This is a genomic window from Chitinophaga pendula, assembly GCF_020386615.1.
GTDB classification, from domain to species: domain Bacteria; phylum Bacteroidota; class Bacteroidia; order Chitinophagales; family Chitinophagaceae; genus Chitinophaga; species Chitinophaga pendula.
The window spans coordinates 1730146-1845488 of sequence record NZ_CP077769.1 but is presented as its reverse complement, the minus strand read 5'-3'; the positions used below and the strand labels follow the sequence as shown (position 1 = coordinate 1845488).

Sequence of the window (115343 nt, the reverse complement as noted above, 5' to 3'; positions counted from 1 at the left end):
TACTGACGCCTGCTTATGTTCAGCTGATCGGGAAACCTATTGTTTTGCAGCTCTTCAGTTCCCGGACGTTCTGGGGTATCTGTGCTGCTATTTTCGTGTTCAATTGTTTGCTGTCGGGTTTGTATCCGGCGATCTCGTTGTCGGGGACGAAGGCGATCACGGTGATGCAGCGTACGAGTACCGGTACTTCGCAGGGTAACCTGTTGCGGCGTATGCTGGTGGTGGGGCAGTTTGCTGCTGCTTTGCTGGTGCTGTCAGCATCGCTGATCGTGTATCGTCAATTATCTTTTATGCGTGGGCAGGACCTGGGCCTGAATCCGTCGCAGGTGTTGGTCGTTAAAAATGCAATTACGGGGATGCCAGATTCGACGGTGAATCTGCAGAACAAAACGTTGCGGGAGTCGTTGTCGCGGTTGCCGCATGTAACGCAGGTGGCGATGTCCGGTTCGTTACCCGGAGTGAGCCTGCATGAGCTGGCGACCATGTCCGGGATATCGAGGTATGGCAGTAAAAGTAATGAAGGGCTAACGTTTTACCTGTATGGGATTGATGCGCATTTCATTCCGAATATGCAAATGAAGATGGCGGCGGGGGATAATTTCCGGGAGGGATACCCTTATGAGAACCAGGTAATCATCAGCCGGCAGGCGGCCAAGATACTCGGTTTTGCGTCGCCGGAGGCGGCTGTAGGTCAGAAATTAAGTTTACAGATCAGCAAGCTGGATCATACGGTGATTACCGGGGTGGTGGATGACTACCATCAGCGGTCGTTGAAAGAGTCGATCTTACCGATGATACACTGGTATTATAATGGAGGGGCTTATTATACGATTCGGGTAGATACGAAGGATGTGCAGCAGACGATTACAGCGGTGAAGCAGGTCTGGGATGCGCAGTATCCCGGGTATCCTTTTGAGTATCATTTTATGGATGAGTTGTTTGATCAGCAGTATAAGTCGGACCAGCAGTTTGGCCAGATCGTGAAGGTATTTTCTCTTTTCACGCTGTTCATTACCTGCCTGGGTATATTGGGGCTGACGGCATATAATGTGACGCGGCGTACGAAGGAGATCGGCATCCGGAAGGTATTGGGAGCTTCTTCAGCCAGTATTGTGCGATTGTTGTCCCAAGATATGGTGAGGCTGGTATTGATTGCTATCGTGGTGGGTACTCCCCTATCCTGGTATATGATGAGCCAGTGGCTGGAGGACTTTGCTTATCATATAGAGATACAATGGTGGATGTTTGTGCTGGCCGGTCTGATGACGGTGTTGATTGCGTTGTTGACGGTGAGTTTTCAATCGGTGCGGGCAGCGTTGACGAACCCGGTTCGTTCTTTACGAAGTGAGTAGTGCTGGTCATCCGTAATGATAAAGCCGGTAGTCCTTTCGGGACTACCGGCTTTATTTATTACCAGGTTAATTGTCTTTATTTGGTTTTTGCCTGTCGCAGGAGATCGAGGGTATGTTGTACGGATTGGTTACCGCTCTTGCATTTTTTGCAACCTGTCTGGGCAAAGAGGGAAGTGCTGCCTGCTGCTAGCAGGTACCAGGTGAGGAGTAGATGACGCTGACGCGGAGTGCTTTAAGGCCGCTGAGTCCTTGTAGTTCTTCGAGTTCGAGTTCTTCCAGTTCATTTGACAATGCGTTTGTTTCCTGCAGGTAGGCGATGAACGGGCGGTATTCTGCGACATCGCGTTCGCCGGAGTAGATGAGTGCGATCTTACCCGGTTGGGTAAGGCGTTCGGTGGTGCCTTTGATATGTACTTTATCGATCCTTTTTTTGATCATCTGGTAGCGGATATTGTAGGCGCCTTCTACGTCGAACTTGCGTTCATCGCGGCGGAAGCTGATATCAATGGTATGGTTGTGTATGAATATGAGCTGTGTGGTTTCGAGCGGGCGGGCCATCTCGGAGATGAGTGCATGGGTGAGCCGGGTGACGGCCACCATGGATGACAGTTGCCAGAGGCGGATATTTTTCAGGTGGAGGGGGTTGAAAGGTTTATCCGGTGAGATAGACTGTCCGATGTAGGCATCGTATTCGACGCCATCGGTGCGGAACTTTTCGAAGTAGCACGGATAAGCTCTTTGCAGTTGTTCTTTTTCGTTTTCGAAGTAGTTATTGACGGTGGTGTTGATGAGCTGCATGGATACTTCGAGGGCATGGCGGTGATGGTGGATGGGTCCATCGGGCGCCTGGAGCATGCCCAGGAACTTATCGACTATGGGTGTTGCTTTGGGGTCTTGTTCGCGGACGTAGTGAAGATATTGGCAGCTTTCTTCCGCCAGGAAGTTGTTGAGGGTATTTTCGGCCAGGCTGCCCAGTTCTGCTTTCTGGAGTGTCTGTTGCCATTTGCTGCAGTTGAACCTCATTTCCTGCATGAGGGAGGACGGGTCGTAGGGTTGTAGCTCGGCCAGGGTATCGCTGAGTATCTGGAGGTGGTTTTCCAGGTCGGCTTTGATGGCCATGTTACGTTCTACGGTGGAGTTGCGGATGTCGACGGCGCCATAGATGGGGTATACTTCTTTGAAGTCGATACGTTCGGATACCAGGGGGCGGTGTTTTTTCCGTGCGTGGAGGTAGTGCCAGGCTACTTCATTGAATTTCCACTGTACGGAAGGTTGTATGGAGGTAAAATGTTCTTTGATGATATTTTCCAGTTCGAGATTGAATTCGTCGATATAGATCTGCAGCAGTTGTCCGATGGGTGAGATGGCTGGTTCGAGTAGGGCAATGATCTTCTCGTCGAAGGTCTGGTCTTTCCAGGTATGCATACAGAGTACGCCTACGGGGTTATGGTTATAGAATAGCGGTAATAGTGCCAGTGAGCGTACGCCAGCGTTGCGGAATCCGTCGAGATACTTCATTTTGATTTCCACACGGCCATTGATATCCGGGGAGAAGAAGGATTTCGGGTTGGCGCAATATGCTTCTGCTACTTCGCTGAATTGTTCGGGGGTGAGTGTTTGTTCGCCCCAAACGGAGAAGAGGATGCCGTTGCCGCCTTTTACGTAGCCGTATACCGGTTTACCATTGACCCTTACGAAGGGAAAGAGGTCGAATTCTATGCGATCGTTTTTTACAAGTGTTTTAAGGGAGCGGATGACGCTGTTATAGCTTTCTTCTTCATTGCCGGGGGTACGTGTAAGCCGGACATTTTTGATATTGTCGACGGATTGTTCGGCGGTGACATCGCAGACATTAAGGACGGCGAAGCCCCGGAAGCGGAAAAGGTGCAGGGGAAGTATTTCTTCCAGCAGGTCGTAGCCGGAGGCTTCGACGACGCGGCCCTGCAGTTCGCTGAAGTTCAGCTCAGGCAGGGATCCTTTGGCGGTGACTTCGAGGTAGTCGGTATCCATGGAGACGCTATAATAGCGGAGCAGCCCGGTTTCTGCATGTGTCCAGGCATGGTGCAGTTGAGCTTGTGCGGGTATCTGGAAGTTATAAAGTCTTTTTAGTATGAGCGAATAGATAAAATGGAGGCGCTCGCGGTGGTGGTCTTCCGGTGTTTTTTCGACGACGTAGGTCTGGGATTTGTCTTCCAAGCGGAGGGTGAGCATGTTGTACATGGCTTCTGTACCGTAGAATACGATGGGCTGTAAAGGCACTGCGAGGCCCCAAGCGATCTCTTCTTCTCCGGTGAGGGCAGGAGAGACACAGGCGTAGATGTATTCCATGAGCAGTCCGTAGTCGCCGAGTTTATCCATGGGGATATCTGTGTCGGGTGTGATCCCACACATTTCGAACTGTTCGATGATGGTACGGTAGAAACTTGCTTTGACGGTCTTTTCTACTGCGATGCGATTTTGAAGATGGCGCAGAAAGGGACCGAAGGAGACGGCGGCGTCTACGTCGAGTGACATGGCCTTAGTGGCCGAAACATCCAGAATGGTATTAATCATATCGTCTTATGCTGCAAAGCTGCAAAATATGTACCTAAAAGTTACACAAATATGTTGATACGGCCATATTTTCCAATGAGTTAGCAGCACGGAGAAGACCGCTACCGGTATTAGGCGGGGCAGCGATCTTCTTCAGGGATGTGACACAGTAAGTATGTTATTCGCGGATGGTGTTTTTATCTTCCAGTGCCATGCGGGCGATTTCGTCTTTGCGGCGGAAGCTGACGCCGGGGTGTTGCTGTATATATTTGAGCAGGTCGGCGGTAGCTTTTACCATTTGGGGGGTGCCTCCGATGCGGTCGTGGAAGCTGATGGACATCATTCTGCGGCGGTTGGCGGCTTCATCATACAACTGATCAAATTCCATTTTCACCTGTTCGAGGAACTGGTTGGCGGAGAAGTTTTGTCCGGAGATGAGTACGATGTCGTTACAGCGGAGGGTATATGGAACGACAGCGAAGTCGTGGTTGTTGACTTTGATGATAAAGGGTTCGTCTCTGCTGATGTCGTCGATATGGTAGGTGAATCCCAGTTCCTGAAGGATGCGGAGGGTATTTTCGCCCCGGCGGAGCCAGTTGGCGTTGTATCCGACGGTGGTGGCGCCGGTGACTTTTTTGACGGCCTCTACCCCATCGCGGATGAATTTTTTCTCTTCTTCATATGGCAGGGCGTATTGGCTGGACCAGTCGCGGCCATGTGCGGCTGCTTCATGGCCACGTTGTACGATCTCTTTGGCGAGGGAGGGATTTTTGAGGACGGCGCTACCAACCATGTGGGAGGTAACTTTAATGCCAGCTTTGTCCCAGTTGTCGAGCATGCGGGGGATGCCTTCTTTGTAGCCGTAGGCGTACCAGGTTTCTGCCGGCAGGTCGGGGAAGCCTTTGGCCATGTTTTGCGGGAAGGGGCTTTCGGCGTGCGGTGGTTGTCCGCCGGCTTCGAACTGCATGGAGACGCTAACGATGAGGCGGGAGCCATCGGCCCATTTGGAGGGGGCCTGTGAGCGGGATTGCGATTGTGTCGTATTGGCTATCATCTGTCCTGGTTGTATCATACCGGCTACTCCTAGCAGGCCGGCGGTTTTCAGAAAGTCTTTTCTAGTGGTCTTCATTGCTATTATTTTGACAGGCTTATTTAGCGATCAGTTTATCTATCGCGAACGTGTTGTAAGTAGACACGTAGTTGAGCAGGACGGTGAAAAAGGCTGTATGTATGAGTTGTGGCGTGATGATATCCCAATTTTCTATCATACAGGAGCCGAATATGAGGGAGACCATGAGGGCGGCGCCTATGATGAGGGCGGCTTTGGTCCAGAGGCCCAGGATAAGCATTCCGCCGATGGCAAATTCGACTATTGGCACCACATAGCTGAAGGGGGTAACCAATGCTTTGGGTATTATGGAATGTTCAAAGGTACCGACCATCCATTCGCTGAACTTATTCAGTTTAGGCAGACGTACGAGGCCGTGTCCGAACATGCTGGCACCTATAGCGAGGCGGGCCAGCAGGAAAGCGATTGTATTGTTAACCATCTTAATAGGCGTTTTGTTATTGCAAAGATCGGTTGTATGGGGCGGGAGGACTTGTATACAAATGGGAATCTTCTGTACTATTACAAGATACGGAAAAGACGGGCAACGGGTATAGGAAAGCTATAGGAATGCTACAGGAGAGGTGGACCTGAGATATAGTTGCTGTCCCTCCGGGGTTTGTTTCCGGAGGGACAGTTATTTATTTTTTCCGGGACAGTTGTGCTTTAAGTTCCTGGTTTTCTTTTTTCAGGGATTCGAACATGCTGCGGTATTCTTTCTGTTGGTCGATGAGGTAGAGGGTCAGTTCTTCTATCTTTTGCAACAGTTTTTTGTTCATATCGCCGACGTCGATGCCTTGTTCCTGTACTTCTTTTTCGGAAGGTATTTCGGGGAGGTGCTGGTGGGTGGCGATGAACTTAGCGACGGAGTCGAGGCTTGGCAGCTGATAGCCTGGTTTGAAGACGAAGTCGGCCCAGGGGGTTTGCTGTACTTTGATGCGGCGGGCACCGAGGGTACCTTCTACAGCCAGTTTGAAGGAGCCGGGGGTACTGGTACCGATGCCGACGTTCCCATTTTCGCAGATGCGCATGGCTTCGAGCAGATTGGCGGTGGCACCGGGAGTGGTTCCTACGGGGGCAGTATAGAAAGCAAAGTCGCTTTTGGTATTATGCTCACCGACCTTGAAGAGGTTGGCCGGGCCGGCGGCCAGGTATTTCCAACCGTTATCCCAGTAGAGGTTATTTGAGATATCGGCGTAATAACCAGGAAAGCCATGTAGCACCAGTCCATTATTCTGAAATAGGTTAAATGTCTTGACAATGCCTCCGAAATCTGCGCCGAATTTGTAGACAGCACCACCCTGCGCAGGCACATAAGGGTCCAGTGCTGTTTTGTAGGTGTGGTCTTTAAAGCCGGTATCGCCTATTTGTTCTTTGAAGGGCAAGGCATTTTGTACGCCGTCATATACGACGGGTGTTGCTCCATATTGTGATTTGCAGGAATATGGGAGATTGCCGCCCCTTAACCAGATGATGACGTTATGGCTGCCATTGTAACCTGTTGCGTCGTACCAACCGGCGACCAGTGGTCTGAACTGTGAAAAGTACTGTTTGATATCGGCATCAATGAACTCAGATCCGTTTCCCCAGCGGGTGGTGTGTATTCTGAACTTAGCTATCAAAGAGCCTTGCCAAGACATAGCAGGTACATCTACGTGTACGTTGGACCGACCGATCTCTAATTCTGTGGCTACATTCTCCGGCCATCCTTTGTCCTGAAATATTACCGGATAAAATTTGTCCGGGTCACCTTTTACGATGATGGTCTCGCTGACCTGTGCATAGGTAACCCTAGTGGACACCAGCAGTAGTGCTACTGCTATGAATAGACTTTTTTTCATTGGTATAACAGATTATTGGAACAATAAACGAGTAAACTGTTGAAGGTTTTCTGCTACAGTCACATCAAACAATGATTCTTTTAACTTATCCAGGCAAAGAAAGGGTATTACACTGACATTGTATCTGCGTACAAACTATTATTCGGTTAAATTGTAAGTTTGTGACATGTTAACAGAGCATCTTTATCAGCCCTTTGAGGCAGGGTATCAGGAGTTAGAGGAGGGGGTGATTGCTCCGCACAAGCATCATTTTATTGAAATGGTGTTTGTATTGACGGGGACGGGTGTGCAATGTCTTAACCAGCATAAGTTACCTTATGCGCCGGATAAGTTGTTCCTATTGATGCCGCAGGATTGTCATTCTTTTGAGATACATAGTCATACGCGGCTGGCCTTCATTCGTTTCAACAATATCTACCTGGAGCGGTTGCGTCCGGAGTGGCATCAGCAAATGGAATATATTTTCCAGCATAATAATCATCTGCCGGGATGTGTGCTGAAGAATGTGACGGACAAGCCGGTAGTGCGTGCATTACTGGAGGCGTTGATACGGGAGCTGGCCTGTTCGCAGCGTAGTGAGGCGGTGGTGGAGCAGTTGATCAATACGGTACTGACATTGGTGGCCCGTAATATACAAGCGAAGATGTTGCTGGCGAATAATGTGGTGAATGGCCAGGAAACGGCCGTTGATATTTTGCATTATATCCATACGCATATTTATGATCCGGAGTTGTTAAAGGCGGAGCAGATAGCCCGTCATTGTAATATTTCGCCTAATTACCTGAGTGAATACTTCAAGCGAAAGCACGGGGATAGTTTACAGCAGTACATTATGGGGTATAAGTTAAAGCTGGTGGAGACGCGGTTGCAATACAGCAATATGCGTATCGGGGAGATTGCGGCGGAGTTGGGATTTACGGATGAGAGTCACCTGAACCGGGCTTTCAAGAAGTACAAGGGTAGTAGCCCCAGTGCTTTCCGAAAGGCCAATGTGACAATATAAAATTATCCCTTATTAAAAACTTATTGAAAACGGGCACGTCTTCCTTATGGAGGGCGTGCCCGTTTTTATTTATCGTACAACGGGGAAAGCGACGATCCTTACTTTGGTACAGCCGATGGGAACGAGGGTAATGTTTGTTACCGTTGGTTCAGTGGGTCCTCTGTATAGTCCTTCTCTGGAGCTGACGGGTACGGGGGCCAGTTCCTGTGATCCTGCAGTCAGTTGCCAGCGGGTGATCTGTTTTGCCGGTACTTTTATTTCGAGGGGTGCGTGGGCGAGGTTCCAGATGAAGTCGTCTTTAACCGGTTGTGTTTGTGCGACGGTCATTTGTGTCTGGGGATCTGTTACTGCTTTTTGTAACAGGCCATAGTTCCAGGTGTCGTTGGTAGATACGCTGAAGTATTCGCCTTCCACTTCGTCTTGTTGTTTTTTCCAGTTCTCTTTCAGTTTCAGTGCATAAACGAGGGGGCCTCTTTCGACGGCGCGGGTATTGCGTCCCCATTCGGATACGGTGATGGTCATGGGGAGTTTGAGTTCGAGGCGATCGCCGTTGTGCCATTTGCGATTGATGGTGACCATGCGGCCGCCTTGTTCGCGTTGCAATTCTTTGCCATTGACAGATATGACGGCTTCTTTACACCAGGCGGGTATGCGTAGCTGCCAGGGGAATTCTACGGCATCGCGGGTCTGGAGGAGGAAGCGGATGTTATCATCGAAGGGGTAGTTGGTTTCTTCGCGGATGGTCACTGCTGTATTGCCGGCTCCTACCCTGCTTTTTACTTCGTTGGGGCTATAATGGAGGGCAGCCAGTCCGTGGTTAGGGGTAGCGTACCAGAGGTGGGATGTGAATTTGGTCCAGCCCTGGTGCATGTTGGCGAGGCAGCAGGTATAGCCGCTGCGCATGCCTAGTACGTTTGTCATTTCGCGTTCGAAGGGCAGGGAGAAGTCGAATACTCCTTTGGCGATGCGAAGCTGGTTGGCCATCTGGAAGTATTGTTTATTGTTATAGTCGTCGGTGGTCTGGCCGGGGAGTGCGTTGAAGGCCATGCGTTCGAGGGCATCCATGAAGCGGGTGTCGCCGGTGATGCCGATGATATTTTCCAATGAGAACATGGCTTCGACGGTGGCGCACAATTCGGTGCCTTGTTCGGGGGCGTTGCCATGGAGGTCTTCGTCGGCGGAGAACATGCCAAAGGGCAAGCCATGGAGGGACATCAGGTCACGGAAGCCGGTATATAGCGCTTTGAGATATAGCGAGTCGCTGGTGCGTTGGTATTGAACGGCGGGGTCTTTGAGGCCCATGCCGACGTTAACGCCATGGCGTGTCATCCAATTATCGTTGTCTTGGTAGGCGGCGGCGGTGATGACCCAATCGCGGCCGAGGAGTAGCTGGCTCCAGGGGATGGCTTGTTGCTGGAGGATGGCGGCCAGTTCGAGCAGTTCTTTCTGGCCAGTCTGGGTATAGAGCCACTGTGCGATGAGGGCGTTGTCCGCGCCGCGGGAGGAGGCCCAGTCTGTCCAACGGGATAGGGGGCATTGCCGGATGGTTTTGAGTTGGTATTGGAAGTAGCGGGTCATGAAGGGGATGACCCTTTTGTCGTTGGTGGCGGTATAATATTGCTGCAATACTTTGAGCATGATCATGCGCGGCCACCAGTCGTCTCCTGCTCCGCAGCTGTCGGCGGAGACCTGTTTACCGGTTTTGCGTTCCCAGGCGGTGAGGGGGCCGAAGTATCCGGAGGGGCGTTGATGGTCTAAGGTCCAGTCGATGTAGTGTTGTACTTTTTGTTTGAGGCGGGCATCGTCCAGCAGGTATGCGAGGGGGAGGGCGCCATCGAGCCAGTAGGGGGTTTCTTCCCAGCCATCGCCTTTACCACCTAACCAGCCGTTGTCGTTTTTGACTTTAGCGTATACTTCATCGAGGTGGCCGCTGGCACCTTCGTTCATGATCTGCAACTGATGCAGCAGCCACGCTTTAGGGCGTATGGCGCCCAGCGGTAGTGCGGTGTAGGCAGCTGGCGAGAGGGATGTCTGTGGGTCATTAGTTTTGAATGATTGTGCTTTAACGGAGGGCGGGAAGCCCACCGTTAAGGCACCGATAACGAGGATGAAAGGCCTAATATAAGCGAGTATCATATTTGCGGTAGTAGTCATTACGGTGATCGAATAAAGTTTTAAAAAAGGAGCCCGCTGTGAATACAGCAGGCGGTTTTAAACTTACATAAAGTGAAATCTACGCTACTTTTTAAACGCTGCTTCCAGCAGTTTAATGAAGTATCCTCCCACTACGCTTCTAGCCTGGAAGCCTACCATGTTACCGTTGGTAGTTTCGTGCCAGTCGCTGAGGGGTACCCGTGTGGTGGTCTCCGTAGCATATTTATATAGGGGATCGGTGAGTGCCAGGAAGTCCTGTTGATTGTTGGCCAGCACGGCGGTCCACATGATCCAGTCGGATTTGGTGTATGTGCGGCGGCTGTCGAGTGGCAGGCCGTAGGCCTGTTGTTTGCCCAGGTAGTACCTGATCTCTTTTTCGTAGACGGAGGCTGGGAATAGCTGGAGGCCTAGGAGTTTATCCCATACCATGTTGTATTTCTGGCTCCAGGAGCCTTTGTTTTCGAAGGTGAGGGAATAGTGGTCGCCATCATCTGCGAGCTGGATCCATTTGCGTACCATTTCTTTGGCCAATGTTTCGTATTTGGCAGCGGTGGTGTTGTCGCCCAGTTGTTTGGCGAGGCGGGCATATCCACCCAATGCTACGATGGCTTTTACGGAGAGGTTGGCATTGCGGGCGAGGTGGCCGGCGAAGTCGTCGGTGCAGAGTTGGTTAGCCGGGTCGAAGCCCTCTTTGGCCAGGTATTCTGCCCATACGGTGAGTGTTTTCCAGTGTTGTTTTGCGTAGGAAGCGTTGCCCTCTACTTTTGCGATGGCGGCGGTGAGGATGAGCATGTTACCACTTTCTTCTACCGGCATGTCTTCTCCGTATGTTTGTCCGTTGGCCAAGGGGTATGTACCCAGGTCGTGTGCAGCGAAAGGTTTGGTCCATTTTCCACTTTCGCTGTAGTAGAATATCCCGTTCATCATTCCTTTGAGCAAGGCGGGATTATACAGGAGGTATAGCGGAGCGGACGGATAGGTGATATCTACGGTGTTGATAGAGCCATTGCTGAAGTTCTCTTTGGAGAGGAAGAGTAGCTCGCCCTGCGGGCTTTTCACGAGTTTGTGCGCGGCGATGCTCTGACGGTAGGCTATTTCGCAGAGGCGGGCATATTTTTCTCCCCCCACTTTACGGGCGTTGTTAAACAGTTCTTCGTCGAAGGCATTACACTTTTTCAGGATAGCCTCCTGTTGTGTTGCTGCCAGTGCGAGTTGTTGTTCGATGGTACTCTTGCCATCGGCATTCCACCATGGGCGGAGGTTTTCGCCGAAGTACTGGATAGCGTATTCATCGTCGTATGCCAGCAGGAAGGTGGTACGTTTAGGCGTGTTAATGACAGCGCCGAGGGGTACCAGTGTATTTAGTGTGAGCTGGTTGCCGGTAAGGTTCTTGTTGGTACCACCCTCGAATACGGTGTGCTCATCGAGGTAGGGCGATACCCATTGTTTTGCGTTTTTATCTGCTTTGATACCTACGAACATGTGGCCCCAGTCTATGCGGAGGTCATCGCCTTTCTTTTTGAGGACTGGTTGTTCAACGGTACCAGCTTTGAGGATGGCGAGGCCTTTTGCGTTGTATTGGGAGGCGGTGACGGCTTGGTCGGGGGTATTTACGGCGATATCGGTGGAAGTGCCCAGGTAGAGTTCTGCCTGGTGGGATTTTCCATCTGCTGCTTTTACGTCGACGTTCACGTAGGTTACGGGTCTGGCGATGAGGTCGAGGTCTTTGAGCAGCAATGGTGAGGTGAACGTGAGTTCTACGCCCAGGCCGCCGCAGCGCAGTGCGTAGCGGGTTTGTGTGGCACGGAGGGAGGTGTTGATCTGTTCGGCGACGGCTACCTGTTGTGAGGCACCTTTATGTTCGAAGGTGGCGAGGCCGGCATCGAGCCAGGCGCCGCCGGCGGTATTCGCCACATGGATGGCCAATACCTGCGGGCCTGGTTTGGCGTGGGCCGCTATTACTTCGCTGATCGGGATGTACGCAAATTTATGGGTCCAACCTTTGAAGTTATAGATGCTTTGGCCATTAAGGTACACTTCTACGTTATCGTCGTGCCTGATCTTGAGGAAGAGGTCTTTAAGATCGTTCTGTTGTAAGGTGAAGCTACGTCTGATCCAGAGGTCTTTGCTATGCCAGGGTGTTTTTACCTGTGCGTCATCATCGCCGAAGGGTGCCTGTCCGCGTTTCCATTGCTGATCGTTGAATGCGGGTTGCATCCAGTCGCCGGCGGGTTGTGATTCCGTATAGGCGACATCGTAAGCGGCTTCGTTGGCGGTGGGCAGTATTGCTTTGTATTTAGGTACGTTGTTACCCAGGAAGCGATAGACTTTACCATCTACTTTGAGCAATCCGGTGAGGGATTGCGGGGATCCGCTCCAATGTTTGGTTGGTTCGGCGGTCAGCTTATCGGTGGTGGACCAGATGCTGAAGTACGGGTCGTGAGTGACCAGTGGGTAGGCAGGTGCGATCTGTTGTGCATCTGCGGTGAGTGCTGCTGCTGCGAGGGAGAGTAAAAGCACACTTTTTCTCATATCGATATTCTTTTAGGCGGTTATTGTGGTGTGATCTCTACCAGGCTTGCATTGTACAGCGGAGAGTGTATTGTTTTCAGGCTTTGTGCCGGCATTTTTATTTCTTTACGATCGTAGGTCATGATACCATTGATTTCGACTTCTACGTCGGTTGTCTGTGTGTAAACGGCTGCGGACAGGCCTTTCCGGATGAGGTGAGGCATGCGATCTATCAGCTCTTTGTATCTGTGGAGCAGTTCTTCTTTTGTTTTGAAGCGTTGGTATCCCCAGTTATCTTTTTCCTGCCAGGTGTGGCCTTGTACGGGGAGGCCGAGGCCGCCGAATTCGCCTAAAACGAGTATGCGGTTGGCGCCGAAGAGGGCGGGATCTGGCATGGAGGGATCGGGATAGTGGTGGAGGTCCACGATGTGACCGACAGGTTCGAAGTTACCACCGCTGGCGCTGTTGACCAGTCTGGAGGGATCTTGCTGCATGGTCCATTCGGTGATCTCGCGGGTTTTGAATTGGCCCCATGCTTCGTTGAAGGGTACCCATACGACGATGCAAGGGAAGTTGTAGAGGTCTTGCATGATCTCTTTCCACTCGGAGCGATAGGCTTGTTCGGAGGCAGCGGAGCGCTGCTGATCGGAAGCGAGGCCATATACGCCCGGGTTGGGTTCCCAGCGGTTACCGAGGTCACCGCTGGGCATGTCCTGCCATACGAGCATCCCCAGTTTATCACAATGGTAGTACCAGCGGGCTGGTTCTGTTTTAACATGTTTTCTGATCATGTTAAAGCCCATTGCTTTTGTCTGTTCTATATCAAACAGGAGTGCTGCGTCTGAAGGCGCAGTGTAGAGGCCATCGGGCCACCAACCCTGGTCCAGCGGACCATACTGAAATACGAATTTATCGTTGAGGAGCATACGTTGTATGCCCTGTTGATCTTTGCCCATGGATATTTTGCGCATGGCGAAGTATCCGGCTATCTGGTCTATTTTTTTGCCTTTACGCAGTAAGGTTGTTTTCAGGTCGTAGAGGAACGGATGTTCGGGAGACCACAGTTCGGGCTGTGGTATGTTGAGTACGGCGGTGGCGTTGGGTGCTACGCGTTGTTCTGCGATCTGCTGGCCATTTTTCGAAGCGGTGATCAGGAGTTCATCGCCTGGTTGTGCTGCGTTGACGGTGGTTTGTACGGTGAGTGTTCCTTTGTTGATATCCGGTGTCTGGCGGGTATCGCTGATATAGGCTTCGGGTACAGGTTCTAACCATACGGTTTGCCAGATACCGGTGACGGGGGTGTACCAGATGCCGTTAGGGCTTTTGACCTGTTTGCCGCGTGGTTGCGGGCCATCATCGCTGGGATCCCATACGCGTACGACGATGTCGGCTTTATTTTTCCCTTTGAGGGCTGCCGTGACATCGAAGCTGAAAGGATCATATCCTCCTTCGTGGGAGCCGGCAGGTTGTCCATTTACCCATACTTCGCAGCGCCAGTCTACTGCGCCGAAGTGCAGTAATACTTTTCCTTTACGCCAGGCGGCAGGTACAGATACGGTACGGTGGTACCATAATACGCTATCTTTTCCGACGGTGGTGCTTACTCCTGACAAAGCCGATTCTACCGCGAAGGGCACCACGATGTTACCGGAGTATGTATCCGGAGCGGTAGTGGATTCTTTGGGTGTGATCTTATACTGCCAGGTACCGTTGAGGTTGACCCAGTCGTTGCGGACCAGTTGCGGACGAGGGTAGTCCGGCAATGGGTGTTCTTTGTCCAGCTGGGCGCCCCAGGTGGTGCCGATGCGTGTGTTTGTGCCTGTCTGCGCGATGGCGGCTGTTGTGAGCAATGCCAGCGCTGTCGTGATGATCAATGGCTTCCTGTTCATTATCCGAGATTATTAGATTTACCTGTAATAAAAGAGTGATGAAACTGTCGCTATTGAAGCGACAGTTTCATCACCGGGGAGAAGATCCTGTCCTCCACTCCCACTATTTTAAGCCCGATGCGGGCGAATATATAGTTCTGTGCCGGTACGAGTGCCGGTATGTTTACGGATAGTTTGACGTTGTTCCTATTGGCGATATCTTTTCCATCGACTTCTGATTTGGCGATGTTGTCGACGCCGGACACGAATACGGTCTTATTGATATAGAGGCTTACCTGTTCTACTTCTCTGGCGGCGGCGCCGGTGATGATCTGTTCTATTTTAAACGTTGTATTGACTTGTGCATTACCAGTGGTGAATTGTGGCGATCTGATCATGAAGTAGGGTGTTACATCTATATCGATGGTTTTATTGCCCTGTACCTGTATGGTGACGGAGTCTGGTGCGCCGCTGGGTGTTTGTTTCCATTGGAAGGGTCCTTGTCCGTTGGGTATGATAAATTTGTAGGTTCCATCAAACAGTGATGCGGAGAAGGAGCCATCGGGGGCGAAAGTACTTTCCATAGCGCCTGTTTTACCAAAGCCGTATTGATACAATTGAAACGGTACCTGTCCATATTCTACGTCTATAGCGGTGCCCTGGTACACGATCCTGCCGGTCAGTTTGGAAGAGGGCGGTGAATAATTGTCTTTTTTACACGCCGTAATGGAAGTTAACACTATCAGGAGGAATGACCAGATATATTGTTGTTTCATCATCGGTTACTTTTTTATTGGTTAGGTTGGCGTACGATCTTAGGGTTATTAGCCCTGATGTTGTCATCGATGAAGGAGTAGTAGTTGCCCAGCTGGAATCGGTTGGCGCCTGTTACTGCCTGTGGCAGAACGATCTTATAGAGCCATTTGCCATTGTTGGGGCTGGCCGGGTTATACAGTTTGTATGCCCAGAGGCCATATGGTTGTGTGCTGCGTTTGGCGGCTTTTCCCAAGTTGGTCAACAGGTCGGAGGTGCTTAGTTTATTACCATCCCAGACGATGTGAGCGAGGCGCCAGCGTTTCATATCGTAGAAGATATGTCCTTCGAAGGCCAGTTCTACGCGGCGTTCGTGAACGATGCGATCGAAAGTGATATCGGCGGCGTTGAGTGGGTTGATGAGACCGGCTCTGGCGCGTACCTGGTTCATATAGCTGGCGGCTACGTCTTTTTGTCCCAGTTCGAATGCTGCTTCTGCGGCATTGAGCAGTACTTCAGCATAGCGATAGCGGATGAACGGCAGTTCGCTGTTAGTACCTCTTGATCCGGCGCCCGGGGCGGGATCAAGGTATTTACGCAGGTAGAAGCCGGTTTGGGCGGTGAATTCTTTTCCTGGCACAGGGCCATCGAAGCCAACGACTTGTACGTTGGTATTGGTACCCGGGAGTTTTTTCTGTGCGCCTCTGTCGTCGCCGGTGAGTATGCTACCATCTGCCAGTTGGTATCCGGCCCAGATGTCTACTGCTCTTTCGCGGAATATGCTACCTGGCAGCATGATGGTACCTGCAAGGCGGGCATCGCGGCCGGCGAAGATATCGATCTGTTGATTGTAGAAGACTGGTTGTCCGCCGCCATCGGTGATGGACAGGGGAGCGAAGGTATTATCCAGTTTTTCAAAAGCCAGCAGGAGGTTGAGTGAAGGGTTGATGCGACCTCCCTCCTCTTCTTCTGCGCCGTAACGGGGCTGGTTGACAACGGTGAAGTTGTGTACTTTACCACTTTTCAATTTGAAGTCTTCGACGAAGATGGATTCCGGGTTATTGGCTTTGTCAATGAATATGTTGGCGAAGTTTTCTGACAACTCATTTTTCTTCATGTAGAGGGCGTAGCTGCCTGCGTTGCCGTTGATGATTTCCCTGGCGGCGGTGAGTGCCTGGGTGTAATATCCATTGGCTTTGGCGGCGGGTATGCCTACTTCTTCGCCCGGAAGGCTTACTTGCGGGGTATTGACGCCATATCTGGCAATGGAGCCGGCATATAGTGCTGCTCTGGCTTCCATGGCCAGGGCGGCTGCTTTTGTCGCCCTGCTTTTCTGGTTGACATCGGCGGGCAGGTCGTTTTTGATCGCTTCTGCTTCTTTGATCACGAAGTCATATATCTCGGCTTCTTTGGAGCGCGGGTATTGCAGTTTACCCGGATCGCTGCCCAGTTCGTATACGAGTGACTGTAAGATGAGGGGGACGCCGCCCATGCGTTTGGCCATTTCGAAGTAATAAGCTGCCCGGAGGAAGCGGGCTTCTGCCAGGAAGCGCGTTTTCTGGACATCGGTGAGTGCTTTGGCGGCGGTGGCTCTTTCTATGAACAGATTGAGGTCGCGTACATAGCCATAGTCCCAGGTGCCCCAGGCGCCGAAGCCCCAGCTATTGCGTTGTACGATCTCTACACGGCCATTTTCGGAAGGGAAACTTTCGCTGAAGTCGGCGAAAGTGACCCAATCTTTCAAGGTAGAGATATCCAGTTGTCTGTTGTACAGATCGGCCAGTATGGAAAGTACCTGGTTAGGTTCTGAGAATGCCTGGTCGTTGTCGAGTATAGATCGGGGCTGCACATCCAGGAAAGCCCTGTCGTTGCAGGCGGTGGCGGTGATCAGCCCTATGCATATGAGTGATAATAACTTTTTCATCGTCATGATTTATAATGAGAGATGAATACCTACGTTGAACACTTTGTTCTGCGGGAACTGCAAACCATTTTCGTCATTTACTTCCGGGTCGATGCTGTATGGTTTGAGGTTGTCGAAGGAGAACAAGTTATACGCGTTGATATAGAAACGGGCGGCTTGCATACGGAGGCGTTTCCTTAGTTTTTCGGGCAAGGTGTATCCCAGCTCCAGGGTACGGGCACGCAGGTATGTTACGTTGTGTGCCCAGAAGGTGGAGTTGCGGGTATAGTTGCTATGCTTGCTCTGGTTGAACCTGTTGGCCGGATATTTACCAGGGACCCAGGGGCTGTTGAGATCGTACAGATCCTGGCGGTGCCAGCGGTCTTCGAAGATAGTGTTGAGGTTACCATCATTCTGGAATGCCCAACGCGTTTCGTAGTTCTGGAACCAAGTGTATCCGGATGCGCCGGAGAAGTCAGCGGTGAAGTCGAAGTTGCTATAGGACAGGCCGAAGGAAAAGCCGAAGTTGATATTAGGCTGTTTACCTACACCGTAGCCGATGGGCCGTTCGTCGTAGCCATCAATCTTACCATCGCCGTTCATGTCTTTATAGATCAGGTCTCCCGGCAGGAGTGTTTTATTGCCTTCTCCATCAATATTTACAGGATAGTTATTGATCTGATCTTGGGAGGTGAACTGGCCAATCACTTCGTATCCCCAGGTGATATTATCCAATCTGTTTTCGCGGGAGTTGCGGTACTGGTCCCAGGAGTTGAAGAAGCGGGGGCTGTAGGAGGAGAGGAATTTGGAACGGGAATAGCTGAAGTTCCCCCCCAGGTGGTAGCGTAGTTTTCCTGCTTCGCCATTGTATTGCAAAGCGATTTCCTGTCCATACTGGGCATCGCTGTTGATGTTTTCATCGGGCAGGTTATACCCTATTTCGATGGGTACGAGTACATCCAACTTGCGCCCTCTGAGGCCGGTACGTTTGCGATAGAAGTAGTCTACGGTACCGCTTAATCTTCCATTGAACATACTAAAGTCGATCCCTACATCGAACATTTTGCTGCGGAGCCAGGATATGTTGGTGATGGGTACGCCTCTATCTCTTGAGCCTACGATGGCTTTACCATCGAGAATGGCGACGCCCTGGTTGTAGCTGTATCCTTCGCGGTAGGCGTAGGCTGGCAGGTCAAGTTGTCTGCCATCATCGCCCAGTACGCCGTAGGAAGCTCTCAGTTTGAGATCGGACAATATGCTTTTATGACCGATGATATTGCGTAGCCATTTTTCTTCGGTGAGGCGCCATCCGGCGGATGCTGCGGGGAAGTAACCGACTCTTTTGTCGGGTGCGAAGAGATAGGATGCATCGCGGCGTGCGGATACTTCGAAGAAATATTTATCTGCGAAGCTGTAGGTAAAGCGGCCTATATATCCGATCCTGGCTTCTATGTCGTCGCTGTCGTCGTAGCTATCTGCGGTATTGAAGTATATCAAAGAGAGTACGTTGGCGCTGGGTACGGAGTGTATCCAGTTGCGCTGGCGTTGGTTTTTTATACGTTCGGCCACGAAGGTAGCGCCGATAGTATGGCTGCCGAAGGTACGGTTGTAGTTCAGCTGCCATTGTGTGGTGATGTTGATCTGTTTAACCTGTTCTCTTTCGCGCCAGGGGTTTGTACTACCCCCTGTCACTTTGTAGGAGTCATCATCCGGGTTGTAAGTGTAAGTGTTGTAAGTGTATTCGTGATTGTTAAACATCAGGTCGGCGAGGTAATAGGAATATACGCCGCTGATGGTGAGGCCGGTGATACCCGGCACCTGGTATTCTGCGGTAAAGTTGGACTGTAGTACGCGCCAGTCGCTTTTGAAACGGCCTGCATTTTTGTAGTTCAGGTATGCCCAGTTGGTCTCGTTATGTTTGATATCGTTGAGATAGTTTGGGTTGTCGTTTGCGTAGGGTCGTTCGAGTGGTGTGTTACGCATAACGGCGAACCTGGCGAGCCAGTAGTCGTCGGTGCCTGGTACACCCGGATTTTCTTTTGTTTCGATACGGCCATTGATGTTTACGCCTACTTTGATACGTTCGCCGATGCGGGCGGTAACGTTAGACTGAATGTTGGTACGGCCAAATTTGAATTCTCTGCCCAGCACGGAGTTTTGATCGAGTCTTGTACCGGAGAGGTAGTAGTTGATCTTCTCGGAGCCACCGGTAACGTTTACGTTGACGGAGGTGAGTGGGGCATTGGGCTGGATGATAAAGTCGCGCCAGTTGAAGCTTTGGTAGCCACGTTCGGTGCCTGCTTTATATTTTTCCAGTTCTGCCGGGGTGATGGTAGTACTACGACCCGGTCCGTTCATTTCTGCCTCTGCGCGGTAGCGCATATAGTCGTAGGAGTTATTGATGACATTTGGAAATCGGGACCAGTTCTGTATGCCGGTGTAGGCGTCGATATTGACGCGGTTGGCGCTGCCCAGTTTTCCTTTTTTGGTGGTGACTACGACTACGCCGTTGGCGGCACGGACGCCATAGATGGCGGCGGAGGCATCTTTGAGGACGGCGATGCTTTCGATGTCGTTGGGGGCGAGGTTATTGAACTGGCCTGCGTCCTGTTGGATACCATCGATGACGAAGAGGGGGTCTCCGAGGTTACGGATCTGGATGTTAGCACCGGCACCGGGGCGGCCGTCGGGCATACGGAATGTGACGCCCGGCATTTTTCCTGCGAGGGTAGCGCTGACGGTGGCGCCGCCGTGTACGCGCCCCAGGTCTTTTGCGGAGACGGACGAGATGGCACCGGTGAGTGATTCTTTACGACGGGCGCCATAGCCTACTACTACGACTTCGCCGATGTCTTTTTTGTCTTCCATGAGGAGTATCCGGATGACGGATCTTTGTCCGACGGTTACTTCCTGGGGCACGTAGCCGATGGAGGAGAACAGTAATGTGGACTGAGCACTGGTGACTTTGAGGGTGTAGGTGCCTTCGGCGTCGGTGCGGGTGGCATTTTTAGTGCCTTTTTCGAGAACGGTGACTTCTGCGACACCTTTGCCAGCGCTATCGCGTACGCTGCCTGTGACAGTGATCTTACTATTATCCTGAGAAAACGCGGAAAGGCTGGCGATGATCAGTAGGGAGAAGCATAAGGAAGCGGGTTTGCTGTTTCGCCAGCTATGCCATAGGACAGCAGACAGCGTACCCAAAAATGAGTGCCAAAACGTGGATTTCATACATTATGCGATTGTTGGTTGGAAAATGGACGTTACGTTATCGATTACATAGTATCTTCAAGTTTTAATTCCTACATTTAGATGATGATGCGAAGTAAGGGTTTGTTGAGGGAAAGGATTATTCCACGTGTTTCATAATTTTTCCAAAATGTTACAGGGGCCGGGAAGATGAGCCGGTCTGATATTAACCAGTGTGTTATTGAGCGTCAAGGTATTGCATACGAATCTACGCCGACCCGGTGTCACTACAAGGAGCATCTTCTTATTACTCCTGTTATTGTTATGTACTTATTTATTGCAGGCTCAGCCTTACTATTTCCGTCATTACCAAGTAGAGAACGGGCTTTCTAATAATACGATCAACTGCAGTGCGCAGGACAAGAAGGGATTCCTATGGCTGGGGACGAAGGAAGGCTTGAATCGTTTTGACGGTTACCGTTTTAAGCTCTTTACGCTGGAGGATACGGCGACGCATGCATTGACGCGGGATTTGATCTATTGTCTTTTTGTAGATCCGAAAGGGACTTTATGGGTGGGTTCCCAGAAAGGGTTGTACCGATATGATGAGGGGAAGGAACGGCTGGTAAAGTTTATCGAAGGGTTGCCGGAGATCAAAACTATTACGATGGACCGTAGTGGGCAGTTGTGGTTTATTTCGGATGTGACGGTATGCCGGTACAATTTCGAGGGGAACCGGGTGACGGTTTTCCCGGCCCGTCGTTTTTTTGCGGCGACGACGTTGTGTATGTCTGCCGATGGGGATATGTGGTTTGCTTCACTGGATGGGCGGATACACCGGTATGACAGCAGCCGTGGCCGATTTGACCCTTATTCTATATTTGACCATTCTCCACCTATTACTTCCTGTTGGGTGAACCGGATGTTGCCATCGGGGCCGCATTCGTTGTTCATCGGTACTTTTTGCCAGGGGGTAAAAGAGTTTGATACGCAGACGGGGCGTTATACGGATGTGTTGACTTACAACCCGGAAAAGACGACCATTTTTGTACACGATATCATCCGATATTCGGAGCGGGAGTTCTGGTTTGCCACTGAGTCGGGGATTTTCATACTGGATAATGAGCGGCGGGAGTTCCAGCATTTGCGTAAGCAGGCAATGGACCCCTACTCTATTTCGGACAATGCGGTGTATACGCTTTGTAAGGACCTGGAAGGTGGGGTATGGGCCGGCACTTTCTTCGGCGGGGTGAACTATTATGCGCGGCCATATACTCCTTTCCGGAAATACTATCCTAATTATCAAAGTAATGCGATCAGTGGTAATGCGGTGCGGGAGATCTGCGAGGACCGGTACGGACAATTGTGGATCGGTACGGAGGATGCAGGTTTGAACCGGCTGGACCCTGCGACAGGTCATATTACGCAGTTCAAGCCGACCGGTAGTGCTTCGAGCGTGGCTTATTATAACATACACGGCCTGTTGGCTGACGGGGACGATCTCTGGATAGGGACGCATGAGCATGGTCTGGATGTGATGGATATCCGGACGGGTAAGGTAAAACGGCATTATGTAGCCGGCGATCGTCCGGGGCAGCTGCATAATAACTTTGTGCTGTGCCTGTTGAAATCTTCTGACGGGCAGTTATTTGTAGGCGGGGGTACTACGCTTTATCAATATTTTGCTGCCGGAGACCGGTTTGAGCAATGTCCGGAGATACCTGGTGGTATGATCGTTTCAGCGTTGCTGGAGGACCGGCAACATACGATCTGGGTGACGACCTTTGATCACGGTGTATTTTACTTTAACCGGCGGACGGGCGCCAGGGGACAGTTCCTGAACGATCCTGCTGATCCATATAGTCTGCCTATCAATACATTGAACGCTATCTGTGAGGACCAGCGCGGGGATATTTGGTTTGCGACGGAAGGCGGTGGGCTTTGCCGGTTGACACCCGGCAGTAACCGTTTTATCCGTTATACTACTAAAGAAGGGCTGCCCAGTAATTACATTTTCAAGGTACTGGAGGATGATAATCATACGCTTTGGCTGGGTACGTCCAAAGGGTTGGTGCACTTTAACCCGGACGGCAACCAGGTGACGGTATATACCAAAGCCAACGGATTGCTGAACGATCAATTCAACTACAGCTCGGGGTATAAGGACCGGCGAGGGCAGTTGTATTTCGGCAGTACCAAGGGGATGGTCTCTTTTCATCCCGATCAGTTTATCCCTAATAATTTCCATCCGCCAGTATATATCACGGGTTTCCAGGTCGATAATAAGGAGTTGACGGTGCGGAAGGACAGCCAGCTGTTGTCGAAGTCTATTATCTGTACCAAAGAGATCGTGCTGCCTTATGACCAGTCGTCGTTCAGCCTGGATTTTGCAGCGCTTAGTTATACTTCTCCGGAGGTGACCGCCTACCGTTATATGATGGAGGGATTGGATAAAGAGTGGACAACCATTGCATCTAACCGAAAGGTGTATTTTACCAAGTTGTCTCCCGGGGACTATACTTTCCGGGTGCAGGCGGCGGTAAACGGCTTCTGGCCAGCAGAAGACCGGTCGCTTCGAATCAAGATACTACCTCCTTTCTGGCGTACAACATGGGCTTATTTATTATATACCCTGTTGGTTTTGGCGATCTGTTACCTGCTGGTACGTAATTATCACCGGCGGACGCAGATCAAGAAGGAGAAAGAGATCTACGAAGCGAAGATCGACTTCTTCACCAATGTGGCACATGAGATCCGGACACCGTTGACACTTATCAAGGGTCCGTTGGAGAATCTGCTGGAGCATGTACCTACGACACCTGATATAGAGGAGGATGTGCTGATGATGGAACGTAATACCAACCGGCTGATGGCGCTTATTACGCAGATACTGGATTTCCGGCAGACAGAGATCAAGGGATTCCGGCTGGACCTGGCGCAGGTCAATATAAATGAGATATTACAAGGTACATTTATCAATTTTACACCTTTAGCGAAAAAGCGTTCTTTACAATATGAGATCGAACTGCCGGCTGAGCCTCTCTATGCCGCCGCTGATGAAGATGCATTACAGAAGATCATCAGTAACCTGCTCAGCAATGCTGTAAAGTATTCTACCGGTGCGGTAAAGGTGGTATTATACCCTGCATTATCCGGTACTCCTCATTTTGTGATCGAGTGTTGGAGCGATGGCAACCAGATACCTGCGGAGATGGCGGAGAAGATATTTGAGCCATTTTTCCGGCTGAAGGAAACGATACGACAGAAAGGCACCGGTATTGGGCTGGCATTGGCCCGCTCGCTGGCGCTCTTACATAAAGGAGAATTATATCTGCGTACCGATGCGCCGGAAGGCTGGAATGTATTTGTATTGACCATTCCCATGGAGGCTACCGGCGTGCGGTTATCATCACCAGATGTGACATCCCTGTATGATCATCCATAAAACCTATTATCTATGTTACCAACTATACTACTTGTCGATGACGAAGAGGAAATACTGGAGTTCCTGGAGCGTATACTCCGGTCCAAATATACTTTGCTGAAAGCTGCTGACGGGAAACAGGCTTTACAGGTACTGGCTACTGCGGCAGTACAGCTGGTGATCTGTGATGTGATGATGCCGGAGATGGATGGATTTGAGTTGTGCCGGTTGATCAAATCGGACTTTGAGCATTCTCATGTGCCGGTGATCCTGCTGACGGCTAAGAATACGCTGCAAGCGAAGATTGCCGGGCTGGAGCTGGGTGCGGATGCTTACATAGAGAAGCCATTTTCTAAGGAGCATCTGCAGGCGCAGATTGCCAGTTTGCTGACCAACCGTAATATGATACGGGAATACTTTTCCAGTTCTCCGCTGGTGCATATCAAAAGTATGGCACATACGAAGGCGGATGAGCGATTCCTGGAGACGCTGCATGAGACGATCTCCCAGCATATGGAGGATGTGGATCTGAATGTAGAGCAGCTGGCGAGGCTTATGAATATGAGCAGGGTGACGTTGTACCGGAAGATAAAGGCGGTCTCTGATCTCAGTCCGCTGGAACTGATCAACCTGATCCGGTTAAAGCGGGCGGCGGTATTGCTGGCGGAAGGTGAGCATCGTATTTACGAGATATCGAACATTATCGGCTTCAGCTCTCAAAGTAATTTCTCCCGTAATTTCCAGCGGCAGTTCCATATGACACCCCGTGATTATGTGCAGTTAAAGCAGGATGAGCGAAAATTTCATTCCTCCTGAGCGAGAGCCACTTTAGTCCTTTGAGGAAAGTAGGTAGCTGGGTATCCATATGCTCCAGATTACTATAGATCTCTCGTTTATATAGCACGCATCCTACCTGTTTGACGGGCAGGTAGTCAGTCAACTGTTTCATGAGCAAGGCTTGTCTCCGGACGGTGGTGCCATAGGTGATAAAAGCTCTCATCTTATCCGGCCGTACTGTTGCCGGTGTTTCGGTCATAGTTAAGGTGGTTTTTACATATGGACGATATACTATGTTGTTAATAAAAATAGGTGGCTGCGGGAGACTGACATAATGCGGCGCTGAAGACTAACTAAACATTATCATATTTTGCTACTTTGGGTATAGGAATGATATACCCTAACTACAGGAAAGGTGGACGTAAGATATACCAGGCTTGGGGCTATATCAACTGGCAATGCACACCTACTTCCTGTGAGTGTTTAGATTAATGCATTAAGATGCAACGATGATCCGGATGGCCATGCCGTTAACTGGGCCCCTATAGCCCCCGTACCCTTTCTCTCCTTTTTTCTCCCCCCTTATTCTTTTTTGTTTTCACCTGATATTGACATCTGTCATGCCTTAATAGTGTGTTGGTATTACTGGATCTTTACGGAAGATACCTGGTCATTGGCGTTGGGACTCAGGCTTGTAAAATTGGGTGTATCAGCCGTTAATGTCCAGGAGGTGCCTGTGAAATTGTCGTGTTGATACATAATTACTTTACGACCGGCGGGTATCTTGACGGAGGAGGCCCAATCGTTTGCTACCCCTTTGGCCTGTAGCTGGGATAAGGTATAATTACCTGGCGCGAGTGCCTGCGAGGCGGTGCCACCATAGTTGATATCCTGATAGAAGGTTACACCGGAGGCAGCAGGTTTGCCGGTGATCACCTTGGTGATGGGAAATCCTTGAGTATAGTCTCCTCCGAGATCGAAGACCATGATACCACCTTTTGTACCCTGGGTGGGATTCCAGTTCACGCATTTCTGTACGTTGGCCGCGGTACTGGTACTTCGGAAGTTCTTTTCTGCGGATATGCCGAACAGTACCTGCCCGGCTGGTACGCCTGTATTGATAATTGAGGTGAAGGTTAATTGATTGCTACCGCTGGAGACTGACCAATAGTCCATAGTAGAGACGAAATCGTAAACACCGGGGGTATTTTTCAACACATCGTAACCCGAGGTTTCGTATACTACTGCGGAGAGAAGGGCATTGGTGCCTGAGCTCGGACCGAAATATTTAGCCAGGCTGTTAACGGCCTTGTAGGTGTTTGCGTCGACCGGACTACCTTCTATGTCGAGGTCGATGCCATCCAGTTTCCATTCATCCAATACTCTTTTCTTTACGGCTCTGGCGAAAGCGTCGTAGTCGAGGTTAGCCGGTGCTTTGGTCCAATCGTTGACGAATAATGACAGTATTACTTTGGTACCTTTGGCCTGCAGCAGGTGTGCGGTGTCGATGATCTTATCCCAGTCTTTGCGGGGGCCGCTTATGGCGAGGCCTATATCGAGGGCGGCGGTACCGGTATCGGGGTGGATGCCACCTGCGAAGAGGGCTAATACATTGACGGAGGAGGGGATGTCGCGTAGTGCCATCTCGTCGTCGTTACCGGCGTATGGGAGCCAGTAGGCCATAAATTTGGGGACATAAGGTGTACGTGGAGCGGCAGCTATTGCTTCTGTCCGGGCATTGTTGGATGTGGAAGGGATGGTATCTTGTACCAGGTCCTTCCGGCAGGCGTTGAAAGCGATTAATGCCAACAGCAGCAAAAGTGCATTTGATTTGATTTTCATTGTCTTTTTACGAGTTTGGTTAAAGATAATAACGGACACTATTAAGGATGACAGATGTAAAAGTAAAGTGGGGCTGTCAGCCGTGCGGAAATGGCTGGCCAGCGATCCGTTAACGGGCGTTTATTTTTTAACGTGGTTTATTACGTCCGTTATTATAAAGACGATCATCTTTTTAAAATGGATACCTGGGGATATAAAAAACAGGATATGACTCACAAAAGACTCTCTGACGGTCTTCCTACTCTTATTGGCGCTTTGCTTATTGGTGCTGGTGCACAGATTGCCAAAATATAGTTTAAAAGAAAGCAGCCGTCATCCCAAGGGTGACGGCTGCCTGTTTACATAAGCATAGGGTACTTCCTATTATTTGAATCGGATCTCTTTAAGGGTGAACCCGCCGGTTCCGATCAATATTCTAATTGTTTGTTTGCCTTTCTTCAGCTGCATATTTTCCAGTGTTACTGTTTGCCAGTCTTCAGGGCCTTTGGCGGCTGGTATTGCTATTTCTTTGGCCAGTTCGGTGTTGCCTGTTGACAAGGTTACTTTACCCGGTTTTTGTCCGCCGGTGAGCAGTTCTATGGTATAAGCGGCATTTGCCGGTACGTCTACTGTGTACTGTAGCCACTCTCCTGCTTCTGTATCTGTGATATAATAGCTTTCGTAACGGCTTTCTTCTTTCCGGATGTCTACGCCGTCGTTGCGGTAGGTACGCCCCCGGTTGCCACCACTTCTTTGTCCGTTGGAGATATGATAATCGGCGGTATCTGTATCAAAATAGGCGACGCCGTTAGGTCCCAGGTCATAGTCCACGGCTTTAAGGGTGTATCCTTTTGTGAGGCGGTGGTTTTTGAAGGGGACAGCGGTGGGGTTGAACGGTTGGCGGATCATGGCATCGATCACATCCCGATGTACGATGTTACTGCGGATATTAGTGTATGCTGCCAGTTCGAGCAGGCCGCTGTAGGCATTGCTTTCTTTGGGTTTATGTTTGGACTGTCCGCTCCAGTAGGCTACGAGGTCGTCATAATTGGGATTGGAACGGATCTGCAGGGGATTATTGGCGCCCAGTTTTTTGAGCGGCCACCATGCCCAGCCTATCTGGTGGGATTCGAGGAGGCGGATCGCTTCTGTGAACCAAACGTTGGAGTTTTCTCCTGTTTCGCCCAGCCAAACGGGTACATTGTATTTTGAACGGGTTTCGAGTATGTGACGGATGGAGCTTTCGTCGTTGTTATTCCAGTATTTGTGATAGCTCAGCACCATGTTATCATCCCAGGTGGGGAGCATACCGTTATAGTTATTTCCCCATGCGTTGCCTTCGATAATAATGATATGTTTTTTATCGACAGAGCGGATGGCGGCGGTGATTTCCATCAGCAGTTTACGCAAGGGCGCATTCTTTTGTTCTTTTTGTCCGTTGCGATCGTTTTTATCTTCGAAGCCCCAGTTAGGTTCGTTGATCAGGTCATAACCAGCGATACCGGGTTCATTGGCGTAGCGGGACGCCAGTCGTTTCCAGAGGGCGATGGTCTTTTGCTGATTGGCTTCGCTGTCCCAGAGGGAGGGTTTGGAAGTATCGCGATCGGAGATGTTGAGGTCGTTGCCCTGGCCGCCGGGGGTGGCATGCAGGTCGAGGATGAGATACATATTGTTGGCTTTACACCAGGATAGGAGGCTATCGGTGAGGGCGAATCCTTTTTCCAACCATGTTTGTTGCCCCCGTACCGGTTCTTTTTCGATCGGGAGGGTATATAGGTTATAGTGCATGGGGAGGCGTACGCTGTTGAAGCCCCATGCTTTAAGGGAGTCGATATCTCTTTTGGTGGTATGGTTTGCCAGCCAGGTGTCATAGAATTCCTGTGTTTGTTTTTCTCCGATGAGGTCCTTGATTCTTTCGCGGATCTTGTGTTGCTGGCCATTGCTATTGATACGTAACATGTATCCTTCCTGCAGCATCCAGCCACCGAGGCCGATACCGCGGAGGATGACCGGTTTGCCGGTCTCATTCACTATCTGTTGATCTTTTGCTTTGAGGAATCCCTGGCTATGGCTTTTAGCCGGCAAGAGGGCTAGTAGCGCCAGAGAAGCGACGAAGCAGCTTATTTTGAGTAGATTCATGTGATTAATATTAACGGTTTCCGTATTTCATTACCAGGCATAGGTGGCTACTGCGCCAGCATCCAGTGTGGTGTTCAGCGTCTGTGTGCCCCATTTGATGGTGAAGGGTTTGGCTTCATTTGCTGTGTTAGCGATAATGAGGACTTTTTTACCATCGGGAGTTTTGAAGGCTACGTTTGACAGATGATCTGTTACATTGGATGCGATACGGACAGACCCAGGTCTTACGAGTTTGGAAGCATGTGCGATGACATAATAGGCCAGGTTGCGGGAGACATCGTTGCCGATGATGGTGATGGCACCCTGACACATGGGGCATCCTCCTCTGTCGGTGAATGGTTTATTGTCCTGGTCGGCGGCCAGGTTCCACAGGAGGACGTTACGGCTCCAATTGCGGATGGCACCGATGAGTACACGTTTGACCTGATGGGCAATGCGGATGGTACGGCCGGTGGTATCGGGATTATCCCAGTAGTCACGTTCTATGACCATTTGTTCGGTGAAATAGAGGTGGCGATCGGGATGGGCGTCATGTACATCTGACAATGCGGATATATCGCCACCATAGAGGTGGAATCCGGAGCCATCGATGTATTTTTTTGCCTGAGGGTCATCTAGGATGGAGATGGGATAATCCGGGCGGTCGGCGTTATGATCGTATATGATGATCTTGGTGGAGAGTCCGGCTTTTTTGAAAGCGGGGCCCAGGTGTTCTTTTATAAAGGTGGCCTGGTCAGGAGCTACCATGAGCAAGCTGGGATTATTACCCGGGTGGAGGGGTTCATTCTGTATGGTGATCGCATCGATGGGGATGCCGGTGGCGGCCATTTCTTTGATATATTTCACCAGATATTTGGCGTAGGCGGGGTAATATTCCGGTTTGAGTTGTCCGCCGCGGGTATCGTTATTGGTTTTCATCCATGCCGGCGGGGACCAGGGTGACCCCAGTACTTTGATGGCGGGGTTGATGGCCAATATTTCTTTCATGACGGGGATGACATCTTTTCGATCGGGTCCGAGGTCGAACTTGGCCAGGGCGGTATCGGTTTCACCTGCTGGCAGGTCGTCGTAGGAGAATACCGTTTCGTTGAGGTCGGAGGCTCCTATGCTCAGGCGGATGTAGCTGATACCGATGTTATTAGCGTCGGTGCGGAAAAGTTCATCGAGGATGTTCTTCCTTTTGGCTTTATCCATGCGGATGAGGTGCATGGCGCTTCCCTGGGTGAGTGCATAACCAAAGCCGACGATATCCTGATAGGAGGTTTTATCATCGACGGTGATCACATTTTGCAGGGCGGGTTGTTTACCGAATGTCAGCGGCGCCTGTTGTTGGAATAAGGCACTGCGATCGGCGCGGGTCAGCCATTCGTTCACGGGCGTACGTTGCTGAGCAGACATGTGTAAACATGCCCCCAACAACAGCACCAAACTTGTTGCTTTTTTGTTATTCATCTGCATCTTAGTATAATATTTCTCTGGTATTCCGTCATACTTGCTGACGATGTTTTTGTCCGTCAAGCTGATAATGTCCCCTATTTCACGGCGATAAAAGTAGGGAACCCAATACAGATCTGCAACCTTTCTTACTACATCATTCCTACTACAGATTGCTACAAAGTAATGAATATCAATTCGTTTAACTACTTCATAGGCACTACAAAGCAGTAAGATAATTTTATTATGAGGGAGGAATGGAGGGATTTAGCGAGATATACTGGGGTGCGTGCCAGGTGGCACTGACCCTGAGGATCTTTTATAATTTTTTGATGACGACTGTTTTGGGGGAAGTGGAGATAATGATTCAGCTAGCGGTTTTTGCCGCCGGGAATGGTCATGTTTTCGAGGGCAGGTTCGGAAGAGGCGGTGATGGAAAGCAGCATAAAGAGGCAGGGATACCATGTGTACTTGAACATAAGAAATATTTTTTGGTGATTTTATGGAGGTCAAATTGGGGGTTCGGTATAACAATATAATAAAAATAACGGCGGATGTGGCAATTCTACATTCAAAATACTGATGCCAATTATCATTTTAAATATCGGCTCATTCGTTAGCGATGTGATGTGACGGCCGGCTTTTTTTGTTCAAACATCCAAAATGACTGTTACTTCGAATATAGGTATTGGTATTAGGTTTACCAGCAGCCCAAATTAAAACCCTAAACATATTACTTCTAATTATATTAGTATGTCCACTCAACATTTCGAACTTTAGGTTTAAGTCATGTAGTCCTCGATTCTGAGAGGTGTCTCATGGTCTGTTAATTATGACCACATATACTAAATCCCGAGACAGCGCACAGAGCAAGCAACATCCAATATCAATCGCCAAAGCTTCCCTTGATGAGACCAATTTTACCCTCTTTATGGTTACTATGCATTGCTTTGTTAGCATTCAACATTCCGGTATCGGGCCAGCAAAAAGATGTCATTGTCAGCTTAGTCATGGATAAAGCGACCTACCGACAGGTATTTGAGCGGATCACTGCTCAGACTGGGTTGCAGTTTTCCTACAGTGACCGGTTCAATCCTGACGAGCAGGTCAGGGGTGCGCTCGTAATGGGAAATATCAAATTAAGGCAGGCTTTATATCTGCTGATAAAAAAGCAGCGCAAGCTTGATTTTGAGATCAGTGGCAATACCATTTACATCGATAAAAAGCCGGTGCCAGCTGTCAGCGTTCCGGTTGTTCAACGGGAAGAGCTGTTGGTCATTACTGGCATTGTCACTGACAGTACAGGAATGGCTTTGCCGGGAGCTACCATCAGGGTGATTTCGGACAATTCCGGCAAAGGGGTGACTACCGATATAGACGGGCAATTCCGTATCAGTGGGATATCTAAGTCGGCTCGGCTCGGTGTTTCTTATACTGGTTATCAAACAGCGCTTACGGATATCCCGACTTCGGGGTACCTGCATGTCAGGTTAAGTCATAAGCGGGTAGGTATGGGAGAGATAGAGATCGTGTCGACGGGGTATCAATCCATTCCGAAGGAGCGGGCTACCGGTTCATTTGTTGGGATCAACAACGGCTTATTCAACAGGCAGGTATCTACCAGTATTGTTGACAGGCTGGAAGGGATTGTCAGCGGTCTGCTCTTTGCGAAAGCGGGAACATTAACTGGTAATGACGCGGTGATGTCCATACGCGGAAGAAGTACCCTTTTTGCGGCCACCGCCCCATTGGTCATACTGGATAACTTCCCGTATGACGGCGATCTGCGTAATATCAATCCTAACGATATACAGTCTGTATCCATATTAAAAGATGCGGCAGCGGCTTCCATATGGGGTGCCAGGGCTGGCAATGGGGTGATCGTATTTACTACGAAGCGAGGGAAATTACAGCAACCTGTTCAGGTCACCTTTAACAGTAATCTTACGATCGGCGAAAAGCCCAACTTGCACTCCGTGCCACAACTGACCTCTGCGGAGACGATCGATCTGGAGAAGCAGTTATTTGACAAGGGGGTGTACGACGGCACGATCAGTGTTCCCTATTTGCCCATTTCCCCTGCTGTCGCCATCTTCAGTGATCTGAAAAACGGGAAGATAACGGCCGGAGAAGCGGACCGCCTGATCAATCAGCTGAAGGAAGTGGATGTGAGGAAAGATCAGAAAAAATACTTTTACAACACCAGTGTTAATCAACAATATTCTATAGGTGTGTCAGGAGGGACGGCCATTCATAATTATTATGCCTCCGTCGGGTATGACCGGAATAACAATAGCATGGTCAACAATAAATATGAACGTTTTACGATCAATGTAAACAATACTAACTACTTCCTTAAAAACAGGTTGGAAGTTAGCACCGGTATTCTACTGACGAAATCCAAAACTACGAGCGGCAATAGTTATTTACCCGGCAGCCCTTATGAAAAAGTCGTTTCCCCGGAAGGAAAAGCATTGGCAGTAAATACGACCTCTTATCGCAAGTCTTTTCTTGACACGGTAGGCGCCGGCAAATTACTGGACTGGACCTACAAACCGGTGGATGAAAGGGATTTCGGTGCGACAGAAGATGTCACGGACTACAGGCTTAACTTCGGGGCAAAGTATTACGTCACACCAGATCTCAACATTGCCCTTAGTTATCAGTATGGGCGTGGCAATTATTATGTTCTCATTCCGAATGGCCTGAATACCTTCTATACCAGGAACCTGATCAACAGTTTTACACAAATAGATCCTTTTACCGGTAATATTACAAGGCCTATTCCACTGGGAGATATTAACCAGTATGGGAATACAGTGTCCAATGTGCACAATGGAAGAATCCAGGCGAACTATTCAAAAACGATCCATACGGATCATTATATCACGGGCCTTGTTGGATTTGAGGTCAGGGATACTAAGTCAGATGCCAATTCTAGTACTGCATATGGGATAAATAAGCGGAACGGATCTGCCGGACCTGTGGATTATGTCAATACCTATCCGGATTATGTAACGGGACTGATGAATAATATTCCTGGTAGTTTTAGTTACCAGACACTAGTCGACCGGTTCCTCTCCTATTTCTTTAATATGTCCTATACTTATAAAAACAAGTATATCCTTTCGGGAAGTGTGAGGCGCGATGAATCGAATCTATTTGGAGTCAATACTAACAGGAAGGGAGTACCATTGTGGTCTGCAGGTGTGAGTTGGGAAATTAGCCAGGAAGATTTTTATAGCTCTCATATATTACCGTTCCTGAAAGTACGGGTGACAAACGGGTATAATGGTAATATCGATCGTTCTTTATCAGCCTTTACAACTGCCCAATTAGTACCTGGTGCTGTTAACCAGTTCTTGTCACCTTTTTCAGAAATCCGCAATCCTGTTAATCCTAATTTGAGATGGGAGAAGGTGCATATTGTGAACCTGGGAGTTGACTTTGCGTTCAAGAATAATGTACTAGGGGGCACTATTGAATACTACAGCAAAAAGGGCACTGACCTCTTGGCCAATACGCTTACACCTCCACAAGCTGGCATTACAATGTCTAAAGGCAACTATGCGAAGATGCTGACGCAGGGTGTCGACATTACTTTGCTGGCGCGTATCCTGGACAAACGATTTAAGTGGAACAGCGTCCTGCTGACCTCTTTCGTCAAAGACAGGATATTGAAGTATGATGTGAAACAAACGACCAACTACCGGTACATTGCGGCCAATTACAATGACCCTATGGAAGGCAAACCATACTCGGCCATTTTTGCCTATAAATGGGTGGGGCTGGACAAAGAAGGTGATCCACAGGGTTATTTAAATGACAAAGTGTCAAAAGACTGGGCGGGGCTGCGTAGTTCGACAGATCGTACTGATATGACCTATATAGGTCCTGGTAGTCCTTCTGTTTTTGGCGCCTTCAGGAATAGCTTTTCATTCGGGCCGCTCCATCTGTCCTGCAACATCGTGTATCGTCTCGGCTATTATTACAGGAAACCGGTGATGAATAATGCAGCATTGATTAGTTCTTCTATGATCGGATATCGTCAGCCTGACTATAATAAAAGGTGGCAGCAACCCGGGGATGAACTGCATACCAGCGTACCCGTTATCCGGTATCCGGGAGATGATGCCAGAGATGAATTTTACAAATATGCGTCCGTGAATGTAGAAAAAGGAGATCATATCCGCTTGCAGGATATACAATTATCCTATCGTGTCAATACCCAGCGGTTAAAAGGTATCAACGCGCTCAATATCTACGCCTATATAAGCAATCTGGGTATCCTATGGAGGGCTAACAAAAGTGGTATAGACCCGGATATTCTGACCAGTATTGCTCCCGGGAAGACTTATTCATTAGGTATCAAATTAGACATGTAAAAAATTATTATGAGAATAGCAATCGTAGCAGTCTGGCTGTTACTATGTGTAGGTTGCAGGGATAAATTCCTGGATGTAAAGCCGGATTCCAATATTATAAATCCGTCAACAGTAGAAGACCTGCAAAACCTGCTGGACAATACTGGTACGGTCAACAGGTCTCCCAGCCTGGGAACGATCTCGGCAGATGAGTACTATTATGCAGACGAAGCTACTTTTCTCTCTGCACCTGCTCCGGAAAGGAATGCTTATATATGGGCGGCCAATATCTATACCTCTCCTGAAGGAGTAGACTGGTCTATTCCATATAAACAGATATTCATTGCCAATACCGTATTGGATATTATACGATCTATTCCTGATACAGAGAAAGATTTAAGAGAGGGCAAGCTAGTACGCGGACACGCCTATTTTGTAAGAGGATTTGCGTTCTTCAATCTGCTGACCACTTTCTCCAAAGCTTATAACGCCACTACTGCCAGTACTGACCTGGGTATTCCGTTAAAGTTAAGTCCTATTGTGGAAAACATTGAACAGCGTTCTTCTGTCGAAGACAGCTACCGGCAGGTGTTCAGCGATCTTCAAACGGCTATCCGCTTACTTCCGGATGACAGGCCTACACAATATCGTAACAGGCCATCCAAATCGGCGGTCTATGCGTTACTTTCCCGTATCTGTATTTCTATGAGAAGGTACGATGACGCCTTGCTTTATTCCGACAGCTGTCTTTCCCTGTATGACCAGCTGATCGACTACAATACATTAAATCCAAACATCAACGTTCCTTTCAGCCCTGTTAATGATGAAAACATGTGTAGTTATACCCAGCTCAGCTACAATACCATGCTTTCCTATACGGGTTATTATAAAATAAAGATAGACTCGAATATATACAATGCATATGATGGCAATGACCTTCGAAAGAACATATTCTACAAAATCGATCCTATTTCCAAAAAGCCAAGTCTGAAGGTAGGTATGGGAGGAGGTTTGACACCTTATTCAGGACTTGCAACCGACGAAGTGCTCCTGAATAAAGCAGAATGTCTTGCCAGAAAAAACAGGAATGAAGAAGCACTTGCCATTATCAATAAATTATTAAGTAAAAGATACAAATCCGGCACATTTATTCCGATTCCCCTACCTGGTAATATGCTGGAATTGGTATTCAGCGAAAGGAAAAAAGAACTGGTATTCAGGGGGACCAGATGGACAGACATCAAACGGCTAAATTTAGAATCTGCTCCCATTACGTTACGCAGAAAAGTGGGTACACAAAATTATACGCTGCAGCCTAATAGTCCACTGTATATATTACCTATTCCCGAAGGAGAGATCACTACTACGGGTATTAAACAAAACGAGCGATAAAGCAAAAGATTATGCATCTATCAAAACCTGCTTTCATAGCCACCTTCCTGATGGCCTGTATATCCAACGGGCTGTCGGCCAATACGACTATTACGCTCAAATACGCACATCCGCCGGGGGAGGCAACGATATATATCGCGCCGTCGCCGGTGAGCGCAAGTCTTTACGCTTATTCTTCCCAAACGGCCCAACAAAAGGTCACGGTAAGAAATGGCATATATCAATTCCATACTTCGGATATCTCATCGTTACACTATTTCAGCGTTACGGACAGTAATGGTTTCGACAAGCGGATCAACAACCTGATGGTCATGCCGGACGACAGTCTGATCATAGAGGTGGATACCAAAACCATTACGGTATCCGGCAGAGGATCTTCAAAAAACAATGTGCTGCGAAAGCTGGAGGCTATTATCGCCGACTCAGCCTACAGTCAGCTATCTGCTTTTGAAGCGCAGGTATTAAATATCAATGCGGCGTATGTACAAAAGCTAAAGCTGCTAGCCACCTTTAAAGACCAAATCGAAGCAGAGGTCTATGAAGCCATCAAAGCTGCTATTCAGTACCGGACTTACTATCTGCTTGCCAATCACTACCGTTTTAACCTGATCGTACAACCGTCAGCATATAGTGAAATAAAGGCCTGTTATTTAAAATACGGTTTACCGGCCGGTATTGATGCGGTGAGCACCCCCGTATCCATTCACTTGTACGAGTATCTTATATTAAGACAATTCGTTGCCTACCAGATCAACCAGCCGCCTGGTACCGACAGGCAGGATAATATACCAGCCATCTATGACCTCCTTAAGAAAGCCTACACTAAACCGCTGTCGGATCAATTGCTGGTACATTTCCTAAGTAACAGGTACAAAAGTTTTAGTACGGACTCTCTTTTTAAGGATGCACTTGCATATGTCACCACTGCTGATCTGCGGCAATCGCTACTGGCTATGAAGCAAAAATTTGGCAGCGGTAGTCCGGCATATGACTTTAAGTTACAAGATACGAGCGGAAAGTACGTCAGTCTTTCCGCTCTTAGAGGTAAGGTATTGGTTATTGATTTCTGGATAGAGCCTTGTGCACCCTGTATTAAATTGGCGCAAGATCTGAAACAGGTCAGTAACCGGTTGCGAAATGAAAAAGATGTATTGTTTGTCAGTATTTCAGCCGAAAAAAATAAAGAGAGCTGGAAAAGGGTCATTAAAGCCGGGAAACACACTTTTGACGGGCAGTTGATGCTATATACCAATGGTCTGGGAAGTGAACATCCGTTGATCAGTCATTACGGGTACAACGGCTTTCCACAAATATTATTAGTTGACAAGGCCGGGAATGTTATTTCTTCAAGACCCGAACGTCCCAGTGATGAAGGGAAAGCTGACATGTTCATAAAAATGATCCAACAGCATCTATAAACTACTTTCATCTTTATCAAAGGGAAAATACCCTCTTACTCCAGCACGCATAAAAGATATCATCTCTATTGTATAACAAACAATTGATAATTGACCCCATTTCCCCCGGGAGAAGGAATGATCTTGCCGGGGTTCTGCAACATCAGTGTATTCAACTCCGATTTGGAATTGACCAGCTTCGGTAAATTTACCGGTGCTGACGTACTTATAGCATAGGAACACATTGTACCACCTTGCGCACAGGTGCCTTGCAGATATACCGTGGAATTAATCAATTGATACTTACCTTCGTCTGTCTTAACGTAGCGATCTCCACTTTGAGCAGATCCTGCGATAGCAGAGCCCACACCAAAAATAGCTGAAATAGCCAGCAATGATCTTTTAATTCTTTTCATGGTTTTGAATTTTAAGGATGTCCATAAACGACTTTGCCTGTTAAAGGCAGTAGTTCCCCCCTTGCGTAAACGTCCTTGTAGTGCACTTATCTTACGACAAGTGAATGGTATTTATCCTGTCTTCTATATAGTAGAATAGCTATTATACCAGTCAACAGATATGAAATATTGAGATACAGGTGTTGTTTCCAACGCAGGCTGGCGATCAAACCGCCACAGGCACAGGGAATATGCCCATAAAAATTCATTATTACCAGCGACACATATACGGTGAAAACCAGCATCAAACCAACACATAAGTATAAACCTAATAATCTTGTCTTATCAGCTATCAGCAGGGCAGCACCCAGTAATTCCAAAGCCGGGATGAGCCATACCAGCACCGGCGTGTAGCTATCCGGAAAAGGCTGTTTATTCATCTGGGCGACAGAAAGATCAAAATGTATCAGCTTCGAAACGGCTGCATATAGATATAGGCACAGGTATAATGCAGTTACCACATCAATGAGTAAATTTCTTGCTTTCATTCACCTAGTATTTGTTCTTTAATATTTGATCGTATTCATATAGTCAACCAGTCCTTCCTCCAGGCATTGTATGTCCGGCCTGTTATTAACATCAGCTTCCAAACATAAAACAATAGACTCCATCAACATTCCCTCATCCAGCATATCAGCTATCCTGGCACTGTTGACAGTTGCATCACCTGTAATGATCCCAATGGGCGGACGGCTGGTAATGACAAACACACAAAGTGCGGCCAGTGAGTATACATCTTCCTTTACCGAAGGCTTGTCCATCCGGAGTTGCTCAGGCGCAGCATAACCATGTGTCCCCAGCATAAAAGGGGGATCCGGATGATGACGTAGTATATTGTAGGAGAGTTCAAAGTCAATCAAACAGATCGACTCGTCCGGCCTTACGATAAAGTTCTTATCTGTAATATCCCGGTGTACATACCCCCTCTGGTGCAGCTGTTTGATCAGGCGGACTACCTCCAGCAGATAACCGATCAATTGTACCTTTTCTGTGCTGGACAATGCACGCCAGCTTCTATTCCGTTTTATCTGCATTACCTTATCATATAATGACAATCCTTCTATAAATTCCATGACCAGGTAGGCATCCTTCTCTTCGAAATAACTCAATACAGCCGGTACAGGTAATACTTCCCTAAGATCTTCCAGCACTTCCTTCTGCCATAGCAGCCGGTGTTTCATTTCCCGGTTGTGCATGTCATCTACGGCATGTGATAACCCCTGTTTGATCAGGCACCAGCTGAAGGCAAGTTTTCTCATATTTACCGCTTTAAGGACTTCTCCTTTCGCTGATTTGCTGATCAACGCCACCGGTACATAATATTTCCCCAGTATGCGCTTCCGGCTGTTCCTCCTGATCTTTATATTTTTAAGTCGTAATTCGTCTATTGCCGGTTCTATGAACTCTATGTATTCATAACCCGATCCATCCCGTATCTCCACTGTTTTACCAACAAACAGGAAAGGGTTTACCTGAAGGGCATTATACACACTAGGGCCGCTATACAAGCCGAGATCGGCCAATAAGGTGATGAGATGTTGCAGATCAGTATCGTCCAATGCATATATGGAAATCACCTTTCCCACCTCTGTTATCCCAAATATGCCAGCATTCAGCTGGAAATGCCGGACCTGGTCTTTAATGATCCGGTATGGACGGCCTAATTGCCGGAGTAGCGGTAGTATACGGGAGATCAACTCGGGTCCCTGGTTAGCCTTACAGCTCACAAACAGTACCCATTTCTCAAAACGAGGCTCTCCATTTATCACCCAATGTTCAATAACAGATACCTTATCTCCTTCCTTTCTTACAGCGCTTTCGTAGTCATAAAACGGTGTTGTAGCGATCATATCCTTACTATTATGTTACTGTATCTTCAAATGAAAAGGCATAGATATGCTGAAGGAGTGTTGCTCCTTCTTAGTACTTCTATGTAATAATAAAGGGAAAGATGTCTATGTCTGGTCCAATTTATAGGTTAATATACCCCTCCCGGATAGTGCTCGTGGTTGCTGGTATTCCATGACAAAACATCTAAGTTCGCTGTGTAAAGTCATATCATAACAATGGTATTACATTGGCAATAATGTTTATCGTTAAAGTCAGCGGAATAAATCTGATAATCGTAGGATTATAATTAATAGTCGTAATATTCAATACTCAGGCACGGTCTTTATACGTTTTTGGCATCTCATGGCAAGCTGTTTTCTTAGTAATGGTTATTTGAGTCAACGATGTAAAGTTCGATAATAATTTCATATTATCACTATCACACCATATTTTTTGTCGCTCACCCTGATCTGTTCATAAAGAATCGTTTCCGGTAAAGGGCAGGTGTAATACCACTGGCTTTCCTGAATGCACGCACGAAATTACTTTTATCGGGATATCCTACTACTCCGCATATTTCAGACAGGCTGAGTCCTTGCTGCAATAGCGCCTTTGCTTTTTCCATTCTGCGGAATACAATGTATTCATGTAATGGTTGTCCAAATGTACTTTTGAAGGTCTCCAGTAGCTTTGAGCGGCTAAGATTGAATTTGCGTGCGACCATTTCTATTGTTAGCTTTTCTTCCAAATGGTCGTTAATGAATACAGCAATGTCAGACAACGCATTATCGCTATCAGCATATGTGTCTGGTACTATTTTTTCAGACCGGCCTGCATGCCGGTTCACTTCTTTCAACGTCAGAAAGAAAAGCCTGTTGGCAGCAGCTTCCAGGTTAATGCGACCCAATTCTCCCGACTCTTGTATATTGAGTACCTGATGAATCGCTTGATGGACGGTGTCTGATATAGACAACCGTGGCCGGTACTTGCCGCTATCCTGTAGAAAAGAATATTCGCCAGATAATAAAGGATATAGCTCACTCTTTACTTCAAGCAACAAAAAGATATACCGTCCTTCCCCCACGGTTATACGATAGTGAGCATTCGGCCAGAAATTATATGCGACCTGTTCTTCATTAAAGTTCACCATCCCGTTGATTAATGCCCCCTTACCTCGCAACAGATAGCATAGGTGCAGGCTCATGAGACCGGTCACCTGTATCACAGCCTGGCTATTGATATTTAATACGCTATGATTGAGCGTTAGCAGTGAAAGTGTCGCTATTTCACTATCTACACGTCCGAACGGCCCGGCAATAGTAAATGGTAATGCAGAAGGCAGATATTGCCTGGTTGTATTATTGACAGCTCTCTCCGATATATTTTGCAGACTGTCATTTACGATAATCTTCATGCTATTGTTAAGTTTCATTATTAAAACCTTTTTACTAGCAGGATGATGTTATCTGGTTCTATCCGGAGAGGAAACTGATGTCTAGCTGGCATTACCTCCAGTATATGTGATCAAGTTGGCAATTTATAACACAGGTCCCGGCCCTCCCTGAAGGTAAGGTAATACACACACGTAACTTATTAATGGTTAAAGGGAGTTTTCGCTCCTTGATGTCTAAAATACAATTAATCTTTATCACACAGTTGTGTTTGTCAAAGATTAAGCTAATATGACAAATATTTAATTACTATCCAGCTAAATTGAACAAGTTTCGATACGAAAAAAAGGACTGACTATGCAGCCAGCCCTACAAAATATGTCAGCCATTTCTGCTAAAACCTCCAGGTCACCTCTCCGCCAAACATCCGCGGCGCCCCGGGAACAAAAGTGGGGATATTAAATGTCTGACCGGAATTACCGGCGTCCATCAGATAACGTTGATTAAAAATGTTATTCATATAACAAGACCATTCCAATCCATATTTGCGAACAGCCACTCCTATACGTACATTGGCAATACCATATCCTGCCTGTTCAATACCGGGGTTGTTGGTATCCTCGAAAAACATATGTGAGCGATAGGTATAGGCGGGACGGAAAAAGCCCGAGAGCCTTTGTCCCAAAGTACCTGATAGCTCCGCTCCCAGCGTAAAGCTATGATCCGGTGTCAACCGGAAATGATTGCCGGCCAGCTGTTGCTTGTTACCTTTATTATCATAGTTATCAAATCGGGCATGTAACCAGGCATAGTTACCATAAAGTTGCAGGTGTCGTGTAACTGCATAACGCAGGGCCAGTTCTGCACCATAGGAACGGGCTTTCCCCCCATCTCTCATCACCAGCAAGAACTGCCCCGATGCAGTATCTGCCATATAACTCCTGGTCTGGAAGTTATTATACCTGGAGTAGAATATGCCCAGGTCAAAATAAAAGCGTGGCCCGAGATCTCCTTTCACTCCTAAGTCAAAACTGTTTAGTATTTCGGGCGCCAGCACTGTCGCACTGTTATCCGGATTAAACTGTATCACTTTAGCCCTCCTGCCTTTGGAATATCCTCCGTAGATATTCAGGGTAGGTGTCAACGCATATTTGAAAACGATCCTGCCCAGTAAGGTGGTGTAGGCTGTACTGTGTTTTACAGGGTTACGGGGCTTATATATGAGTCCGGGTTGATTCTTGGTCAGATATCCTACAATGGAAGGAGAGCCGCTCGTATATACGGCATTCTGCAACTCCAGCATATCCCTTACTGCCCGGAGGCCTCCACTCACCTCCAGGCGGGAGATCAGCTTATAAGTCCCGTCAGCAAATACCTCCAGCGAACTGTTGCGGGCATCGGATATCGACCGTTCCCGGTGATCTACTGGCAATAACTTCCCTGCTGCCGGTCCGTATTTTGGATCTGCCGGCATATTTTCCAGTAACACAGGGTTTCCTTTGGGGTCGATCATTTTATTTTTGTCAAGCCGCAACCACACGAAACTGCGCTCGTCAGGTGTAACATCATAAATGTCATGTACCTTTTCTGTCCAATAGCTGATCCCGCCAAATCCGTTGAAACCTTCTCCTGTTTTGATATTCAGTCGCACCTCCTGGTAGAATTGCTGCGCATGCGTATCCTGTATTACATCCAGCGCTTTGGCAGCGGCGCCATCCCCGTCAAAATGTTCCAGGCCGGTATTGTTACGATAGGCACTGATAGTAGTCAGCGCTAATTGCGGATTGAACTGGTGACGGATCGTTAAGATATGATCCTGGATCGTCTTCTCGGCACTTAATGCTTTCCCCTGATCTAGTGAAGCAACAAAAGCAAAAGGATCGATCACTCCCTGCTGGTTAGGATATGTTTTGCTGATAAAAGCAGTACCGGGTGCCTGATCTTCCTGGTAATTGGCTACATAGTCCATGGTAGTACTGCTGCTGGGTTGATAAGATAGTGATATACGTCCGGCTACGGTATGTTTCCCGTTGAGCGTACCACCGAAAGTATTCTCTACATAGCCATTCCGGTGATTAAAAGTACCAGCAGCCCGTATTAACAGCTTATCCTTATATAGTGGGGTATTAATGACTGCAGTATATACCTGTTGTCCATAATTGCCCCAACCTGCTGAGAGCATCCCTTCCCTGCGTGCTACCGGTCGCTGTGGGATAAAATGAACCGCGCCAGCTAAAGCTCCTTTCCCAAATAAGGTGCCCTGCGGGCCTTTCAACACTTCCACACCTGCCATGTCATAGACCTCAAATACGGAACCGATAGGCCGGCTGCTGGGAACATTATTAAAATAAACAGATACCCGGCTTTGAGATCCCGCACTGGCATCATCACTCGTCAGCCCACGGATCACAAACCCCGGGCGGTTAGTACTCTGTACCTGTATATTCAATCCGGGCACATATCCTGACAGCACGTCCAGGTCCCGGATGTTGTTCCGCTGCAGAAACTTTCCGTCCAGCACCGTTACTGCGGCTGGTACATCACGCGCTTGCTGTGCGCGTTTCTGTGCGGTTACAATCAAGCCTTCCAGTTGCAAAACCGCCTCCTGCAACCTGATCTGCACCTGCTGCTGTTGTCCGTTCTTAAAAACGACGGGTTCACGCACAGTAGTATACCCTACCAGGCTGACCTGTAAGGTATCTGCACCTGTTCGCATACCGGACACGTAGAACCGGCCGCTTTCATCTGTAACAGCCTGAGCCCTACGGCCCATACTGATACCGGCGCCGGGAAGTGGGCGACCTGCCTGGTCGGTGACAGTACCCGATAAAGAAGGGGACTGCTGTGCCTGCACGGCTAGGGATAGACAGCACAATAGCACTGCCGGGATCTTGTACATATGACGCATCTGCTTTTTGAGGCAAAACAAATGGAATACCAATACCATAACGACCTGACCTGTCGGTATGTACATCCCCTCTGCCACCCACGTACAACCTTGCAGGGCAATACGTCCAAATCGGCTAAGGCAGCGGATTCTACACCAGCAGATATCATGTTATCAAATTATGACCTTGTGCTGTTCGTAGTACTCGCTCGGGGTCATGCCCACAATCTTTTTGAAATTCTGGTTGAAACTGGACTTGGAGTTAAATCCACATTCATAGGCCAGCTGTAAAAAATTATCCGTATTTTCTTCTTGCAACATCAGCCGGCATATTTCCTGTACCCGCCATTCGTTAATATATTGAAAGAAGTTTTTACCAGATTGTTGATTCAATGCCTGCGACAGGTGGTGGCGCGGCAATGACAATTGTGTCGCCAGCTCATTCAGATTCAATCCCGCCTCTTTATATAATTGGGTACGCTCCATATGACCTTGCAATTTCTCATAACAATCAGCCAGGTAATCCTCTTCTAGCCCCGACTTCTCATATTTTACCTTGTCTGCCGGCGGTTCTGCTACAGGTACAGCCATGTGCATGACAGGTAATAACTGCCGCTCCGCCAGGTGAGAATAAATAAGTACCAGAAAAAGTAATAACAGCAACCAATAGTAACCGGGGATAAATATAGATGATAACCAGTCTACAAATACCTGCAACTGGCCAACCAACGCCACTGGCGCCTGTACCAACAATATCACCGCCAGCGTAACGGCCACGATCGTCCCGGTGGATGTCGACGGCTGCCGCTTGCGCGCTGCGGACAGCTGCGTTAATATAGCCAATGCATAAAATACCTGGAAAGGCAGAAAACAATACCTGATGGCCTGCGTATAAACCTGATTACTATCCCCCGTCCAGGCATGACGTACGATCAGCCACAGACAACAGCTTAGTAGCACCGCAAATGGCAGCAAATGTATCCACATACGCTGCTGCAGCACACTCCGCCCCAGCCTCGCACGGATATACAGGTAGATCAGCGGCGCATAAACAAAACAAAAGGGCATCACTATCAGCGGATATTCATGGTTACCAGGCAATAACCAGAGCAATAACATCTTCAGCAGCATATGAAAACTTCCCAGGCCTAGCAGGTAGACAAGGTAAATATTTACCTGTTCACGTAACAGGTGTTTGTAAAGCAGTACAGCAGCAAAAAGCAACTGGACAAGGGTTGCCATCAGAACTTGTTCCATATCAGGTATTAGTATACCCTAAATTCTGGAATTAATGTTACCGGATTATTAACTACTTGCCGTCCTCTGGCTGATAATTAAAATCAATATACCGGGGAGGTACATGATCCGTCAGCCATACCCCATTGTCTGACAAGAAAAAAACATGACCATCATGGAACATTTTTGCACTGTCGACGGACAAAATATAAGGGCGCCCCCTCCTGCCGCCTACTTTTTGCGCAGTAAGTAGTTCCGTTGACAAATGCACATGTTGCCGGGTCATCTTCAGTAGACCTGTTTCCCGGATACTATCCAGGAACCTGGATACCGTACCATGATACAATTGTGCGGGAGGCTGTTGTGCCTGCAAAGCCAGGTCTATCTTAACAGAATGCCCCTGGTTAGCCTGGCGCAAAGATACACCTCCCAAAGAGAGTAACGCTATCATTCATCAATGATCAATGTATATCGTCATTTTATGTAATTTTGCGGTTTTACCCGATCAATTTAAATATTCATGAGCGGTCAATACAGAAGAGATATATACCCTGGACTGGAAGTAGGTGTCATCCTTAAAAAGGATCAACGTACGAACAGAGTGACCTATGGCATCGTTAAAGACCTGCTGACATCTGCACCCTATCACTCCCGAGGTATCAAAGTCCGCCTGGAAGACGGACAGGTAGGACGGGTAACAGAAATAGTGGGAGATCCTGAAGAATAAAAAAACAGGCCTTACTACCCGAAGGAGAAGACCTGTCTGATAAAATAAGCCGTCATTACCACCCCGCTTCGCAGGATCATTCAATTACTTAGTAACCTTTTTAACGATCGTATGATCGTATCTGCTTATCTCGGATACAGGATCCTGATAGCGGTTACATCTCCACTGGTAAAGCCATTCCATGGCAATACAAATGAATTCATTACAGAGTTTGGATCGGAAGCAGGAGTGCCTTGGATAAACACGCCTTGATTCTGGTTGGTGTGCAGCAGACCAATGTTATGGCCCAGCTCATGTGTCAACGCAAATACTTTGGTACTTTGACCCAGACCATCATGATAACGGTTGATCTCTACCGTTGCTCCTGGTCTGCCATTAGAACCTGGCAGGTAAGCACGGGCTACCCAACCGGAAGCCTCATTAGAAAGATCTGTTACCGTAATATCCTGACCTGAGCTTACAAAAGTGAAACGCAGTTTGGACACACTGCTGACATTGCTGGCATTCCAGTTGGCGATAGCAGATACCAACGCATTGGACCAGCTGGAATTGGATACGGAATTACGCACTTTCACATTCGTGATATACGCATTCGATACCAGGTAAGTACCACGCCAATGCTCTGTGTTAGCACCGGCAGTTTGGTTCTTGTCGTAATGTTTTTGCAGCTCATCTTTGGTGATCAGCAGGTCTTCATTAGCTGTAAACAAACCTTTTTGTTCATCATAAGTGATGTTCGCTTTGTCTGCTCCTGTAGTTTTGCTGAGAAAATCTGTAAGGGTTTCTACACTGGCAACACTGATTTGTGGTTGGGTTTCGACAGTTGCTGCTTCTTTTTTACATCCGGTTGTACCTAAGGCTACGAGCAGGCCAGTTACACCGATGAGGGTTTTGAAATTGGTGATAATTGGGTTCATTGTTTACGGTTTAGTTCGAGGTCAAAGAATGATTAAAATGACAAATGATGCACGAAGGAGGTGGTTAACGGTTATCAAGATACGATATTTTTTGTTCCGTACAATATTTTATCTCGCCGCCACCACCGCGCCTCCCAGCCTGTTATCATTATGTGTACAACAAACACGTTAGCACACCATCAACGAAAGAACATACCCGTACCTGGCACATTGTTACTCCAAAAAGGCTGCCAGTCCATCTTCACAGGCTGCTGCCCTTTTCCTCGGTCTACCACCGTAATATTAAACCGTAAATATCGCCAATCCCTTCCCTGCTTCTCCGATAAATATGCCAGCGGAAATGATAACTCCGCCGTATAACCTCCGCGCGTACGACGATATTGCCCCTTAAATGCAGCAGGAATGAGATGCCGGTATACTAATGTTCCGGAATCCTGTGCTGGCACGATCCCCAGGTATCGCCACTCCCCTCGCAATTGCGCATCTATATCTGCCGTATTGAAAACACTCCGGCTGCTATCATTTCCGTCTATTGTGATAATGATCCCGTCCATCTCAATGGGTGCCGTAGCAGGTGGTATATAGAGGTCCTCATCCTTCACATCTACCGCTATATACACATTGGCAGTATCATATCGCAGATCAAATGCATAACGCAGCGGACTCTTCCCCTTCTTGTCTGCCACCTGGTAGGACAATCGCTCCCATTCATCCAAACGGCCATCTACAACTACCGGCGCCTGCACCCGACGTAGCGGATAACGCCTCAGCGGCTTCATTTTTATAGCCTGCTCCCAGTTGATCTCCGCACCTCCTTCCCGTAGAAAACGGCAATTCGCCATATACACCAATGTCGCCGCCGTATCAATAGCATAACGATGTAACGCCTGTACCGGTATCGTCACTTTTTGAGTGGTATGCGGCTCCGCCCGTACTTCCAACGATGGCAGCAAAGGCACATAATCAGCATTCGCCAGCGCCTGAAATGTCGCTACTAAAGGATACGGATGCTCGTTCGTGACCACCAGCGTCGCCTGAGAAAAGGATTGCATGTTGTTAAAATAAAGGGGCTGCAGATAAACCGGCGGACGACTGGCAAAAGAAGTAAATATCCGGGCAGTAGTATCCGTCACAAAGTCCGGTGCCAATATCCCATCCAACAACAAGTTGCTGATCACCGGTTGCCCGTTACGCCATGCTACCCTGGTTACATGATCCACTTCTCCGAATGCTTTCCCTTTCAGCCACGACACACCGCCCGTAGTCCCCAACACCAGGTACCGGCTGTCCTGCCTTACATAACTGGTGTACCGGTGAATATGCCCTGCAAACACCGTATGTCGACTTGCCGGTAGCAACCGCTCCAATGCCCCCCATTGTGGTGTATTGTCGTACAACCAAAGCGGCTGATGCATAAATACAAATGTCCATCGCACATCCTTATTCGCCGCTATCACATCCCGGAAATAAGCGTACTGCGCCGCTCCCACATCGGGTGCCTTACTACCCGGACTGTCCTCCGAATTCACACAGAGGAATAAACAGTCCTTGTAACGAAAATGATAATAAGCCGCTCCCATCCGCTGCTGCCACAACGAAGCCATCCCCGTATTGGAATAATCATGGTTGCCGGCTACATAATAAAAACGGGTATCCAACGCCCCTACCATACTATCCAGCTCTGCCCATTCCTGCTTCAAAAGCCGCCCATCCGTCTTATACCCTTCTATCAGATCCCCTACACTCATCACAAAATCAGGTTGTAACAGGTTCACCTTGCTGATGCCGGCTTCAAATACACCTTCCCGGTGACTTCCCGTACGGTCCGCCATAATGACGAACTGAAAATCACCGGTATCTTCCCGGATCACTTTATTCGTATAAGGCTGCTGCGCCAACAACGATAAGCCGATGTTTAACAGCATCACCAATAACAGACTATAACGCACAAGTGAAGATCTCAGATAATACATGCCTTTTTTCTGCAAATCAAAAAGAACCGAACCTGCTGTACGACCTCCCCGTTCGGCCTCCTTTTTCATTCGTACAACCTTGTCGGCACATCCGCTTAATACATTAATTATCAACACATACTGTCAATATTAAGAAAACGTTATCCCACTACTGGAAGAATATTTGATACTTTTGCCCTTGCTCAGTAACATGGTACATCACTCGCTACATAATGACGAATACATCATCCGGCAATTCGACTTCGGATCCTGGGAAATGCAATGGCTCTCCGATACCACCACAGCGCCGTCTCCGTATCTCCTCTTTACGCCCACTCAGCTGGAGGAAGACCTGGGCGTATTTGTCAGCGAACACGGCACAATGGTCAACACTACCGTACAGGTGAAAAAACAGGACGACGACCTCCTGTTATCCTGTAGCTGCCAACAACCAAAAGACCAGCTATGCGAACACCAGCAGGCAGTGCTCTATAACATCACCAGGAGAGAAAGCTATCGTATCTTCTTTGACGATCACTTACGTCACGAAAAAGTCAGCGCAGTGGCCAAAGATTACGGCATGGAGCATATGAAGGACCTCATGTCCTATTTCAAAGTGTCTTATAACGACGGACAGGTCAATATCATACCTCGTACCAGCAACCTGCTGCCCGTTACGGATGAAAGCCTGCAACAGCTGTCCTCCCTCCTGCTGTCTTCCTCGCCGATGCCACCGGATACAGATCACACAGGCGACGTAGCCGCTACCCGCCTGCTCGTCATCCGCCAACATAAATATTATAGACATGTGGTAGCTGAACTCTATACCGCAGCGACCACTAAAGAAGGAAAGGTCAAAAATCCACTCTCAGCCGTCAACCCGCTCGATGTCATCTGGGAAAAAGAAGACCCGGCCGCACTGAAATGTTACACCGCCATCTCCAGGTTACAAAACAACATCGACAACAAACAGATAGCGACCGTCATCCAAAATCTTAAAGCGATCATCCGCAATCCAGACAAGCTACCTATATATTATCACGACGCTGCAGCAGCAGAAAATGTAACCGCAACCAACATCGTACCCATACAGTTCAGTACCGATGAGATGCAGGTCAAACTAAGCGTTGACAAAGAAGGGGAATTTTATGCATGGTCCGGGCAGCTGCACATCCGGGATCGCAGTTACTCGCTATACGAACTGGATATACGCTTCGGATATTTCATGCACGATGCAGGCACCTTCTTCCTGGTAGATCAGCTGAGCACCCTGCAGCTCATACAGTTCTTCCGGAAGCGGCCAGGCAGACTACTGATTCATCAATCCAAGTACCAGGCCTTCCGTAATGCCTTGTTACATAAAATAGCATTACATACCCCCGTCGAGTACAAACATATTCCACCAGCTACCAATGACCAGCTCCGCCAATACGGTTTCCAGCAAGCGCCGGAACGTTTCATCTACCTGTCCGACTTCGGCCCTCATGTAATGCTGATACCCATCATGCGATACGGCGATGTCGAAGTATCCGTACGTTCTAATCAGCAGGTGTATGGCGTCGACCACAAAGGCAAAGAATTCATGGTTAAAAGAGAGGATGCAGCCGAAAAAGACTTTATTTCGCTCATCGTCCGCCAGCATCCGTTCTTTATGGAACAGGCACAGGAGAAGTCGATAGATTATTTCTACTTGCATAAAAAACGGTTCCTCGACGATGCCTGGTTCCTCGATACTTTCGAACGCTGGCGCCAGGAAGGTATACAGATACTGGGCTTCAACGAACTTTCAGATAATAAACTCAGCCAGTACAAACCCGAAGTGAAAGTACAAGTGATCAGTGGGGTCAACTGGTTCGATACCCGCATAGATGTACGCTATGGTAAGAAGAAAGCCTCCCTCAAACACCTGCACAAAGCTGTCCGCGACAAACGCAGGTATGTACAGCTCGACGATGGTACTATAGGCCTGCTGCCAGCCGAATGGCTCGAACGTTTTGATGCCTATTTCAAATCAGGTGATATCGGCCCCGACGACCTGCTGCATACCTATAAGATCAATTTTTCGTCCATAACTGCCTTGTATGAGGAAGAAGTATTGTCCGCAGAGGTACAAACAGAGATCAGGGCCTATGAAGAAAAGTTAAGCAACTTCGATGCCATCCCGGCCATCCCCGTACCTGCCGCCTTACAGACCACCCTCCGCCCCTATCAGCAACTGGGCCTCAACTGGCTTAACTTCCTGGATGATTGCAACTTCGGTGGCTGCCTGGCAGACGATATGGGTTTAGGCAAAACCATCCAGATCATCGCCTTTATCCTCTCCCAGCGGGAAAAAGTATCACACAATACCAACCTGCTGGTAGTACCCTCCTCCCTGATCTTCAACTGGCAACAGGAACTGCAGAAGTTCGCACCTTCCATCCACGTCCATACCATCTATGGAGCCGATAGAGCGAAAAATACAGCAGTATTTGATCAACACGAGGTAATACTCACCACCTACGGCACCTTGCTGGCAGATATCACCTTCCTGAAAACATATGTCTTTAATTACGTCTTCCTCGATGAATCACAGCATATCAAAAATCCTGGCTCCCAACGCTATAAGGCAGCCAGGCTTTTACAGTCCCGCAACAAGATCGCCATCACCGGCACTCCCATCGAAAACAATACCTTCGATCTCTATGCACAACTGTCATTCGCCTGTCCCGGCCTGCTGGGCAACAAACAGTACTTTAAGGATATCTATTCCTCCCCGATAGACAAATTCAAAGACAGTAGACGCGCTAAAGAACTGCAAACCCGCATAAAACCTTTTGTACTTCGTCGTACCAAACAACAGGTAGCCACCGAACTACCGGAGAAAACAGAAATGGTATTGTATTGTGAAATGAAACAGGCGCAACAGGAGATCTACCATAAGCATGAAGAAGAGATCAGGGAAATGATCAAAACCTCCATGGCTGACGACAGTACTAAAACGCCCATGCATATACTGAAAGGTCTGATCAGGCTGCGCCAGATATGTGATGCACCCGTACTAGTAAAAGATGAGGTAAAAACAATCAATGACTCCGCCAAACTGGATATGCTCCTGGAACAGATACAGAGCAAATCCCCGCAACATAAAATACTTGTATTCTCTCAGTTCGTCGGCATGCTCGAACTTGTCAAAGCCGCATTGGAAGAATTATGCATCGGCTACTGCTGGCTATCAGGAAAAACCCTGCAACGGGGTAAGGTAGTGAATGAATTCCAGGAGAATCCCGAAAAACGCGTGTTCCTCATCAGCCTCAAAGCAGGGGGCACCGGCCTCAACCTGACTGCCGCCGACTATGTCTATATCATAGAACCCTGGTGGAATCCGGCCGTCGAACAACAAGCAATCGACCGCTCTTACCGCATCGGCCAGGAAAAACATGTAGTCGCCGTCCGGCTCATCTGCCCCGATACAATAGAAGAGAAAATAGTCAAATTACAAACCAGCAAAAAAGACCTTGCTGACGATCTCATACAAACCGATAGCGCGCTACTGGCTACACTCAACAAAGCAGCACTGCTGTCGCTGCTGCAACACGATCCGCATTAACACTACAGGAACCAATGATCCTCTTCCGGAATACCAAGGTACACCATACCACCCTTTTTTACCACGCCTACCGGTGTCCGCACCACCAGCGATAGTTCCCCCACATTCACCTGCACTTCCTCATAACTGCCATACCAGGTGATCCGCGTCGCCTTACCTGCCAGTACACCTTTCGCTTTGGATACCACCCGCAGCTGCTCCGGACGCAGGAACAGCCGTTTCCCCGCCGGCAATCCCGCGATGAGTGCCGTATCGATCAGGTTGTAAATACCCAGTAATGCCGCTACATACTCATCCACTGGCTGATGATACAACACCTGGGGGGCCCCCTGCTGTACCACCTTACCCGCCCGCATAATCAACAACAACTCCGCCCAGGAAAGTATGTCCAGCGGATCATGAGATACCAATATACAGGTCGTACCCAACCGTTCGCTGACATCGGCGATCACCGACTTCAGAATACCTTTATGGATCATATCCAGGTTGGAGTATGGCTCATCGAGCAACAACAACCTGGGATTGGTCACCAGCAGCCGCGCCAGCGCAATACGCTGCTTCTCTCCACCCGATACCTGCTCCGTACGACGCTGCAGTAAATGACTGATCCGGCATACCTCATAAACTTTCTCCGCTTCCCCTACCGGCAATTTATCGGCATAAGACAATACCTCTTCCACATAGTAATTATGCCGCAACTCAAAATGCTGCGACAGGTAAGCGATCCCCGGATGACCGGGTATCAACACATCCAGCGGCCCCTTCACCTTGTTACCTTCAAACAATACCTGCCCGGCATCCAGTTGCACCAACCCGCCGATCGCTTTCATCAACGTACTCTTACCCGAACCCGTCTCACCAGCAATGGCAATATGCTGCAATGGCAATTGCGTAAAACTGATATCCTGCAATACATACTGCTCCCCCTGCTTTTGCTCCGCGGCTACTACCTGTAAAAAACTCATATCTGCTGACGCTCGTTTATAGCTGAATAAATGATCACCTTTGTCAAGGCATAAAAACAAAGGTAGCAGTAAAATCCGCTATTTTTGCATATTCACCTGTAAATACGACGGATAGTGAACTACATACAGAATAGTGAATTACAGACCATCAAACCAGGCTGGCCAGGCACACCCTTAACTGCCGATGGACGATTTGTCAATCACGAATTCCCCTTCATCCCCCGCCTCTGGGACGTATTAAAATGGAAATGGGGCCCGCAGCCACAAAAACTGGAAAAACAACAGGATACCTTCCGCCTCCAGACCTATACCGATACCCGCTTTCTGCAGCAGGAAGAAGACTGTATAGTATGGCTGGGACATGCCTCTTTCTACATCCGGATAGCAGGCATACGTATGCTGATAGATCCCATCTTCTTTAAAGTACCTTTCGTTAAACGGTATACGCCACCGCCCTTCCCTGCCGAAGTATTCAAAGACCTCGACTACCTGCTGATTTCTCACGATCACCAGGATCATTGCCAGAAAAAATCTGTCCGGGCCGTCATCTCCGGTAATCCCGCCATCACAGTACTCACCGGCCTCCGCATGGAGACCCTCCTACGCCAGTGGATAGGCAATACCAAATTACAGACCGCCGGCTGGTACCAGCAATACCACACACCTGCACCACTGCAGATTTACTTCCTGCCATCCCGACACTGGAGCAGACGCGGACTAAATGATACGAATAAACGACTATGGGGAGCTTTTGTATTAAAGAGTGAAAACAAAACAATTTATTTCAGCGGAGATACCGGTTATGGCGATCACTTTAAAACCGCACACATCTTATTCCCACACATCGATGTAGCTATCATCGGCGCCGGTGCATATAAACCCGAATGGTTCATGTCCCCCGCCCACATCTCCCCGGCCAATGCAGTAATCGCTGCCAACGAGCTAATGGCGAAAGTACTCATTCCTATGCACTATGGCACCCTGGACCTCAGCGACGAACCTGTAGGCGAACCGCTGCGGGAACTCCAACGTATGCAGCAGGAAGGATTACTACATGGTAGCTTGCACGCCTTGCAATCCGGTGAAGTATATACCGGCTGGTAATACCCTACGCTTGAACCTTATCCGCCAACATCTGCGCCCAGGCATCCTTACTGCTAGTAAGGTCGCCACCGGTGTTATCGATCACCGGCAGCTTGTTAAGCCCCTGCGTATGGAAGGAATAATGTTGCAGCGCCTTGTACATATACATACGACTGATACGACCGTTACCGTCTTCAAATGGATGGATAGCAACCAGGTCCTGCTGCAGGTTAGCCGCCAGCCCGGCAACCTGCCGGTTATAACTCCTCACATTCACCTGCCCCGTACCAAGAAGTAGCATAAACTGTTGATGGCCGTTTGTAAACCCTGCTCTATATTGCTGTAGTGTTGTCGTAAGCGCCTGAGACACCTCTCCGCTGTTGCTATGCGGATAAAAGACATCATACCGGATCTGTTGTCCCGGCTTCAACGCCGGCAGTAATGCTTGCAGATCGCCTAAAGCACAGCTAAAATACCTCTTATTGAGAATCTCATCTTCTATTTCCGATACCCAGTTCGCATCTAACTTATCCTCCCAGTCATCTACCAGCGCCGATTTCGGAAAACGCGGATTCACATTTAATCCTTTCTGCTGCAAAGCTAGTACCTCCGGATCAGTCAGCTCATACCCGTTGGGATCCCCCCAACCACTATAGTCGTCGCGGAGCGCATTCTTACCGAGCAGTTTTTTCGCCAGCGACATAAATCCCTGTATCGTCCATAACTCACCCAGGGCCTGCACATTCTCCTGTTGCCGCAATACCGACTGCCACTGCCGGAACTTATGCAAACCGTACAACTCCTTCGGATGGTGAATACCACTGCGTAACGTTTCTATTCCCTGCCCAAAAGCTTCCTGAGAAGTCCATTGACTGGAAGTATTGTATTTATCAATACCGGTATCATAATGCGATTTGTCAATAAAGGTCTTTACCTCCTGTACCTCCAGTTGAGTAGTGCCGATCGCCTGCTGCAAAGTCTCCTCCGTCAACGGCGGGCCTGATGGCGGCAACTCTTTTAATATATAGGCAATACCGTTATTCCCATGTTGCTGTCTATGCTCGACCACAAATCTTACATAAGGAGGGAACAATACCTCCCGCTGATACCATTTCAACTTGCCGGCCAGCAATTGCACATCCTTACCGGTATACATACTATTGATAATATACAGGGTACCGCTTCCCTGCCGGTCAAACTGTGCGCCGAATCGCGGCGCCCTCGCCGCACTCCATAAAGTACCTGGCGAAATCACCTCCCCAGGCACAAAATTCTGCACATCTTTCTCCTGCCTATATACCCATCCCTCATATACCGGCAACGCCTCCAATCCCCGGATAGCCCCCTGGACAGTCTTAAATACTTCCTGATCCCCTACCTCCCAGGGTGCATCCAACGTATTGCTGATCTTTGTATAACTACCGCTAATATATTTGTTGATACCGTATGCACCGGAAATATCAGTTGCTACCAGCGCATCCACCTCATCTTTCTTATCCTCTACAGAAGAACCAAAATCATATTCACCTAAACCTTCCGATATCTTAGCGATACTTTCTTTTAAAGTCTCGCCACTCACCCCACTTACATAAGGTCCCGCCAGCGTACTGCCGTCCTCCCTGTCTTCCGGTGCCGTCAGCGCCGTATTGATGCCTGCCGCCCATCCCGAACCACCTGTATCATAAAGACCTCCCCATACCATTTTAAGTAATAAATATGCAGGTGGATTCCCTTCAAATCTGGCCTGCAGTTGCTGATAGTAATCGCTTCGCTGATCTTCATTTTCCTGCTCCAGTTGCTTAATAGCCGCCAGATCTTCGTCACTCGTCTCCGCTACCAATACATCCGGTTCCGAAGCAAACCAGGTATCTTTCTCTTTTACACGTCGCGTACCTTCCTTCAGCGAATTAATACCCCTCGCGATAGCATTAATAACGAAATCCGGCACTTTGCCTACTAATGCCCGCAACTCATCTATATTCCCGTGCAACGCCCTGGCCAGTATGGTAAGGTGTTCGCTGTTCAGCAAATCAGATAACTTAATAGCCCAACCCATCTTCTCCATCACATTGCCAGGTATCAGATCATAAATGGCAATCCCTTCCTGATCGAATGGCATCAACGAACTTACCGATCGCAACACCTCGTAAAGGGTCATCCCATGCTCCAGGTGCATATAGGCAAATAGCACCCACCGGCATTTCACTTTATCCGCATTATTCATCGTTTCCAATATAGCCACCAGCCGGTTGTCCGTTCCTTTGCTCACATGATTGTCCGCTGTACGGTTGGCTTCCACATAATGCGAATCAATCAGTAATCCTCCTCCATTATCAAAAGTAGGTTCTGTCTCTTGTTTCGAATCTATATTCGTACCGGGATGCTTGTCAATAGACCCTCCTATCATCGCATTGATGTTGACCACCTGCTGATCGAAATGTTTACTCTGATCCCGTATAGAAGTTAGTGGCGTACGTGGAACATTCAACATATGATACAGTTGACTGGCTTGCATATATAGCGCTCCCTCCTCACTGACAATTAACTTGGCTAGATGGGTCTCCACCCCGGGGCGCTGATTAGCCAGGATATCCCTGGCCAATGCTAACACTTGCTCCTGCTGCACCCGGTTCAACGTATTAAAAGTGATCGCTACAGGAAACAAGGGCACCGGTTGCGATTGCCGTTGCCGTTGCGGCTGTTGCTGCCTCACAGGCGATACCCCTCTCAGTTTCACCGGTTTCTTCTGCAGGCGAAGGGCTTTCTTATTATCCCGTACCGTAGTCGGCTTCGTCACCTTTTTCTTTGGCGGCGTAGGTCTTACCCGCCGCTGCGGTTTTAATGTCAGCGTGCCATCGTTCGCACGACCGGACGAATACACATATATCGCCCCGGTCGCACTATGCTTGTACGTACCGTCCGACAACGCCCGGAACCGCATCCTTTTCTTACGGTTACCTTTCACATACGCATCCACCCGCTGCACCACCGGCCCCATAGATACCCCACCCGCCGGCGATGGCATAAACGATACCGGCGCCGATACCGACAGCGCCTTACCTCCCATCACTTCCGCTTCCCGCTCCAATCCCTGATCATCATTCACCGGTACGCCGGCCTGTAGCTGCCGCGTCGCCGCTACCCGCCCCTGCCGCTGCTGCACCACATGCCACGCCTCATGTGGCAAATGACGCTCCTCCCCAGGTCCAAGGTGTATATCGTTACCTTGCGCATAGGCCAATGCCTCCAGCTGAGCTGGCTTATCAGAATTGTAATGCACCTTCACTCCGGAAAGATCCATCCCGGATAAATATTCTACACCACTCTTCAGCTGATCCGGCATACCAGTATCATTGCTACCAGGCACTGAAGAAACAGGTGGAGAAACAGAAGTGGAAGTAGCAGCTGGCGTAACAGCCTGCCGCTGTAAAGGAACCGCATCGCGGGATATTCCCTGCGGAGCTATATGATCTGCCACGGCTTGGGATGGCCGGCTGACAGGCGTCGGGGTAATATTTTTCTCAACAGACATAGGGAATAGCATGACTAAACACCTTTCAAATTACTCATTTTCAGGCGTAATCAAAAATGCTATCCCCCTATTATTATCGCTAACTAAAAGTCGGTAAACTATTCGCTGGCGCAATACCAGCCTCATCCTCCTTCAACTGCCGCTGCATCTTCTTGGCAGTCAACGTGGTATCATCATGACTCCATCCCGGCGCGTAAAAGATATACTTCAACTTCTCCATAAACCGGCCCGTCCGCTTCATATCCTTCCGCAAAGCAATGAACTCATGGAAAATGATATTACTAGGCCCCTTATCCTCCAATGGCTTAAATAAACCATAAGCCACCTTATCCTCCGGCAACTCCTCCTGGAAAGTACCAAACATACGGTCCCAGAGAATAAACAACATTCCCATGTTCTTATCCAGGTAACGCACATTACGCGCATGATGCACCCGGTGATGGGAAGGCGTCACAAAAATATATTCTATGATAGGATGCAGCTTGCCAATCGTCTGCGTATGTACCAGGTTGCCATATATCTGCGTCACAAAATACGCAATCATGATATCCACCGCATTATATCCCATCAAAGCCAACGGCACAAAAAAGAACATACGGTAAAGCGGCTCAAACACCGTCGAACGGAATCCCGTCGTCAGATTAAAATGCTCAGAAGAATGATGCGTAACATGCACCGCCCAGAAAAAACGGCTGATATGACCCACATAATGCAATAACCAATACAGGAAATCCTGCATGATCACTAATACCGCCCAGTATAAAAACACATTCGGTATAACAAATAAACGGAAATTACGGTAGCAATAATCCAAGAGTAAAAACGAAGCCACCTTCACACAGGCATTTACCACGAAGTTAACAGCGCTCAGGTAAATATTCGTCCAGGTGTCTTTCCAGGTATATAACTTCCTATCATGTTTGTGGCTAAAATACATCTCAGCCAGACTGAGAAGAATGACCATACTGAACAAGTAAGTGATAGTCAAACTCAAATGCTGCTCTGTCATAGATACTAATACTATTCTAGTTGTTTTCTTTAATGCTGCGTCCTCGTTCCATACTGGTGATCATGACAGCCCATAACGGATCTTAGTTCAAGTAGTGGTTTCCCATGGCTGCATATAGGTCGCAAATACGTCGCAATAATAACGGACGGAAATAGTTTTACCCCTATTCCACTTGCCAAAAAGTAAAATTATATAAAATATCTATACGTGTATATTAAGATTACCTTAAAATACAACGCAATAGGTCATTATTATCTTGTATCCATCGACCAGAATAACCGCGCAGCACCGGCCTGCGATGCCCGGACCCCAGCAGCACAGGTGCAAAAATCCATCACCATCCACACGCCCCGCTGTCCACATACAAAAAAAAATAATGATCGTCCCGGTGCGCATCCACGCGCATAATATCAACAGTATATACCTCCTGTAAATACCGCAATACCAATGGTACCGATCCACTCCCATCCAATACATGTACCGGTATCTCCATCCGCCGCTCGTCTGCTTTATAGCGTTAAGGTAACCCTAACACTAATAAAATCTTTTGATATTTTATATGCCCAATATGAATAAATATTCTTTATCTTCATCACCCTATCCAACGTCGGATAAATCATTTTTCCCAAGTTTTAAAACCCACTTATGAAAAAGCAAAGTTTGAACAACAACGCCAAAAAGTTATCCTTAAAAAAAGTCATCATCGCCCCCCTGTCACAAGACAATACCGCTATGCGTGGTAATGCAAGCAGAGGTTGCGTTAGCATCGGTTTAACTTGCATCGATTGCACCCCATCCCTGTCCGGATGCCCTTCTGTTTTTGTTTGCGAATCCTAAGATTATTAAAACAAACAGACACTAAACGGCCGGCAACTCATTTACTGAATTGCCGGCCGTTGTATTAGATGGCTTCCGTAATTAATTACGATCCCAGAATGGATGTGGCTCCAAACCCAGCGAACGATAATACACATACGCCTGCCCACGGTGATGCACCTCGTTGTCAATAAAATAAAGTACCAGCGAATAGATCTTGTCCTCGTAAGCCCCGAAAGCTTTATCCGTCTCATGAAAACGCTCCGCTTTTATCCCGGGCCACACCGCCTCTATCAACGCCGTCTGCTCATCCCAAACCTGCAACAACCCTTCCTTCGTATCCGGCACCGCCTTTTTGTCAAGTTCTACCTGCTCCCAACCTTCTCCCGCAATCCCACGCACCCCACGGGTAATGCCGATCAACTCGTGCAACAGATGCCCGAATGAACGCATCCCGGCGATCGAATGCGTAAATAATTGCTCCTCCGGGTACCCCTCGATCAACCTGCGTGTCAAACGACGGTGCCCCTGCCAATGTTCCTTCAATTCTTCCGGTGTAATAAATGCAACCGCTGATGTGCTTACTAAGGTGTTGTTCTCCATATTCATTAAGATTTAAAATGATTTACAGTAAATGGACAACACAAAGAAAGAAACAGGGTGTGACAACCCTATGTCAGCAGCCCCTCGATAATTTTTTTTCGCCGCTCCTATAGCTCTCCTGTATCATTCCTATACCATTCGTATAATCATTGTATAAGCTAGGCATATAGTTGCATATACAATCACTATACAACGCTTATACAACCTATATGCAACAAAACTGCAACAAGCTGGCTTTCAAACAGATAATTAAATACAAAATATCCAACATACATTCTTCATTGAAAATAAAAGACAGGCCACCCGACCTGCCTTTCAATATCAAAGATGCAATTAACGCCCCCCCTAAGACTGCGTACCGTAATCATAGTTCACCATCCAGGAAATACCAAACCTGTCCGTCACCATACCAAAATACGCATTCCAGTCCTGCTTATCCAGTGGCATCGTTACTTCCCCACCCGCAGACAGCTTGTTAAAAATATCAGCCGTCTCCTCTTCACTCTCCGGCGACAAACACAAGTGTACATTGTTCCCCGGCGTACAGGTCTGCCCTAACGATGGCAACGCATCCGTCGCCATAATCATATTGTCCTGCCCGATCCTCAACGCCACATGCATCACCTTATTCCGTTCCTCCGCCGGCAGCTGCTCACCGAACGGAGTATCCGAAAACCGTTGCAGCCCCAGCAACTCCCCACCAAATACAGTCTGGTAAAATTGAAATGCCTCCTCCGTAGTACCCGGAAAATTGAGATAAGGATTGATCGCTTTCATAATCATTTGTTTTATGTTACCCCAAAGCTAGAGAGATATCTGCGCTCACAACGGTCGTGAATATGTCATATAAAGGGGGTATTCACGACAAAACAAACAAAACTATCATGGCACCATAGTTGATCGACCTATGGGCAACATAGCTGTAACCATATGCAAATCACCAACTATCCGGGCCACCCATATCCATTGGGGGCCACCTGGGATGGAGCAGGCGTTAACTTCGCCCTCTATGCCGAAAACGCCAGTGGAGTCACTTTATGTCTATTCCATTCCACCGAAGACCCTTCCGAATACGCCAGCATCCCAATGGCCGATCGCTCCCACAATGTGTGGCATGTTTACCTCCCAGACATACAACCGGGACAACTCTATGGCTATCGCGTCAATGGCCCTTACGAACCGCAAAACGGACTTCGTTTCAATGCACACAAACTGCTGATAGACCCCTATGCGAAAGCGATCGCCGGCAGGATAGACTGGCACGATGCCCTCTTCGGCTACCAACTCGGCCACCCTGACGCAGACCTCAGCTTCAGCAATACCGACAGCGCCCCTTATATACCTAAATGCGTCGTCATCGACCCGGCCTTCAATTGGGAAGACGATAAACGCCCCACCATACCATACCACCAAACCATCATCTACGAAACCCATATAAAAGGCTTTACCCAACAACACCCAGACATACCAGAAAATATCCGTGGATCCTACGCCGCCATCGCCCATCCGGTCACCATCAACTACCTGAAAGAACTGGGTATCACCGCCATCGAGCTAATGCCCGTCCATCATTTCATCAACGATCGCCACCTCATAGATAAAGGCCTCTCCAACTACTGGGGATATAACACCATCGGTTACTTCGCCCCGGATGTCAAATACTCCAGCAGCGGTGCCACCGGTGGCCAGGTTACCGAATTCAAAGAAATGGTCAAAGCATTACACAAAGCCGGAATAGAGGTGATCCTCGATGTCGTATACAACCATACTGCAGAAGGTAGCCATCTCGGCCCTACCCTCTCCTACCGCGGCATAGACAACCCTTCCTACTATCGCCTCACCGACGACAAACGCTATTACATGGACTATACCGGCACCGGCAACACGCTGAATGCCCGCCTGCCCAATGTATTACGGCTCATCATGGACAGCCTCCGCTATTGGGTGCTAGATATGCATGTCGATGGCTTCCGCTTCGACCTCGCCGCCACACTGGCGCGCGAACTACACGAAGTAGATCGCCTAAGCGCCTTCTTCGACATCATTCACCAGGACCCCGTTATCTCACAGGTCAAACTCATCGCCGAACCCTGGGATGTCGGCGAAGGTGGCTACCAGGTAGGTAAATTCCCACCAGGATGGGCAGAATGGAACGGTAAATACCGCGACGCCATGCGCGACTACTGGAAAGGCGACGAAGGCATGCTGGGCGAATTCGCCGAACGCTTCACCGGCAGCTCCGACCTCTACAAAGAAGACTACCGCCGCCCCACCTCCAGCATCAACTTCATCACCGCCCACGACGGATTCACCCTCTACGATCTCGTCGCCTACAACGATAAACATAACGAAGCCAATGGAGAAAATAACCAGGATGGAGAAAGCCATAACCGCTCCTGGAACTGCGGCGCAGAAGGCCCCACCGACGATCCCGCCATCATCGCCCTGCGGCAACGCCAGCAACGCAACCTCCTCTCTACCTTGTTCCTCTCCCAAGGCATTCCCATGTTGGTAGCCGGCGATGAATTCGGCCGCACCCAACACGGCAACAACAACGCCTACTGCCAGGATAATGAAATATCCTGGCTCAACTGGGCACAACGCGATCAACCCCTACTCGACTTCACCTGCCGCCTTATCCGCCTCCGGAAAGAACATCCGGCGTTCTGCCGCCGACGTTGGTTCAGAGGACAACCCGTAAAAGGTACCCACCTCGAAGATATCGGCTGGTACCTGCCCGATGGCACAGCAATGAATGACGAACATTGGGCAGCTACACATGCCCGCTCCATAGCCGTATTCCTTAACGGACGCGGCCTCCGCATGACAAGCCCAAAAGGCGAACCTGTCATCGACGATAACTTCTACCTCCTGTTCAACGCACACTACGAAGCCATCCCCTTCACATTACTGCCGGCTGAATACGGAGAAACATGGATACCAGTACTCGATACCGCAGAAATAAAACGTACAAACGCCCATGCCGGCGAAGTAATACGGGTGGAAGCCCGCTCTATGGTAGTATTGAAAAATGAAGTGCCCCGCAGATAAGGGGCACTTTTATATCGCAGGTATCAATAAATAACGCTACTTATATCATAGGTGTTAATAACGCTACAGGAAATGTCTGCAGACAGGATAGAGATAAACCGCCATTACTAACTTCTACTTCCTCACCGGTAAACAGGTTACACCACTTCAACGGCGCACCCTCCGGCAACAATACCAAAGAAGACACCTCTTCCACAACTTGCACCGGCGTACAGGGTAATGGACATACTACAATACACCACTGATCCTCCTGTCGCCGCGCATACGCCAGATAGGCATCATCTGTCGTGCTCAATGGCACATAACTACCTTCCAGGAACAACTGCGCATGCGCACGCCGGTACTGCAATGCCTTCCAGGTCACATACAACTTCTCCACTCCGCTCTGTGCATGCGCCTCCAGGTAAGCCAGCAACGCCGCATATCCCTCCCGCTCCTTCTCTATCAACGCCGATAACCACACCTGCCGAGAACGGTAATTCACCGGCCGCCGGTTATCAGGGTCTACAAAACTAAGCTCCCACAACTCCGCCCCCTGGTACAGATCCGGAATACCTGGCGCCGTGATCCGCAACAATACCTGCGCCAGCGAATAACGCACCGCCAACGCCTTCACCTGCTCCAGGAAAGGGACAAAACTATCCAGGAAAGGATGCTCAGGCGATAATAGCTGCTGTACAAACGATGTACAGGCATTTTCATAATCAACATTCGGCTCGCTCCAGTTAGTATGTGCTTTACCTTCCCGTAACGCCTTCACCAGGAAGGCACAAAAACGTTCTATAAAAGTAATATCCGCCAACCCGTCTATCGGAAAACTGCCTATCAGCGACTGATAGATCAAATATTCCTCATTCAATCCGGGTATCGTATCCTGCCCCCGCCGCGTACAGCAAGCAGCATTCATACTATGCCAGGTCTGCACCTGCTGTATCCACTTATCAGCGAGCAATGTCAGCATATTCAACCGTATACGGGCATCCTCCCCGCGTTTGGTATCATGCGTAGAGGTCGCATTCATCGTAAACGGATGCTGCGCCTGCCGCTCCACCATATGCGCGTGAAAAGCACGCGCATCCAGCTTACCCAGCACACCAGGCGTATCCCCCACTTCATTATGCGATATCAAAGGGTGATAAATATAAAATGCCGTATCCTCCACCCCCTTCGCCGTCAACGGCCCGGTAAATTGCATCAGCCGCTTTAAAAACACCATCCCCTTCACATTGATATCCTTATTGCCTATACCCGGATGCCACCAGGCCGCCATCATCTCCAATACCGGCGACAACAAAGGCGCTAGCTGTGCCGCCTTATCAAAAGCAGACCGTATCACCTGCTGATCCACCGCAGACAAAGGCCAGTCCTCCGGATAAGCCCTGTACACCGGCATACATACCATAAACAGCCCGATCGCCGCTTTCAACTGATCCCTGGTATAGCTGCCGTCCGCCAGCCCCAGCGTATAACAGTCATGCACCAGGTTCTCCCACTCTCCACCCATATAGGCAGACAGGATCAATTCTTTCTGCTCCCTCACCAGCCGCTCATACTTCACCGGCACAGCCGACAAACAACGGTAGAACCGCAATAACTTCTGCGCCCCTCCCCCGTCCGTCAGTAACTGGTTCACCGTCGCCAGGAAATCATACCCACTGCTGCCTTGCAGTGCCCAGTCCGCCGGCAACCGCTCCGCTCCTTCCAGAATCTTTTCCGCAATCAGGTATAAATCATCCCCCAACAACCGCCGCAATCTTCGTATATACGTACCCGGCTCCTGCAACCCGTCTATATGATCTATCCGCATCCCTTGTATCAATCCCTCCCGGTACAACTGCGCAAGAAAGGTATGATACTCATCAAACACCGCTTCTTCCTCCATCCGCAACGTGATCAGCTGGTTCACCGTAAAGAAACGCCGGTAGTTGATCTCCGACTCCGTCTTACGCCAGTACTCCCAATGGTAATACAGCTTATCTAATAACGCCGGCAACAACGATGGCGATATATTGACCGTCTCCGCTACTGCCACCGCTAAAGTATCACTGCCTTGCTGCTGTGTAAAATCCACTATGAGCTGCTGTTTAGCAGCCTGCCACGCCTGCAGTGAAGACGACTGCTCCGCCGCTTCCTGCAAAGCAGTCACCAGCTCACCAAAAGGCGCAGCCGTCGTAATAGCAGGCACCGCCTGTAACAACAGTTCGTAAGCGGGCATCGACAACGGGTAAGCCTGCTCACCACATTGCAATACATAGCCGGCGGACGTAAATCGCAACTGGAACCTACCTTCCGCAATACATTCCGCCAATGGCTTATCCAAAAATGGTAACTGTAATTTACCGTGCAACTCTTTTGAAGGATGCTCCCAGTTGATATCAAAATAGCGGTAATAAGGTGACAAAGGCCCCCGCTCCATCACATCCATCAGGCGAGGATTGTCAGCATCATAAGCCAGGTGATTGGGCACAATATCCTGCAACCAGCTCATACCGCGCTCTTTCAATCGCGCGCTGAGCGCCCGCCACTCTTCCAGCGTACCGATCGCCGGACTTACCTGGTGCGGGTCCGTACCGTCATAACCGTGCGTACTGCCTTTCACCGCACCCAATACCGGCGATGCATAGATAGTACTCACCCCCAACGCATGCAGGTAATCCAGGATATCGTGGACATCACGGAAAGTAAAATGTTCATTCAGTTGCAGACGATAAGTCGCTATAGGTGTATGTGTCGGATTATACATCATCATACTTTTCATAAACAATGGCAGATAAAGGTGGTAACGTAATAGCAGCTGCAGATTGCAAACGCTCCGGCGCTACACCGTCAATGACTTTCCAGGACGTTGCCGTACTGTCGATCAGTTTGATCCAGGTAGCCGTAGATAATGGTAGCCGGTACTCCTGCGGCGCTTTGTCAAAATTGAGTAGGATCAGTAAACGATCCCCGTTTCCTTTACGCTCAAATGCCAGTACCGGCTGGCCACTGCCAGGATACACCACCGTTCCCTCCGAAGTACGGTCCTGCATAGCAGGCCTGCTCTTACGGAATGCCAACAGGAACTGGTAATAACCCAGCAAACCGTCATGCGTCTCCCATGTCAGCTTCGACTGGTTAAATACCTCCTCCGATTGCGGGTCCGGTATCTCCCCCTCCCAGTTGAATGCCGCAAACTCCTTCCGCCGGCCTTCCCGTACACCCGCTATCAATGACTCCTCTCCGTAGTCAGAAAAGAACTGGAACGGTGCCCGCTCTCCATATTCCTCTCCCATAAATAATAGGGGAACAAATGGTGACAACAACATCGCAGCGGCAGCCACCTTCAGCGCTTCATACGACAATAAAACACTCAGCCGCTCCCCTTTAAGCCGGTTCCCTATCTGGTCATGGTTCTGCGTAAACACCACAAATTGACTATAGGGCAATCCCGTCGGCGCCTGCCCGAAACAACGCTGCCGGTGCAAGGAATACTGCCCGGTATACACATAAACATGCTGCAACGAATGTTCCAGCAAACTGATGTCACCAAAATCCTCATAGTACCCTTTACGCTCTCCCGTCAGTAACGCGTGCAGGGCATGATGAAACTCATCCACCCACTGCCCGCTCATGCCATAACCGCCCTCCGTCACCGGTCGCACATACCGCGGATTATTCAGGTCCAGCTCCGCGATCAGCACCTTCTTCTTACCGGTACGCTTTTCCAACGCCTTCACCGACTCCGACAACAACTCCACAAAATGTGTCGCACTGTTATCCCACAACGCATGCACCGCGTCTACCCGCAAACCGTCTATATGAAACTCATCCAACCATAACAAGGCATGCTGCAAAAAGTACGCGCGCACAGGATCACTGTAAGCATCGTCCAAATTGATCGCCTGCCCCCAGGGCGTTTTGTATTTATCCGTAAAATAAGGCCCGTATTCCGCAAGATAGTTCCCCTCCGGACCTAGGTGATTATACACCACATCCAGTATTACCGCCATCCCCCTGGCGTGCGCAGCATTCACCAGCGCCTTCAACTGCGATACTCCTCCATAACTGTCCTGCACCGCATAAGGAAACACGCCGTCATACCCCCAGTTACGTGTACCTGGAAACTGCCCTACGGGCATGATCTCGATCGTATTTACACCAAGCTGCCACAAGTAATCCAACCGGCTCTGTATCCCTTCGAAAGTTCCTAAGCCCGTAAACGTGCCCGTATGCAACTCGTAAATGATCATCTCCGACAACTCCAACCCCTGCCAAGCCTGATCCGTCCACGAAAAATAAGGGTCCACTACCGCCGACGGCCCATGCACACCTTCCGGTTGATGCCGCGAAGCGGGATCCGGCAGTGGATTCCCATCATCAAGCACATAAAAATATTTCGTACCAGGTACAATACGCTCGACTATCGTTTCCCAGTAACCGTATTCTCCCCGCTCCATAGCATAGCTGCGCATATCAGCTACATCCAGCGATAAAGTCACTTTATTGGCCAAAGGTGCCCATACCCGGAAACTGCAACGGCCGTCCTCCTGTAATAAAGCACCTACTTGTTGATATATCGTATTCATATCCCTACGGAAAGTAAATACTGTGCCATCCAATGACACCATCCACAGGCCTGACACCACAGCATGCTCAACGATAAAATCACTAATAGGATGTGCATGCCTCGCTACACCACGCTGTAGAGATTAACACACAACATTGTCATATCCTTTGCTGAGATAACAAATATTACTATCGCCAGCAATACGGCTATTAGTGCGAGAAACGGCACCAAAAAGCAGCCCGTATCATGCCATGTCAGCCGTAATGATCACATGCAAACACGACAAAAACGGCAGCCAATTATGCTGGCTGCCGTTTTTGTCGTATAGTGCTCGCTTTGCTTATTGTTTGATGATCTTCTGTTGTACGGTTTTGCCGTTCCCGCGGATCTGCAACAGGTACATGCCCGACGGTAATCCTCCCAACCGGATCTCTCCACTGCTCACCTGTGTACGCAACACCAGCGAACCGTCCGTACGAAGTACCTGCACCGCAGCGCCTTCCGGCACACCGGTCACATGATAATCGTCCACTACAGGATTAGGATACCCCTTGAAGGTCGTCTCCAGCAACTTCGGAGACTGCCCGCCACTCATCTCTCTCGCACCGCTGCCATTACCATATACTTCCATGGTAAAGATAGAATAACCATACTGCGTACCTCTCGCCGTACCATAGATCCTGACATAACGTCCCCTGCCACTCAGCTGTAACAGGTCGTTCACCGTTACCGTATTCCCTCTTACACTTTTGATCGTCTGCCAGCCATTCAGATCTGTAGATACCTGTACATCATAATCTTTACCCAACGCAGTCTCCCACGTGATCTTCACCCGGTTGATGTTGTACGTATTACCCAGGTCTACATATATCCATTGCGGATCAGTATACTCACTTTCCCAGCGACTCTGTGCATTGGCATCAAATGCATTGGAGGCATTGAAACTACCCACCACCGAAGATGCCGTACCAGGACGGTTCAACGCCAGGTTGGACGCCGCATTGTTCACCGTTACAGCAATCTTGTTGGAAGAAGATACCGCACCGCCATTATCCGTAGCCTTCGCCTGCAGCGTATATACGCCGGCAGGCACATTCGTCCAGTTGAAATTATAAGGCGCCTGGTTAACAGTACCGATCAATTGATCACCATGATAGAAACTCACAGAACGGATAGTACCGCCTTCCCTGTCAGATGCAGTAGCCGACAACGTTATATTGGCCGGCGCCTGATACGTAAGCGTACCCGTAGGAGCCGTTAACGTTACGGCTGGCGGAGGATTATATACCACCCCGTTGGAATAAACACGCACCCAGTCAATGTATACATCACATGGGAATGTCGCCTGGTCTACGATCGGACCACCATAAGTATTACCACCGCCACCTACACCGGCACTCAGGATCGCATACATCTTATGCTCGAAAGGATGCCATTCGGGATACAGGTTGGAAAACTCCGAACGACGTACCCGCCGCCCATTGATCACATCCACCTGCGCCTCATTCTGACCATCCAGCGCAAAAGCAGCGCCATCCTCAAAATAATGGATATGATACACGTTGTTGTCCACGAAAAACTCCATACGGTCCGCAAACCAATCAATGCCGTATTCATGCCAGCCATTCGCAGCTACACTGGGATCAGTAGCCGAAGAAGCCGCACAGCATTGGTAGTCAGGGTTACGCAGGCGGCTACCCCACCGCGTACTGGCCTGCCCGTCAAATGCTTTGTCAGCCGATACATCATTACCCTGGATAGAAGAAGCAGTAGCCGGACGATTCAATGCTATATTCGTTGTTCCACCGGCAAATACCTGGAACTCAAACAAAGAATATCCCCAGTCATTAGAACGCCGCGTACCGTACATCCGTACAAAACGCGCATCCCTGGCGCCAAAACTGATCTCATTAGTACCACCACCGCCATTGGCAGTACTATAAGCAGTGCTCCAATCCGTACCATTCAAGGAGGTCTGTATCTCAAAGGCACGACCCGTATTCTCCCAAGTTAGCGTCACCTTGGTCACCCGTTGGATAGACCCGAGATCCACCCGTATCCACTCCGGACTATCAGGTGCCTGCTTGTCCGCAAAACTGTAATAACCGCCCTGATGTCCGTGATTCCAGTCTGCCCACTGGTTGTTATTCCACGCCCAGGCATAATGCGTAGAGCCGAGATTGTAATTAGGAATAGAACCGACATATTCCATGATGTCGATCTCACCTCCCTGCGGCCAGCTAAGCGTAGGCTGCCCCTGCGGTAATTCATCAGGCATCATCCAGAAAGCAAAACCCTGCCCCATCGTACGCACCCCCTTCGGCCATACCCTCGCTACAATACGATGATTAGGCCCCCAGGCAGCCTTCCCCTTCGTAAAAATGCGACCGCTCGTATAATCACGGTCTATAAAACGCTCCTTCCGCGTAGTAATACGCAGCGCGCCGCCTTGCGCACCTGCGATACCCTGCTCTATCCCTACATTCTCTACCCGGTCAGTCGCACGGTCCAGCTGACCCGTACCCCAGTTACCGTTCACACCCGTACCCGTCTCATAAGACCATTTTCCCAAATCAAGAGAAGGGCCGTTAAACTCATCACTCCATATCAGATTCCATTGCTGACTGCGGGCATTCAGAGAAAAACAAGCCAATAAAAGCAACAATGTGATTTTTTGCATAATAGTTATTTTGAGGTCGTGAAATAAGATAGCCGGCGCCTCGTAGATTAACGCTGGCAGTGTCAAACACTGGAAGGAAATGGAGCCCGCTCACATGGGCGGACTACGGATAGGATGTAATACCAGCAGACTATGCCGCAGAAAAGGCATGCGAATCACTGGCGGCACCTGAGATGCAGTCATAACTCGTGGAATTGTATTCAATAAAACGCCTATGGCATCAGTAAAAAGACACTACCGGATATTTAATAAAGTTCTACCTGGGGACCAACAAACAGAATAGTATAAAAATCATCTATACCGGCTCCTGAAACTAGACAAAAAATTGTAGAAATCCAAGCATTTCCCTTCCCTATCTGTCCTTTATTACCGTTATTTCCATCGACTGATCTTGCACTGCAGTAATAGGGGCAACTACACACAATTATCAATCTAATACAATATAGTCGCATACCATCTGCTGAATATTGCTATATCGTCTGCTAAAAAACAACTCCCCATACATGACCCTCCTAAGTATCATTATCCCGTCTCCTAAGGTTCATTATCCCATCCATTCACAGGTTTTTATTGGTGTATAAATCACGCAAAAATATTTTTAACAAATCATGTACACCTGTAGCCTCGTCTGCTTATATATCAACTAACTGACTGATTGTAGGGGCCCTGTAATATCAGCCACCTGCAGCCATCCCTCACGAGGACCGCAAATAATGTAACTTCCTTTTTCCTTTTTCGTTTTAACTAAGTACTTTTGTGCAGAGAGGTTGCAAAATGCTATCGATATCATATTGAATATCATATATTTTTCATACCTTGCTGACCTTTATATGCCTTCTTATAGAAAAGGCGATCCTATTTGTTGGAACGGAACCATGAAACCATTTTTTTCATCATTTTTATATGCTAATGACTCTTTTTATGATTCGAGAAATTCCTAATTGAAAAACATTATAAATCACCCTGTTTATGATCTTAGCCCGAGTTTGCCCATAAACCCACAGGAATTTATAAAGTTTTGTTGCTCTAAATTGTGAGGATAGTCCTGGAATAAACCTTTAAACCCGAAAAAACTAGTGTGTCCACCTAAAAAAGGACCCTATAATCATAATGTATTAAAGCCAATTTTAGTGTAATAACATTTACCCAAATTTACGCCAGCGTACTTTTGAACCTTAGCCAGTTTTTAAACCTGTTGTTTTAACCGCTTCAACATTGATGATACATGTTCCCGCTGACTTCTAACCAAAGACCCATCTGGTTCGAACAGAAACTATTTCCAGATAGTGCATTATATAACGTTAGTGTATATACGCGTATAAATGGAAATATCGATATAACGCTGTTTGAAAAAGCCATCAATATAATGATTGCACAAAGCGATGCCTTTCGTACTACCTTCTATGAGTCCGAAGGCATCCCTATGCAAAAATTCCATCCATATGATCCCGCTCACCCATACCAGCTGCCCCTCCTGGATTTCTCCACTCACCAGGATCCGGAACAGGCGGCCATGGACTGGCAGCTTAAGCAGGCTGCAACATCAATAGCCGTTCATGCAACCCAGCTATACTATTTCGCCCTGCTGAAGATCACCGGCAGTACCTACTTTTGGTACTACAAATCTCATCACCTAATCACAGACGGATGGGGCATGTCACTGACCATTTCCCGGACAGCCGCCATATACAGCGCACTAGTAAAAGGTGAAACCGTATCCACAGATACCGTACTGCCCTTCGCTAATTTCGTTCAGCACGATCAGCGCTACCTGGAATCCCCCGCATATGACAAAGATGCCGCCTATTGGCAAGATCGGTTTACCGCCATGTCGCCTGCCATTACCGTAGGCGCAAAAGATGGTAAAAAGAACGAACAACCCCTCAGCACACGTAAGTCGATCTTTCTGGCTAAATCATTTTATCAACAGATACAGGCATTCGCCGCCGAAAGAGGTTGCACCACCTTCTATACCTTCATGGGCGTACTGTATACCTACTTCGCAAGGACCAATCAACTCGAAGATCTCGTCCTCGGCATTCCCGTCCTAAACAGGTCCAGCACTGCCTTTAAAAAGACATTGGGCCTCTTCGTAGGCGTACTGCCGTTCCGCATGAACTTCGCGCTGTCACTCTCCTTCAACGAACTGATGGCCCACATCAAAACCGCTTTCAAAAAAGATATAGAACACCAGCAGTTCCCCGTAGACGAGATCGTACGGATATTAAAATCCAATAAACATGATCTCGATGCATTGTATACAATCTCCCTCTCTTTTGAGAAACAGGATTTCAGCGTACCATTCGATGGCATACCTACCCAAACCATCGCACTGCCCCATCAGGCAGAACAATCGCCCCTGGCAGTATTCGTCCGCGAATGCCAGACCGATGACGATGTAAAAGTAGATTTCGATTTCAACCAGGGACATTGGGAGGAATACTATATGGAACAGTTCCTGGCACAATTCCGGCAACTGTTCGAAACCGTCATAGCACAGCCGGATACACCCCTCTCCCAACTCCCCCTCATTACAGCTACAGAGGCCGCCGAATGGCTGACACCAACGCCCGTTACACCCATCCCATTCGATACCATGATAGCGGCATTTGAACATGCCGTTATACAGTATCCACAACAGCCCGCCCTCCTCTTCGGCAACCATTCCTACTCCTATAAGGAACTCAATGAGCAAGCCAACGCATTGGCCCATCATCTCCGTAACACCTGGCAGATACAACGCAACGAAGTAGTGGCCGTCCTGCTACCCAAGTCCGATGATGCCATCATCGCCATCCTCGGTATCCTGAAAGCAGGCGCCGCCTACCTCCCCGTAGATCCTGCCTATCCGGAAGAAAGACAGCAATACATGCTCGAAGATGCCAGCGCCAGAGTACTACTCACCCTGAGCGACAGAACATTGCCTGCTTTCTCAGGTGCCGTCCTTTACATGGATGAACGCACCTACTCACATTCGCCGGTACATAATCCAACACCTGTCAACACCGCAGACGATACCTGCTATATCATCTACACCAGCGGATCCACCGGCCAGCCTAAAGGCACCGTGATCAGACACCTGGGCGTAATCAATATCATCAACTCGTTCAAACAGGAAATGGATATCCGCCAGACAGATAGCATGCTGCAATTCGGCTCCCTATCCTTCGATGTCAGCGTATTCGAAATATTCACCGCCTTGTTTAACGGACTTACCTTATATCCGGTATCCAAAGACATCATCGCCGACTTCGACCTTTTCTGCGAATTCATACAAACGCACCACATCAGCATAGCTGCCCTGCCGCCTTCTTATATCCGCAACCTGAACAAAACAGGATTGTCCAAACTAAGGATACTCCTCACCGCCGGCGAACCTGCCATTCCCCGTGCAGAACTACAACTTCGGCCGGACCAGCTATACTATAATGGATACGGACCTACTGAATGCACCGTCTGCGTGACCATCTTCAACGAAACAGCGGAGATCAACCGCAACGTGCCTATCGGTAAAACGATCTATAATACGAAAGCATATGTTCTCGACCGGCAACTGCAGCTCATGCCCTGCGGCATACCGGGAGAACTCTATATCGCCGGTATCGGCCTGGCCAAAGGTTATCTCAACAAACCCACCCTCACCGCAGAGAAATTTATCGACTCCCCTTTTGTTCCTGGCGAAAAGTTATATCGCACCGGCGATGTTGTACGCTGGCTTTCCGATGGTAACATAGAATACCTGGGCCGGCAAGACGACCAGGTGAAGATCCGCGGCCATCGGATCGAAACAGGCGAGATCGAAGTAGCATTAAAGCTGCACCCCGCCGTACAAAACGTATCAGTGATCGTCAAAGAAAGCAGCCCCCAGGAAAAAGCATTATACGCTTTCGTTGTCATGAATAACGATACCGACACCGCACGTTTGTACGACTTCCTCGCCGAAAGCCTGCCTTACTTCATGATACCAGACCTCATACTGCCAGTCCCTCAAATCCCCCTTACCGTCAACGGAAAGGTCGACAAAAGGGCACTCCTGGCACAGGTACAACTGGCATCCAAACGTGCATACATCGCACCTGCTACACCCAGCGAACAACTCATTGCCAGCATATGGTCCACATTACTGGATATACCCGCCGTCAGCGCTACAGACAATTTCTTCCAGCTGGGCGGACATAGCCTCAAAGTAGGACAGTTCATCAACCGTATACATAAAGAGACCGGCATCAAACTGGTTTTCAGCGAAGTATTCCGGGCGCCCGTATTGAAAGAAGTCGCCCGCCTGCTCGATATAGACCAGACATTGCACATACCCGCATTGGTCAAAATACCCGATAGGGATCTCTATCCCCTCTCCCCTTCCCAACAGGGTATCTGGCTCAATGCCCACCTGGCAGGAAGAGAAACATTGTACAATGTGCCACTCACCTTCGTGCTGCAACACCCCGTACAATCAACAGTCCTCCAACAGGCCTTTGAAGCCCTGGTACACCGGCACGAATCCCTGAGGACGACCTTTACCACCATCGGCGGCCTGCCCTATCAACAGGTGAAAGCACACCTGCCCGTACAGATGGAACGCTATACACCCACGCAGAATAGTTCCCTACAGGAACAACTTGCAGCCCTGTACAGGTCGCATATACAGACACATTTTGACCTGTCCGACGGCCCCCTCTTCCGCATCGCACTGGTACCACTCAATGAGCAACAGACGCTCATCATGTTTACCCTCCATCATATCATCACCGATGGACTGTCCGTACAACAACTGTTCGATGAACTGGCAGCAGATTATGCCAGCCTGCTGGAAAATCAGCCGATTCTAGGCTTACCTCTCTTCCAATACCGCGACTACTCCCACTGGCTGGAACAGGTCATACATAGCCAGGAAGGAGAAAGACAGCTGCATTACTGGCAACAAAAACTACAGCATACTTCCCCCTTCTCGCTGGCACATCTCATCGGCCGCAGTAATGCAGGCAAACAGGAAGGTGCCATACACATCTTCCGGTTCCCGGCTGTCATCAAAGAAGGAGTGGAAAAACTAGCCACACATTCCGGTAGTACAGCCTTCATCGTACTGCAAGCCTTGCTGAAAGTCCTCTTCTTCAAACTGACCGGCCAACGGGATATCACCGTAGGTGCCGCCGTATCCGGCAGGGCTATCGCCGAAACAGAGGGCATCACCGGTATGCTGATCAATACCATCGCTCTCTACGACCAGGTACATGAACGCGATAGCTTCGAAACTTTCCTCGAACAGGTAAAACAAACCTCTCTGGAAGGGCTGGAACACCAGCTCCTGCCTTACGACAAAGTATTGGAGCTCGTACAACCAGAGACCAATGCCCTCTTCGATGTGATGATCGCCACCGATGACCAGCAGCTCCAGAGCAACAGCAAATTATTCCTTACACATACACCCGAAACGGAATCGCTACGCGCACTTTATAACGCCGCCAAATTAAACGCTACCTTCGACTTCGACACCCGCGGCGAAGGCATAGAACTGCAGGTGATCTACGATGCCAGCCTCTTTGATCATCAATACATACTGCTGCTGGGCAAATACTTCAGTAACCTCGCCCAACAGGTATTTGCACAGCCATCGATGCCCATCAGCCAGTTCCAGCTATCCGATGGACAAGAACCGGAACTGTTTCGCTATCTGGGCATAGACAACAAAGACTATACAACCGTATACCCTTTAAGTACCAGCCAGCGCGATATCTATCTCACCAGCCTCTTACAGCCTGCCGATAACGGGTTACGCCTGCTGGCCTATTTCGATATCCCCTGCTCCGTCGATCCTCCCACCTGGAAGCAAGCCATCACCATCGTCACCCAACAGGAAGACAGCCTCCGCTCCGTACTCATCACCAGGAATGCAGAGGCCTATCAGGCCGTAAAATGGACAGCAGATAGCTGGTTCGAATACGTAGACCTGCAACATCTTCCCTACAGCCGGGACACATTCCATGCATATATCAGCGACTATTGTAATGACCCACAGACACTGGACCTGCCCTTCTATAAACACTACCTCTTCAGGATCAGTGACAGCCATTACATCACCGCTATCAATGCACATCACGTCTTCACTGACGGTGCCTCCTTCCGGCTGCTGACAGAACGGATAGATGCCGTCTATCACCAGCTGCTGACAGGAACCGTGACCGATGATCACACCTCCCAGCCCTACCGGGATTATGTATTCCGTCACCTCTCCCGTTTTGATACCGCACTGACAGATAGTTTCTGGCAGCAACGACTGGCAGCCGTACAGCCACTACACTATGAAGGTGCTATATCCACTGCCGATCGTTCCCATGCCGATGTGCTCCTGCTCGAAGCAACAGAAGCGGATGCCATCCGCCGCTATTGCCATACCCATCATATTAACGCACCGCTGTTCTTCCGTACCATATACGCACTGCTGGTAAAATACTACTGCAATGCCGACCATGACTATTGCATACGGGAACACCTGGCAGGAAGAGACCGGCAGTACCAGCAAATGATCGGCAACCTGTCGCATTGTTTCCCGTTACTGATAACACCAGCTGCCTTACAACCGGACACCACTTTCCAGGCACTTTGTACCTACCTGATGCAACAACGCACTTCTGCCGGCGAACTGCGATACATCTCGCTTTCCCTGCAGAACCGGATCATCGGGGATGAACCGTTATCCTTCTTCTTTAACTATCAATACTTCAACTTACCGGCTACCCAATCCGGTATTGGACAACTGCAACAGGTGTATCGCCTGATGGACAACCAGATCGAACTCAGGGTAGCGGAAATACAAGAAAAATATGAACTGCGGCTCGATTATAATGAGCGTATCTTCAACGGACATGAATTCCTGCAACGGGTCAAACATGTCTGTCAGCAACTCCTGCAGGGCGTAGAGCACCTGCAGCAACTGAACTACCTCTTGCCAGCAGAAACAACATTGCTGCACAACATCGGTGATCGTACCTCCCTGGCTGCTACCACAGATATCCTGTCCATCTTCCGTCAGCAGGTAGCCAACCATCCGGCAAAGACAGCCGTCGTATACAAAGACCAGGCACTCAGCTATGCAACATTGGACCAGCACGCTAATGCTGTCGCCGCCCACCTGGAAAGCCTGGGCTTACAAACCGGCGATATCGTAGGTATCATGGTAGAACGCTCCGCCTGGATGATAGTAACCTTGCTGGGGGTGCTGAAAGCCGGGGGCGCTTACCTGCCTGTCGATCCCGAATATCCGCAGGAGCGTATTGATTACCTGCTGCAGGACAGCCAGGCCTCCCTGCTCCTGACACATCAAAAATGGCAGGAACGTGTACCTGCCAGCATTACCGCCATTGCTATCGAAGATATCCCGTTACAGCCCATAAAGACCGTAAACCACCTGGTAACACCGGGACAACTGGCCTATGTCATCTACACCTCTGGTACCACCGGCCGCCCTAAAGGAGCCATGATCACACATGGTGCTGTCAGCAATATTGCCCAGGCCTGGAAACAGGCCTACCGGCTGGATAGTTTTGAAGTATCCCTATTGCAAATGGCCAGCTTCTCCTTCGACGTATTCACCGGCGACGTAATCAGGACCTTCGTGAGTGGCGGACAGATGGTAATATGCCCGTCCTCCGTACGGCTGGAAATAGCTTCCTTATATGCCTTACTCGCAAAACACCGCGTCAACATATTCGAGTCCACTCCCGCGCTCATCATCCCGCTGATGGATCATGTATATGAACAACAACTGGATATCAGCTTCCTCAAGCTGCTGATCCTGGGCTCCGACAGTTGCCCGGTAGCACATTTTAAACGGCTGACAGAACGCTTTACACCGGGCATGCGGGTGATCAACAGCTACGGTGTTACCGAAGCTTGTATCGACTCCGGATACTACGAAGCCCCGGCCGCATTATTGCCAAACGCTGGTAATACACCTATTGGCCAACCATTAAACAACTACATATACTATGTCTGCAATCATCAGCATCAGCTGGTGCCGGTAGGCATACCAGGCGAACTCTATATCGGCGGCCCTGGCGTGGCCAGCGGATATCTCGGGAGAGAAGCGCTCACGGCAGAAAAATTCATCCCTCTCGGCCGCGACGGGCAGCGGGTTTATCGTACCGGAGACATAGTACGATGGCTGCCGGATGGTAACCTCGAATTCGCCGGTCGTAAAGATGACCAGGTTAAAGTACGTGGCTTCCGGATAGAATTACAGGAAATAGAAAGCGTATTACTCACACAGACCGGTATAAAAGAAGCATTGGTTACCGTATATGGCAAAGACAGCGAACAGGCACTCGTAGCGTGGTATGTAACTTCCGATGCCAGCATATCCGCAGCAACACTACGCGAAGGACTTAAACACTCCCTGCCAGATCATATGATCCCGGCCTATTTTATTCCATTGGAACGGTTGCCATTGACCCCCAATGGCAAAGTAGACAGGAAAGCCCTACCCGACCCGCTGCGTTATATGGACCAACAGACAGTCATTACCAATGCTCCTGTCACCGGAACAGAACAAACCTTGCTCACCATCTGGCAAGATGTACTCCGTCGTCATCGTATCGGTATTACAGACAACTTCTTCGAGCTGGGGGGCCACTCCTTAAAAGCCACCAACGCCGTTGCACGCATCTATAAGACCTTCCAGGTCAACCTGCCGCTCAATATCTTCTTCAGCCAGCCAACCATCGCCGCACAGGCTGCATACATCGATCTGCAGTCGAGAGAGACTGTAACGACTATCACCCCGGTAGATAGCCGCCCTTACTACCCACTCTCTTCCTCTCAGAAACGTCTCTACCTGTTACATCAGATCGAGGGCTCGGAAAACAGCTATAATATGCCTGCCGCCTTCCTCATCAAAGGGCAGATCGATCGCTCCCTACTGGAAGCGTGTTTTCGTCAGCTGATCACCAGGCACGAAATTTTACGCACCGCCTTCGAAATGAAAGATGGAGAACCGGTACAGGTAGTGAAATCAAACGTACCATTCCATATCGGCCACACCGTAAGTGATCATACAGCAACTGCACTGATCGCAGACTTCATCCGGCTCTTCGATCTAGCCAGCCCTCCCTTGCTGCGGGCACATTTATATACACTGGCCGACCAGCAGCAACTACTGCTGATAGATATGCATCACATCATCTCCGATGCCGTATCAGCAGAGCTGCTGATTACAGAACTGACACAGCTCTATCAACAACAACCACTACCGGCCATATCGCTGCAATACAAAGATTTCGCCGTATGGCAGCAACAATTCCTGCAAACAGATATTATCCGCGAACAGGAACGTTACTGGCTCGACCAGTTTGCTGATGAACCACCAGTACTTAATCTGCAAACAGATTTCCCACGGCCAGCCCATAAATCATTTAACGGTAAAAGACATACGGTACAGCTGCCTGCAGAAGTGACGCAACAACTCCATTCATTCTGCCAGTCCTATAGCTGTACTATCCACCAATTACTGCTGACCGTCTTTAAAGTACTGCTATATAGATACTCAGGTAATACAGACCTGGTAGTAGGCGTACCAGTAGCAGGACGCACCGTCGCCGGTCTTGAACAGATAATGGGTATCTTTATCAATACGCTGGCACTCAGAAGCCACCCGGACGGAGAACTGCGTGTCACCGATTTCCTCACTACCGTAAAACAATCCAGCCTATCCGCCTTAAAACACCAGGATTATCCGTTTGAACGACTGATAGAGCAGCTGGATGTAAAACGGGATATGAGCAGAAACCCATTGTTTGATATCATGTTCACCTTCCTGCATGAAGAACAATCCACCTTGCAGCTGGGCGAAGCGGTACTTACCCCTGTCAATAACATCTATGATATCAGCAAATTCGACCTGTTATTATCCGGCGTAAAAGCAGGCGATGATATCACCCTCAGCCTGGAATACAGTACAGACCTCTTCCGCGAAGAGACTGCCCTGCGCATGATGACGCATTATCTCCAGTTGCTTACTGATGCAATGGCCAGGCCGGAAGCAAAACTATCCTCCTTACAGCTGCTTACGCCGGAAGAGAAAAATGAGCTGCTGACCATGCTCAGCGATACACAGGTACATTATCCGGCAAATACTTCTATTTATGAACTGTTCCTGAAACAAGTACAACAGTTCCCCAATAACATCGCCCTGCACTGGGAAGGTCAGGACATCAGTTATGCCGTTCTCGAACAAATGGCTGGCCAGGTAGCCAATGCCATCAGGCACGCATTACCAGGTGCCGTGAATCCGATCATCGCCGTACTGATAGACAGAAGACCAGAGATGGTGATCGCTTTGCTCGGCATTCTGAAAGCCGGTGGCGCCTACCTCCCCATTGATCCCGACTATCCCGCAGAACGCATCCGGTATATGCTGGATGACAGTCAGGCCGCTGTATTGGTGACACATTCCTCCATTACACCGGTAGCAGGCTACCAGGGCCACACAGTATACACCGACCAGTTACAGGACGTTATACCGTTGTCAACAGCGGTCGCCGTGCAACCGGATGACCTGGCTTATATCATCTACACATCCGGCTCCACCGGCATGCCTAAAGGCGTAATGGTAACCCACCGGAACGTGGTCCGCCTACTATTTACCGATCGTCCCCTGTTCGATTTCAACCCGCAGGACACCTGGACATTGTTCCACTCCTACTGTTTTGACTTCTCTGTATGGGAGATGTACGGGGCATTGCTCTTCGGCGGCAAGCTGGTCATAGTGCCTAAAGCTACCGCACAAAGCCCCCGCGCCTTCCTGCAGTTGTTAAAAGACCAGCAGGTTAGTATCCTCAACCAGACACCGGGTTCCTTTTATAATGTCATCAGCGAAGTACTGGAGAGCTCACACCAGGGATTATCCCTACGGTATGTCATCTTTGGCGGCGAAGCATTAAAACCGGGTAAACTACAAGCCTGGCACACCTTGCTACCGGATTGTAAACTGATCAATATGTACGGTATAACGGAAACGACCGTACACGTGACCTATAAAGCGATCACCCAAAAGGAGATCACCGACAATGCCAGCAATATAGGCCAACCGATCCCGACCCTCTCGCTGCTCGTCCTTGACCGGGACAGGCAACTGGTGCCGGTAGGTGTTGCCGGCGAACTCTGTGTAGGAGGCGCCGGCCTCGCACGTGGGTATCTCAACCGGGAAGAACTGACAGCCGAACGGTTCACCGATCATCCGTATGTGGCCGGGGAACGCCTCTACCGCACCGGCGACCTCGCCAAACTGCTGCCCAACGGAGATTTTGAATACCTGGGCAGAATAGACCATCAGGTGAAGATCCGCGGTTTCCGGATAGAACTGGGTGAGATCGAAAGCAAACTACTGCTGCATCCCGCCGTAAAAGATACATTGGTCATAGACCGGGACGATCATTCCAGTACCAAATACCTGTGTGCCTACATCGTAACGCCCGCAGCCGTTGCCCGTGAAGAGCTGCGTAAACACCTGTCAGCGTTCCTCCCAGACTATATGATCCCTTCTTTCTTTATCCTGCTGCCCGCCTTCCCTCTTACCGGCAATGGTAAAATAGATCGCAAACGGTTACCACTACCGGAGGACACCCAATTGTCCACCGCGGTGTATGAAGCGCCTGTAACAGGTACGGAACAACGACTGGCCACACTGTGGAAACAACTGCTGTCCACACAGGAGGCAGGCCTGAATGATCATTTCTTCGAGCTGGGCGGACATTCCCTGAAAGCAGCCCAGCTGGCAGCATTGATACACAAGGAATTCCAGGTGGAAGTGAGCATCAAAAATATCTTCTCCACACCGGTATTACGCGACCTGGCCTTACTGGTAGACCAAAGTGCCCACTCTCAGCACCATGCAATCGAAAAGGCGCCGCTGATGAATAGCTACCCGGCCTCCTCTGCTGAAAAACGCTTATATATACTTAACCAGATCGACAATTCAGGTATCTCTTATAACATCCCTGCCGTATACGCCATAGAAGGTAACCTCGACCTAAAAAGATTACAGCAGACCATCCGCACCATTGTAGACCGGCACGAAATATTACGTAGCTCATTTGTAATAGAACAACGGGAAGTAGTGCAGAGAATACATGATACCGTCGACCTGGAAGTAGAGATACTCAACTGCGACGATGAGCACCTAACGGATTTCATCAAAGGATTTGTAAGGCCGTTCGACCTGTCTCAGGCACCGTTATTAAGGACCTGCCTTGTCAGAACACCATCCGGCCAGTACTATTTCCTATTCGACATTCATCATATCATCGCAGATGGCGTTTCCGTCGACAACTTTATCCGGGAATTGTCTGCCATCTACGGTGGGACCACACTGTCGCCGCTACGTATCCAGTCTAAAGACTTTGCCTATTGGCAGCAACAATGGCTGAAATCACCTGCGGCAGCCACGCAGAAAACCTACTGGCTGACACAGTTCGATGGCGAAGAGCGCCAGTTGAACATGCCCACCGACTATGTTCGTCCACCAGTGAAATCCTACGAAGGTGCTTTGTTCCATTTCACTATTCCATCGGCAACCACAGCTGCCCTCCAGGCATTCAGCCGCACTCATGGCGTTACACCGTTTATGGTGCTGCTGGGCACTTATGCTATATTACTTTCCCGCTACAGCGGTCAGGAAGATATTATTGTGGGTACACCCGTCGCCGGCCGCTCACATGCCGACATGCAGGAACTCATGGGGATGTATGTAAATACATTACCACTGAAACAAGCACCCAACGGCAACAAAACTTTCAGGGAATACGTGCAGGAAGTAAAAGAGGGAGCACTCAAAGCATTCGAACACCAGGATTATCCTTTTGAAGCCCTCCTCGATGACCTGGAGATCAAAAGAGATATCAGCCGTAATCCGCTGTTCGATTATATGTTCTCCTACAGAGCCGACAACATCAATACCATACAGCTCTCAGACCTGTTGCTGAAGTATGTAACATTCGAACAACACAACTCGAAAATGGACATCTCGCTGGAGATCAGTGCAGAGGAAGATGGCGTCATGGCAGGTATCATTGAATATGCTACCAGGTTATTCAGTAAACAAACAATCCGCAGACTGGCCGGTCACTTCATTCACCTGCTGGAACAGGTCCTGCGACAGCCAGATCATCAGATCGCAGCCTTGACACTTGTCACCGAAAGAGAACGGCAACAGTTACTACAGCAATTTAATGCGCCGATCGACCCGGAAGCAGATAAGAAAGCGCTGCATATCTATGAGCTTTTCCGCCAACAGGTATACCGTTATCCTGATCATATAGCGGTAGAGACAGGAACTGACAAGCTCAGCTATCATGAACTGGATCAAAGGGCCGGACAGTTGGCCACCCTACTCCTCAAACAAGGAAGTAGTACAGGTAAGATCGTTGGCATACTTACCGACCGCAACCTGGATCTTTTGATAGGCATTTTCGCCATTCTGAAAGCCGGCGCTACTTACCTGCCTATCGATCCCGAATATCCGGCCGACCGTATCAAATACATGCTGGAAGACAGCCATGCAGAGGTATTGTTGACACAATCCCATCATACAGGATTGTTCCCGAAAGAGATCCCCCATATCCTCCTGGACCAGGTTACCCTGCCGGCTACGGAAGAGGTACTGTTTGAACAGGTGGATTATCATCCGCTCCACATCGCCTATGTGATCTATACGTCCGGCTCTACCGGAACACCTAAAGGCGTACCGATCGCACATCACTCGCTACATAACTTCCTGAATTATGCCCATCGTAGTTATAAAAATGAATTCAGCGCAGCAGATGTAGGCTTATGTATCAGCTCTGTGTCTTTTGACGCCAGTGTAATGGAAATATTTATTCCATTAAGCATTGGTGCAAAATTGATATTACTACGCCGGGAAGAAGTATATGACATACAGGGACTGGCCAACACCATTGCCGGTAAAAAGGTCACCTTTGCTTACATCCCGCCATCCCTCCTGCAGCCATTGTATGACGCCTTAAAAAATAGTGGTCCGCTCGCATTCAATAAACTGGATGTAGGTGCAGAAGTGATCAAAGACAACCTACTGCGGTTATATACCTCGCTGTCCGATCAATTAGAGGCCATTAATAGTTATGGCCCTACAGAAGGCACCATCGTCAGTACCACCTACACATACGATCCCTCACGGCCAGCAGGCAGCACCGTACCTATCGGCAAACCGCTACCCAATATCCAGGTATACATCGTCAACGAACAACTGCAGTTGCAACCCATAGGCGTACCGGGAGAACTCTGCATCTCCGGAGTTGGCCTGACCCCGGGTTATATGAACAACCCTGCATTGACGGCTGAAAAATTCGTAGACAATCCTTTCCTGCCTGGCCATAAGCTGTACAGATCCGGTGATCTCGCCAAATGGATGCCCGATGGTAATATTGACTTCATTGGCCGCAAAGATCAACAGGTCAAGATACGCGGCTTCCGGATAGAACTGGGAGAGATAGAAAATAAGCTGCTCACCCACCCCGATATCACACAAACATTGGTAATAGACCGGGAAGATCTGCAGGGCAACAAATTCCTGTGTGCATACATTATCAGTACCCGGACATTGGATACCGCAGAGATCAAGGCACACCTGGCCAAGGACCTGCCGGTATATATGCTGCCCGCTTACTTTGTCACGATGGATAAGTTCCCGCTAACCAAAAACGGAAAAGTAGACCGTAAAGCCCTGCCCGCACCCGCCATTAACGAAGATAGTAAGAGCCAAAACATGGTCGCGCCGGCAGATGCTACCGAAAAGCAACTGCATGATATCTGGAAAACGGTATTAGCGACTGAACAGCTCAGTGTAGAAGCCAACTTCTTTGAATCAGGAGGCAACAGTCTTAAGATCATCAACATGCTGCGATTAATACAACAGTCCTTCGGAGACGCCCTCAAAGTAAGTGACCTGTTTGACAAACCTACGATAAGAGAACAAGCAGCTGCCATATCAAAACATTCTACCAATAATATTCCGGAGACACCCAAAAAAGTAAAACGCGTACAATTTTAAGCATGAAAACTCAAGCCATGGAAATAAAACACATTGCAGTCATTGGAGCAGGCGTAATGGGGCAGGGAGTAGCCTACCAGTTTGCCAAATACGATTATGACATCACCCTGGTAGACCTGTCAGAAGACATACTGGCCAATGCGAAAAAGAACATCCGGAACATCGAAAGGCTGGACAAAATGCTGCACAAGTCCGCCAGCACCGTTAACGTGTTGGATAAGATCACGCTGACAACGGAACTCGCAGCCATCAGTCAGGCAGATTTTATCATTGAAAACGTTACAGAAAACATTTCACTGAAGGAAGGACTTTATCAGCAGCTAAAAGCAGTGGTTGCCGATCATGCCTTACTGGCCGTAAATACCTCTGCCGTATCCATTACCCGGCTGGCCGCTTTCTTAAAACATCCTCAACAGGTGATGGGCATACATTTCATGAATCCGGTACACCTGAAACCTACCGTAGAGGTGATCAGGGGTTTTCATACCAGCACCACTACCATTGATGTAACACAATCGTTGCTGCAATCAGTACAGATGACCGGTGTAGTTGTAAACGATCTGCCTGGATTTATCTCCAACCGGGTATTGATGCTGACAGTGAATGAAGCCATTTTTGCCTTACAGGACAGCGTGGCCACCGTACCGGATATCGACAAGATATTCCGGGAATGTTTCGGACATAAAATGGGCCCATTGGAAACAGCAGACCTGATAGGTCTCGATACCATCCTCTACACACTAGATGTTCTACTGGCCAGTTACAACGATACTAAATTCCGACCGGCACCTCTACTACGGAAAATGGTGGATGCCGGCCTGCATGGCAGAAAAAGCGGGGAAGGATTTTACAAGTACAACTAAACACTGCTATTACAACAACATCATCAATCTTTAAATCAATAAAAATGAACGTAACACTTCAAACGGATATCAAATCGACCATCAGGACATTTCTGCAAAAGCGTATCGGACAAGATGTATCGTTCAATGACGGAGATGATATTTTCCAACTGGGCTTGGTGAACTCCCTGTTTGCGCTGGAGCTGGTAGTATTCCTGGAAAACACTTTCGATATAGCGGTAGAGAACAGTGATCTGAACCTCAACAACTTCAGTACGGTAGACAACCTGGAAGGTTTCATCCGTAATAAGAAAGGGATATAAACCGGACGCCCAAAAGTATATAGACATGAACCTGGAATTGACGACAGCCCAACAGGCACTCAAAGAAGAATTCATCACATTCGTTCGTACAGAACTGGAGCCATATGCGAATGACTATGACAAACAGGGTGCTATTCCCCGCTCGCTCATAGAAAAGCTGGGGGCCGCCGGCTACCTCGGAGCCACCATTCCCACTGCTTATGGTGGCCGGGGCATGGACCAGGTGTCTTATGGGCTACTCAATGAAGAGATAGGCCGGGCATGCTCCTCTACCCGTAGCCTGATCACCGTACATTCTTCCCTGACAGCAGAAACGATCTTACGTTGGGGAAGCCAGGAGCAGAAAGAACAATGGCTGCCCTTACTGGCCAGTGGCCAGCAGCTCGCAGCATTCGGCCTTTCGGAACCAGGCGCCGGTAGCGATACCAATGGCATTACTACGGCTTATGAGGAAAAAGATGGCCAGTATGTGCTGACGGGTGTGAAGAAGTGGATCACTTTTTCCCAGATAGCCAATCTTTTCCTGATAGCTGCCCAGGGAGATAAAGGCATTACCACCTTCCTGGTACCCCGTGATACACCGGGACTACGCGTAGTACCACTGGAAGGTATCCTCGGCACCCGGGCATCGCTGCTCGGCGAAATACATTTGGAGCAGTGTGCGGTGCCCGCTGCCAATATACTGGGTAGAATGGGTTGGGGCCTACAGCAGATCGTCAATACGGCACTGGATAATGGCCGGTATAGTGTCGCCTGCGGATCACTGGGCATCGCCCGGGCCTGCCTAGAATCCAGCATACAATATTCCAAACAGCGGCACCAGTCCGGCAGGCCTATCAAAGAGCACCAGCTGATTAAACAGAAAATCACCAATATGGTGACCGAAGTAAAAGCAGCTACGCTACTTTGCAGGAATGCAGGTTGGTTACGTGATAAGAAAGACCCGGACAGCTTCATACAGACTACCCTTGCCAAGTACCATGCATCCAGGATGGCAAACGCAGTTGCTGCGGAAGCCGTACAGTTACATGGCGCACTGGGTTGTCACGACAGCTTTTCCATACAACGGTATTTCCGGGATGCCAAAGTCATGGAGATCATCGAAGGCAGCACAGAAATTCAACAGATACTCATCGCAGACCATAGTATAGCCAGTTTAAGTTCCATCCTATAATCCAAGAAGACAATGATAGGCATCAAATCCATCAAACTATTTACACCAGGTACGCCTCATTCTATCCATCAGCTGGATGAGAAACAGGGGCTAAATGAAAGTGAGCTGAGCTATTTCACTACCTGCGGCGTTGACACCATATATGACGCCGGTAGTATCTCCAGCTATGAACTGGCCAGAGGTGCATCAGAGAAATTATTGCAAGAAACAGGAACGGATGCATCTTCCATTGATCTGATCATTTATCTGCAGAGCAGGATGCCTGAACATTTCATCAGTTCAGAAGCGACCAGGTTGCAATTTGATCTGAAAGCCGAACAGGCTGTCAGCTTTGCTATTTCCAACCTAGGATGTGCCGACAGCTCTATGGCACTTAAACTGGCAAAAGACTACCTCTCTGCCAACCGTAAAGCCAACCATGTACTCATCTGCTACGGCAACAAGCTTTTCTCCAACTACCGGTTCCGCAACCCGGTCACCATTATCGGCGATGGCGGGGTAGCTGCCTTGGTAGGACGTAGCGAAGACAACAGGATCACCGATATACAGATACAGACCAACGGACATTACTGGGATCTGTTCAAACTGGAATACCGGGACAAAACGTTTGACCAGTATCGCGAGGTGTGCAGTGATATCCGGAAATATGGGTTTGAGCTTGCGATAGAAAGCAAAAACAGGTTCCGTGAGATCAACGAATCCATCCTAAGCCGGAACGGTCAGCGTAAAGAAGATATTAGTCACTTTATGTTACAGAATATCTCTTCCCGGGCTTACGAATACTATCAGTCTGCCTTTGATATCAAAATATCCCCCATCTGCGCTATGAACCTTTCCCAATACGGTCACCTGGGCGCCGGTGACGTATTTGTTAACTATCAAACCGGCATTGAATCCGGTTTCTTTCAGAAAGGAGAACAGGTATTGATCATGAACAACAGTCCTGTTGCTGCCTGGAGTTCCATATTGATGGAAGTTTAATCACCACCATTAAAAAACATGTTACCATGAAGGATACAACAACTGAAATAAACGAAACCCCGCAGAAAAAAGGAAAAAAAAAGGTGATCAAATGTGTCGTATGGGATCTCGACCATACAATATGGCATGGCGTGCTGCTGGAGCATGACCAGCTGGTATTACGGGAAGGTATTAAAGAAGTACTGGCCACGCTGGATAGCTGGGGTATTATCAATTCGATTGCCAGCAAAAACAATCATGAAGATGCGATAAAACAACTGGAAATTTTCGGCCTGAGGGAATATTTCCTATATCCCCAGATCAATTGGGATCTTAAGTCCAATTCCATCCAGCGTATAAAAGAAAAACTCAATATCGGCATAGATGCTATTGCCTTTATCGATGATCAACCGTTCGAACGGGATGAGGTCAGTTTTGTACATGATCAGGTAACATGTCTGGATGTGGATCAGATAGTAAATGTACTGACACAATTCAAACCCCGCTTTATTACAGAAGAATCTTCTCTGCGCCGGAAGATGTACCTGGATGATGATATCCGTAATCAGGAAGAACAGGAGATCGGTAATAACCGGAAGTTCCTGGAATCATTGGAGCTTGAATTTGCGATACACCGGGCAACCGTAAATGATCTGCAACGGGTAGAAGAGCTGACGGTACGTACCAACCAATTAAATGCTACCGGCTACTCCTATTCTTATGATGAGCTGGCAGCATTGATCAAATCGCCGGATCACCATTTGTTTGTATCCGAACTGGTTGACAAATACGGTTCATACGGTAAGATTGGCGTGGCGATGGTATCGTGTGAAGGAAACATTTGGACGTTGAAATTGCTGCTGATGTCGTGCCGGGTAATGTCGAGAGGTGTAGGCGGTGTGTTGCTCAATTATATTATGAACCTGGCAAAAGAACAGGGATGCCGTCTACAGGCAGAATTCCTGCCTACGGACAGGAACAGGCTGATGTTTGTCACCTATAAATTTGCCGGCTTTCAGGAAGCTGGTACCCTGGACAATGGAGGGATGCTGCTAGAGCATCCGTTAACTGATTTCATCAAATATCCGGAGTATATAAAAGTAGCTATAGGACAATGAAAGATATTGCAATAATAGGAATTGCCGGGAGGTTCCCCGAAGCAGATAACCTGGCAATGTTTCGCCAGCATCTGATAGAAGGCAGGGATAGTGTGAGAGAACTTTCCTTTGAAAGGAAATCGAATACAGCGATCGCGTTGGACAAGACGTACATGCCGCTGGGGTTTGTAGAGGACATTGATAAATTTGATCATAAGTTCTTCCATATTTCACGTGCAGAAGCGGAACATATGGACCCCCATCAGCGGATATTGATGGAAGTGGTTTATGCAGCGATCGAAAGTTCCGGATATGCAGCAGACCATTTCAATGGCAGCGCCACTGCCGTATTCATTGGAGATACCGACCAGGAATATCAGCTGTTGGCCGAAAGGTTTGACCCCACCCTTGTCACAGGTACAACCAATGCAACTACTGCCGGAAGAATAGCCCGTTTTTTCAACTTCCGCGGAAATGCCGCCATGGTCGACACGGCCTGTTCTTCGTCGCTGCAAGCGATCCATTTAGCCTGTAACGAGCTGCATTTGGGCGATGCCGAATATGCACTTGCCTGTGGAGTAAGATTTTTACTGTTTCCGGATGAAAAACAGGCAGGCCCGAACCTGGGTATCATGTCCACAGATGGAAAGACCCGTAGCTTTTCCGCAAAAGCAGACGGTTCCGGCGCCGGAGAAGCGGTGGGTGCCGTCTTGCTGAAGCCATTGGAAAAGGCACTCACAGACGGCGATATTGTCTATGCCATTATCAAAGGTACTGCTGCCAACCAGGATGCACAATTGTCCGGTAGCCTGACCGCTCCCAGCAGCCAGGCACAGTCGGAAGTACTACGCAAAGCCTGGCAAAAAAGCAATATCGATCCGGCTACCATCACCTATATAGAAGCACATGGCAGCGGCACCAAATTAGGCGACCCTATAGAAATAGCAGGTATTGATCTCGCATTTAAGGGCATCGCCAGGGAAAAACATACTTGTGCCGTTTCCTCTATCAAGAGCAATATCGGACATACAGGGGGAGCAGCCGGCATGTCAGGATTGATCAAAACAGTGTTATCGCTAAGGAACCGGGAGTTATACCCCTCGGTACATTTTGACCAGCCCAATCCATTTATTGACTTCAAACAATCCGTTACCTATATAAATGCTGATTATAAAACCTGGGATGTCAGTTTTCCAAGAAGGGCCGGTGTCAGCTCATTCGGCCTGAGTGGCACCAACTGTCATGTGTTGCTGGAAGAAGCGCCTGCACCAACCGCCGGAGCACATACCGAGCAGACATTCCTGTTCAACTTTTCCGCACGTTCGGTACAGAGCCTGCAGCATTACCTGCAGGCTTTCCAGGCATTTTTAGCAGCGGAAAGTGTTCCTTCATTAGGAGACATCAGCTACACACTGAACTACGGACGGAATCATTATCCACATCGTGTGTCAGTGACGGCATCTACTCAACAGGAACTGGCCGAAAAACTGCGACATGCCAGTATCCACCATGCCCAGGAAGCTACCCAAAAGGCCATCTTCCTTTTCTCTGATGACAGCATCGTCAGCGATAAGCTTTTACAGGCGGTATCAACAGCCTTTCCTGTCTTCAGACAGTTTGTGGATGAATGTGCACCCTTCTATACGGAGAGCCATCCGGATATCAACCGTTTTGTATTTCAGTATGCCTTATACAAATACCTGGAGACACGCGGCTTAGGTACAGAACATTTGTTGGGTGTCGGCAACGGCGATCTTGTCGTAGCCGTACTGCTCCAGGAAATGACGCTGGAGACAGCCATTGGAGACATCAGCACCGGTGCTCCTGCTGTTGACCTGTCCGGAAAATTACGCAGCCTGGTAGAAAGAGAAACGGCGGATGGCAAAGTGGTGTTTATTGAGATGGGGCCTGCCGGACAGTTATCCAAGGGTTTGGAAACACTTGCTTATCCGGATAAAGAATTTCTCTACTCCGTGCTGCACCTGCAGCAATCACCACTAGAGATCATCCAGGTGCTATACGAACAACAATATCCCATCAACTGGTCACTTTATTATACGGATAGCAAGGCCCGTAAAGTGCCACTGCCCGGATATGTCTTTGAACGTATCCGCTGCTGGTTAAAACCTCCCACACAACTCAGTGATATTCCCGCTACCGATATCAACGAGAAAAAGCAACAGACGTCATTAACATCAGCTGCTGCCGTTGATAAAGCCCATATAGCTGCCATCTTACAGGATAATTGGTCCGATATGGAGAAGAAGATCGCAGCGATCTGGATCGAAGTATTAAAATTGGATGAACTCCGGCTGGATGACGATTTCTTCCGCCTGGGTGGTCACTCGCTGATGGCAACAAAGGTGATCTCCATTATTGAGAAAGAATTTGGCATACATCTCATCTTTAAGGACATTTTCACCTTTGCAACCGTCAGATCGCTGGCCAAAGGAGTAGAAGAACTGATCTCCGGAGGTACGCAAATACGCGCATACCGGTCGATACAACCAGCACCTGCACAAGCGTATTATCCGCTATCGGAAGCACAAAGGCGGCTATGGCTGATCAGCCAGGCCAATATGCAAAGTACTGCTTACAACCTGCCCGCTGCGCTCCTGCTAGAAGGTGTTCTGGATAAAACGCGGCTTACCGCTACTTTCCAGACATTGATAGACCGCCATGAAAGTTTGCGGACCAGCTTTCATGAAAAAAATGCCCAGCCAGTACAGCAAATACAGGACAAGGTCATCTTTGTATTACAGGAGATCAGCAGCCAGGAAGATATTAATGCGATCTGGCAGTCGTTCCTCCAACCCTTTGACCTTACACAGGCGCCATTGCTACGCGTAAGCTTAGTAACACTGGCACCAGACAAATATCTCCTACTCCTGGATATGCATCATATCATCACGGATGGGGTATCCATGGGCGTATTTACATCTGAGCTGGTGAAGATATACCACGAAGAGGCGCTGTCGCCATTACAAATTCAATACAAGGATTTCGTCATGTGGCAGCAGGAGCTCTTTGCCAGTGGAGAGATGCAGCGTCAGGAAGATTTCTGGCTACAACAATTCGCGGACGGACTGCCTATATTGCAGTTGCACACAGACAAACCCCGTCCTGCCGTACAGACATTTAACGGAGACCGGATATTCTTCGAATTACCACAATCACAAGTACAACAGATACAGGCACTCGCCGCACAAACAGGTAGCACCCCATTTATGGTGTTGCTGGCAGTATACTACGTGCTATTATATAAGTATACGCAGCAGACAGATATAGTGGTAGGTTCTCCTATCGCAGGTCGTTCTCATAATGAACTGGCGCCTATTATAGGTATGTTCGTCAATACACTCGTATTAAGGAATCAACCGGCAGCAGATAAGACATTCCTCGCCTTCCTGCAGGAGGTAAAAACCAATGCCCTGAATGCCTATGAGCACCAGGATTATCCTTTTGCCCTGCTGGCAGACAAGCTGGATCTCCGGAAAGATCCATCCCGGAATGCACTGTTTGACGCCATGTTTGTATTGCAGAATATCGAGGTACCCGATATAGCATTGGAACAATTAAATATTTCCGGGTATCCTATGCCAAGTTATTCTGCACAATTTGACCTGCTGCTGGAAATACAGGAAGAAAAAAACAACTGGCCTGTTAAGTTAGAATATAATACCGACCTTTTTGAACATGACAGCATATTGCTCCTGAAGGAAAGGCTGTTAGCCTTACTAGCCGATATACTATCCGCTCCCGACAAAACCATCGATGCGCTGTCGGTTAAGATAGCAGCAGAGTCGGCAGGTGAAACTGCTGACCTGGATTTCTCCTTTAACTTCTAGTCAGGCCTCTAAATCATTTAGCTCATGGAAAAGACTCTTCAACATAAGATAGCCCTCGATTATTGGGTAGATGTTGCTACCACCATCTCACCCGCTCCGCTCTCTGCTACTCATCAGCTGGCAGCACCAGCAGAGCAGGTTTATGCTTTTACACTCAACGATGCTTCTGCTGCGTCATTAAAAAAGATCTGCCAGGACAAAGACGCCGGTATCTATACTTTCCTGCTGGCGGCATTTCACCTCCTGATCCAGCGGTACACCCATACGAACACATCACTTATCGCTTGTGCTGCGCCCGCTGTCTCAGCAGCGTCTGATGCAACCCTGCCATTATTCCTGACTGCTTCAACACATGAGGATTTGCCTGTTAAACAATTGCTCACTGCCATGCAAACCACCCTCAAAGGCGCCTACTCCCACAGGGAATATTCCTTTGAACGCTTCAGCGAAAAATACACCGCGCATCAGGGAGACATTACCACGCTTTTCAGCTATGCCTTTTCTTATGCACCCTTTACGCCGGAATGCGATTTCCCGGTTAGTTCCAGGATAAGACTGCATATTGAGAAGACAGCACAAAGTTTCACCTGTCACTTTTATTACCAGGCATCCTATGCAGGCTGGCTGATCCAACAATTGGGCAGGCACTTTTTCCAGGTACTGGATACGATAACCGGAAATCCGGCCATTCCTTCCAATGCGATATCATTGCTCAGTGAAACCGAGTATGATCATATTATCCGCGATTTCAATGATAATGTGCTGCCGGCGGCTGTTAACCCCAATGTATACGAGCAGTTTGTACAGCAGGCAAACAGGCAACCGGATCATGCCGCACTGCAATACAACGGCGTAACCGTTTCCTATAAGGCATTACAGGAGAAAAGTAGTTATATAGCGGCACATCTCTTCACTGCAGGTATTGAAAAAGGGCATATCGTAGCCATACTCTGTGAACGCAGCCAATATATGATCATGGGTATACTAGGTACTATACAGGCCGCAGCAACCTATCTTCCGATTGACCCTGAAGCACCTGATGAACGCATCCAGTACATCCTGCGGGACAGTCGTGCGACAGTCGTTCTTACCACTCGTCATTATTATGACTCCAGATCTGTGCTATTTGAGAACAGAGCGAGTAGTGTCATCTTACTGGATGAAGCCATTTCCATTCCCTTGCCGGCTCCTTCCTTTCCTGCTATTTCAAAAGAGGATACTGCTTATGTCATTTATACTTCCGGTTCTACCGGCCAACCCAAAGGTGTGCAATTGCTGCATGGGGGGCTAAGCAATACGATTGCAGGTATTAATAACTGTTACACTACTCCTATCAATAACAGCGACCGTTGCCTCGCAATAGCCAACATAGCTTTTGATGCCAGTGTAGCGGAAATATTCCTGGCATTGACCGGCGGTGCTACATTGGTTATCCTGGACAAGGAACAGTTATTTGATCCCGTAGCACTGGCAGCGGTCATTATCGGGGAGGGCATTACCATGTCCTATGTACCGCCCGTATTGTTACAGGCGCTTTATCACGCATTACTGTCGAGCGGACAGCCGATCCCTCTTCAACGTTTATTTGTGGGGGTAGAAGCCATACAGGACACCTTACTGTATGATTATACCAACCTGATACCAGGTATCGATATCGGTAATTTTTATGGACCATCAGAAGCCAGTATTACTTGTACCGGTTTTCGCTATATACCGGAAGCCCCCAAAGGAGAACCGGTATCTATCGGGAAACCTCTCGTTAATGCTCGTATTTATATTCTTGACGAAAGCCTCCAAGTAGTGCCTATTGGAGTACCCGGAGCACTATATATTGCCGGAGCCGGCGTCGGAGCTGGTTATCTGCATAATGACGTGCTTACGGCAACCCGGTTTGTCAGCGATCCGTTTCACCCGGGAGAGCAAATGTATCAGTCTGGTGATCTTGCCAAATGGGATGTAGAGGGTAACCTGCATTTCATCGGCCGTTCGGACGATCAGGTGAAGATAAGAGGTTACCGAATCGAAATCGGTGAAGTTGAATCAGCACTACGTCAGTTACCCAGTATAAAGGAAGCCGTTGTTTGTACTTTTGAAGACGAATCAGCTACAAAATATTTATGTGGCTATTACGTGCCGGCTACTGCCATTAATACAACAATTATCCGTGAAGCATTAGCGAAAGTATTGCCCGACTATATGATCCCCTCCAGGTTCATTCAGCTCGATAGCATCCCCATGACAAGCAATGGTAAAACAGACCGGCGCCGGCTGCCAGTACCCACTGCTGTAGTCCGGGAACTGACCGCAGCGGATCTTCCCGCTAACGCTATAGAGGAACAATTGGTTCACCTATGGCAAAACCTCCTTGGTACGCCAATGTTGAGTGTGCATGATAACTTCTTTGAACTGGGAGGGCATTCTCTGAAAGCAGCTAAACTGGTGACACTGTTGCTACGCGATTTCCAGGTAGAAATTCCCTTAAGACAAATTTTTGCCCTGCGTACTATCCGGAGATTAGCGGCCTATATTGCTACTGCTGATAAAACGGTTACTACAGATATCCCTGTGGCACCGGTAGCAGACTACTATCCCGCCTCTTATGCACAGCGCAGGTTGTACCTGGGTTACTTGTTGAATAAAGATATTGCCAATTACAACATTCCAATTTCCTATACGATAAAGGGAGCATTGGATATCAAGCGGCTGGAGAAAGCTTTCAGGCAGCTGATATCCAGACATGCCGCTTTACGTACGGGTTTTAAAGCAATAGATGGCATGGTAGTACAGGAGATCCAGGAAACAGTAACATTTGAGCTGCCTGTGCGGAGAGATAGTGATAACAATGTTGCTGCGATACTCAGGACGTTTGTACAACCCTTTGATCTGAGCAGGCCACCACTGCTCCGTGCCGGCATCGTCGAACACGCTGCAGACAGTTATACCCTCCTGTTCGACATGCATCATATTGTTTCGGATGGTACGTCGATCGACATCTTGCTGAAGGAGCTATCACAGTTATATAACGGTGCTGCTCTTGCTCCTTTAAAAATCCAATATAAAGACTACTCGGTATGGCTGACCCATTATCGTCAGGGTTCCTTATTTGAGCAGCAAAAGCAATACTGGTTAACAACATTTGCGGACCAAACGGATACCGCTGCATTTCCTTTGGATTATCCGCGACCCGATCAAAACACCTTCGAGGGTGAACATCTGTATTTCCCTATCAGCAAGGAGATCACTGCGGGCCTGAAAAAGGCAGGTCAGCAAGCTGACAGTACCCTATTCCTACTAACCTTAGCTGCCTACAAGGTACTCCTGTATAAGTATTCAAGTCAACCTGATGTTGTAGTAGGCACATTGGTGGCCGGGCGTACCCATCCTGACGTAAATGGCTTGATCGGTATGTTTGTGAATACCCTGCCTTTAAAAACCCAGATAGCATCTGAGCAGCCGTTTACCGCTTTGCTGGAACAACTTAAAGAGTGTTTCTTCAAGGGACTGGATAACCAGCTATACCCCTTGGAAGAATTAGTGGAGGCACTTAATCTGGATCGGATACCCGGGAAGCATCCCATATTTGACACCCTGTTTGCTTACCAAAACCTGGAGTTGGAAGACCTTCAACTACAAGGGCTGCAGCTTCAGCCAACGGATGTAGACAGTAATGCGGTAAAATACGATCTATCCATAGAGGTTCGTGAAGTAGGAGATGCCATGGAGGTATTATTCAGTTATTCGAAAGACCTCTTCAAATCTGCTACTATCCGGCGGATGGCGGGTCATTATATAAATATCCTGCGGACGGTTGCTGCCCGTCCTGCCACTGAGATACGGAATATCTCTCTAATGGACGACGCTGAAAGAGAATTGGTATTTTCCACCTTCAACGATACGTATAAAGAATATAAGAAAGGTACTATCCACCAGCAGTTTGAGGAACAGGTACTACGTACACCTGATGCCATCGCAGTGGAATGTAATGGCGTACAGCTTACCTATCGTATGGTGAATGAGCAGGCTGACAGGATAGCCAGGCATCTGGTAAGCCTGAATATTCAGAAAGGGCAAGTGGTAGGTGTACTTGCCGAACGAAATGAGTTGCTGGTAGTCACGTTGATCGGTATTTTCAAAAGCGGGGCGGTGTATTTACCTATAGACCCGGAGTATCCTCTGGAGCGAATCGGATTCCTGCTGGAAGATACTGCGTGTACGTATGTACTTAGCACCGGGGAGGTTCCTGCTGCGGTTCAGGAGTTACTGGACAAGCATCAGGCTAATGTTGTGCCCGTAACCAGTATTGGAGCTGCCGGAGAGGTGGTGTTACCAACTATTTGTCCGGATGACTGGGCTTACGTTATTTACACGTCTGGCTCTACCGGCCGACCTAAAGGAGTACAGATAGAGCACAGTGGCTTTGTAAATTTTATTTATTGCCAGATCGACATTAAGGAGTTCACAGCTACGGACCGTAGCCTGATGTTCGCCAGTCCTGGTTTTGATATTCACCTGGCGGAGATCTTTATCGCACTGGTGACCGGAGGAGTGGTAGTACCTGCTGCACGTGCTACCATCATTGATACCGCGGCCTTCGGAGCATTCATCCGGGAGTACCGACTGAACGTAGCAACAATGCCTCCCTCCTACCTGTCGGTAATAGATCCGGCATTAATAGCGCCGATCAATAAATTGATGACAGCCGGAGAGGCAATCAATCCTATTACAGCGGATATCTATCGTAAAGGAAGGCTGTTCATCAATGCATATGGCCCAACGGAGTCCTCTGTATATACCACCTATTTTAATATGTCTGCGGCCGGAGATCTCGGCAATAGTGTATCTGTTGGCAGACCGATGCATAATACACATATCTATATCCTGGACAGGGATAACCAGTTATGTCCGGTAGGCGTATCCGGGGAGATCTGCATAGGAGGGGTGGGATTAGGTAGAGGTTATCTGAACCGCGAAGAGCTAACAGCGGAAAAGTTCACTCATATTGCGGAGTTAGGCGGCATACGGGTATACCGTACCGGAGATATCGGCAGCTGGCGTGCAGATGGTAATATTTCCTTTGCAGGACGTAAAGACGACCAGTTAAAGATAAATGGCTATCGTATTGAACCCGGAGAAATAGAAGCAGTATTGCTGCATCATGAAGATATTCGGGAGGTCGTTGTGGTGCCTTATGAGGCAAAACAAGGCCATAAGTCATTGGCTGTATATTTTTCTTCCGCCAAATCTATTAGCATACCTGCATTAAAAGCTTACCTGGGTGGACAATTACCTTCTTACATGGTTCCCTCCTACTTTGTACAGCTGGATGCTTTACCACTTACGCCTAATGGTAAAATCAATAAAAAGATATTACCGGCGCCCAGTGCTACGGATCTGACCACTGCCATTACCGCACCGGATAATGAGATGGAAGCCCGGTTATTGGAAGTCTGGAAGGCGATACTGGAGACGGATGGGATAGGTACGACCGATAATTTCTTCGATGCCGGCGGCCATTCCCTGAAAGCCATGTTGCTCGTATCCCGTATACAGAAGGCATTGCATGTGGAGATCACATTAAAGGATATATTCACTCATACGACCGTAAAATCGCTGGCAACTCACTTAAGTGGCGTTTCCGGCAGGCACTTTGCACCGATCGTTCCGGTAGGGCGGCAGCCGCATTACCCGTTATCGTCTGCACAAAAGCGGATGTATGTGATGAGTCATTTCAAGGGAGCCGGTACAAGCTATAATATGTACACCGCTTTCTGGATAGACGGCCCACTGGATGTGAAGCGACTGGAGCAGGCATTCCAATCACTTGTCGACAGGCATGAAAGTCTTCGTACTTCCTTCACTATTGCAGCAGACGAACCTGTACAGATTGTACACGATCATGTTCAATTCCAGTTGTCTTATCAGGTCGGCGAAGAAGCACAAGCAGCTACATATATCCAGCAATTCGTACAAAAGTTCGATCTGGCCGTTGCCCCGCTGGTACGGGCAGCAGCAATTACCGTATCTGCCGAGAAGCACCTGATACTGTTTGACATCCATCACATTATTGCGGATGGTCTGTCGATGGAGATATTTATGCGTGAGTTATGGGAAGCATATGATGGTCAGCAACATCCTTCACTCACTATTCAGTACAAAGACTTTGCGGCATGGCAGCAAGCTTTTTTCCAAAGCCCGGCTATTCAGGTACAACGGGCATTCTGGCGGCAGCAGTTTGACGGAACATTGCCGCAACTGGAATTACCATTGGATGCCCCCCGCCCTTTGGTCCAGACCTTTAACGGCCGCAATCATTTCTTTTCACTCACCCCAGCGCTGGCAGCGCGCGTATTTGACTTCATCCAGCAGCAGGAAGTTACTTTAAACATGTTCCTGCTGGCAGCATACAATATCCTACTCTCAAAATATGCTTCACAGGAAGATATTATTGTGGGTACCCCCGTAGCAGGACGTACACATGCCGATCTTGAACCGATCATCGGTATGTTTGTCAATACACTTGCGTTACGTAACTATCCCAGTGCGAACAAAACATTCACTTCCTTCCTGAAAGAGGTAAAATCCAATGCACTGGCAGCTTATGAGCACCAGGAATATCCATTTGAAGAACTGATCGAGTCTCTCCATCTGAAAAGGGATACCAGCCGTAATCCATTATTTGATACGATGTTCCTTTTTGTACGACCGCAAGAACAAGAGCAGGAACATACTTTACGGTTCTCGTCTTATCCGCTGGAGATCGATGTTGCAAAGTTCGATCTTGCTTTCGAAGCGATCCAGGAACCTGATGGTATTCAATTCCTCGTGAATTACAATACCAATCTGTTTACTACAGCGACAATCCACCGACTTGGTCATCACTTTACTCATATCATTGAACAGGTCCTGCATACACCTGCCAGGCTGCTGGGAGACATTCTGCTGACAGATGCAGCCGAACAACAATCGTTATATGCGTTTGCCGGTACTACTGTTGTCAGGGATGCCGGGATGACCATACCGCAGACATGGCAACAACGAGTACGACAACAGCCAGCTGCAATTGCATTGATCAGTAATGGCGTACAGCTTACGTTTGCCGAGTTGGATGAGCAGGCTGAAGAAAGGGCGGCATATCTGCAGGTGAAGTACGGTATAAAGCCAGGTGATAAGGTGGCGGTCATGTTACAGCGAAGTGCGGCTTTACCGGTGACCTTGCTGGCTATATTGAAAGCAGGTGCGGTATATGTACCGGTAGATCCCAGTTTCCCGGTACAGCGTATTGCCTACGTCCTTGAGAATAGTGGCTGTAGCCTGATCGTATCAGACAAGACTGTCGAACACACCCTGCCAATATATAATATCCTCGCGGCGCAAGATACTGATATGCCCCGCTTTGTGTCGCCTGCTATTACACCCGATGCGTTGGCTTATGTCACTTACACTTCCGGTTCCACCGGTACTCCCAAAGGTGTGATGATACAACACAGCAATGTGGTTTCTTTCACAAGAAACCTGACGGAGGTATTTGGTATGCATGCAGGAGACCGCATACTGGGCCTTACCAATATCACCTTTGACATCGCTGTCCTGGAGATCATCTGTAGCCTGTTGACCGGTATAAGTGTGGTACTGGCCAATGACAGCGAGGTTAACGATTTCGAGCAGGCAGAGCGGCTGATCTATCAATATGAGATCAATGTATTACAATTCACGCCCTCGAGATTATCCTTGTTATTTAACAGCATTGGCACTGAGTGTATGTCAAGGATCAAAACGTTATTGGTTGGTGGGGAAGCGCTACCCGGTGAATTGTTTGGCACGCTCCGCAGTTTCCGGTCTACGCGGATATTTAACGTCTATGGACCGACGGAGACGTGTATATGGAGTACGGCAGAGGAATTAAAAGATGACAGGATCGTAATCGGTCGTCCGCTGCTCAATGAGCAGGTATTCATTCTGGGGCCACAAGATCAGTTACAGCCAATCAATGTGATTGGGGAGATCTGTATCAGCGGAGATGGGGTGGGTGCCGGCTATTTTAATAACGAAGCGCTCACTACAGAACGGTTCTTCCGGACTACCTCCCTTTCTACCGGACCTATATATCGTACCGGGGACCTTGGCAGGTGGTTGCCCGATGGACGTATAGAATATATAGGTCGTATTGACAACCAGGTAAAACTGAGGGGATACCGGATAGAGTTGGGAGAAATAGAGAATGCGCTGCTTAAGTTCAGACAAATCAAGATAGCTGCCGCCGTCTTAACGGAGATTAACCGGGATCAGCAGATCGTGGTATTTTATGAAGCGGACACTACTTATCACACATCAGAGTTAAGGGCTTTCCTGGCTAACTATCTGCCCGCTTATATGTTGCCGGTATCGTACGTGCATATGGCAGCCCTTCCGCTGACCAGCAGCGGGAAGATAGACCGTAAAGCATTGGCGGCAAGCGGTAGTCAGCAGGTAACGATCACCCATGTATATGAAGCGCCCGTAGGGGATATCCAGAAAAAACTGGTGGCTATCTGGCAGGAGATACTTGGATTGGAACGTGTGGGTGTTTCGGATAACTTCTTTGAGATCGGTGGTAACTCTATTAAATTGATACAAGTCCTAAACAGGATCAGGAAAGAATTGGATATAGATCTTCCATTGGCCACGGCATTCAAGTTTGCTACGATTAGGGACCTGGCGGAGCATATGCGGAATGCAGAGGAGTTAGGTAAAATCTATGAGGAGCTCCCCTACTCGATCGTTAATCCTGGTAAGTCGCAGGTTATATTCTGTTTTCCTCCGTACATCGGTTATTCTTTTGTATATGCAGCACTTACCGATTATTTCCCGGATCATACACTTTGCTGTTTCCACTTCCAGGAGTCAGCAGCGGGTTTGGCGCCTTATCTACAAGTAATCGATGAGTTACAAGGTAACCGGCCTGTTATTCTGATGGGTTATTCTGTCGGCGGCAATTTCGCCTTTGAAATTGCTCAGGAGTTGGCCAGCAGGGGGCAAGCGGTATCAGATATTATCATGATAGATACATATCGCCGTTCGAAACCTGATGCCAAATCTGATGAAGAGCTGGCCAGTGTTACTGCTTTACATTTACAGAATCTGGATGCGGAGATGTACGGCATGGATCCCGAATACTTTGCCAATGTACGGGAGAAGACCGCAAAGAAGATCACGGCTTACTCCAAACATATGAATGACAAAGCGGACCAGGGGCAGGTAGATGCCAACATTCACCTGGTCACGTCTCCGGAGGAGATGGATACCCCCATCAGAAACAGGCAGCAATGGCGCGAGAGCACGCGTGGCAGTTTTAACGTTTATCGCGGCCAAGGGGAACATCCCCTTATGCTGAACCTGTCTTATCTACCCGAGAATGCTATTATCTTGAAAGAGATCGTTGAGAAAATAGATAGCGAGGTCCTGGCATAAATGGTCCATTAGCTACTGCGAATTTGCCCCCGGTTGACAAATAACCGGGGGTATTTTTTCCCGGACGACCGTAAGTAAGCTGATAAAGATTTGAAAATCCGTACCTTTTAGCGATATTGGTTTACATTATTTATCTCTTCGTCTATGCAAACTGTCCAGATCATCGGCACACTTTTCTTCCTATCAGAGCTTACATTATTAATAGTAAAACGTTCCCGTTCGGGGAAGGCTCCTCAGCAGGGAGACCGCGATAAACACTCTTTATTGATCTTATGGGTAACCATTTGCGTCAGCATGACGTTGGGAATGACCTTTACCCGGCAATGGGGTTTATGGCTGCCTTTTTACCTGCAGACGGCAGGTATTGTGATCGCCGTCGCGGGGATGATCCTTCGCTGGATAAGTATATTACAATTGGGTAGGTTATTTACGGTAGATGTTGCAATCCGGGATTCCCACCAGCTAAAGACAAGCGGGTTATATAAGTATGTACGTCATCCCAGTTATGCAGGCTTGTTACTGATAGTGGCAGGGATGGGATTTGCAACCGGCAGTCTGATATCTACGCTTGTAATGGTGATACCTATCTTTTTAGCCTTGCAGTACCGCATTCGCACGGAGGAGGCGGCCTTATTAGCAGCCTTCGGCGACAGCTACCGGGACTATTGTCAGCGCACCAGCCGTTTGATACCAGGTATCTATTAAGCCTTATTGGTAGGCTGCTTCTATATCGTCTGTATTGGAATGAATACAGGGGTGGTTATGAGACTTTCCGCATTTTATGTACTTTGGTAAGACTAACACATAAATAAAGAGAAATGAAGCAAAATGATAATTCGAGAAGATCATTTCTAAAAAATGCGCTGCTGCTTTCTGCGGCAGCAGCTGCTGGTCCATCGTTATTGAAAGCAAAAGGGCTGCCGGCGGGCCCTCGACGTATTAGCTCCAATGAACGTGTCAACCTGGCTTGCATAGGTATTGGCAACCGCGGTGCGGAGATCATAGAAGCCCTGTATAAGACAGGATTGGCTAATATTGTCGCGTTGTGCGATGTAGATATGGGCGCTCCTCATACGTTGAACATTCTGAAACAGTTCCCGGATGTTCCCCGGTTCCAGGATTTCCGGCAGCTATTTGATAAAATGGGCAACCAGATTGATGCGGTGTCAATTGGCGTTCCCGATTTTTCACATTTCCCTATTACGATGATGGCTATGGGGCTTGGCAAACACGTATACGTGGAAAAACCGATGGCCAGGACTTTTAATGAGGTTGAGCTGATGATGAAAGCTGCCAGGAAATACAATAAGGTGGTAACCCAGATGGGTAATCAGGGACACTCCGAAGCCAACTATTTCCAGTTTAAGGCCTGGAAAGATGCGGGCATTATAAAGGATGTAACGGCTATCACTGCTCATATGAATTCTCCTCGGCGCTGGCATGGCTGGGATCCGCATATTACCTCTTTCCCTCCTGCCCAACAGGTACCGGATACCCTGGATTGGGATATATGGCAGATGGCGACACAGGGACACCAATATAATAAGGAATTTGTAAATGGCCAATGGCGTTGCTGGTTCGACTTTGGTATGGGCGCATTGGGGGATTGGGGTGCGCATATACTGGATACGGCACATCAGTTCCTGGACATGGGACTCCCCAGCAGTGTAGCACCATTAAAGCTGAGCGGGCATAACAACTTCTTCTACCCCATGTCCAGTACTTTGCTATTCCAGTTTCCTAAACGCGGCAATATGCCTGCAATCGATGTCACCTGGTATGATGGGGTAGATAACTTACCGCCTATTCCGAAGGGTTATGGAGTATCCGGGCTGGATCCGAACATTCCGCCGCCGAGCACCGGGAAGATTGAGCCAGCGAAACTGAACCCTGGCAAAATCATTTACAGCAAAGAGCTGATCTTTAAGGGCGGTTCGCATGGCAGTACCTTATCCATTATTCCGGAAGAGAAAGCCAAAGAAATGGCTTCCCGTTTGCCGGAGGTACCAGCCAGCCCATCCAATCACTTTAAGAACTTTCTGCTGGCATGTAAGGGACAGGAAGAGACCCGTTCTCCGTTTGCTATTGCCGGACCGTTAAGCCAGGTATTCTGCCTGGGTGTATTAGCGCAATGGACTGGTAGCAAGCTGGAATTTGACCGTAATAAAAAAATCATTACCAATAATAAAAAGGCCAATGAGCTGTTGGTAGGACCTCCTCCTCGTAAGGGCTGGGAGCAATATTATAAAGTCTAATACTCCTTCTATCCTTCTACATAAGTGGCATCGCCGGTCAATATATAATGACCGGCGATGCCACTTATAGATCGGTTGATCTTCTAAAACTTATAGGCAAACCCTGCTGTAAACTTCCTCGGTTTTTGAGGGTTTACGAATCAGTATCCCGCATAATATACTTCGTTGGTGATATTATTCAGTGTTAGTGTAACCCTGAAGTGTCTAACGTTGTAGAATAGGCTACCATTTAAAAGAGTGTATTCCAGCAGGTAAAAGATACTTGTTTTGCTATTATCAATTACCTTATAACGGCTGGCATAATTGCCACAAGGGACGGGCATTAATATCTATCTCTATTCCCTTACTTCTTACTTTTCCTCCCTGCGTATAGTCCAGTATTTCTGGCATCGGTCAATACCCTGTCGAACATTAATAAAGGCATTCATGTAATTGGCAAAGAGAGATATTTTATTGAGTACGGGTTGGTATACGACACCGAATTTTGGGAGACAAGGCTACCCGGTTATATTTTCCTTTGCCAGTGGTTTTATCTCCTTTGATACCTGTTATTAGGTATGTATAAAGACATACAAGCCCTCCGTAGAGAGCCTGTATGTCAATTAGTTGATTAATGTATCATTCAGTTTATTCTTCCCAAGCGATCTCCAAAAGAATGTCGACAAAGCCATCGGGCCCAACCATATCCGGAGTGATGGTAACTACTTTGTCGCTAACGGCGATCCAGTTACCTTGTCCTCTGTCTGCACCAAATGTATAAGTGCCTCCAGGTAATCCATAGATCTTGGCTGGGAGCTGGAAGAAACCACCAATTACATGATGTTCGGCGTAAAAGTAATTGCCTGTTTTGGCATCATGTGCATAAAAACCGCTGAGATCAGCAGAGCCGGAGGTGATGACTGTACCGTCGCGGCGTATTAATCCGATCCTGATGTTGTAGGATTTAGCAACGGTCTCATTTTTTTTTACGGGGGGAAAAACAGGGATGGTAGCGAATGTGTCAATGGTAGTAAAAAGGGTTACGACTACCAGGGCTAAAAGCAAACATTGTCTCATGGTTCTAATTTTTAGTGTCCTATAAAAATAACTACTCTCATTAGTTCGGGCCATGCAATTATTATTATTAAATTTTTAAGCCTTGAGGGATACCCTATACCTTTATCACATAGTGTTAAACAATAAATAAATTCATAATAAGATATTATGCCCTAAATATTGCAACAAAATTAGCCGCTAAATTGTAACCAGGCATTCTATTTGTCATTGTGTGCCTATGCGACGATAATTGTTGCCCATTATTTTATCACGATTAATCATTTTTAATCAACATTACTGCACTATGAAAAAACTTTTGCTGAGCGCTGTGATAGCAGCTGCTGCCATGTCTTGTAGTAGAAATAAAACCATAGACACCCCTGCAGCCCCGGAGAGTTCATTTACTTTAAACGATCAGAAATTCAGTACCCCTTTTGCTAACTTGGATGGCTGGGGTGATGCCATGGGAGACCTATCTATTTCCAGCGTTCCGATGCCCTTTAATGTAAGTGGTAGTAAGATAAACGTCATCGATATTGAAGTAGATACGCTGATCGATGGGCAGACTTACACTTACTTATCCCCACAAGATAATTATGACAGGAAGAAATATTTCTCCAATGCGAGTGTTGCCTATGATGCCACTTTTAAGGATGGGGATATTGATCCGGCGAACAGTAAGATAGTGAGAAATGTAAAGAGCGGTACTTTGAAGGTAAGCAAGAAGAATGATGAATATACTATTGAATATTATATTGAATTTGTAAAGGGTGAGATCGCCAGAGGATATTATAGAGGTCAGGTTAGTTTCCGGTAGTTGTGAACGATATCAATCAGTTATATATGGGGCGGTCAACTTGATGTGACCGCCCTTTTTTGATTGTATATCAAGCGGGAAGTTACGTTATATCAAACGGCAGCCGCCGCTTCGAGTATCAGGGCTGTCACTTCTCCGGCGTGCGTGGCCAGGGAGGCATGGCTGGCATCGAGGTGAATGATTTTTTTCGCTTTAATATTTTCTGCCATTTCTTTTTCCGTCGCCGGCGGGATCATGTTATCCCGGTCGGATACCTGGTACCAGCTTGGTTTGTTCTTCCATGCCGGGATACCGGCGGTGTCAGCGAAGCATTGTCCATTGATGGGTTTTTGTGTGAGGGACATTATCTGTGCATCTGTTTCCTCCATATCATCTGCGAAGGCTTTGTGAAATTCGTCATACTTAAGCCACAAGAAACCCTTTGCATCGGGATAAATGCTAGCAGCGCCGGAGGGCTGCTCCCGGCGGGCAAATATACTGCCCAAACTATCACCTTCATCGGGTGCAAAGGCGGCGATATATACCAATCCTACTACTTTGTCATGATTGCCTGCGCCGGAGATCACCGCTCCGCCGTAAGAATGTCCTACTAATAACACTTTTCCCTCTTGTGCATCAATCAAATCCCTGGTCCTATTGATGTCATCGGCAAGCGAGGTCAATGGGTTTTGAACGGCCCGGACCTTATAGCCTTCTTTCGTGAGGGCGGGGATAACATTGCGCCAGTGGGATCCGTCTCCCCATGCTCCATGAACGAGAATAATACTCAGCTCCTTGTTTGCCATAATTTGTTTTTTGGATGTGAAGGATTAATATGATGTATACTACTATTGGTTGGATCTGCATGCGGATCTGATCCGGCTTAATATAACAGCCGACATTGATCATTAGTTCAGACATTTCCCTATCGCGTAAAACATTTTCCCTAATTGAATTAGCTTGAGTAATACGGGTACGGGTAACTGCCGGCTACCATAAATTCGCGCGTGAGGAGGTCGTCGATGTTACGCGGATGCCTTTAAAAAATCTAGAAAATCCGTAAGTCTATAATGTAATCTCAAGGGAAGAGGTCTCTTATACGAAGTTACGACCGTCCCAGATACCAGTTGGTGGCAAATGAGGACCACCTCACGGATAAGGTATCCTAGGGTAGTTATATCGGCCAGCTGATGCCATGCCAGTTCAGCGCTAACGTTGCTGTAAAGTTTGAATAATTTTGTTCTCCTTTTTTAGCTATACCACCCGGTTATCTTCTGATAGCCGGGCTTTCTTTTTACCTTTGTCCGATATTACCCATCACCGAAAGATGATCATACGATGAAAAGTTTACTACTTATGCTTTTTTGTATATCCTTCTACTTGTCGGCCTTCGCACAAGGCAGTACGCTGAAGGTAAATTGGTTTTATCCTAAAGATGCAGCAAAATACGAGCAATTAACGGATCTGGATTATAATTACGGAGATAGCACATACGGAAAAACGACACAGATCATTCATTGTGAAAGCCGGCAAGGACATTTTGAGTTTGTTTTCACGAAAAAAGTACGTACGCTAACCCGTATCATTGAATATAAAGAGGGGGGTGTCGGTGAGGTCTTCAACTTTTCGACCAACCGATGGGAGCATGAGGCTGGCACTCATGCGCATAAGGATATGCGATCTGCACCGATCGATACCATCGTATACAGTGAGCATAATCTATATGCTTTTATACTATTGCAGGATCATGGTGGTGTAGTTGAAAAGGCCAGATTCCAGGACTTTGGCAATGTAGTTTACTGGCCCTCTTTCGAGTATCCTCTATGCAGTGTCAGTGATGAAGATAAAGACGGTATGCCAGAGTTTTATCTGACTTATTACGGTGCGAGTGATGGCCTTGACGCCAAGGAGTTAAAGCAGATCGTTTATACTACGCCCGCCACCCCGACAAAAGGAAAAAGTTTCATTAAGTCCAAGGCAACAGCTTATTATGCCGTTGACGAGGAGGCGGCACAGTCTTATCGTATCGAGTATGACAGTAACTGGAAGCAGCTTTCTCCTGCCATACAGCAGAAAAGCCAGGCTATCTTAAAGAAAGATAAGGCCAAGCGGGTGCCATAGCTGTGTTTAATCATTCATCAATTCTTCGAATGCGGCAACGAATTGTCCTACATGGTATCCATCCATGAGTCCATGATGCACATGTATTGATACAGGCATATACATTTTTGTACCATGATCTTTGATCTTGCCAAAAGATATCTTGGGACAGCTGTCTTTGAAGGAGAAACTCCTTGCATGGGAGAGGCCGGTAAAGCTAACCCATGGTATTGCAGAGAAGTGTATCACATTCTGATCAGCACCGGCGGGTTCCAGCCCGGGGGTATTGCGTACCCTTTCGGCTTCCAGTAAGGCCGCAGTTTCGAATTCCCGGTAGTCTTCGTAGTAGTCCATATAAGAAAATCCGAAGGTATTGTCGGGACGGTTAATGGTAGGGGTAGCATGTATTTTATCGTAGATCCAGACCTGGTCGTCTGCGATACGATATCTGAAAGATTCTACCCGGTTGGCTGCTACCAGCGCTTTATGCAGGTAATATATGAAGAACGATGTTTTAATATTTTTTGCACGCCGGTAAGCGACGGTACAGTCGATGTCTACACAAACCCCAAAAAATGGTTCTTCAAATGCGGTAAAGAACCGGAAATGGTCTTTTCTCGACCAGGTGTCGATGTCCAGTAGTTGTTTCATTGTTATTTATATCTTTGAATCCGGCACAAAAATAAAAAGGAGCCATTTAAAAAACCGGGACATATGTCCCAACTAAAATATGCTACGTACTAATCCCGCATTTTTGTCGTGTATGGAGCGACTATTGGCTGGGAAGCATGGACATCATATCTCCCTGCAATCTTTTGAGCCCGGCATGAAACTTATCCGACAGGAAGATCATATTCATAAGGTATATGTCATCCTGGAGGGTATTATCAAATGTTATATGACGGAGGACAATGATAAGAACCTGATTTTTGAGTTCCTGGGTAAAGGCGAGATTACCGGTGAATTAGAGGCGATCCGTAAGGCGGTGAGTATCTGCAACGTAGAGGCTATTACTCCGGTAAAAGCTTATACGCTATCTCAGGAGCTCTTTACGATGCTGATGTATTCGGATGCTGAACTGAACCAGGTATTACTGGAGGAGTTGGCGACACGCCTTGCCCAGACCTGTGTACGAGCTTCGTATCAACAGCTCTATCCTGTAGAATATGGTCTGATACGGCTCTTGATGCTACAGGAGGCGCAGCAGGTGTATTTTTCCAAGAAGGATATGGCGGATTACCTAGCCATTACGATCCGCAGCTTTAACAGGGCTGTCAAGCAACTTCGTGAAAGGAAGGTATTGACGGCAGAGGGATTTGAGCTCGGTATCAGCGAGAGAGAGCTAACGGAGTTATTGCGAAGGTTTAAACTGGATGATTGATCTTTTATTCCCTCTATAACTAAAAAAAGTTGGCGATATCATGCACCAAACAGGCATAATACTGCCAACCTTTCTTTAACGGGCCATTATGTTATCTTATCAGGGCGCCTGGATGTACCAGCGTTGATTGCCACCGTTGAGCCATAGATATTGTTGTATGCGGCCACCGTCATTATTAATATTATTAGCTGCCAGGTCCAATACTTTGCCGCTTTCCTTACAGATAATGGCATAGGATCCATTAGCTTCCGGCCGAATGGCCCATTGCTGGTTTCCAATATTTTCAACACCTAACCAGGCCCACTGTTGTACACCGGCACCATCTACATTGATATTTCCGGCATCAACATCCAATACTTTACCACTGGCGACACTTGAAATCTTATAGTAGCCATTGCCCAATGCTTCAAACCTCCATTGTTGATTAGGGGTATTGAGCCAGCCCCATTGCTGCACGATAGCACCGTTATTATTGACATTTCCAGCATCTACATCTAATACTTTGCCACTGGCGACGCTTACAATTTTGTATATACCATCGGCAATGGGGTTTCCGCCGCCAGTCTGGCCATAGAGGTATCTCAATGCAACGATATCATTGGCATTGAATGGGCGGCTTATATTGGTACCTACACAGGCCAACATCCAGCTGTTAGGGTCAGCGGCGGTAGGAGTGCCGGGGATATTGATAGCACCTATACCAGCATCTCCTTCATTACCAGGGGTGCCACAGCTGTATGCTCTGTTAAAATAGTCTGTATGCCTAAACCCGATCGTATGACCTATTTCGTGTGCAATAATAGTCGCCATGTATGCCTGGTTAGGCGTGTTACCTATATAGGCAGCATTCAGTTTAATCGGGTTAGGCGGGTTACCCTGGGCATCTGGAAAACCTGCAGATTGCCCTAGTATACCCCAGCCAAGATTCGCATTAATGATATCTACCTCTCCCCCACTCGCAACTCTGCGGAAGGTAAGTCGCAATCCCAATGCATTATAACGCGCTATCGCTTCATCAGCTGCGGCAACATATATAGGCGGAAGATTGGTTACAGATACTGTGATTTCCCTATTACTACCATTGATTGCAATCACATTGTTAGTGCGATACTGTTCTTCTTTTGCTATCAGCAGCTTTTTACTGTCTGACTGCTGATCCAATGATCTAGTTGACAGGAAGATGTCCCCTTCAACGACATAACCATTATCTACTCTGCGGATACTTTCGGTATTGAATCCCATTTTCTTTATCTGGGTGATTATATCATTGGATATTCCGGTACCGGGTTGTTGTTGTGTTTTCTCTTTTTGGCAGGCAACAAACATAATACTACACACCAGGATATACCATCCTGTTTTCATTAGATTTTTCATGGGTGATGTTTTTTGGGTTTAATTTTTGATTCAGGTTGAACTTGCTTCTGCCACGGGTAGTGAAATAGGGCCCGTTACCCACCTGGGCAGGTACTATGTGAATGGTTAACAATTATTCGTTTTAATGTATGAAAAGACACCGAATGGAAAGGATTAACATTTAAGCTAAGATACAAAAAAGCCCTGTCCCGAGAATAATTTTCAACAGACGGTAGGGTTGTCGGGCCTGGGATCAGACAGGCAAACGTAATAATCAGGAAAACCATAGCTGCGAGCCTACTACTGTAGCTTATCATTCATATGGATCTGCGACGTCAGATGTACAAAAGTGCAGGTGCCGTGGTAACCGAGATAAAGGGTAATCATGTGGTATATATGTCACAGCCGGAAGCTCTTGCCCGATTGACGGAGCAAGTATCCAAGGTAAATATCGCCCGATAGTCATTTGTTATTTGCAGATTAAACAGAAAGAGAGACGTCGTATATTGCGTCTCTCTCTTGTATATATTAATACTTATTAAAAGTAGAACAGCTATGCATATAATAGGCAAGGTTATTTTGGTATTTATTTTACTGGCAGGTGCGTTGCCGGTTTTTTCACAGGAAAAGCAGCCTGTCAGACCTTATAGCAGCGCCAGGGCTAGTCATGGCATGTTATATGTATCCGGACAGGTCGGCATCGATCCCGCTACCGGCAAATTGGCCAATGAGACATTTGAAAAGGAAGTATCTGTTGTTATGGGTAATATCCGGGAGATATTAAGGCAGTCGGGGATAGATCTTTCAGCCATTGTCAATGTGACGGTATATCTGAAGGATATGAGTCAGTATGCTGTTTTTAATAGGTTATATACCCTTTATTTTACCGCCCCTTTTCCGGCCAGGAGCTGTGTGGCTGTCAAGGATCTTGCAGCTGGTGCCAACCTGGAGGTGTCTGTAGTAGCATCGTTAAAAGAATAGGCTTATGCAAGTGCTGCTTTTTCTTTTCTCCGGAGTGCGCCCCGCATTTTATCTTGTACGGGTAGTTCAAAATAATAGTAGGTAAGTACACTTAACGGTATGAGTATACCGAAGAACAGTAATAAGGTTAGCGGATGGCTCATTATACTGCGGCTTAATCCCAGCTGATGAGCCACCAATACAAACATTATTTGCAGGGGGAAGTGCAGCAGGTATATGGCGTAGCTGCTGTTCCCTATCCAAGCCCAATGCCTGCTGAGGGTGCCTTTCCCCGTTTCCCAGAGGGCCAGCAGCAGGATTGTGCAGGGAGAAACCGTTACACGAAAAAACAGGTTACGGACAACGCCATAGCTTGTTTGTGCAGCTGTATCGCTTATCCCTGGCCGCAGCTCCTTTATTTTGTCTATATAAAAAGTCCGGAGAAAGCCCCCATGATATTCTACCACAACCAGTATCCATAGTGTGCAGGTGAGGAGTAAAATGGGCGTAAAATATTTCCCAAAGCGATTCCGCTGTATGATCCAGCTATAGACATAATATACCAGTGCTCCCAGGAAAAAAGAGAATAGGCCTTTTCCTATGAGAAGGTCATAGTGTTGCAGGACTGCTCCCAGTGGGATGAGTAAAAGCAGCAGTAACTTATTGGACTGCCATTTAAGCCGGCAGATGAGAAAGAAAACTACGTACAGGAACACTTCTACTGATACGGACCAGGAGGGGCCATTGAAGGATGGACCTTTTTCAAATCCCCAGGTCTGTATGAAGAAAATGTTCAGAACGAAATGGTAGTAATCATTCAGTTGGATGATGAAGTAATGTCCATAGGTTTGCATCATCAACCATTGCAGAACGATCATCATTAGAAAGGTGAGGATATGAATAGGATACAGGCGACTGATCCTGAACAGAAAGAACTTACTGACGGATATTCGCTTCTCTGCGATCCTGGCGGCATATAGCCAGAAGAAGATAAATCCTGAAAGCAGGAAGAACATATCTACCACGACCATACCATTGTTATAACAAACGGCCAACAGATCATGAAGTGGTAAAGCTGCTTTATCGTACCCATTCAATATGAAGATATCATCCTTAAAAAAAAACAGCTGCCAGTGGTAGAGTACGACAATAATTGCAGCGAAGCCTCTGATAGCATCCAGGCTGTAAAAGTGCTCCGGGATAGACGGATTGGAGATTCTGGTCATGGAGAGCGGAGTTAAAACTAGGTGTAACGCGAGAATGGATTTTCGTTGCGAGAAGTTAGTTACAAAACTTCCGTATACCTAGTAAGACCAGTCAAAGAGATAAAAAGAATAAAAAATGATCACTGAATGAAATGAACAGTTATAGCGAGCTCATCTCCTGTAATGTGTGCCATCTTCATAGAATGATGTATATTACGATAACATGTTTATTATCAAATAAAACCCCTAGTCACGTGAAAATATCTCTGGAGCATTTGTCAGCCGATAAAGTTGAGGAGATCAGAAAAATCGTTGGGACTTTAATTACTTGTGATTCCCCTGAGAAGATCATATTAATGGATTCCAAAGTAGCAGTATTATGGAAAGGATCATCTGTCATCAGTAACACCTCTTCACTACCTGACTATGCTATACTGGTTGTAACGGGACGAACAAATGAAGAGTATGAGGATGAATATGATTTGGTAAGGCGTATAAATGACCGCTGCAAATTTGATACTCCGGTCACTATCTTTGCCCACAGCATCGACTTTGTCAATGAACGTATAAGAGAACAACATCCCCTCTTTTCGGCAATAAAAAGAGAAGGTATATTATTATATGATGCAGGCACTATTCAGCTAGCGCGACTTAGTGATCCATCCGCCAGTGCACGTCAGGAGTTATCAAGGAAAACAAGGAGTACTTATACATATTGGATTAGTACTGCGCAAAACGCTTTAAAGGGAGTTGATTTGTTTCTTAATCAAAAAGATTATTCATTAGCGACATTCCTATTGCGCGAGAGTGCCGAGCGAGCCTATATTGCCGCAATTCTTCTTTTTATTGGTATAATACCCCGTAACTACAACCTGGAGAAATTAAGGAAGATCAGTGAAAAATTTTCTCCGGAGTTGGCAGCTGTCTTTGTTTATAAAAGCTGGGAAGACAGATATGCGTACTGTTCTCTTTACTTACGATCTGATTTATCTTTTCATCGCTCTATCTATAGCAATCTATCTGAGGAAGAGCTCCTTATTCTTTTGGATAAAGTCAAACAACTAATTAGCATCTCAGAACGGCTTTGCACGGCCAAGCTAGCCGAATTGGATACGTTTTAGAAGTTACCTGGATAACGATATATAGTATACCGTTATCCAGGTACTTATCAGTCTTAAAGCACCTATCTTCGGCGGGCGGGGTTGGTTGGAAGACCGTTTGCTTCCCGGATCAGCTGGAAAATGTGATCGGGCCGTACTACTTTATAGTCCGCGTTGAGCG

63 protein-coding genes (2 of these 63 only partly in view) are annotated in these 115343 nt (G+C 48.2%); 27 read left to right on the top strand and 36 right to left on the bottom strand.

Features of this window, described 5'->3' with window-relative positions; genetic code table 11:
• Positions 1–1352, top strand: the 3' portion of a protein-coding gene (locus KTO58_RS07135; protein WP_095840042.1) for an ABC transporter permease. It extends 1108 nt beyond the left edge of the window; only the last 1352 of its 2460 coding nucleotides appear in the window; its start codon lies beyond the left edge, outside the window; the stop codon is at positions 1350–1352.
• A 186-nt stretch (positions 1353–1538) separates the two neighbouring features.
• Here KTO58_RS07135 and KTO58_RS07130 read toward each other — a convergent pair whose 3' ends face one another.
• The 4 genes from KTO58_RS07130 to KTO58_RS07115 form a co-directional block, all read right to left on the bottom strand.
• Positions 1539–3905: a GAF domain-containing protein gene (locus KTO58_RS07130; RefSeq protein WP_095840043.1), complete on the bottom strand. Its 2367-nt coding sequence runs from the start codon at positions 3903–3905 to the stop codon at positions 1539–1541.
• Positions 3906–4062: 157 nt separating this feature from the next.
• Entirely contained in the window at positions 4063–5013 is a 951-nt protein-coding gene (locus KTO58_RS07125) for a polysaccharide deacetylase family protein (protein ID WP_095840044.1), read from the bottom strand.
• A 19-nt stretch (positions 5014–5032) separates the two neighbouring features.
• The gene (locus KTO58_RS07120; protein ID WP_095840045.1) at positions 5033–5434 is read right to left on the bottom strand and encodes a DoxX family protein; all 402 of its coding nucleotides are present in this window, start codon (positions 5432–5434) and stop codon (positions 5033–5035) included.
• A 199-nt stretch (positions 5435–5633) separates the two neighbouring features.
• Positions 5634–6833 carry a hypothetical protein gene (locus KTO58_RS07115; protein ID WP_095840046.1) on the bottom strand — a complete coding sequence of 400 codons (1200 nt, stop codon included), beginning with the start codon at positions 6831–6833 and terminating at the stop codon, positions 5634–5636.
• A 166-nt stretch (positions 6834–6999) separates the two neighbouring features.
• Between KTO58_RS07115 and KTO58_RS07110 the strand changes: the two genes are divergently transcribed.
• The gene (locus KTO58_RS07110; protein ID WP_095840047.1) at positions 7000–7836 is read left to right on the top strand and encodes a helix-turn-helix domain-containing protein; all 837 of its coding nucleotides are present in this window, start codon (positions 7000–7002) and stop codon (positions 7834–7836) included.
• A 69-nt stretch (positions 7837–7905) separates the two neighbouring features.
• Here the strand turns inward: KTO58_RS07110 and KTO58_RS07105 are convergent, their stop codons facing one another.
• From KTO58_RS07105 to KTO58_RS07080, 6 genes are all read right to left on the bottom strand, one after another.
• Positions 7906–9990, bottom strand: coding sequence for a beta-L-arabinofuranosidase domain-containing protein (locus KTO58_RS07105; protein WP_225860106.1), 2085 nt, complete (start codon positions 9988–9990; stop codon positions 7906–7908).
• Between the two features lie 84 nt (positions 9991–10074).
• Positions 10075–12522, bottom strand: coding sequence for a glutaminase family protein (locus KTO58_RS07100; protein WP_095840048.1), 2448 nt, complete (start codon positions 12520–12522; stop codon positions 10075–10077).
• A 20-nt stretch (positions 12523–12542) separates the two neighbouring features.
• Positions 12543–14390 (bottom strand): glycoside hydrolase family 2 protein, encoded by a 1848-nt coding sequence (locus tag KTO58_RS07095; RefSeq protein ID WP_095840049.1) that lies wholly within the window; start codon positions 14388–14390, stop codon positions 12543–12545.
• Between the two features lie 50 nt (positions 14391–14440).
• On the bottom strand, positions 14441–15148 hold the full coding sequence (locus tag KTO58_RS07090; protein WP_225860105.1) for a DUF3823 domain-containing protein: 708 nt from the start codon (positions 15146–15148) through the stop codon (positions 14441–14443).
• 11 nt (positions 15149–15159) lie between these two features.
• Entirely contained in the window at positions 15160–17046 is a 1887-nt protein-coding gene (locus tag KTO58_RS07085; RefSeq protein ID WP_095841668.1) for a RagB/SusD family nutrient uptake outer membrane protein, read from the bottom strand.
• Positions 17047–17055: 9 nt separating this feature from the next.
• A complete protein-coding gene (locus KTO58_RS07080; RefSeq protein ID WP_095840050.1) occupies positions 17056–20253 on the bottom strand; it encodes a SusC/RagA family TonB-linked outer membrane protein in 3198 nt (1065 codons plus the stop codon).
• A 199-nt stretch (positions 20254–20452) separates the two neighbouring features.
• Here KTO58_RS07080 and KTO58_RS07075 point away from each other — a divergent pair, with 199 nt between their 5' ends.
• Both KTO58_RS07075 and KTO58_RS07070 read left to right on the top strand, forming a co-directional pair.
• A complete protein-coding gene (locus KTO58_RS07075) occupies positions 20453–23656 on the top strand; it encodes a sensor histidine kinase (protein ID WP_157753137.1) in 3204 nt (1067 codons plus the stop codon).
• Between the two features lie 12 nt (positions 23657–23668).
• Positions 23669–24451, top strand: coding sequence for a response regulator transcription factor (locus tag KTO58_RS07070; protein WP_095840052.1), 783 nt, complete (start codon positions 23669–23671; stop codon positions 24449–24451).
• A 603-nt stretch (positions 24452–25054) separates the two neighbouring features.
• Here the strand turns inward: KTO58_RS07070 and KTO58_RS07065 are convergent.
• The 3 genes from KTO58_RS07065 to KTO58_RS07055 all read right to left on the bottom strand — a co-directional run bounded on the left by KTO58_RS07065 (position 25055) and on the right by KTO58_RS07055 (position 29890).
• A complete protein-coding gene (locus tag KTO58_RS07065; protein WP_095840053.1) occupies positions 25055–26254 on the bottom strand; it encodes an EndoS/ChiA family endoglycosidase in 1200 nt (399 codons plus the stop codon).
• 363 nt (positions 26255–26617) lie between these two features.
• Entirely contained in the window at positions 26618–28372 is a 1755-nt protein-coding gene (locus KTO58_RS07060; protein ID WP_095840054.1) for a cellulase family glycosylhydrolase, read from the bottom strand.
• A 30-nt stretch (positions 28373–28402) separates the two neighbouring features.
• Entirely contained in the window at positions 28403–29890 is a 1488-nt protein-coding gene (locus tag KTO58_RS07055; RefSeq protein ID WP_225860104.1) for a glycoside hydrolase family 30 protein, read from the bottom strand.
• 824 nt (positions 29891–30714) lie between these two features.
• Between KTO58_RS07055 and KTO58_RS07050 the strand changes: the two genes are divergently transcribed.
• The 3 genes from KTO58_RS07050 to KTO58_RS07040 are packed head-to-tail and all read left to right on the top strand — an operon-like array spanning position 30715 to position 36980.
• Positions 30715–34191 carry a SusC/RagA family TonB-linked outer membrane protein gene (locus tag KTO58_RS07050; RefSeq protein WP_225860103.1) on the top strand — a complete coding sequence of 1159 codons (3477 nt, stop codon included), beginning with the start codon at positions 30715–30717 and terminating at the stop codon, positions 34189–34191.
• A gap of 9 nt (positions 34192–34200) precedes the next feature.
• Positions 34201–35562, top strand: a complete 1362-nt coding sequence (locus KTO58_RS07045; RefSeq protein WP_095840057.1) for a RagB/SusD family nutrient uptake outer membrane protein — start codon at positions 34201–34203, stop codon at positions 35560–35562.
• An 11-nt stretch (positions 35563–35573) separates the two neighbouring features.
• Positions 35574–36980, top strand: a complete 1407-nt coding sequence (locus KTO58_RS07040) for a TlpA family protein disulfide reductase (protein WP_095840058.1) — start codon at positions 35574–35576, stop codon at positions 36978–36980.
• A 65-nt stretch (positions 36981–37045) separates the two neighbouring features.
• On the opposite strand, the gene KTO58_RS07035 is transcribed toward KTO58_RS07040, so the two are convergent.
• From KTO58_RS07035 to KTO58_RS07005, 7 genes are all read right to left on the bottom strand, one after another.
• Positions 37046–37375 (bottom strand): hypothetical protein, encoded by a 330-nt coding sequence (locus KTO58_RS07035; RefSeq protein ID WP_095840059.1) that lies wholly within the window; start codon positions 37373–37375, stop codon positions 37046–37048.
• An 86-nt stretch (positions 37376–37461) separates the two neighbouring features.
• Positions 37462–37902, bottom strand: coding sequence for a MauE/DoxX family redox-associated membrane protein (locus KTO58_RS07030; protein ID WP_157753138.1), 441 nt, complete (start codon positions 37900–37902; stop codon positions 37462–37464).
• Between the two features lie 18 nt (positions 37903–37920).
• Complete coding sequence (locus KTO58_RS07025; RefSeq protein WP_095840061.1) at positions 37921–39264, bottom strand: serine/threonine protein kinase; 1344 nt, start codon at positions 39262–39264, stop codon at positions 37921–37923.
• A 440-nt stretch (positions 39265–39704) separates the two neighbouring features.
• Positions 39705–40676 carry a helix-turn-helix domain-containing protein gene (locus KTO58_RS07020; protein ID WP_095840062.1) on the bottom strand — a complete coding sequence of 324 codons (972 nt, stop codon included), beginning with the start codon at positions 40674–40676 and terminating at the stop codon, positions 39705–39707.
• Between the two features lie 353 nt (positions 40677–41029).
• Entirely contained in the window at positions 41030–43534 is a 2505-nt protein-coding gene (locus tag KTO58_RS07015; protein ID WP_198314989.1) for a TonB-dependent receptor, read from the bottom strand.
• Positions 43535–43696: 162 nt separating this feature from the next.
• On the bottom strand, positions 43697–44779 hold the full coding sequence (locus KTO58_RS07010) for a helix-turn-helix domain-containing protein (RefSeq protein WP_095840064.1): 1083 nt from the start codon (positions 44777–44779) through the stop codon (positions 43697–43699).
• Positions 44780–44831: 52 nt separating this feature from the next.
• Positions 44832–45209 (bottom strand): RNA 2'-phosphotransferase, encoded by a 378-nt coding sequence (locus KTO58_RS07005; RefSeq protein WP_095840065.1) that lies wholly within the window; start codon positions 45207–45209, stop codon positions 44832–44834.
• A 69-nt stretch (positions 45210–45278) separates the two neighbouring features.
• Between KTO58_RS07005 and KTO58_RS07000 the strand changes: the two genes are divergently transcribed.
• Entirely contained in the window at positions 45279–45485 is a 207-nt protein-coding gene (locus tag KTO58_RS07000; RefSeq protein WP_095840066.1) for a YwbE family protein, read from the top strand.
• A gap of 125 nt (positions 45486–45610) precedes the next feature.
• Here the strand turns inward: KTO58_RS07000 and KTO58_RS06995 are convergent, their stop codons facing one another.
• Both KTO58_RS06995 and KTO58_RS06990 read right to left on the bottom strand, forming a co-directional pair.
• The gene (locus tag KTO58_RS06995) at positions 45611–46402 is read right to left on the bottom strand and encodes a M57 family metalloprotease (RefSeq protein WP_095840067.1); all 792 of its coding nucleotides are present in this window, start codon (positions 46400–46402) and stop codon (positions 45611–45613) included.
• 179 nt (positions 46403–46581) lie between these two features.
• Positions 46582–48444 (bottom strand): metallophosphoesterase, encoded by a 1863-nt coding sequence (locus KTO58_RS06990; protein WP_095840068.1) that lies wholly within the window; start codon positions 48442–48444, stop codon positions 46582–46584.
• Positions 48445–48547: 103 nt separating this feature from the next.
• Here KTO58_RS06990 and KTO58_RS06985 point away from each other — a divergent pair, with 103 nt between their 5' ends.
• Complete coding sequence (locus KTO58_RS06985) at positions 48548–51943, top strand: DEAD/DEAH box helicase (RefSeq protein WP_157753139.1); 3396 nt, start codon at positions 48548–48550, stop codon at positions 51941–51943.
• Positions 51944–51945: 2 nt separating this feature from the next.
• Here KTO58_RS06985 and KTO58_RS06980 read toward each other — a convergent pair whose 3' ends face one another.
• Positions 51946–52908: an ABC transporter ATP-binding protein gene (locus tag KTO58_RS06980; protein ID WP_225860102.1), complete on the bottom strand. Its 963-nt coding sequence runs from the start codon at positions 52906–52908 to the stop codon at positions 51946–51948.
• Positions 52909–53022: 114 nt separating this feature from the next.
• Here KTO58_RS06980 and KTO58_RS06975 point away from each other — a divergent pair, with 114 nt between their 5' ends.
• Entirely contained in the window at positions 53023–54012 is a 990-nt protein-coding gene (locus KTO58_RS06975; RefSeq protein ID WP_198314990.1) for an MBL fold metallo-hydrolase, read from the top strand.
• Positions 54013–54016: 4 nt separating this feature from the next.
• On the opposite strand, the gene KTO58_RS06970 is transcribed toward KTO58_RS06975, so the two are convergent.
• Together KTO58_RS06970 and KTO58_RS06965 are read right to left on the bottom strand one after the other, a co-directional pair.
• Positions 54017–57523, bottom strand: coding sequence for an eCIS core domain-containing protein (locus KTO58_RS06970; protein ID WP_095840072.1), 3507 nt, complete (start codon positions 57521–57523; stop codon positions 54017–54019).
• Positions 57524–57602: 79 nt separating this feature from the next.
• Positions 57603–58532, bottom strand: coding sequence for a sterol desaturase family protein (locus KTO58_RS06965; protein WP_095840073.1), 930 nt, complete (start codon positions 58530–58532; stop codon positions 57603–57605).
• Positions 58533–59177: 645 nt separating this feature from the next.
• Here KTO58_RS06965 and KTO58_RS06960 point away from each other — a divergent pair.
• Positions 59178–59369, top strand: coding sequence for a hypothetical protein (locus KTO58_RS06960; RefSeq protein WP_157753140.1), 192 nt, complete (start codon positions 59178–59180; stop codon positions 59367–59369).
• An 81-nt stretch (positions 59370–59450) separates the two neighbouring features.
• Here KTO58_RS06960 and KTO58_RS06955 read toward each other — a convergent pair whose 3' ends face one another.
• Positions 59451–59951 (bottom strand): DinB family protein, encoded by a 501-nt coding sequence (locus tag KTO58_RS06955; protein ID WP_095841670.1) that lies wholly within the window; start codon positions 59949–59951, stop codon positions 59451–59453.
• A gap of 345 nt (positions 59952–60296) precedes the next feature.
• Positions 60297–60728, bottom strand: coding sequence for a VOC family protein (locus KTO58_RS06950; protein WP_095840075.1), 432 nt, complete (start codon positions 60726–60728; stop codon positions 60297–60299).
• 153 nt (positions 60729–60881) lie between these two features.
• Between KTO58_RS06950 and glgX the strand changes: the two genes are divergently transcribed.
• A complete protein-coding gene (gene glgX / locus KTO58_RS06945; protein ID WP_095840076.1) occupies positions 60882–63002 on the top strand; it encodes a glycogen debranching protein GlgX in 2121 nt (706 codons plus the stop codon).
• A 40-nt stretch (positions 63003–63042) separates the two neighbouring features.
• On the opposite strand, the gene treY is transcribed toward glgX, so the two are convergent.
• The 3 genes from treY to KTO58_RS06930 form a co-directional block, all read right to left on the bottom strand.
• Positions 63043–65760 carry a malto-oligosyltrehalose synthase gene (treY, locus tag KTO58_RS06940; protein WP_095840077.1) on the bottom strand — a complete coding sequence of 906 codons (2718 nt, stop codon included), beginning with the start codon at positions 65758–65760 and terminating at the stop codon, positions 63043–63045.
• Positions 65738–67567, bottom strand: coding sequence for a malto-oligosyltrehalose trehalohydrolase (gene treZ, locus KTO58_RS06935; protein ID WP_095841671.1), 1830 nt, complete (start codon positions 67565–67567; stop codon positions 65738–65740). The genes treY and treZ overlap by 23 nt, the downstream gene beginning before the upstream one ends.
• A gap of 321 nt (positions 67568–67888) precedes the next feature.
• The gene (locus KTO58_RS06930) at positions 67889–70228 is read right to left on the bottom strand and encodes a galactose-binding domain-containing protein (RefSeq protein WP_095840078.1); all 2340 of its coding nucleotides are present in this window, start codon (positions 70226–70228) and stop codon (positions 67889–67891) included.
• A 1225-nt stretch (positions 70229–71453) separates the two neighbouring features.
• Here KTO58_RS06930 and KTO58_RS06925 point away from each other — a divergent pair.
• From KTO58_RS06925 to KTO58_RS06880, 10 genes are all read left to right on the top strand, one after another.
• Positions 71454–85286 (top strand): non-ribosomal peptide synthetase, encoded by a 13833-nt coding sequence (locus KTO58_RS06925; protein WP_095840079.1) that lies wholly within the window; start codon positions 71454–71456, stop codon positions 85284–85286.
• 2 nt (positions 85287–85288) lie between these two features.
• Complete coding sequence (locus KTO58_RS06920; RefSeq protein ID WP_225860101.1) at positions 85289–86149, top strand: 3-hydroxyacyl-CoA dehydrogenase family protein; 861 nt, start codon at positions 85289–85291, stop codon at positions 86147–86149.
• 44 nt (positions 86150–86193) lie between these two features.
• Complete coding sequence (locus tag KTO58_RS06915; protein WP_095840080.1) at positions 86194–86451, top strand: phosphopantetheine-binding protein; 258 nt, start codon at positions 86194–86196, stop codon at positions 86449–86451.
• A 25-nt stretch (positions 86452–86476) separates the two neighbouring features.
• Positions 86477–87625 (top strand): acyl-CoA dehydrogenase family protein, encoded by a 1149-nt coding sequence (locus KTO58_RS06910; protein ID WP_095840081.1) that lies wholly within the window; start codon positions 86477–86479, stop codon positions 87623–87625.
• A 12-nt stretch (positions 87626–87637) separates the two neighbouring features.
• On the top strand, positions 87638–88606 hold the full coding sequence (locus KTO58_RS06905; RefSeq protein WP_095840082.1) for a 3-oxoacyl-[acyl-carrier-protein] synthase III C-terminal domain-containing protein: 969 nt from the start codon (positions 87638–87640) through the stop codon (positions 88604–88606).
• A 26-nt stretch (positions 88607–88632) separates the two neighbouring features.
• Positions 88633–89703, top strand: a complete 1071-nt coding sequence (locus tag KTO58_RS06900) for an HAD-IIIC family phosphatase (RefSeq protein ID WP_095840083.1) — start codon at positions 88633–88635, stop codon at positions 89701–89703.
• Complete coding sequence (locus tag KTO58_RS06895; protein ID WP_095840084.1) at positions 89700–93530, top strand: condensation domain-containing protein; 3831 nt, start codon at positions 89700–89702, stop codon at positions 93528–93530. Before KTO58_RS06900 ends, KTO58_RS06895 begins: the two co-directional genes overlap by 4 nt.
• A gap of 24 nt (positions 93531–93554) precedes the next feature.
• Positions 93555–102977: a non-ribosomal peptide synthetase gene (locus KTO58_RS06890; RefSeq protein WP_095840085.1), complete on the top strand. Its 9423-nt coding sequence runs from the start codon at positions 93555–93557 to the stop codon at positions 102975–102977.
• 144 nt (positions 102978–103121) lie between these two features.
• Positions 103122–103682, top strand: a complete 561-nt coding sequence (locus KTO58_RS06885; protein WP_225860100.1) for a methyltransferase family protein — start codon at positions 103122–103124, stop codon at positions 103680–103682.
• A 113-nt stretch (positions 103683–103795) separates the two neighbouring features.
• Positions 103796–105232, top strand: coding sequence for a Gfo/Idh/MocA family oxidoreductase (locus KTO58_RS06880; RefSeq protein WP_095840088.1), 1437 nt, complete (start codon positions 103796–103798; stop codon positions 105230–105232).
• A gap of 627 nt (positions 105233–105859) precedes the next feature.
• Here the strand turns inward: KTO58_RS06880 and KTO58_RS06875 are convergent.
• A complete protein-coding gene (locus tag KTO58_RS06875; RefSeq protein ID WP_095840089.1) occupies positions 105860–106288 on the bottom strand; it encodes a hypothetical protein in 429 nt (142 codons plus the stop codon).
• Between the two features lie 283 nt (positions 106289–106571).
• On the opposite strand from KTO58_RS06875, the gene KTO58_RS06870 reads away from it, so the two are divergent.
• Entirely contained in the window at positions 106572–107084 is a 513-nt protein-coding gene (locus KTO58_RS06870) for a hypothetical protein (protein ID WP_095840090.1), read from the top strand.
• A 92-nt stretch (positions 107085–107176) separates the two neighbouring features.
• Here KTO58_RS06870 and KTO58_RS06865 read toward each other — a convergent pair whose 3' ends face one another.
• Positions 107177–107869 carry an alpha/beta hydrolase gene (locus KTO58_RS06865; protein ID WP_095840091.1) on the bottom strand — a complete coding sequence of 231 codons (693 nt, stop codon included), beginning with the start codon at positions 107867–107869 and terminating at the stop codon, positions 107177–107179.
• 550 nt (positions 107870–108419) lie between these two features.
• Between KTO58_RS06865 and KTO58_RS06860 the strand changes: the two genes are divergently transcribed.
• Positions 108420–109184, top strand: a complete 765-nt coding sequence (locus tag KTO58_RS06860) for a hypothetical protein (RefSeq protein WP_157753141.1) — start codon at positions 108420–108422, stop codon at positions 109182–109184.
• Positions 109185–109190: 6 nt separating this feature from the next.
• Here KTO58_RS06860 and KTO58_RS06855 read toward each other — a convergent pair whose 3' ends face one another.
• Positions 109191–109814, bottom strand: coding sequence for a chloramphenicol acetyltransferase (locus KTO58_RS06855; RefSeq protein ID WP_095840093.1), 624 nt, complete (start codon positions 109812–109814; stop codon positions 109191–109193).
• 112 nt (positions 109815–109926) lie between these two features.
• Between KTO58_RS06855 and KTO58_RS06850 the strand changes: the two genes are divergently transcribed.
• Entirely contained in the window at positions 109927–110544 is a 618-nt protein-coding gene (locus tag KTO58_RS06850; protein WP_198314991.1) for a Crp/Fnr family transcriptional regulator, read from the top strand.
• 99 nt (positions 110545–110643) lie between these two features.
• Here the strand turns inward: KTO58_RS06850 and KTO58_RS06845 are convergent, their stop codons facing one another.
• Complete coding sequence (locus KTO58_RS06845; RefSeq protein WP_095840095.1) at positions 110644–111918, bottom strand: M57 family metalloprotease; 1275 nt, start codon at positions 111916–111918, stop codon at positions 110644–110646.
• A gap of 534 nt (positions 111919–112452) precedes the next feature.
• Between KTO58_RS06845 and KTO58_RS06840 the strand changes: the two genes are divergently transcribed.
• Positions 112453–112878, top strand: coding sequence for a Rid family detoxifying hydrolase (locus KTO58_RS06840; protein ID WP_095840096.1), 426 nt, complete (start codon positions 112453–112455; stop codon positions 112876–112878).
• Positions 112879–112880: 2 nt separating this feature from the next.
• Here KTO58_RS06840 and KTO58_RS06835 read toward each other — a convergent pair whose 3' ends face one another.
• The gene (locus KTO58_RS06835) at positions 112881–114083 is read right to left on the bottom strand and encodes an acyltransferase family protein (RefSeq protein ID WP_095840097.1); all 1203 of its coding nucleotides are present in this window, start codon (positions 114081–114083) and stop codon (positions 112881–112883) included.
• A gap of 233 nt (positions 114084–114316) precedes the next feature.
• On the opposite strand from KTO58_RS06835, the gene KTO58_RS06830 reads away from it, so the two are divergent.
• The gene (locus KTO58_RS06830) at positions 114317–115183 is read left to right on the top strand and encodes a HEPN domain-containing protein (protein ID WP_095840098.1); all 867 of its coding nucleotides are present in this window, start codon (positions 114317–114319) and stop codon (positions 115181–115183) included.
• Between the two features lie 62 nt (positions 115184–115245).
• Here the strand turns inward: KTO58_RS06830 and KTO58_RS06825 are convergent, their stop codons facing one another.
• Positions 115246–115343, bottom strand: partial view of a GxGYxYP domain-containing protein gene (locus KTO58_RS06825; protein WP_225860099.1) — the end only. The gene runs 1912 nt beyond the window's last position; only the last 98 of its 2010 coding nucleotides appear in the window; the start codon falls outside the window, past its right edge; it ends in the stop codon at positions 115246–115248.

What these genes read in the sequence shown, in the direction of transcription:
- KTO58_RS06925 (WP_095840079.1), top strand. Translation starts at nt 71,454, where the DNA reads ATGTTCCCGCTGACTTCTAACCAAAGACCCATCTGGTTCGAACAGAAA.
- KTO58_RS07070 (WP_095840052.1), top strand. Translation starts at nt 23,669, where the DNA reads ATGTTACCAACTATACTACTTGTCGATGACGAAGAGGAAATACTGGAG.
- KTO58_RS06875 (WP_095840089.1), bottom strand. Translation starts at nt 106,288, where the DNA reads ATGAGACAATGTTTGCTTTTAGCCCTGGTAGTCGTAACCCTTTTTACT.
- KTO58_RS06995 (WP_095840067.1), bottom strand. Translation starts at nt 46,402, where the DNA reads ATGAACCCAATTATCACCAATTTCAAAACCCTCATCGGTGTAACTGGC.
- KTO58_RS07110 (WP_095840047.1), top strand. Translation starts at nt 7,000, where the DNA reads ATGTTAACAGAGCATCTTTATCAGCCCTTTGAGGCAGGGTATCAGGAG.
- KTO58_RS07130 (WP_095840043.1), bottom strand. Translation starts at nt 3,905, where the DNA reads ATGATTAATACCATTCTGGATGTTTCGGCCACTAAGGCCATGTCACTC.
- treZ (WP_095841671.1), bottom strand. Translation starts at nt 67,567, where the DNA reads ATGAATACGATATATCAACAAGTAGGTGCTTTATTACAGGAGGACGGC.
- KTO58_RS06870 (WP_095840090.1), top strand. Translation starts at nt 106,572, where the DNA reads ATGAAAAAACTTTTGCTGAGCGCTGTGATAGCAGCTGCTGCCATGTCT.
- KTO58_RS06965 (WP_095840073.1), bottom strand. Translation starts at nt 58,532, where the DNA reads ATGACAGAGCAGCATTTGAGTTTGACTATCACTTACTTGTTCAGTATG.
- KTO58_RS06880 (WP_095840088.1), top strand. Translation starts at nt 103,796, where the DNA reads ATGAAGCAAAATGATAATTCGAGAAGATCATTTCTAAAAAATGCGCTG.
- KTO58_RS06905 (WP_095840082.1), top strand. Translation starts at nt 87,638, where the DNA reads ATGATAGGCATCAAATCCATCAAACTATTTACACCAGGTACGCCTCAT.
- KTO58_RS07050 (WP_225860103.1), top strand. Translation starts at nt 30,715, where the DNA reads ATGAGACCAATTTTACCCTCTTTATGGTTACTATGCATTGCTTTGTTA.
- KTO58_RS07030 (WP_157753138.1), bottom strand. Translation starts at nt 37,902, where the DNA reads ATGAAAGCAAGAAATTTACTCATTGATGTGGTAACTGCATTATACCTG.
- KTO58_RS07020 (WP_095840062.1), bottom strand. Translation starts at nt 40,676, where the DNA reads ATGAAACTTAACAATAGCATGAAGATTATCGTAAATGACAGTCTGCAA.
- KTO58_RS07100 (WP_095840048.1), bottom strand. Translation starts at nt 12,522, where the DNA reads ATGAGAAAAAGTGTGCTTTTACTCTCCCTCGCAGCAGCAGCACTCACC.
- KTO58_RS07120 (WP_095840045.1), bottom strand. Translation starts at nt 5,434, where the DNA reads ATGGTTAACAATACAATCGCTTTCCTGCTGGCCCGCCTCGCTATAGGT.
- KTO58_RS07115 (WP_095840046.1), bottom strand. Translation starts at nt 6,833, where the DNA reads ATGAAAAAAAGTCTATTCATAGCAGTAGCACTACTGCTGGTGTCCACT.
- KTO58_RS06990 (WP_095840068.1), bottom strand. Translation starts at nt 48,444, where the DNA reads ATGAAAAAGGAGGCCGAACGGGGAGGTCGTACAGCAGGTTCGGTTCTT.
- KTO58_RS07000 (WP_095840066.1), top strand. Translation starts at nt 45,279, where the DNA reads ATGAGCGGTCAATACAGAAGAGATATATACCCTGGACTGGAAGTAGGT.
- KTO58_RS07125 (WP_095840044.1), bottom strand. Translation starts at nt 5,013, where the DNA reads ATGAAGACCACTAGAAAAGACTTTCTGAAAACCGCCGGCCTGCTAGGA.
- KTO58_RS06840 (WP_095840096.1), top strand. Translation starts at nt 112,453, where the DNA reads ATGCATATAATAGGCAAGGTTATTTTGGTATTTATTTTACTGGCAGGT.
- KTO58_RS06955 (WP_095841670.1), bottom strand. Translation starts at nt 59,951, where the DNA reads ATGGAGAACAACACCTTAGTAAGCACATCAGCGGTTGCATTTATTACA.
- KTO58_RS06845 (WP_095840095.1), bottom strand. Translation starts at nt 111,918, where the DNA reads ATGAAAAATCTAATGAAAACAGGATGGTATATCCTGGTGTGTAGTATT.
- KTO58_RS06950 (WP_095840075.1), bottom strand. Translation starts at nt 60,728, where the DNA reads ATGAAAGCGATCAATCCTTATCTCAATTTTCCGGGTACTACGGAGGAG.
- KTO58_RS07085 (WP_095841668.1), bottom strand. Translation starts at nt 17,046, where the DNA reads ATGAAAAAGTTATTATCACTCATATGCATAGGGCTGATCACCGCCACC.
- KTO58_RS07040 (WP_095840058.1), top strand. Translation starts at nt 35,574, where the DNA reads ATGCATCTATCAAAACCTGCTTTCATAGCCACCTTCCTGATGGCCTGT.
- KTO58_RS06915 (WP_095840080.1), top strand. Translation starts at nt 86,194, where the DNA reads ATGAACGTAACACTTCAAACGGATATCAAATCGACCATCAGGACATTT.
- KTO58_RS06910 (WP_095840081.1), top strand. Translation starts at nt 86,477, where the DNA reads ATGAACCTGGAATTGACGACAGCCCAACAGGCACTCAAAGAAGAATTC.
- KTO58_RS06865 (WP_095840091.1), bottom strand. Translation starts at nt 107,869, where the DNA reads ATGGCAAACAAGGAGCTGAGTATTATTCTCGTTCATGGAGCATGGGGA.
- KTO58_RS07095 (WP_095840049.1), bottom strand. Translation starts at nt 14,390, where the DNA reads ATGAACAGGAAGCCATTGATCATCACGACAGCGCTGGCATTGCTCACA.
- KTO58_RS06895 (WP_095840084.1), top strand. Translation starts at nt 89,700, where the DNA reads ATGAAAGATATTGCAATAATAGGAATTGCCGGGAGGTTCCCCGAAGCA.
- KTO58_RS06980 (WP_225860102.1), bottom strand. Translation starts at nt 52,908, where the DNA reads ATGAGTTTTTTACAGGTAGTAGCCGCGGAGCAAAAGCAGGGGGAGCAG.
- KTO58_RS07105 (WP_225860106.1), bottom strand. Translation starts at nt 9,990, where the DNA reads ATGACTACTACCGCAAATATGATACTCGCTTATATTAGGCCTTTCATC.
- KTO58_RS06920 (WP_225860101.1), top strand. Translation starts at nt 85,289, where the DNA reads ATGAAAACTCAAGCCATGGAAATAAAACACATTGCAGTCATTGGAGCA.
- KTO58_RS07065 (WP_095840053.1), bottom strand. Translation starts at nt 26,254, where the DNA reads ATGAAAATCAAATCAAATGCACTTTTGCTGCTGTTGGCATTAATCGCT.
- KTO58_RS06885 (WP_225860100.1), top strand. Translation starts at nt 103,122, where the DNA reads ATGCAAACTGTCCAGATCATCGGCACACTTTTCTTCCTATCAGAGCTT.
- KTO58_RS07010 (WP_095840064.1), bottom strand. Translation starts at nt 44,779, where the DNA reads ATGGAACAAGTTCTGATGGCAACCCTTGTCCAGTTGCTTTTTGCTGCT.
- KTO58_RS06970 (WP_095840072.1), bottom strand. Translation starts at nt 57,523, where the DNA reads ATGTCTGTTGAGAAAAATATTACCCCGACGCCTGTCAGCCGGCCATCC.
- KTO58_RS06860 (WP_157753141.1), top strand. Translation starts at nt 108,420, where the DNA reads ATGCTTTTTTGTATATCCTTCTACTTGTCGGCCTTCGCACAAGGCAGT.
- KTO58_RS06890 (WP_095840085.1), top strand. Translation starts at nt 93,555, where the DNA reads ATGGAAAAGACTCTTCAACATAAGATAGCCCTCGATTATTGGGTAGAT.
- KTO58_RS07015 (WP_198314989.1), bottom strand. Translation starts at nt 43,534, where the DNA reads ATGTACAAGATCCCGGCAGTGCTATTGTGCTGTCTATCCCTAGCCGTG.
- KTO58_RS06900 (WP_095840083.1), top strand. Translation starts at nt 88,633, where the DNA reads ATGAAGGATACAACAACTGAAATAAACGAAACCCCGCAGAAAAAAGGA.
- KTO58_RS07045 (WP_095840057.1), top strand. Translation starts at nt 34,201, where the DNA reads ATGAGAATAGCAATCGTAGCAGTCTGGCTGTTACTATGTGTAGGTTGC.
- glgX (WP_095840076.1), top strand. Translation starts at nt 60,882, where the DNA reads ATGCAAATCACCAACTATCCGGGCCACCCATATCCATTGGGGGCCACC.
- KTO58_RS07060 (WP_095840054.1), bottom strand. Translation starts at nt 28,372, where the DNA reads ATGAATCTACTCAAAATAAGCTGCTTCGTCGCTTCTCTGGCGCTACTA.
- KTO58_RS07005 (WP_095840065.1), bottom strand. Translation starts at nt 45,209, where the DNA reads ATGATAGCGTTACTCTCTTTGGGAGGTGTATCTTTGCGCCAGGCTAAC.
- treY (WP_095840077.1), bottom strand. Translation starts at nt 65,760, where the DNA reads ATGAAAAGTATGATGATGTATAATCCGACACATACACCTATAGCGACT.
- KTO58_RS06855 (WP_095840093.1), bottom strand. Translation starts at nt 109,814, where the DNA reads ATGAAACAACTACTGGACATCGACACCTGGTCGAGAAAAGACCATTTC.
- KTO58_RS07090 (WP_225860105.1), bottom strand. Translation starts at nt 15,148, where the DNA reads ATGATGAAACAACAATATATCTGGTCATTCCTCCTGATAGTGTTAACT.
- KTO58_RS06835 (WP_095840097.1), bottom strand. Translation starts at nt 114,083, where the DNA reads ATGACCAGAATCTCCAATCCGTCTATCCCGGAGCACTTTTACAGCCTG.
- KTO58_RS06960 (WP_157753140.1), top strand. Translation starts at nt 59,178, where the DNA reads ATGAAAAAGCAAAGTTTGAACAACAACGCCAAAAAGTTATCCTTAAAA.
- KTO58_RS06930 (WP_095840078.1), bottom strand. Translation starts at nt 70,228, where the DNA reads ATGCAAAAAATCACATTGTTGCTTTTATTGGCTTGTTTTTCTCTGAAT.
- KTO58_RS07080 (WP_095840050.1), bottom strand. Translation starts at nt 20,253, where the DNA reads ATGAAATCCACGTTTTGGCACTCATTTTTGGGTACGCTGTCTGCTGTC.
- KTO58_RS06850 (WP_198314991.1), top strand. Translation starts at nt 109,927, where the DNA reads ATGGAGCGACTATTGGCTGGGAAGCATGGACATCATATCTCCCTGCAA.
- KTO58_RS07025 (WP_095840061.1), bottom strand. Translation starts at nt 39,264, where the DNA reads ATGATCGCTACAACACCGTTTTATGACTACGAAAGCGCTGTAAGAAAG.
- KTO58_RS07035 (WP_095840059.1), bottom strand. Translation starts at nt 37,375, where the DNA reads ATGAAAAGAATTAAAAGATCATTGCTGGCTATTTCAGCTATTTTTGGT.